The organism is Bradyrhizobium sp. NBAIM01 (assembly GCF_020194115.1).
Classification (GTDB): domain Bacteria; phylum Pseudomonadota; class Alphaproteobacteria; order Rhizobiales; family Xanthobacteraceae; genus Bradyrhizobium; species Bradyrhizobium yuanmingense.
This window is the reverse complement of record NZ_JADYVU010000006.1, coordinates 283,209-394,663: the sequence shown is the minus strand read 5'-3', so window position 1 is coordinate 394,663 and position 111,455 is coordinate 283,209. Positions and strand designations below refer to the sequence as shown.

Sequence of the window (111,455 nt, the reverse complement as noted above, 5' to 3'; positions counted from 1 at the left end):
CGGACTCGACGATCGTGGTCGACAACAGAATGTCGAACTTGCCGTCGTAGAACGCAGTCATGATGTCCTCGATCGCCGCGGGCGGCATCTGCCCGTGCGCGACCGCGACCTTCATCTCCGGCACGTTCTTGTCGAGGAAGTCCTTGACCTCGGCGAGATCGTCGATGCGCGGCACCACGTAGAACGCCTGGCCGCCACGATAGCGCTCGCGCAGGAGCGCTTCGCGGATCATCAGGGGATCGTGCGGGGCGACGAAGGTTCGCACCGCGAGACGGTCGACCGGGGGCGATGCGATGATCGAGAGCTCGCGCACGCCGGTCAGTGCCAATTGCAGCGTGCGCGGGATCGGGGTAGCCGACAGCGTCAGCACGTGCACCTCGGCGCGCAGCGCCTTCAGCCGCTCCTTGTGGCTGACGCCGAAATGCTGCTCCTCGTCGACGATGAGCAGGCCAAGGTCGCGGAATTTGATCGCCTTGCCGAGCAACGCGTGGGTGCCGACGACGATGTCGACCGAGCCGTCGGCGATACCCTTCTTGACCTCGTTGAGCTGCTTGGTCGGGATCAGGCGCGAGGCCTGCGCGACATTGACCGGGAAGCCTTTGAAGCGCTCGCTGAAGGTCCGGTAATGCTGGCGCGCCAGCAGCGTGGTCGGCACCACGACCGCCACCTGCTTGCCGTCGAGCGCCACGGCGAAGGCGGCGCGCAGCGCCACCTCGGTCTTGCCGAAGCCGACGTCGCCGCAGATCAGGCGATCCATCGGGCGGCCCTTTTCGAGATCCTTCAGCGTGGACTCGATCGCGCCCAGCTGGTCCTCGGTCTCGTCATAGGGGAAGCGTGCGCAGAACTCGTCGTAGACGCCCTGCTGCACCGGCAGCTTCGGCGCTTCGTGCAGCATGCGTTCGGCCGCGATCTTGATCAGCTCGCCCGCGATCTCGCGGATGCGGTTCTTCAGTTTTGCTTTTCGGGTCTGCCAGCCCGAGCCACCGAGGCGGTCGAGCTCGACCGTGGTTTGATCAGAGCCGTAGCGCGATAAGAGCTCGATGTTCTCGACCGGCAGGAACAGCTTGGTCTCGGCGGCATAATGCAGCTCGAGGCAGTCATGCGGCGCGCCGGCGACGTCCAGCGTCTGCAGGCCGATGAACCGGCCGATGCCGTGATCGACGTGGACGACGATGTCGCCGGCGGTGAGGCTCGTCACCTCCGAGATGAAATTGTCGAGCTTGCGACTGGCCTTGCGCGGCCGCACCAGGCGGTCGCCGAGGATATCCTGCTCGCTGATGACGGCGATCTCGTCGGTCTCGAAGCCGCTTTCGAGGCCGAGCACGGCGAGCATGGTCTCGTTGCGCGGCGTCGCCTGCACCGTCCGCCATGAGTTGACGCTGGTAGCGTGGGCGAGCTTGTGGTCGCGCAGCATCGACGTCATGCGGTCGCGCGAGCCCTCCGTCCACAGCGCGATCACGACCTTCTTGCGCTGCGCCTGCAACGCCATGACGTGGCTGACGACCGACTCGAACACGTTGACATTGCTGTCGTTGCGCTCCGGCGCGAAGTCGCGGCCCTTGCGCGCACCCGCATCGACTATGCCAATGCCGTCGGTCGGCACCGAGAACGGCGTCAGCCGCGCCAGCGGGATCGCGCCGAGGCGCTTGCTCCATTCCTCCTCGGTCAGATACAGCCGGTCGGGCGGCAGCGGCTTGTAGATCGCGCCGCCGCCGGGATGCTCCATCGCCTCGCGCCGGGCCTCGTAATAGTCGAGGATCTGCTTGAAGCGCTCGCGCACGGCGTCCTCGGCCTGCGGCTCGATCGCGATTGCCGCGCCTTGCAGATAATCGAACAGCGTGTCCATCCGGTCCTGGAACAGCGGCAGCCAGTGCTCCATGCCGGGATGGCGGCGGCCTTCGCTGACCGCCTCGTACAGCGCATCGTCGCGCTCGGGCGCGCCGAACTCGGCGACATAGCCCATGCGGAAACGGCGGATGGTGTCGGTGACGAGCTGAAACTCGGAGACCGGCACGAGGTCGAGCGAGCGCATGTCGAGCAGCGTGCGCTGGGTCTCCGCGTCGAAGGAGCGGATGGATTCCAGGCTGTCCCCAAAGAAGTCGAACCGCACCGGCTGCTCGAGGCCGGCCGGAAACAGATCCAAAATGCCGCCGCGCACGGCATATTCGCCGGGCTCGCGCACGGTGGAGGAACGGTTGTAGCCGTTGTGCTCGAGCCAGGCGACAACGGTGTCCATCGGCACGACGTTGCCCGGCGCGACCGACAGCGCCTGCGCCGCGACCAGCTCGCGCGCGGGCACGCGCTGCACCACCGCGTTCACCGTGGTCAGCACGATCAGCGGCTTGTCGCTGCCGGTGAGCGAGGCCAGCCGCGCCAGAGTGGTCAGGCGCTGGGCGAGAACGCCGCCATGCGGCGAGACGCGGTCATAGGGTTGGCAGTCCCAGGCCGGGAAGGTCAGCACCGGCAGATCGGGCGCGAAGAACCTAAGTGCGCGTTCGAGCGACTGCATGCGCCCGCCGTCGCGGCAGACGACCGCAAGGCTGACCGCCGGCTTTTTCGGCCGCGCCGCGATGGCGCGCGCGAGATCGGAGACGACGAGGCCTTCGGCACCTTCCGCGACATTGGCGAGCGTCAGCGCGCGGCCGGGCGCGAGCAGCTCGGCCGGAGATTTCATTCCCTGCTTCATGCGTTGCCGTCCGCGATCGGAAACGCCTTGATGCGGGCAAACAGCGCGCCGGCGACGTCGGCCGGCAGCACCTTGTCGCCGGTGATGGCGGCATAGAGATCGGGATCGTTGACCTCGAGCAAGGTCTCGAGCTGGCTCAGCTCGTCATCGGACAGATTGCCGATCTCGGCATCCGCGAAGCGGCCGAGGATCAGGTCCATCTCGCGCGTGCCGCGGTGCCAGCAGCGGAACAGAAGCCGCTTGCGGCGGTCATCCAGCCCGCTGCTCGATCGTGTCGTTCCCGTCATGTCTCAAATCCAGTCAAACGCAGAAAGCCCGGACGTGCCGGGCGGGGGTGATATAGCCACTCGGACCCCCGGTGTCAGCCCTTTGTTGCGGGAGGTCGTCCCTCCAATCCGTCATGGCCGGGCATAGCCGTCTGAAGGACGGCGTCGCTTCCGCTCGCCTATGTCCCGGCCATCCACGTCGCGCGGAAAAAAAGCCGTGGATGCCCGGCATAAAGCCGGGCATGACGGCGAGGAACGATCTTAGATTCCCCGAATGCGCCCCAGCCTGCTCAATCCGCTGTTTGCTCCCGTGACCAGCCTGTCCGGCGTCGGTCCGAAGCAGGACAAGCTGTTGCAGTACCTGCTCAGCCGCAGCGAGACGCCGCGGCTGGTCGATCTGCTCTTGCATCTGCCGAGCCAGGTGATCGACCGCCGGGCCCGGCCGAAGATCCGCGACGCGGCCGTTGGAACCATGGTGACGCTGGAGGTCACCGTCGATCGTCACCGCCCGCCGCCGCCGCGCAATTCGCGCGCGCCGTATCTGGTCTACGCCAGCGACGATACCGGCGACGTGGTGCTGACCTTCTTCCGCGCCAAGCCGGGCTTTGTCGAGAAGCTCTTGCCGGTCGGCGAGAAGCGCTTCGTCTCCGGCACGCTGCAAATGTACGACGGCATCCCGCAGATCGTGCATCCCGATCGCGTGCTCGACGAGGAGGCGATCTCGAAGCTGTCAGGGATCGACCCGGTCTATCCGCTGACGGAAGGGCTCGCGCTCGGCTCGCTCCGCCGCGCGATCGCGCAGGCGCTGCAAAAGCTTCCCGCGCTGCCGGAATGGATCAGCCCGGAGGTGCTGCGCCGATGTGACTTCCCGCCGATCGCGGAGGCGCTCAATCGCGTGCACCAGCCGGTCGAGCTGACCGACATCTTGCCCGACCGGCCGTTCTGGTCGCGCCTCGCCTTCGACGAGCTCTTGGCCGGCCAGCTCGCGCTCGCCCTGATCCGCGCGCAGCTGCGCCGTCCTGCGGGCGTGCGCAATGCCGGCGACGGGCATCTGCGCAACAAGATCATCGGTGCCCTTCCTTACGCGCTCACACCGTCACAGCGCAACGCTGCGGCGGCGATTGCCGAAGACCTCAAGCAGCCGCTGCGCATGCTGCGCCTGCTGCAAGGTGACGTCGGCTCCGGCAAGACCGTGGTGGCGCTGCTCGCGGCCGCCGCGGTCGCCGAGGTCGGCAAGCAGGCCGCGTTGATGGCCCCGACCGAGATCCTGGCGCGCCAGCACATCAAGACCATCGCTCCGCTCGCCGAGCGCGCGGGATTGCGGGTCGCGATCCTCACCGGCCGCGAGAAGGGCAAGGAGCGGCGCGAGATCATCACTGAGCTCGCCGAGGGCGGGATCGACCTGCTCGTCGGCACCCATGCGCTGATCCAGGACGATGTCGTCTTCAGGGATCTCGCGCTCGCCATCGTCGACGAGCAGCACCGTTTCGGCGTGCGCGAGCGCCTCGCGCTGACGTCCAAGGGCGAGGCTGTCGACGTGCTGGTGCTGAGCGCAACGCCGATCCCGCGCACGCTGGTGCTGACCTATTTCGGCGATATGGACATCTCCGAGCTGCGCGAAAAGCCGGCCGGCCGCCAGCCCATCGATACCCGCGCCGTGCCGATGAGCCGCATCGGCGAGGTCATGGAAGGCGTCGGCCGTGCGCTCGAAGCCGGCAAGCTGGTCTACTGGATCTGCCCGCTGGTCGAGGAGTCCGAGGCTGAGGGCACCGAGCATCTCACCAACGCCACCAAGCGTTTCGAGACCCTGCAAAAGCGCTTCGGCGATCGCGTCGGCCTCGTCCACGGCCAGATGAAGGGCACCGAGAAGGACCGCGTCATGGCCCAGTTCGCCGCGCACGACATCGGCCTGCTGGTCGCGACCACCGTGGTCGAGGTCGGCGTCGACGTTCCGGCCGCCACCATCATGGTGATCGAGAACGCCGAGCGTTTCGGTCTTGCCCAGCTCCACCAGCTCCGCGGCCGCATCGGGCGCGGCTCCGAAGCATCGACCTGCATCCTGCTCTATGGCGAGCCGCTCGGCGAGATGTCGAAGGCGCGGCTGAAAGTGATCCGCGAGACCACCGACGGCTTCCGCATCGCCGAGGAAGACCTGAAGCTGCGCGGCGAAGGCGACGTGCTGGGAGTGCGCCAGAGCGGCCTGCCCGGCTACCGCATCGCGCGCCCGGAGGTGCACGGCCAGCTGATCGCCCAGGCCAGAGACGAAGCGCTGCGGATCCTGAAGGACGATCCGAAATTAAAGGGCGAACGCGGCGAAGCGCTGCGGTGCCTGCTGTATCTCTATGAGCGCGACGAGGCGATTCCGCTGATCGGAGCGGGCTAACTTTGAGGCAGTGCCGCAAGGTTCGTGACAGACGCAAAGGCACCGGAACCTCCACGTCATTGCGAGCGGAGCGAAGCAATCCAGAATCTTGCCGCGGAGGCAGTCTGGATTGCTTCGCTGCGCTCGCAATGACGTGTTGAGAGAGCGAGAATGCGCGCGATCAGGCCTTCTTCCGCGCGATGCTCGCCGCAAATGCCTTCATCAACGCGGCATCCACAGCCTCCCCCTTCGCATCCTCCGCCAGATGCTCGAACCACCGCGCAAAGCCCTCGTAGATCTGGCTGGCCGGATGATCGGGCCCGAGGAATCCTGAAATCTCCCGCATCTCGGCGACCCAGCGATAGGCCTTCGGGATCATGTCGGGCAGCGCGACTTCGAGCCGCGCCAAGATGGCGGGCTGGCTCAGCGCGAGCTCGTCGCGCAGTGCATCGGCCGCGCCCGCCTTGGTGGCTGCGATCACCATCGCCGATCCGATGCCGGCGAGGCCCTTGACGATACCGGCATAGGACATTTTCAACGCGGACGCCGCGCCGACCGGGCCTTCGACGATCCGCACGTCGAGGCCGAGATCCCCAAGCACGGCAACGTCCTTGGCATGCTCGCCCGACATGTAGAAGGCCGGGCTCTTGCCACCTGGCTGCGGCGGAAAGCCGATGATGCCGGCATCGACGAACGGCGCCTGCGCCGACCCGATGATCTCCTCAATTCTTTGCACGGTATCGACATTGACGGCGTTGCAATCGACCACGACCGGCTTCTTCTCGCGCCTGACGATCAGCGCGGCCAGCCGTTCGGCCAGCGCGACGGCTTCGCCCGGCGGCACGATCGAGAGGATGATGTCGGCGTCCGCGATCGCATCGTCCTCGGCGCCGACCATGCCGGCGTCCGCGGCGCGTTTGCGCGTCGCCTCGCTCCGCCCCTTGAGCGACGTCAGCACGCGCGCACCGTTCTCGCTGAGGCGGCGGGCCACGGCGCTGCCCATGGCGCCGGGGGCGAGGATCGCAATGGTTTTGGACATCGTGCACTCCAGGTCGAATTCCGAGCGGCAGGTTCGGTCGACCTGAGACTAACAGAGGACGAATGCGCCCGCGTGAACGCGACCATCCCGCGGCGGAATGGCCCTACTCCGCCTTCGCAGGCTCGGGCCGGAGCGTGGAGGCATTGGCAATCCGCGCAGCATTCGCCATGCCCGCAAGCGCGGCCGCCTTCTTCGGATCGGGCGACGAGCCCGGCTGCACCACGCCGGCCGACATGATCAGCGTCGCGGCGTCCTCGGCGGTGAGATCGACCTCGATGATCTTGCTTTTGGGGACATAGAAGAAGAAGCCCGTGGTCGGGTTCGGCGAGCACGGCAGGAACACCGACACGTGCTCCTCCTGCCCCGGCAGGCTGCGCGAGATGTCCTCGTTCGGCGACTGCGAGATCAGCACGATCGACCACATGCCCGGCGAAGGAAACTCGACCAGGCCCACTTTCCGGAAGCTCGAGCCCTTGCCCGAGAACAGCGTCTCGAACACCTGCTTCAGGCCGCGATAGATCGCGCGCACCGCCGGGATCCGGCCGAGAAAGGTCTCGCCGACATCGACCAGCGTGCGGCCGATCAGATTGGCCGCGAGGAAGCCGACCAGCGTCAGCGTGAAGAATGCGACAATCAGTCCCCAGCCGGGAATGACGTAGGGAAGATAGGTTTCCGGCCGGTAGGCCAGCGGCACGAACGGCCGCACCACGCCGTCGACCCAGGTAACGAACCACCAGACCAGATAGAGGGTGATCGCGATCGGCCCCGTCACCACGAGGCCGGTCAGGAAATAATTGCGGAAACGGCCCATCAGGCCGGTATGCGGTTCCGGAACGGGATCAAGAGGCGCAGGCGCGTCGTCGCGGGGGGTCATTCGGGTTCCAGGTCGGTCGCTACCACAAGCTAGGGTCTTCTAGCAGGTTTTGGAAGAGAGCGGCCGATCGATATCCAGATTGCCTATTCCACGGTCACCGATTTTGCGAGGTTGCGCGGCTGGTCGACGTCGGTCCCCATCACGACGGCCGTGTGATACGCGAGCAGCTGCACCGGGACGGCATAGACCATCGGCGTGAAGGCTGCTGCCATATCGGGCATGACGATGGTGACGAGGGACTCGACCGTCGCCTCCGCCGCGCCCTTGGCATCGGTCATCAGGATGATGTTGCCGCCGCGCGCGGCGACCTCCTGCATGTTGGAGACGGTCTTCTCGAACACGCGGTCGTGGGGTGCGATGACGACGACCGGCATGGTCTCGTCGATCAGCGCGATGGGGCCGTGCTTGAGCTCGCCGGCGGCATAGCCCTCGGCGTGGATGTAGGAGATCTCCTTCAGCTTGAGCGCGCCTTCGAGCGCCAGCGGGAAGCTGGTGCCGCGGCCGAGATAGAGCACGTCGCGCGACTTGGCGATCCGGTGCGCCAGCTTCTCGATCTGGAGCTCGCTCGTGAGCGCATCGGCCATCAGGCGCGGAACCTCGACGAGCCCGTGGACCAGCTTGGTCTCGTCCTCGTCCGACAATTCGCCGCGCGCCTTGCCGGCCGCGATCGCAAGGTTTGCCAGCACCATGAGCTGGCAGGTGAACGCCTTGGTCGAGGCGACGCCAATCTCGGGTCCCGCCAGCGTCTGCAGCACCGTCTCGCTCTCGCGCGCGATCGTCGAGGTCGGCACGTTGACGACCGCGATCGTGTGCACGCCCTCGGCCTTGGCATAGCGCAGCGCCGCCAGCGTGTCGGCGGTCTCGCCCGACTGCGAGATGAAGATGGCGAGGTCGCCCTTGCGCAAGGGGGCCTCGCGGTAGCGGAATTCGGAGGCGACGTCGACCTCGACCGGCAGGCGCGCAAAGCGCTCGAACCAGTATTTGGCGACGAACCCGGCATAGCTCGCTGTGCCGCAAGCGGTGATGTTGATGCGCTGGATGTTCTTGAAATCGAACGGCAGCTTGACCGGTAGCGCGACGCGCTCGGTCGCCATATCGACGTAGCGCGCCAGCGTGTGGCCGACCACCTCCGGCTGCTCGTGGATCTCCTTGGCCATGAAGTGACGGTAATTGGCCTTGTCGACCAGCGAGGTCGAGGCGGCGTGCCTGATCTTGTCGCGCTGGACGGCATGGCCGTCCTTGTCGAAGATCGCGGCGCTCTTGCGGGTCAGCACCACCCAGTCGCCGTCCTCGAGATAGCTGATCGTGTCGGTGAACGGGCCGAGCGCGATGGCGTCCGAGCCGAGATACATCTCGCCGTCGCCGTAGCCGATCGCCAGCGGCGGGCCGTTGCGGGCGCCGATCATGAGGTCGTTGTCGCCGGCGAAGATGAAGCCGAGCGCGAAGGCGCCGCGCAGGCGCGCCAGCGTCAGCTTCACCGCTTCCACGGGCTTATTGCCGCGCGTGAGCAAATCGTCGACGAGATGCAGCACGATCTCGGTGTCGGTCTCGGTGTGGAACACCGTGCCCTTCTTTTCGAGCTCCTCGCGCAGCTCGCGGAAATTCTCGATGATGCCGTTGTGGACCACGGCGACGCGCTCGGTCGCGTGCGGGTGGGCGTTGTTGACGGTCGGCTTGCCGTGGGTGGCCCAGCGCGTGTGACCGATGCCGGTGGTACCCTTGAGCGGCTCGGCCTCCAGCCGCTTCTCCAGATTCTTCAGCTTGCCCTCGGCGCGGCGGCGCTCCAGGTGCTTGCCTTCGAGCGTGGCCACGCCCGCGGAATCGTAGCCGCGATATTCGAGGCGTTTGAGCGAATCCACCAACTGCTCTGCAACCGGCTCGCGCCCGAGAATGCCGACAATCCCGCACATGCGGATCACTATCCCCCAAATCGTCGAAAAATCGCCTAAACGACACGCCCGGTTTTTAGCGAAAATCGCAGGGAACCAGATACTCAATAATTATTGCTGATTGAGACAGCACGGGCCCGCGACCGCTGCGTCGTCTGCGTCGAATTGGCCGGCCTTAAACCGCGCTAGTTAACTCATTGTCAATACATTTGGCCAACGATTCCGGTCAGGAGAACCAGGCCATGAAAGGCTCATCCGACCGCAAGGGTCTGTCGTCGATGTATCTGCGCGCCAGCGAGACCACGGGCACGCACCTTGCGCATTGGCCGCCGCCGCTGCGCGGCAAAGAGAACAAGCCCCTCTTCATCAAGCATCCCGAAGGCGAGCCGGTGAAGCGCGCCAAGCCGCGCGGCTGGCGCCTGACCCGCGCGATCTTCTCCGAATTCGCCGACGAAGAATAGCGCCGCTCACGTCTCCGGCTTCTTGCCGCCGGTCTTCATCTCGCGATAGCGCGCCGCGCCGCCTTCCCGGATGGTCTGCGGGCTCCGCTCCAGCGCCATCGCGTCGTCGGGGACGTCCTTCGTGATCACCGAGCCCGAGCCGATATAGGCACCATTGCCGATCGTTACCGGGGCGACCAGCGAGGAGTTGGTGCCGACGAAGGCGCCCTTTCCGATCACCGTCTTGTGCTTCTTGAAGCCATCGTAGTTGCAGGTGATGGTGCCGGCGCCGATGTTGGAATTGGCGCCGACGGTGGCGTCGCCGATATAGGAGAGATGGTTGACCTTGACGCCGGCCTCCAGCGTCGCCGCCTTGGTCTCCACGAAATTGCCGATGCGCGCGCCGTCGCCGAGCGAGGTGCCGGGACGCAGCCGCGCATAGGGTCCGATCGAGACCTTCCTGCCGAGCGTCGTCTCGACGATATGCGAGAACGAGTGGATCACCGCGCCGTCCGCGATCGACACGCCGGGGCCGATCACCACGAACGGCTCGATCGTCACGTCCTTGCCGAACACGGTGTCAGTGGACAGATACACCGTCTCCGGCGCGATCAGCGTGACGCCGGCCTCCATCGCCGCCTTGCGCAAACGCGCCTGCATTACGGCTTCGGCCTCGGCGAGCTGCGCCTTGGTGTTGATGCCGCGCACCTCGTCCTCGCTGGTTTCGATCACCACCGACTCCCATCCCTGCCTGCGGACGATTTCGACCGCATCCGTCAGATAATATTCGCCCTTGGAATTGGCATCGCCGATCTGCCCGAGAATGTCGAGCGCACGGCGGCCGTCGATCGCCATCACGCCGGCGTTGCACAAATCGATCTTGCGCTCGTCCGCGCTGGCGTCGGCCTGCTCGCGGATCGCAACCAGGCTGTCGCCCTCGACGATGAAGCGGCCGTAGCCGGTCGGGTCGGCGGCGCGAAAGCCGAGCGCGGCAATGGCTGCGCCGCGGGCGAGCGGCGCGCGCAGCCGCGCAAAGGTCTCGGCCGAGATCAGCGGCGTGTCGCCGAACGCGATGAGGAGATCGTCGGCGCCGCTCGCGATCGCCTCGCGCGCCGCCAGTACCGCATGCGCGGTGCCGAGCCGCTCGGCCTGCACGAAGGTCAGCGCGTCGGGACGGATGCGCTTGGCTTCGTCGGCGACCGCCTGATGATCGGGGCCGATCACCACCGCGAGCGAGGTGCCGGTTCCCTTGGGTGCGGCGGCGAGCACGTGCGCGAGCAGACTCCGGTGCGCGACCGGATGCAGCACCTTCGGCAGGCTCGATCGCATGCGCGTGCCTTCGCCGGCGGCGAGCACGATCGTGAGGCTGGAACGGGCGGTCATCGAAATCCTGATAGCTATGGCCGAATCAAATTGGCGCGGACGGGCGGCAACGCCCTCGGAAGCTATCGCCTTGCTACCCCCGCAAACGCCCGGAATTCAAGTGCGGCGCGCTTTTCCTGTTAATGTTCCCTGATTGATTCGGGGAAGCCGGACGGGGCTGGGCGCTTAACATTCATGGCAAGGGATTCCGACCCACTGGCGGACGCTTTCTCCACCAAGGAGACCGGCGGGCTGTTCTCCGGACTTTTGGCCGAGGAAAGCGCCTTCGACCGGCGCATGATGTGGCGGCTGGGCTCGTGGGGCGTGGCGGCCGTCGGCGCCGTCGTCATTGCCCTGATGGCCAACCAGGCCCAGCTCGGCTGGCGGCGCGACCAGGTTGCGTCCGCCGATCTCGTGCGCCAGGCCGACCGGCTGCAGCTGCTGACCAAGGAGAGCCAGAACGAAGCGCGCCGGCTCGCCGCCGCGATCGAGACGCTGAACAGCGACCGCGACCGGCTGTATTCGCGCGTCACCGTGCTGGAGCAAGGGCTCGATTCCGTCACCGGCGCCATTGCCAAGCAAGCGGCCGCGCCGCCGCCGGGCGCGAAGCCGCAGGACGCAGCACCCGCGGCTCCCAATGTCGCGCCGGTCGCTTCGACGCCGACGGCGACGAGCGAGAAGCCGCGCAGCGAAGCCGCCAAGGATGCTCAGAAGGATTCGCCAAAGGATGCTCAGAAGGAAACGTTGAAGGAGCCGCCGAGCCCGCCGCCGCAGACCGCGGCCGCCGCCTCGCTCGTGCAACAGAATCCGGCCATGACTTCGGCGCTGCCGACCATTCCGCTGGTGCCCGCCAAGTCGCTCATGGCGCCACCTGATCCGGCCGCGTCGAAACTGATTCAACCTGAGACAGCCGAGCAGAAGGCCGAGCCGGCGCCCGCCGCAGCCGAAATCGTGGCGGCAGCAACCAAGCCGCCAGAGCCAGCCGAGAGCGAATCCCTTGCCATCGCCGTTCAGCAGACGCGCTTTGCGATCGATCTCGGCGGCGCCAACTCGATCGACGGCCTGCGCGCGCTCTGGCGCGGCGTGACCAAGTCCAACCCGGAGATCGCAGCGCTGCGGCCGATCATCATGATCAAGGAAGGCAACACCGGCCTCGGCATGCAGCTCCGCCTGGGCGCCGGCCCCCTGGTCAATGCCGCCGCCGCCGCAAAATTCTGCGCGGGTCTCGCCGAGAGCAATCGTCACTGCGAGACCACCGTGTTCGATGGCCAGCGCCTGTCGATGCGTGGCGGTCCGGACAAGGTACAAGACAAGACGCAAGAGAAGACTCAGGACAGAGTCCCGGACAAGGGTTCGGAGACGAGCCAGGACGCTGGCCCTCCAGCCGAAACGGCGCCTGTGTCGAGCGCGAAGCCTGAAAAGCCGCAACGCCGCCGCAGCTACTCCTCAAAACGCACCAAGCGCGACGAGCCCGCCCCCGCTCCCGCCGCGCAGCCGGCGCCAGCACCGGCGAAACCGGAGGCGGCAGCGTCGTCCGCGGGATCGACGCTGTCGTCGTTCTTCAGGCGACAATGACGCCTCGGTCCCGGCGCGCACGCAGCCAGCATGCGACCAACGGACGCTTGGACCTCGGCCGCGCTTGGCAGCAAGTTCGCAGGTCCATGTCCGACGTGCGCGAAGCGTCGCCCCTCCAGAAACGCGGGTCTTGATGAACGAACTGGATGATGTGCTGAGGCTACTCGTCGCGGCGGCTACGGGCCTCGTGATCGGCATCGACCGCGACATGAACGACAAGCCGGTGGGCATGCGCACCCTGGCGCTGGTGGCCTTGGGCTCTGCGCTGATCTCGATTTCCGTGATCGAGTTTCAGAATTTGCGCGACCACCCGGATGCAGTCTCGAGGGTGGTCCAAGGCATTGTTACCGGCGTGCTGAGCGGCGTCGGCTTCATCGGTGCGGGCGTCATCCTGCACGACGTCAAGGCCAAGACGGTTCATGGCCTCACTACGGCGGCGACTGTCTGGATCGCTGCCGGTCTTGGCATCGCCTGCGCGCTGGGCGCCTGGCTGCTGGTGGGCGCCGCCATCGCAGTCACGTTATTCGTGCTGTTCGCGCTCAGCTGGCTCGAACGTCGCCTGGGGTTGAAGTAAGTCTGGTAGTCGCACATGGCCGGTGAGCGGCTTCATGCCTCCGCCCAAGTACCAAATGATACGAACGAGACCAACCTGACACGGCACACTCCGTACCGGACTTGATTCGGAGCGGAGATGACGGACGCGAACTTTCTGCGGGAGCAACTCGCGTTGATCCGCGAACTGGCCGAGCGGGCCGATCCCCACATCAGGAAGCGACTGCTCGCCTTGGCTGAAAAATACGAGCGCCGGCTGGCGGAGCAGAGCCGGAACACGCAAGGTCGCAATTGATCGCCTGCTGATCGCCCCTTGGCGCAGGCGATGACCTATTCCATGCGCGCCTTCTCCTTCAGATCGCGGATGCGCATCTCCGCCTCGTCCTTGGACTGGACGATGTCCGACCAATCCTCGACCCGCGCCTCCTTGCTCAGCCTCTTGAGCTCGCTCAGCTGCTCCTGCGTCGGCTTGTCCATGCCTCACTCCTAGGCGGTGTTGGCAACACAATGTTGAGAACCAGCGGGAGGCTCGCGTGTTCCTGGAGAGTGCCCGGGCGGATCAACAGAAACCTCGGCTGCCCTGTTGCCTGGCCGCGCCTTCCCGACCATATTGCCGCCATGACAAAGAAGCCCTTCCGCCTCACGCCCTACCAGGTGCAGTTCCTGCTCGTGGTCGGATTCGTCACCGTCGGCTGCGCGCTCTACGTGCGCTATCTCGCGATCGAGTTTTCGCAGGTCGCGCTCGCCTGCGACGCCGGGCTTCAGACCCTGGTCTGCAAGTCGCGCTCGGTCTCGACCGTGCTGTTCAAGAATTCGGTGTTCGGCATCGTGGCGCTGGTGGTTGCGATGCTGAACCTGATGCGGCCGTCGATCGTGCTGCTGACCGTCGGCCTCATCGCCGCCGGCCTCGGCATCGTGCTCTACAATGTCGTGCTGTCGGGCCTTGCGATCGGCCTGCTTATTCTTGGCTTTGCTCGGCCCGCGCCCGCCACAGCGTGAGCGCGAACAACAGATAGATCGCGCAGGTCCATAGCGACTGCCAATTGTCGCGACCTTCGTTGAACAGCACGTACACGGCGGACAGCGCCAGCACCCCCGCGAACACCGCTTCGGCGATCGGACGCTGGCCGATCTGCGGCCGGTTCAGCATCAGAAGCGCAAACGGCACCACAGCCATCGTCAGCGCGGCGTAAGGAAAATCCTTGTAACGCGGATCGAACACGAAGCCGAGCGCGGTCGCGGAAGCGATCACCGCGGTCACCGCCAGCGTCAGGCCGAGCACCGCCGTGAGCTTCGACCATTTCCGGCCCTCGCGCGGGCCGAGCAGGTCGAGGAAGGTCGGCAGGCTGCGGCCGATCACCATCGCCTGCGCGCAGAAGATCGGCGACAGGATGCCGGCCAGCAGCAACGCGCCCCAGAGCAGCCAGCCGCCGATCCCGTAGCTCTCGTAGTACATCTTGTCGGCGCCGATCCCGAGCAGGATTCCGGCGGTCGTCGCCGAGATGCCGACGCCGAGCCAGGCCGGGAAACGCGGTGTCCACGGCCGGCGGCGCAGCGTGATCAGCGCGACAGCGAACACCAGCACGGAAAGCCCCATGCCGGCGCCCATGTACCATTTCCAGTACGGGAAATTGCTGATCGGCTGTCCCGGCGGATATTTCAGGCTCCTGCGCACCGAGTCGTAGAGGCCCCAATAGCCGCCGACGGTGCCTTCCAGCCTGCGCTTCCAGGGCTGGTCGTAGGACTCGATGAGATTGACGCGGAACTTCTGCGCCTTCGCAAGGCCGAGGATTTCCGAGACGACGCGCGCCTGATTGGTGCGCGAGGGCAGTGCGCCGTCGCGCATGCGGCCCGCGCTCGGCCAGCCGGTTTCGCCGATCAGGATCTCCTTGCCGGGAAACGCCACCGCCATGCGCTCGCGGATCTGTTCGACATGGGCGGCAGCGAACTTCGCCCTGATCGGGAAATCCTCCCAATAGGGCAGGATATGAATCGTGACGAAGTCGACGGCGTCATACACCTCGCGGTTCTTCAGCCAATATTCCCACACATCGGCATAGGTGACGGGCACGCCGACCTGGGTCTTCACCAGGCGGATGAGAGCGACGAGGTCCGCCGTCGTCATCTCACCGCGCAGCAGCACCTCGTTGCCGACGATGACGGAGGTGATGACGTCAGGGAATTGCTTGATGAGGCGAATGGCGAGCCCGGCCTGCTCGTAGTTCTTGGTGCGGTTGCTCGAGAGCCAGATGCCCTGCAGCACCTTCATCCCGCCGACCTTGGCGGCGATCGCCGGCACCTGGTCGAGCCCGTTCTCCAGCGAATAGGTGCGGACGCAGTCGGTGATCTCCTTGAGCTGGCGCAGGTCCTGTTCGATCTGGTCGGCATCGATATGGGTCCATGCGTCCAGCGGCGACTGCTCGCCGCGGAACGGCGCGTAGGAGACGCATTGAACCTTGTCGGCGGGATCGATCGGGGCGCGCGCGAGCGTGATCGGCGTGGCAAGCCACCACCACACGGCAGCGATCGCACCCAGTGAGACGAGCAGAAGCGCCAGTGGCGTACGAAGAGAAATCGGTTCCGTCCTCCGCGAAGGGCCGTCGATTACCTTCTCGCACGCCGTCTGCCAAGGGGGCACGTCCGGTGGATCCCTTGCGCCCCCAAGGAATTTACCTGCGCCGGTTCACCGGGATCTAGGATCGTGACTTTGCTGGACAAAATTCGAAATACAGGTCATGGACTCCGAAAGACTTTTCCGCCGCATTGGAGACCCATTTGGACGCCATCAGCTAGCGCGTCCGCGGGGCTCCTGACGCGGACGGCCAGCGGATACATTGGGGAATTCATGCGGCAACGGGTGTTCGAGTCACGAAATGCGGTCCTGCGGCAGTTCGCCGCCACCTTGGCCGTCTCCTGCCTGCTCGTTCTGACCGGTGCTGGCGGCGCTTCCGCCCAGAGCGGTCCGCCGGGCCCCGAACAGGGCAAAGCGGCAGCCCAGCCCGCCGACGCCGCCAAGGACGCCGCCCAGAATCAGCGCCGCACCGACGAGTTCGCGGAAGCCGCCCAGGTCATCAACGGCCCGGCCGGCAATCCCGAATGCGTCTGGCTCGGCCGGCGCGTGGTGCGGCTGATGTGGCGGGACGACCTCGATACCGCATTCCGTCATCTCGACCTCTACGACCGTTTCGGCTGCCCCGGCGGCCACATCCAGGCCGCGTTCCGCTGCCTGACCCGTTTCGGCGGCCAGATCGACCCCAAGGTGGCCGAAACTCTGGATAGCCGCGTGCACGCGTGCTGGATCAACCCGGCCGCCCAGCCGCAGCAGGCGGCGGCCGCGGCCGCCCAGCCGGCAGCGCCGGCCGCCAATGCGCAGCCGCAGCCGGCCGCGAGCCCCTCGCCTGCGGCAAGCCCGTCCCCCACGCCGGCGAAATAGCCCAAGCCAAAATAGCTCCGGTCGTTTCAGCTGCCGTTCAGGAACGACCGGCCATAGAGACGGTTGGCACTGCCGCGCGTCGTTCGAAAAGGCCATGCCCTCATAAGGACATGAGGCCATGACAGTTGTGAAACCGCGCGGCAGAGATATGCTCCCTTTGCCGCGGACTTGGTCGGATCTCGGGGTCGGATCCGCTTCCCTGCCACCTCAGCCCCTATTGGTTTAGCCGCGATGCGCGTTGTCGCCGCCGTTCTGTTGCTCGTGTCTGCGCTCCACGCAGGCAGTTGGGGAGTCCTGCGCGACAGGGAACCTGCGCCGGACTTCAAGGGCCTGGTGCCGAGCCTGTCCTATACGCCGTTCGAACCGGGCCATGTCGTCGACCTCAAGGTCGACCCCGACAAGATTCGCGCGGACTTGAAGAAGCTCTCGACCCTCACGCGAGCTATCCGGTCCTACACCGCGACGGAAGGCAGCGAGCTGGTGCCGCCGATCGCGGCCGAGTTCGGCCTCAAGGTCACGGTCGGCGCGTGGATCGACAAGGACGAGGATCGCAACGAGCGGGAGATCAAGGCCGCCATCGAGCTCGCCCGCAAGAACAGCAACGTGATCGGCATCGTGGTCGGCAACGAGGTGATCTACCGCGGCGAGATGAAGGTCGAGGACCTCATCAGCAAGATCAAGAAGGTCAAGAGCGCGGTCCGTGTTCCCGTGACGACGGGCGAGATCTGGAACATCTGGCGCGATTTTCCGGACCTCGCCTCCAGCGTCGACTTCATCGCCGCGCACGTGCTGCCCTATTGGGAAAACTTCCGTTCGGATCAGGCCGTCGACCAGGCCGTGGACCGCTACGACCTCCTGCGCAATCAGTTCCCGGGCAAGCGCATCGTGATCGCCGAGTTCGGCTGGCCGAGCGCAGGCTATAATTTGCGCAACGCAGATCCAGGTCCGTTCCAGCAGGCGCTGACCTTGCGCAACTTCGTCACCCGCGCCGAAGCGCTCGGCATGGACTACAACATCGTCGAAGCCCTCGATCGGCCCTGGAAATTCTTCGAAGGCGGCGTCGGTCCGTATTGGGGCGTCCTCAATGCCAGCGGCGAGCCGAAATTCGCCTGGACCGGCCCGGTCGAGAACCCCGACTATTGGAAGCTGATGGGCATCGCGCTGCTGGTCGGCGTGCTGCTGTCGTTGCCGATCCTGCGGATCGAGAAAGCGACCGCGAGGCAAGCCTTCCTGCTGTCGGCGACCGCCAACGGCGTCGGCGCCTGGGCCGCGACCGTGTTCGCCTATTGGAACGGCCACTACTTCCTGTTCGGCTCGGCTTTCGCGCTGACGCTCGGCATGATCCTCCTTGTTCCGCTGGTCCTCATCGCGATGGCGCGCATCGACGAGATCGCCGCGGTTGCCTTCGGCCGGCCGCCGCAGCGCCTGATCGCCAAGAACAAGCCGGTCGAGAACGTGCCCGAGGATTACTGCCCCAAGGTCTCGATCCATATCCCCGCTTATTTCGAGCCCGTCGAGATGCTGAAGCAGACGCTGGATGCGCTGTCGCGGCTGAACTACCCGAACTACGAATGCGTGGTCATCATCAACAACACGCCGGATCCCGCCTTCTGGCAGCCGATCCAGGACCATTGCCGCGCGCTCGGTGAACGCTTCAAGTTCATCAACGCCGAGAAGGTGCAGGGCTTCAAGGCCGGCGCGCTCCGGATCGCGATGGACCGCACCGCGGCGGATGCCGAGATCATCGGCATTCTCGATGCCGACTATGTCGTCGAGCCCGATTGGCTGAAGGACCTCGTGCCTGCTTTTGCCGACCCGCGCGTCGGCCTCGTGCAGGCGCCGCAGGAGCACCGCGACGGCGATCTGTCGATCATGCACTACATCATGAACGGCGAATATGCCGGCTTCTTCGACATCGGCATGGTCCAGCGCAACGAGGCCAACGCCATCATCGTGCACGGCACGATGTGCCTGATCCGCCGCGCCGCGATGGACATGGCCGGTGGTTGGTCGAGCGACACGATCTGCGAGGACTCAGATCTCGGCCTTGCCATCCAAGAGCTCGGCTGGACCACCCACTACACCAACACCCGCTACGGCGCAGGCCTACTGCCGGACACCTATGAAGCCTTCAAGAAGCAGCGGCACCGCTGGGCCTATGGCGGCCTGCAGATCGTCAAGAAGCATTGGCGCCGCTTCCTGCCCGGCGCGAGCCGGCTGACGCCCGACCAGAAGCGCGAATATGGCCTCGGCTGGCTGAACTGGCTGGGCGCCGAAAGCCTCGGCGTGGTCGTGGCGCTGCTCAACCTCATCTGGGTGCCGATCGTCGCCTTCGCCGACATCGCCATTCCCGACAAGATCCTGACGCTGCCGATTATCGGCGCGTTCATCGTCTCGCTGGTGCACTTCCTGTCGATGTACCGCGCCCGCGTCGCCATCAAGCCCGGCCAGATGCTGGGCGCCATGATCGCGGCGATGAGCGTGCAATGGACGGTGTCGCGCGCGGTGGCGCAGGGCCTGATCACCGAGCACATCGCCTTCGCCCGCACCTCCAAAGGCGGCCTGTCCCGCATGTCGATCGAGTTCCAGGCGTTCTGGGAAGCCGTGATCGGCACCCTGCTCCTGGTCGGCGCCGGCGTGCTGATCGCCACCAACAGCTACAAGCAGATCACGGAGATCTACATCTTCGCCGGCGTCTTGGTGCTGCAGAGCCTGCCGTTCCTCGCCGCGGTCGCCATCGCCACCCTCGAGCTCAGCCGCATCAACTCGTTCCAGTTCTGGCGCGACAGCGCGATCCGCACCGCCGAGCTGATCGGCCTGCGCCCGGTCGCGCTGCCCCACCCGACCGGCACGCCGCAGCCGGTGCCGAGCGAGGTCCGGCGGGAGACGAACTGATCCTGCTCCACGCCGGTCTTCGGCCTCGTGCCTGGAATCACGCGGTCTCCGGCGTGGATGACCGGCCGCCAATCGAGGTGAGAATTTTGGCCTAAGCGACGGATAGCCCAGGCAAATCCCCGCTCCTGCCGCGATCTTCGGCAACCACCCGCACTATTGACCTCCGCAGCCACTCCCCCTACACAGCGCGGGCCGAAGGCATGATCCGGAAACAGCCGGTTTTCCCCGCGACGCGATCTCTAGGCGAAGCGGCAAGACATGCCTCTCGAATGTCCGAACACGATGGCGATCTCTTCGAGCCATCAGCGGCCATGGGAGCGCGTAGCTCAGCCGGTAGAGCACGTGACTTTTAATCACGGGGTCCTGGGTTCGAGCCCCAGCGCGCTCACCAATAAATTCAGAGACTTAGTCCAACGATTGTCTAAAACCATTTCGCTGATAGGTACGGCCTAGGTACGGAGACCGGAATGCTTGGGGAAGCTCAGTCGGCCCTTCCAGAGACTAAGTACATTGCTTCGCTTGTTGACATCGAAGACCCTGACCTCACCTACTCCAGTGAGACCATCAACGCGACGAGCGATGTGGAGGCCAAAGCCAAAGCCCGCGCATGGGCGATGGCGGAGAGCCAAAAGACCGGCAAGGTTCGGCTTATCGTTACGGGTGGCAGCATTCACGGCGGCCATAGCGAGTTGATCGAGCCGTAACAGCAGACAAGCCTTCCGCGATCTCCTGTCGGGTTCTGAGCAACCCAGCAGTTCGCGTCCTTCGTACGATGCCAGCCAGCGGCTACCTACGGTTACAATGCCTCCTGGGGAAACTGATTCGGGGGCAAGATCGTGCAGACGAAAGCCAAACGGCCGCGCCGCCTTAAGCGCGAGGCACTGGTCTTTGCGCACCTTGAGCGGGTTTCAAAGGACCTCTTGATTGATCACCCTGACATTGTACGGGAGCTGATCGGCCGGAACGCGGGGGTCTACGCCCTCTATCGTAAGAACAAGCTCTATTACGTCGGACTCGCGAGCGCGTTGCGCAATAGGCTCACGGCTCACGGGAAGAACCGGCACGGAAATTCATGGGACCATTTTTCAGTTTATCTGACCATTCGTGATCAGCACCTAAGGGAAATTGAGGCTCTACTATTGCGGATCACGCGCCCGCCAGGAGCCAGGCAGACCGGCAAGCTCGCACAATCGCGAGATATGAAGCGGCAAATAATGCGCGCTATCCGCACCAAACAAGCAAAGCACCTCTCCTCGCTATTTGATTGGCGCCAAGCTTCTGAAGAACCGGAGAAGCCGAAGAAGGTCCGCGGCGAATCGCAACTAGCTCGTCTTCTTCCTTCTGGAGCGAAGCTGACGGCCGCCTACAAAGGCAAAGTATACAGGGCCCGCGCACGCAGGGATGGAACTGTTCGATACCGAGGCGCGAACTATGAATCCTTAAGCCATGCCGGGAAGGCCGTCGTGGGACGTGCCGTGAACGGCTGGTGGTTCTGGAAAATTGAGCGTGGCAAGGGTAATTGGGTTCGTTTAACGACGGTTCGGCGTGCAGGCACCCCTATCTACAGCTGAGTCATTGCGAATAAGGCGCAACCTTATCGGGCGACCATTTTATGAGCGAAGCAGATACTTGCAGAAAGTTTGTCGTGCCTGCTCTTCAGCGGGCCGGCTGGGATGATGCGCCACATTCTATTGCTGAACAGCGGACGATCACCGACGGACGCATCGTACCCGTTGGATCAAGTTTCGTTCGGAAAGCCCCCAAACGAGTCGATTATCTACTCCGATACACAAGAGATTTCCCGCTTGCTGTTGTCGAGGCGAAGGCAAGCTACAAATCAGCAAGCGATGGAGTACAGCAAGCAAAGACTTACGCGGCGATTTTGGGCCTTCAGTTTGCATACGCGACAAACGGGCACGAGATCATCGAGATAGACTTCACAACGGGGGGCGAGCATGCAGTTGAGGCGTTTCCAACACCAAAGGAGCTTTGGCTTCGATATTGCACGCGACTAGCACCAAGCGGGTCAACGGAACTTGACCGGCTCCTCACGCCGTCAAACTACGCGGTGAAACAGGGCGAGCGCTATTATCAGCAGATCGCAATCAACCGGGCGGTCGAGCGCATCCTACTGGGAACTCGGCGAACGCTGATCACGATGGCTACTGGCACCGGAAAGACAGCAGTTGCTTTTCAAATTTGCTGGAAGCTTTGGACTGCTCGGTGGAATCGCAGTGCCGAATATCGCCGTCCAAGGATACTATATCTGGCCGATAGAAACATCCTGATTGACCAACCAAAGGACGGAATCTTTAGCGCCTTTGGCGACGCTCGACATAAGATTGACGCTAGCGATCTTGTCTTGAGTCGTGAACTCTATTTCGGCACGTATCAAATTCTCGCAGAGGACGAACGAAGGCCAGGTCTCTTTCGCTCCTATCCACGCGACTTTTTCGACCTCATTATCATTGATGAGTGCCATCGCGGAAGTGCCCGAGATGACAGCAATTGGCGCGCCATTCTTGAATACTTTGAGCCAGCCTATCACCTCGGAATGACCGCGACGCCGCTACGCGAAGAGACTCGCGACACTTACCGATACTTCGGCGACCCAATCTTTGAATATAGTCTCAGGCAGGGAATCGAGGACGGTTTCCTAGCTCCTTATCGAGTGCATCGCGTTGTGACAGAATGGGACGCAGTTGGTTGGAGGCCAACCAAAGGAGACATCGATCGATATGGTCGCCCCATACCGGATGACGAATACGGGACGAGGGACTTTGAAAAGGTCGTGGCGTTGCGCGCGCGGACGGAGGCGATCGCAAGCCACCTAACTAACTTCTTAAAATCCAGCGATCGCCTAGCTAAGACCATTATATTCTGCGTTGATCAAGAGCACGCGAGTGAAATGCGTCGAGCTCTATCAAACAAAAACGTGGACCTTTTTGCTCAATATCCAGATTACGTTTGCCGTGTAACAGCTGACGAGGGTGATATAGGCCGCGGTCACCTTAGTCGCTTCCAGGATGTAGATAGCGCCATACCAGCAATTCTAACGACATCACAATTGTTGACCACTGGCGTAGATGCTCCAACATGCAAAAACGTTGTTATTGCCCGCGTAGTTGGCACTATGAGTGAATTCAAACAAATCATTGGACGCGGGACGCGCGTTCGCGACGACTATGGGAAGCTGTGGTTCAACATCATCGATTACACCGGGTCCGCTACGCAACTGTTTGCAGATCCCGCATTCGATGGCGAGCCAGCAGAGCTGACACAAGAGGAAATTCTTCCGAGCGGAGATGTTGCGGTCTTCAAAACCTCGCCTGCGCTTGAGGAAGAGCTAAGTCCCACGATCTCGGAGCCACCTTCTGATGAACGCAAAAAGTACTATTTCGACGGCGGCCGCATCGAAATAGCCGCGCACGTGGTGTATGAACTTGATCAGGATGGAAAGCAGCTTCGTGTGATTCAGTACACGAAATATGCTGCCGAAGCGATAAAGACTATCTGTCCAACGTTACTCGATCTGCGACATCAATGGACAGATTCTATGCGGCAATCGGAAATATTGAAGACTCTCGCCGAACGGGGAATTAGCTTCGCCGAACTGGCAGCCGCAACGCAGCAACCTGATGCTGATCCCTTCGATCTGCTGTGCCATCTGGCTTTCAATGCACCTTTAAAGACGCGTCGAGAGCGTGCCCAGCGACTAAGGACCGACAATCCGTCCTTCTTCGAAAGGTACTCGCCTGCGGCACGTGAAATATTGGAGCTGCTACTAGAAAAGTATGCTGAACACGGCGATACACAGTTCATCTTACCGGACGCTCTGCACGTACCACCTATCTCCAGCTTCGGACAGGTGAACGAAATTACCAAATTGTTCGGCGGTCCTGCTCAGTTACGAGCCGCCGTCCAAGACCTACAGAAAGAACTCTATGCCGCCTAAGTCAGCCGATACAAAGACCGAAATTGCAACAACCCGCCAAATGCTCGGCTCGCTACTCAAGAGCGCGCGAGACATAATGCGCAAAGACAAGGGCCTCAACGGCGACCTTGATCGCTTGCCTTTGCTCACTTGGATCATGTTTCTGAAGTTCTTGGACGATCTCGAACTTCAACGGGAGGAAGAAGCCGTTCTTGGTGGACAACACTTTCGGCCTGTTGTCGAGCCTCCCTATCGTTGGCGCGATTGGGCTTCAAGCCCCCAGGGTATGACTGGCGACGAATTGTTGGGTTTCATCAACTACGAGCAAGCCACACGCCCGGACGGAAGTTCCGGTCCGGGTCTATTCGCGTATCTTCGTCAGTTGACCAGCGCAAACGGTGACGATCGTCGCGATGTGATTGCTACGGTGTTTCGTGGCGTCGATAATCGTATGAAGAGCGGTTACTTATTGCGAGACGTGGTCAACAAAATAAACGACTTCCATTTCACGTCCAGCGAAGAGCTGCACACGCTCGGTGCGCTTTACGAAACGATGCTGAAAGAAATGCGGGACGCCGCTGGCGATTCAGGTGAGTTCTATACGCCACGTCCGGTTATTCGCTTCATGGTCGAAGTAACTAACCCTAAGCTGGGTGAAACGATACTCGATCCCGCGGCCGGGACTGGGGGCTTCCTAGTGGAAGCATTCAACCACTTGGCCAAGCAAGTCAAAACGGTGAATCACCGCAAGGTTCTACAGGATAAATCGCTCAGCGGATGCGAAGCAAAACCTCTTCCGTATCTTCTGTGCCAAATGAACTTGCTTCTGCATGGGCTGAATGCTCCTCGTGTAGACCCGGGAAACGCTCTAAGGTTCAAACTCTCGGAAATCGGCGACAAGGACCGAGTTGATCTAGTTCTGACGAATCCCCCCTTTGGTGGCGAGGAAGAGCGAGGAGTCCTAGGGAATTTTCCGCAAGATATGCAGACCGCAGAGACCGCCCTGCTCTTCTTGCAATTGATTATGCGCAAGCTGAAGAGGCGTACGCCCACTCATCCGCTTGGCGGACGAGCAGCCCTCGTTGTGCCCGATGGAACGCTTTTCAACAAAAGTACCGCAGCGCGAATAAAGGAGCATCTCGTCAAGAATTTCAATTTGCACACCGTCGTGCGCTTGCCGTTCGGTGTATTCGAGCCATACACCCCAATTCGGAGCAATATACTGTTTTTCGACTCCTCTGGAGCGACTGAGGTCACCTGGTACTACGAAATCTTTATGCCCGAGGGCCGAAAGAAGTACTCGAAGACAAAGCCGATGCGCTTCGAAGAGTTCGAGGACTGCATCAAATGGTGGCATCATCGCGAGGCAAACGAAAATGCGTGGTCGGTCTCGATAGGAGAGATTGCGGAAAGTGGGTTTAATCTCGATTTTGCAAATCCAAACCGTCCTGACGCAGAGTTGCCAGACGATCCGCACGAGCTCATTTCGATGCTTGCAAGTAACAACGAACGGATTGCCACCTCTCTGCAAGCCCTAAAAACTCTTGCAGGGAAACTCTAATGCCGAGGTTGAGAAGATTTGGAGACATCCTTCAAGAAGCGAACCGGCTTATTTCAGTCGAGGACGACGTCGAGTACCGATGCGGCGGCGTACGATGGCATGGGCACGGAGTCTTCATCCGCGAGTACAAGTATGGCGCCGACATTCTAAAAAAGTTCGTTCAACACACCTTAAACGCTGGCGACATCGTCTATTGCACTCTATTTGCCAAATCTGGCGCCTTCGCTGTTGCGGATGACGATGTAGCAGGCGCAATTCTCTCCGAGAAGTTTCCCACCTTCGAACTAGTCGATTCAGAGGTCAATCCCAAATACTTGAAATGGTTCTTTCGCTCGGGCCAATTGAATCGGATTGCAGAGGAGCAGGCTACCGGCATGGCCGCTTTCAGCCTTTCGCACCTGAGCAAGTCAAAGTTTCTCAAGCTCCTTGTGCCCGTTCCAGACGCCGCGCGTCAGCAAGAAGTTATTTCGCTGTGTGAAAAGATTGATGAACAAGCTCGCGCTGCCTCCACGCGTCTGCAGCAAAATGTGGACGTTGCCGATCACTTACTGACTGCATCCTGTTCAAAGGCTTTTGCAGATTGTCCAATTGTTAAACTGGGCTCGATTGGCCAATATGTGCAAAGACCAGCAATAATTGTGCCTGATGACAGGTATATGCAAGTAACCGTCGCGATGAACCACAAAGGTCTTCGCCTTCGACGCATCTGTGACGGAATGGAAATCAAGAGTCCTGGGCAGTGTTTTGTTCAAGAAGGTGATCTTCTTTTTTCGCGAATTGATTTGCGAAACGGCGCGATTGGATTTGTCAATGGCAACTTGGCCGGCGCAGTCGTGACGCGGGATTTCCCAGTCTTCGGGCTAAATCAACCCAGCGATCTTGCTCGTCGCTTTTTGAGATACGTTTTTCTATCCCCCGCATTTATGAAGCAGGTGCAGAACGCAAGTAAGGGGACAACTAATCGGCAGAAGTTGAAGCGCGAGAGATTTCTCGAAATTGAGGTACCCTGGCCTTCGGAGGCGGAGCAGGAAAGGATCGTATCTCATCTCAACGACGTTGCAGAGCATGTAAGATCGCTGACGCTCCTCTATGCTGAGCAGCAAGTGCTCTCTAAGAAGTTTGCTTCAGCAGCCATTTCGAGCTTGTTTTCAACCGACTCCGGCTTTGGGCCTCGGCACGAGCTCGCATCAGAGTTAGAACCGGCTTTGTAATGCAAGTAGGGATCTCAGTATGCTGGTCCTGCTCCTCTGGCCTTGAAATTTGGATGCCATCTGGCCGCCAGTGCGGAGCCTGAAAGCGAGACGGAGGCCGTCTTCTGAGGCGGCCTTTTCTACGCGAACCTATTCTCGATCCAAAAGGCCTAGGCTGCCTCGTGGCCGAGTTCCACACTGTTTCGCGTCGCGTCCGACGGCGTAGCCCAATCCGTACGGACGAATTTTGGCCCGCCCCCGCCCTGGTCGGCTAATCCAGTGTAGCAGCCCGAATATCGTGGAGCACTGCCAACGTCATATCGTTCATGCCGCCGGTTCGGCTCTTCACCATTTCCATGTAGACCCCGAGCGCATCGGGAAACTGTCCCGGAAGGAGTGCATCGCTCTCCTCAAGGCAGTTTATAAGCACTTGGAATGCCGCGACCATTGCGGCGCCGTACGCAGCGATAACCTCGCCCTCAGGCGTGAGTTTGCGCTCGGGCATCAACCTCTCCCAACTCCACAAAGCACATTTCGGTCTTTACCTATAATCGCTAAACCGCGGACAAGACGAGAGCCCAAACCTCTTTCTGATCAAAGGCCGTCTAATCTATGCGCTAGGTAGTCACGATCGGTCTTCTCTATTTACAAGGCCATTCTTCGCGGAAAGCCGACAGAAGTAGATATAGACTGTCTCCGTCCGGCCCGTCCGAAGTTAACAGTTCAGGATGGGCTTTAGCGTATAGGTTCATGGCTCTCATGCCAGAAACGGGAGCCGCTTGGCCGGGACAAAATCTCAATTCCTCGACAAGATGTGGACCGAGCGCCATCATTGTTCGAACCACTCCGAGACATTCACCGAAACCGGAAATATTCGCAGAGCGCTTCACCCAATCCTCGGATGACGGCACCTTGCAGCCTTCGACGAACTTCTTTGAGCTGTTTTCAGCGTATGCGACGGTTTCGCTGATTAGTATGATGCAGAGCAATAGGATGGCGCGCATCAGTATTATCTCGTCATTGATGTGTTCTTAGTCCGCTAATCGTATGCCTGGATCATCCCCGAAACTCGCAAATTTTGCATGCCTGGTCGAGGGCCTATCTGGCTCGATTGCGAGACCCAATTTTTGGCCCACCCCCCGGGCGCCGTCACGTTGCAGATAGGAAGCCTAAGCGGACGCGCCTCAGCGGCGCTGCCACTGCACGAAAGTTAGGACTTACGCACGATCTCGTTGAGGTTGATTCGTCAATGCGTTACACTGTGCGAAAGTCTTGCACGAAAGTGGAGCGCGGGGATGACGGTCTACGGGTATGCGAGGGTGAGCACTGAGGGGCAGACGCTGGCGCTGCAGGAGGCCCAGTTGGCGGAGGCTGGCGCGGTCAAGGTGTTCTCCGAGAAGATCAGCGGGGCAAGCGCGGGGAATAGGAAGGCGCTGGCCCGGGCGGTAGCCGCGCTGAGGGACGGTGACGTGCTGGTGGTGACCCGGCTTGATCGGCTAGCGCGGTCGACGCGGGACCTGCTCAATGTGCTGGATGCGATCGGCAAGGCTGGGGCTGGGTTCAAGAGCTTAGCCGATACCTGGGCGGATACGACCACACCACATGGGCGGCTGATGCTCACGGTCCTCGGCGGGCTGGCCGAATTCGAGCGCGAGTTGATAAAGGCTCGGACGGGCGAAGGGCGCGAGAGAGCGAAGGCGCGCGGTGTGCACATGGGGAGACCGGCCGCTCTTAACCGGGATCAGCAGCGGGAAGCGTTGGCTCGCAAGGAGGCTGGGGAGCCGTTGACGGATATTGCTCGGACATTCGGGGTGAGCCATACGACGATAAGCAGGCTGCGTGCTTGATATGGACGCCGTTATTCGCGCTTCCGACAAGCGGGTGGCCCTTTCAGCGTTGGCCAAGAAGAGGCAGGCCGAGACTTTCGAGGGCTATTCGCGCCGCTATTTGAATTTCTCCGACATTCTTGACGGATATTACGAATGCGACCACGTCGTCCCATGGACGATTTCAGCGTGCGATGTGGATGCGGAGCTGATGCTTATTAGCCAAGATTGGGCGTCGGAGGAGTTCCTGCTCAAAACGGGCAAAGACGAGAAGCAAAAGGCATTTGGGCAAGTTGCAGATTTGGCGACCAACGTGCAGACAAGGACTATGCTGGAAAAGCACATGAAGCTCTCATTTCGCGAGACCTATGCGACTGATGCTTTTGCTTTCATCAAGTCCGGATCAATGAACGCTCGCATAGTCTTCCGCGATCTCGTGAAAAGCGCTTCGGATTACGCGCTGCCGCAAATTCGTATTGTCAGACCGAAGATGGTTCTGTGCCTTGGCTCGGCCCCCTTCAATGCGATCCGGAAAGCCTCGGGGCAGGCAGGCGGCTGGTTTAATCTAGAAAGGTCCTATCAAGTCGAGAGGCCTCTGCATACGACGGTGGATGGCATACCGGTCTTTGCGGTCGCACACCCAGGAGGCACTGGGACGCGGTCAATTGGCGGATGGCAAAAGGCTGAGCCGCGATGGGAAGCGCTGGGCAACTACTTTCAATCCCTGCGCGCGCAGCCGACCTCCCCGCGAAGCGCTTAGTCCACTTTGATCGTCGGCAATTGATTTCGAAACTCGATAACCCTTGCCGCACGTTCGCGGGCGGCTTCGAGCTTGGCTCCAAACCCTTCGCCATTCACTACGGCTGTCACTGCAAGCTTCGGATGCTCGAATGGCAGCGCAGCTACTGCAGCTCGCATCCGCCGATGCATCGGTTGATACGGGTCGCGATAGACAGCCTGGAGGAAGTCCAGCGAGCTACCGCTTGCCGGCATGCTGATCTCGTCTTCCCTTTCTACGATCTCTGCGACCGCAGGCAGATTAAACAGGCCAGACATTTCTGAAATCCCTGCTCCTATCCTGATAGGTGTTACAGGTGTTACAGGTGTTACAGGTATAGAGAGGGCCCAAAGAGGTTATAGAAAAGTCTCGACCCTTACCTGTAACACCCTGTACCGCCCGTAACCACGTGTTCACTCGCTATCTTCGATGAGCTTCATGAAGCCGCGTTTTTGTCCTGCGGTGCCGAAGCGAAGCGGGTTCTCGCACCATGTCCAACCAAGCGAGCGCATGACATTCGCGAGCCGCTTGGTCTGCCAGTTCGCTTGTCGCGCCTTCGGGATGCTGAGCACCTCGGTGAGCAAATAGTCCGATGCCACACGCCAGTGTGGGCCCTGGGCATCTTCCCCACGGGCGAATAGCTTGGTAGTCAGCATCCTGCCTCCCAGCGCTGCGGCCTCCAACTGCGCAAGCTTATCACCGATGATATCGGCCCAGGGATCATGCTCCATGCGCACCGCTGTCTCTTCGGCCGCCACATTCCACAACGCCGCTGGTATCACCAGCGGCTCACCTGTGACCTCGGCTGCTGCCGCCTCAGCCCACAACTGATCGCGATCGAACTGGAGCCCTTCAAGATCGATCTCTGCGACCCTCACAGGCCAGAAGCGGCGATTGCCGGTCCCGTCCTTCAGGTATTGATCATTATTGGTGGTCGCGACGAACACGCAGCGCCGCCGCTGATCGGTGCGGCCATGGCCGTAGGCCGCGCGTGCAGCGTCGACCGTCTTTGACAGAAAGGCTTTCAGCCCTTCCACGTCGATGTGCCGTCCGGCCAACTCGGCGATTTCATAAATCCATATGCCGCCGATCGCCTCTTGCTGCTCTTTGTCCCGCAACCTCAGCACTTGAGCATCAGAGAAGTTTTCACCGCCCGCGAGTATCCGCAGCGCGGTTGATTTCCCAGCGCCCTGGGGGCCTTCCATCACCATCAGGTAATCGAACTTGCAGCCCGGCTCTCTCGCACGGCGAACCGCAGCAACAAGCACCTTGCGGCCCACCGCGCGGACATACTCGGTGTCCTCAGCGCCGCAATACGTCACCAGCCACCGATCAAGGCGCGCCCGCCCGTCCCATTGCAGCCCATCGAGATAATCCCGCACGGGGTCAAACGCGCGCTCCATGCACTTGATCTGTAGCGCTTCCATCACCAGGCCCTTGGCAATGTCGAGCTTAAATACCTTGGAGATTTCATTGCGCACCATCAGCGCCATGTTGTCCAAGCTCTCGGACACAGAGCCGCCCTTCATGCACGGATGACCGTGCACCATGTATTTCTTATGGAAGTCATCGAACTGGCAGCGGATACCGAGCTTGGCGATTGCCACCTTGGCGTTTTGCAGGGTCCGACCGCCCGCGCGCCAATCGATCTCCGCCGCTGCATCCGGATCAACCCACACCGTGGACGGAGGCGAAGCGGACGCTGGCGCGGGCACAGGCGGAGGAGCGATGATTGATGGGGCTCCTTCCTCTTCGGTCTCAACTTCAGCTTCAATCTCCTCCGCCTCCGGTTCGCCATAGGCCCGCTCTTCCTCGGTAAGCCCAGCCCCCGCGCTGTTGAGGTCTGGCGCCTTGAGACGGTGGGCAGTCACCAGCGCCACAAGATCCAAGGTTGGCGAGGCGGCTAGCGTCGCCGAAAGGGCCTTCGTGTCGTCCACGCCGAGTTCATACTCGTCTATGATCTCGGCTTGGCTGGCATGGCCGCTGCGCACGAGGTCGCTTGCGGCGGACATCCACTCGTCCCAATCTTCGATCTCCGCAAGTTCCGCGCGCCAGTCCCGCGCTACAGTGGATGCCAATTCAGTCATCCCAGCCTCCGTAGAGGCCGAGATTGCAGGGGTCCAATTGGCGCCGTCGCTGCCGTTCCATGGCGCGGTCGGCCTCATCGGCCAAGCGGCGCGCCGTGTAAGCAGCCATATCGATCCGCACCTCGCCCGCTCGCATTGGTGGCAAGGGCGGCTCGATCGGCATTGGGCCTGCCCTGCGAACACGTACCGTTTCCCCTGCGCCGCGCTGTGCGTTGGGATCAGCGCGGCTCACCTGCACATCTGCATCGCGGATCACCACGTCGTCACTGACGACAACCTTGGGCCGCCGCGCCTCAACCTCGGCCTTCTCCGCTGCGATCCGCTCTGCGAGGCGGGCCGCCTTCTCTTCTGGCGACCGCCTTCGCGGTGCCGGTCGCCTTGCTTGTGGGGCCGCGCTCATCGCTTCGCCTCCGGCACTAGCGGGATGCGGTTTGCCGCCTGCGTAGCCCGCGCCCGTCGCTCCCGGGCCTCAAGCTCCGCTGCACTTGGCGGTGCGAACCGATCAATGATCCGATCGGCCACAGCCAGCCCGGGCGGCTGCCAATTGCGGAGGTCCTGGCCCGTCGGCCCGCGCGAAGCCCCCACATCCTGCACCGGGCCCGAAAGCCGATTTGGATTAGGCCGGCGCCCATCCGCCACGATATCGCGGATGGTCTGATCGCTCACGCCGCGCTGGAGGTCCTTGCGCCATTCATTCACATCGTATTCCCACATAGCTCACTTCTCCTTTCCGCCGCCGTGACGGCCTTGTGTCCCAGCTGGCTGCACCGTGCGACCGCCACCGGGGCCTGTGGTCCCTTGGGTCAAGGTATTGCCCAGCGGGACCGAGATCGGACCCGGGGCCCCAGCCGCTGGACGAGTGGTGACCACTTGCATCCCGATCCGGGAGGTCTCCTGCGGAGAGATGCCTTTCGCGGGCTTGCCACCCTTCACTCCGCCGGAGACGTTCTTGTTCATGCCCACGCCGCCGCCGTTTCGGGCGCGAGGCGCGGATTGCATCTTCGATTGCGAGCCGCCGAAGCCGGAGAAGGGAGATCGTTTAGACATCGCTTAGTTTCCTTTCAGGTACGAGGTTGAATGCCTGGGGTGTATTGAAGTTGGCGCAACAGCTGATCCGAGATCGGCGTGTACCAAGCGACCATTTGGTCATAGGCGGCCTGATCCAGGGCTTTCGCATTCAGTGGCAACGGGATCGGGACCGGAGTGCCATTAAACTGCCCGCCTGCTTCCCAAGGCGATGCCACAACCCGGGCCGCGGCTTCACCGGGCGCGTACTCGATCATGGTGCCAACGGGGATTACCATCGCGCCGCCTTTGCAGGGAAAGTCACCGAGCAACTGAAATTTCATCAGGCGCCCCCATCGATCACGCGGAGCCGCGGTTTCTCTTCGAGCTCTTCGAGGACTGCTTTGAACTTCACTCGCCCTTCGGAGGTCGGAAATCGTACAGCCCAGAACCGCGACCACGCGAGAGTGTTGGCGAGAACGTCCTTTGCGAGATCGCGGGAATGATAGATGTCGAGCAGAACACTCGCGAACTTCACATCCGCGGTCCAGACAGCGCGCGCCTCGAAAATATCGACAACCGCTTCTGGTCCCGGGACGTTGGCGCTGACGAAGTAGTCAGGCCCGACGACATGGTTACGGACGAAGGTGAATAGCGGCCCACTGGCGTTTTGATTGTGCTCGGCGTTGAACTCCCTCCTGATGACTTCTCCCATCTCGGCCATGATCTCCCGGATTGTGATGTTGTGCCTGCGTGCTAGGCGCTCCAGTTGCCTGTACTCGGTGTCACTCAAAGCGAATGCGCGCATCTCTAGCTCTCCACTGTCGGGGCGACGTATTCGGGATCGAACCACACGGCGCTGATATCGTTGACGGCATCCACGCGTTCACCGAGGGGGCGCTCTTTGGGCAAAGATGCCAGCGCTTTGCTCCACGCGGGCGCAGGGAGGTTGGCTCCATAGACCGGTGACGCGCCGGTCACTGCGGGGCCGCTGCTCTCGTCGTCGCGCCCTGCTTCCATTTCGAAATAGCTGCTGGGCATCTCGCTCCGATAGCGGCGTACGGCTTCGCGCCGCTCATTCGCGAACCATGCGATGCGGCACGCTGGACTACAGAACCGTTGCTTTGCTTCGCGAGGCGCAAACGGCTCGCCGCATTCGGCACATTTGAGTTGGGGCATTGAGCACACTCCTTGATTGTATGAAGTGATCACCGGCCGTATTACGGGTTAAGTCAATCGTGTTGATGTTCCTCGCACCCGACCGAACACGCGGCGCCAAACAAAAAGGGCGCCGGAGCGGATTTGCCCCGGCGCCCTCAATCGGCGGATCGCGTGCGGTGGTTTAGGTTGCTCTGCGCTTTGGCTTCTTCTTCGCTTCAAGCATCTGCACGTACTTGAGCAGCGCGCTGATGCTCAAATGCGCATTGCCCTGCGCTTTCTCCGCAAGCAACTGGCGAACTTCGGCTTCGTGCCGGGCAATCCGCATGTAGTTCTGCGCGGTTCGCATCGAGAGCCGGCACGAGGCGACGTAGTCCTCAAAGCCGCCATGCCGAACACGCTCCTTGGCAGCCTTCAATTGCAAGCCGGCATCGAGCGCGCGTTCCGCTGCCGTAAGCAGCGCGGCCTCAACATCGGCATGGGCTTGGCGGATGTTGGCCGCGAGTTCGTCCAGCGTCGGCGGCGGCTGGGGCACCACTACAAGCTCGCGTTGCGCCGTGGCTATCGGCAGCGCGGAGCCGATGAAGCGTTTCAGGGTTTCGCTCATCGCTCAGCCCTCCGTGCGATCATGGCCGCAAGGGCCGCCTCGCATTCACTGCGAAGCCATCGGGAAGCATTGGGGCCGACCTTGATCGGTGCGGGGTAACGTCCAGCCTTCATGCCACGATAGAGAGTGGCTGGGTGGATGGGCTTGGTACCACCGATAAGACGACAGACGGCGCGAAGGTCTAACAGGTCATTGCATTCGATAAGGTGTGAGGCAGCACGCGGCTCCTCACGCTGAGCTAGCAGCGTCATCGTACACTCCAAATGTATGTGGAATGCCGATCCCGATTGACGCCCACTCGGGTCTCATGTGCGGCTCCCGCTGATCAGTCTAGCGGGTTTCTATGGGCACCTGTGCAAGAGCATATCACGCCTTGCGCGCTACTGCGAGAGGGCTTCGGCTTCGCTTCCCGTCGCATCCGGACGCGCCACCCGCACTAGCCGTAGAGCGGTGGGCCTCCCGCTAACGATCCGATCCACCAAGCCAGCAAGCGCTACGAATGCCGCCCGCTTCTCATCGAGGTATTCATATCGGTCATAGGTCTCGCGGACCCCGCCGATGACATGGCCAAGACAGCGCTCAGCATGATCGGCCGGGACCTTGGCGCGGGACATAAGCGAACGGGCGGTGCGGCGGAGGTCGTGGAGGGTCCAGCGAGGGATTGGGTCCCTGCCCTCCGCCTTCCTGATCTTGGCGATCTCGGCGTCCAGCGCTCGCTTGGCCTTCGCGAACCCACTGAACGGCTTCTTTCCGGCGATGTTGCCACCGGTCGCGCTTGAGAACACAAACCACGAGTTGCCTTCGAAGCCGTCGGGCTTGCCGCCGATGAGCGCCCTCGCCTGCCGGCTGAGCGGGATCACATGGTCCAGCTTATTCTTGTACCGCTCGCCGGGAATGGTCCAAAGGTCACCGTCAAGTTCGGTTGAATGCATTCCAGCGGATTCATTGCGCCGGGTCGCACAAAGCAACAGGGACCGGACATAGGCCGGGTAGCAGGCCGGCAAATCGGGTGCCGTGTCTAGTGCACCCCACACGTCTCGGATTTCATCATCCGCAAGGATTCGCTTTCGCGATCGTTCCTTTGGCTTGGTGCGGGCCATGCCCCGAACGATAGGAGATTTGAATTCATCATCCCGGGCCGCCTGCCAATTGAAAGCCTTCCGCACGTGGGCCAGGACGCGGTCGGCCATGACCGGGCCGGCTTCGTCCTCGACCGCGTCCAGCATCTCGACAACGTCGCGGCGCTTTAAGTCATAGATCGATTTGGCGCCCAGCCGAGGGCGGACGTAGGCGTCAAAGGCCCGCGTGATTTGGTCGGCGCTGCGGAGCTTGGTGACGTGACGCTTCACGAAGGCGTCCAGTACGACATCAAGGTTCCCGGCCTTGGCCGCTCGGGGATCTTTGCCCGCTTCAAGATCGGCGCGGGCTTCGTCGGCCCGGGTGTGGGCACTGGCGAGTGAGGTTGCCGGATAGGTCCCGAACGTCATCCGGACCCGCTTGCCCGACCATGTGAAAAGGTAGGTCCAAGACTTCGCGCCGGACTGGCTCACCCGCAGCGCAAGGCCGGGGTAGTCCTCATCGAAATAGTCGGTTTGCACGTCGCCTTCCGCCGCCTTGGCGTGGGCGCAAAAGCGGTCTGTGAGCGAACGTTTTGGCAAGCGCGGCTCCGTACCTTTCGCGTACCTTTTAGGTACATGTGCACGCGCTATGATGCGCTTATCGGAGCCGAAAGGCAATTGCTCGCGACGAATTTATTACATTGATTCAATCCATTAGTGCGACAACTTGCGACCCGTCGCGATGAGGTGCAATCACCTGCAAATCGCCAGTACCATAACTTTTAATCACGGGGTCCTGGGTTCGAGCCCCAGCGCGCTCACCAAGCTAATCAAGCACCTAGAGCCAAAATTCAGCCCTTCGAGTTGAGGGGATTTTTGGGGCCTGCACACAGTGTGCACACTCGCCGGGTGCAGCCATGACCGCCATCGATATTGTCGGCTGGGTTCTCTTGGCAGTGGTTCTGGTGCTAACCCTAGGCTTTGCGAAGAAGCCGCCAACGTGAGCCGTGCCATTCACAGCGGGTTCATACGTGCTGAGGCACGCTGCGCCCCATGGAGATTCTCAGATGATCGTTTCCGTGCTCGCCGCAGCATTACTTATGGGCCCGCCCGTGCCGGGGCTGGTTCAGCCACCCATCCAGCAGGTCCAGTATGGTGTGCCAAGACACCCGCCTCCATGCGGCCACGGTTGGGACCTGAGCGCCCGAGACGGCATGTGTTATCCGAACGGGGCCCTCCCTCCTCAAGAACAGGCTGCGCGGCAGTACTATCATCGCGGCGGCGGAGGTTACGGTGGAGGCTACGGTAGACATCCCGTCCGATGCGGCCACGGCGCCGACGTCGATATTCGAGACGGTCGGTGCTACCCCAACGGCACGGTGCCGCCACAGTTTCAGCAGGGCCGGCAGGGATATTACGGTTATGGCGACTATTATCACCGCCCAAGGCGCCATTACTATTAAGCTATCAAAGGCCCGCCAGCGCGAACCGGCGGGCTCCTGTCACAAGCCTGTGGCATGTCCGTTGCACAGTCGAAGCCAACTGGGATTTCAGCGCTCAGTTTGAGAATGACACGCTGCCGGGACATGTATTTCGAGCCCGGCAGCGTTCGAATTCGAGACTCGTGAGACAACCGCTATGGCATGAGCAGAATCAAGCGCACGGGCACATTTCCGGAGCCTGCTGCTTCGCCTCCTCCAAATCATCGTCCTCAGCGTCGCTGTCGTCCTGCTCCATGTCGGTGAAATAGTCGCCTCGCATGCTCTTGGTTCATTGCCCGATCCAGGCTCCCGGCCCTGGGTTCGAGCCCCAGCGCGCTCACCAATAAAATCAAGTAGCAAAAATCGAAATGCCGTCCGGCTCAGCAGGTGGGCAGGAACAAAGGTCACCCGTTCCAGCTTGAGTCTCGCTGGCTCGTCGGCCGAGTTGGCGGAGGCGGCGCCGACCAGCCGGCACTATGTTTTCTGCGCATGGGTCCTCATGTCGTGGACGAAGAGCGCGACTGGAGGGAGACTTGCGGGTTCTTGTAGCCGAAGACGAAGACCTGATCCGGGACGTGGTGGTCGACATCCTGGAGACTCACGGGCACGAGGTGATGGAAGCTGATAGCGGCGAGCGCGCGCTCGAGCTCTGTGCCGAAGCCACACCCGATCTCTTGTTCACCGACATCAGGTTGGCGGGCTCGCTGACGGGCTGGGATGTCGCCATCCAGTGCAGGCAATCCAATCCGCGCATGCCTGTGATCTACGCCACCGGCTACACGCACGCCGCTCCGCGTCCGGTGTCCGGCAGCATCATGCTCCAGAAGCCGTTCGGGCTTGAACGCCTCTTGGAAGCGATGCAGTCGCTCGCGGGCGATTAGCTGCAGCCAGCCGCGGTCAATGCTTTGCAGACTGACAATTGTCAGTCGTTCGACTCCACGCAGGAACGAAGGGCCTTCCGCACGCTTTGGCAGGAATGCCAAATGTCTCGCCCGGGATGGTCAGGCCGCTGCGGCTCGCTCTGCTGTATGGGCACCTGATCGCGCGGGGCACGCGGCTGTATCATCCGGGCGGCTCGCAGCCGGTGTGCAGCCTGTCATTTGCCAAGCAAATGGTCGAGGCGGGTTTGCTCTGCGCAAATGGCGAGAGCTTCGAGCTGACGCAGGAAGGCCGGAGCTTCGCCGGTTGATGCGCACATCATTGGCTTCCCCACGAACTCAACAACCGCTGGCGCGTGACCAGGGTCGTGAAGTCAAGCGAGGCGTTCCAAGCAGCCCGCCCGCCGGATCTGACAATCTACGGTGACAGTGCACTCAACTGTGAACGAAAACTCGACCAGTTGCCATTTTTTCCCGAAACGATTCACATATGCGAATGAAGCTACAAAGAAGAATGCCGCTTCCTGAGAGGTGCTGGGCAAATCGGGAGCATGCTTCATTGACTGACGAGGTTCCGTCGCAAAGCCGATTTTTCATTCGCATGGGCGGCAAGGGTTGGATGGTCTACGATCGAGAACGCAGGGGCCCAGCACTGATCGGGACCGATATGGCGGCCAATCTGACCAAGGAGCGAGCTGAACAATTGCTACTTCTGCTGATGCCCTCACGCGCGGAGAGGTCGCGTGCGGCGAACGATGGTGGTTCGCCAGCGTGAACCGGTAGGCCCAATGGTTGCGGCCTCCTTTTTCGCGCGCCGCATTCGAACGTGTTCACCGGCCGCCGTTCGCGTTGCCGTCGGGGCTGGTTCTGGCCTAGACCTCGAAAATTTAATGCTGGACGGTATCTTTTGAGACACCCAGCTCGAATGTTTGAGCAGACGATATCACCCGGCGTGCCACGCTGAGTGGTGCGTCGGGCGGCCTCGGTGTGTCCGCAGCCAGCCCCGGGACGCCCGGGGCCGTTCCTTTGGATTCACGTTTGTTGATGCAGGAACGTCCCTCCAGGACGAACATGTCGTTACCGGGGCCGGCAAGTTTCATCTCGGATCTATCGTAACCCGGTAGGGCCGCTGTTCCAGAGCGGCGGCCCTTGTTCTGAAGCGTGAACCGGGGGCCGCGCCTAGCGCCTCTTTGGCCGATCGGTTTCTGCTGATCGCGATTTAGGGTTGCCACCCTTGCGAATTGTCGGGGGCGGCTTGCCCGCGTGACTATGCCTCTCTTGCATTTGCTCGGCTGCGACTACGCGCGAGCGCAGATCTTCCAATGCGGAAAGCCCAGAAGCAAGCTCATCGAAACGCTGCTTCAGAACAGCGGTGTGATCGAAAGTGCCCATGTACCCCCTCCGTCAACGAGCCGACCGAAAAGTGGGAAAATCATGCAATCGAGGAATGCAGAGGCATGGAGTCAGTTCCTTTGAAGAGTGCTGCGCCGTTGTCGCAGTTCGTGCGATGCGACTCGGCTCCTCCATCCGCGAACGCTCAGAGGCAGGCGCCACGGCCACGATCGCAAATCGCGGCTAGCGCCAATGACGGCCCCGACCGTGGGGGGCTTTTGGGGTGTGAGGCCGGGGCCGCTGGAGGTGCTTGGACCTTTGGGGAAGGCCAAAGCCACCGAAGACTAGGAAAAATCGGCAATCGCTTCTGCTCGCTTTCGCACATTGCTTGTACGTTTTGTTTGCGCAGAACGAAGCCAATTGCCAATGAAGGATTATCTGGCGCAGATCGAGAAACTTGGCAAAGATGCGGCCGAACGCGCCCTGATCCGCGACTTGGCTACCGATCCAGCCAAGCGCGAAGTGTTCGACAGGCTCGCAAGCCACCTCACGGTCCTTGCTGACCAAGTGGAAATGGCGATGGTTGAGCGGAAGGCCGGGACCGACCCGTCTCGGCCTTAGAAGCACGCCGCGGATCCGGTGCCCGATCCGCGCAGACATGGCCCAGTGATTTTGTGGCTCCAGGCTTCGAAGCCGCAGTGGTGGTCGACATGCTGAGCGGAGCTGCGGAGATGCTGATGCACCGCCAATCCAGATCAGCATGGGAACGTTTCGATCGGCACTGAGTCCTACAGGCGCAATCCATCCCGTTTCCTCGTGGATCGAACGATGGAAAAAGCACTCGCCTATGCCATCTCGGCGGCCCTTGTGGGCTTCGGTCTTTTGATCTTTTTCGCCGGTCTGTCTTCCAGCTCGCCCGCCTTATGGACGATCGTCGCGCTGGTCCCGATCACGATCGGGATCGTGAGCGCCTTTGGTCCTGTGTGACTTGATGTGGAAACCAGGGCTTTAGGTCAGCCCGTCTGTATTTTTCGAATCGGCAGCCCGTGTTCGCTCTCTCGGAGCTTCCAACCGCTGGTGACCCGCGTGAGCCATTTCGTCTCGATGCTTCTGCTTGCGACGGCCCTGGTCCTGACGTTGTGCTTCGGAGTGGCGGCCTGGCGCCTCTCGGCAGACAAAGAGGCCGACATCACCGCCACGATTTCCCATCAGGAATACGGTTGGAGGCCAAGGCCCAGCAACTGAAACTTTGACACACCCGCTGACATCGCGCCGGAAACGTGTAGGATTCCCCAAAACCGGAGGAACGGCATGTTTGAAATCAACGGTTTCGACACGGCGGGCGTCGTCAATCTCAAGCGGTCCTCACTCGCCGCGGCCCTCAAAAAGGCCAGGGAGCTGGTCGAGGACGGATGCTGGGACGTTCAGGTCGTTGATCCCACAGGCCGGGTCTATACCTCGTTCGAGGAGGAAGCGGCCTAGCCAGAACGCGTCCTCAGCTCTCCGGCGCCGCCACCGCAGCCGGCGCGGTCAGCGGAGCCCCTCCGATCGACACCGGCCCTAGAGGCCCCAGGGGCTTGGGCTCACGCACCAGCCGCTTGCGCATCGCGGCGGATAGTCCGTAGCGCGCATTCGCTCTGCGAACGGACGATGTCACGTCCGACATCATCACATTCTGCAGCGAGTCGACCTTGGCGATCAGCGTGGACAGCTGCGAGGAGATCTTCTTCACGTCGACCCGCTCGTCCGTGATGCTCTGCCGCAGCGACAGCAGCAAGAGTGAATCCTGCTGCAGCAAGGCTGCATTCTGCTGCAGCGTCTGGTTGTTCTCATGCAGCGAAGCGGTGTGCTGCTGCTGGGCCGACTGGATCTCCTTCAGGGCGGTGACGACCGGATCCGGTTTCGGTGCCGGTGCCTCCTGCCGCGGCAGCAGTTCGGCGAGGCTGGCAACATTCAATGACGGCATGCCGGAGGGCGACGTATAGATGGCCGCCGCGCCGTTGATGGCGAGGGCACACACCGCCAGCGGCAGGATCGTCTTGCGGCGGGGCGTGATTGGCGGCGTTTCAGCTTCCGGGCCTGCGGGTTCCTGCGCGCCTGCAGCGTCTGCAAGGGCGACGGCGTCGAGCTCTTCGGCGAAGCTTAGCGTTTCGAAGGACGTGGTCATTTGCACTGACCCCCCATGGAGCGAGCAACAGGAAGCCGCCCCCTGGAACGCCCTCGCGACGATCCGCTTACGCAGCACCCATACACAACTGCCTAAAATTGTCGGCTTTCTGGATTAATTCCGCGTTAGCGGCGCGGCCGGCGGACGGGCCGGCGCCCCCGGCCGATTACGGATCCGGCGCAAGCTCCTCGCCGCGCATCCGGCAACAGCCATGCCAGCAACGGATTTTCCGAAGTTGGCATAATGCCACTGTTTTGCCCGACAAATCAACGGCCAAGTGACGGCGCCTCCGGCACGGACTCGGCACGATAGGCCTGATCCGGGTCGTGGACCACGCTTGCTTGGGCCACCTCGGCCGCGATGGACGCGCCGAATGCAGAACGCCTTATCGCACAAGCACATAGCTACTGTGCATGGGGTTGTTTTCGCACTTTCCGATTTACCCCCCCCCCAGCAGCTCGAACAGCTCGTGCGTCCGCTCAAACCGCGAGCGCCACATGTGCTTTGGTAGAGCGCGATGCACCGAGTCGACCTGTTCCCCCGTCACTCGCAGATTACAAACCTGGTCCTATCGGGCTCGTAACGCGTTTGGGCGACACAGTCGTTCGTCGCTCGACCCGGGCCTTGGCATCCAGCACCTTGTCTCCAGCTCGTGCGGCTCGCGGCCGACTGATCTGGTCCGAAAGGCTCGAGCCTCTCCCTGACAGACTATTTGAACCAACACTGGCGTTTCCTTGAGCCTGTGTTGCCGGTCGGAATCTGCTTTGGGAGAACGCCGAACCAGCGGCCTTTTGATCTTCATTGCTCGTGCCGCTGCCAATTGCGCCGATCGGCAGGCCATTTTGAGCGCGACCAGCCCCGGCATTTCTCGCGGCCTGAGCTGCCGCCCGCGACCTCGCAGGCGTGGCGGGCTGGACGTTCGAATTGGTCGCTTCGCTGTTGGTGCCCAGATCTCCGCCGGGCGCGATGTCCTTCGTCCCCATCCCTGGGGGTGCTGAGGGACCTGCATTGCCCGCACTCGTCCCCATTCCAGAAGGCGCCGAGCCGCCAGCGCTACCTTGCCCCGTTCCCATGCCCGCTCCGGCGGAGCCGGCATTTGCGCCGCCCGCTTGCACCAGGGCCAACAGACATGAGCCTGCGACAATCGTGGCAATCACTGGACGAATGGCATGTGACATCGGACGATCTCCTTCGCCACGCCCAAATTAACTATAATGGTGGAGCAGGGTTTCCGCTACGAATTCGCAGTTGCGAGCGCTGACGAACGCGCAAGCCCCTACCCCTCGTCCAGCAGCTCGAACAGCTCCTCCACCCGCTCGAACGGCGCATCGCGCATCGGGCTGTGATAGACGACGCGGTCGCCGTCGCGTTGCAGTGACTTGCCTCGCGACTTGCGCAGGCGTCCGGGCAGGAACGTCGCGGCCGCAGCTTCAGGCCCGACGTCGAGGCGGATGATGCCGCGTCGCTTGCATTCGATCCTGAGCTTGGCCGCGGCGAAGAAGTCGCGCGCGAGCTTTGGCAAGGGTCCGAAGCGGCGGGAGGTTTCCTCCTCGAGGTCGTCGAGATCGTCCTCGTCGTTGCATCGTGCGGCGCGGGCATAGAGCTCGAGCCGCACCGGCTCGGACTGCACATAGCTCTCGGGCAGCATGTCCCCGACCGGCAGGTTGAGGTCGGGCACCCACAGCTGCTCGTCGCTCTTCTCCGAGGCCATTTTCAGCAGGTGGCTGTAGAGCACGGGCCCGAACACCTGGACGTGGCCGGATTGCTGCTCCGAGAACAAATCGCCCGCGCCGCGCAGATCCAGGTCGCGCTCGCTGATGGCAAAGCCCGCGCCCGGCCGGCTGAACTCCTCGAGCACGGCGAGGCGCTTCTCGGATTGTCCGGACTCCGTCTCGGTGAGCAGATGCGCGAAGGCGCGGATGCCGCCGCGGCCGACGCGTCCGCGCAGCTGGTGCAGTTGAGCGAGGCCGAATTTTTCCGGCCAGCACACCACGATGGTGTTGGCGCGGGGAATGTCGAGACCGCTCTCGACGATGTTGGTCGCGAGCAGGACGTCGGCATGGCCTTCGACGAAGCTCATCATGCGGTCGTCGATTTCGTCCGCGGCCAGCCTGCCGTGCAGGCAGACGATGCGCAGGTCCGGCGCCACGGCCCGCACCCGCGCCAGCATGGGATCGAGATCCTGGATGCGCGGGCAGATCAGGAAGCTTTGGCCGTGGCGGCGCTGCTCGCGCAGCAGCGCCGAGGCGATCGCCGCATCCGACAGCGGCGCGATCCGGGTCGCGACCGGAAGCCGGTGCACCGGGGGCGAGGCGATCACGCTGAGATCACGGAAGCCGGCAAGGCCGGCGGCCAGCGTACGCGGGATTGGCGTCGCGCTCATCATCAGCACATGGACGTTCTTGGCGAGCCCCGCGAGCTTTGCCTTTTCCGCCGCGCCAAAATGCTGCTCCTCGTCGACGATGACGAGGCCGAGATCGTCGAACCTGACGTCCTTGCCGGTGAGCGCCTGCGTGCCGATCACGACCTTGATCCGGCCGCTGCGCAGGCCCTCCTTGGTCTCCCGCAGCGCCGCGCCCGAAGTGGCGCGCGAGAGGTTGCCGACCTCGATGCCGAACGGGGCAAATCGCTTTTGGAATGTCGCGACGTGCTGGCGCGCCAGCACCGTCGTCGGCACCGCGACCGCCACCTGCTTGCCTGACAGCACCACCGCGGCTGCGGCGCGCAGCGCGACCTCGGTCTTGCCGAAGCCGACATCGCCGCAGATCACCCGATCCATCGGATGGCCGGATGCGAGATCATCCAGCACGTCCCGGATCGCCTGGGCCTGGTCGATCGTCGTGAAGTAAGGAAAACGCGCGACGAACTTCTCGTAGGCCGATCCCGGCGGCACCAGCTTTTCGCCGCGCCGCCGCCGGCGCTGGCTGATGTGCTTGGCGAGCGCCTTGCCGGCGATCTGGATCTCGCGCTCGGCCTCGCTGCGGCGCGCCCACCACGTGCTGCCGTCCGCCTTATCGAGCGAAAGCCTGCCGAGCTCGGCGGCGTAAGGCCACATCAAGGCGAGATCGGGCGGCGGCACCAGCACCGCATTGTCGCCGGCGAACTTCAGGCGGATCATCTCGCGCATCGCGCCCCCGCCGGTGTTGACGGTCTGCAGGCCGTCGAGCACGGCAAGGCCGCGCTGGAGATGAACGACCACCGTGCCCTGCTCCGGCGCATCGGCATGGTCGAAGGCCGCGCTCCAGGCGCGCGCCATCGGCTGCGGATGATGCGCGCGGCTGCCGAGCACGTCGGACGCCGTCACCACGACCAGAGGCTTCTTCGCCGGCACGACGAAACCGGCATCGAGATCGGCGAGCAGCGCCGTCTCGCCGCCCCGCCCGCGCGCCGCCTCCTCCCAGTCTTCGCAGCGCTCCGCCTTGACGCCGCTCATCCGCTCCATCACGCGCAGATCGTCCTCGTGCGCGGCAACGAGGATCAGCCGCGACCCGGCCCGGCGCGTCTCCTCGACGAAGCCACGCAACGCCTTCCGGGAGGATGTCAGCTTCGAAAATTCCGGGATGGCCTGGAACGGTGCCGTCCGCGGCAGCACCTTGATGCCCTTGGAGAGCCGCTTCCAATCGCTGCGCCCGAGATATTCGCGCTCCCGCTCGCTGCGGGGCGCGGCCTCCTCGATCGTATCGAGCCATCCGTCGGCATGCGACGGCACGCCGGCATCGGCGATCCATCTGGCGCCCGCGCAATAATCGAACAGGCTGGCGCGCTTGCCGCCTTTGCCGGCAAGGCCGAGCCGCTCCGACATGGGATCGACGAGCAGCTCCCTGGTCTCGAAGATGATCCTATGCTCATGCGGGTCGAAGGCCACGATCCGTTTGATCGTGTGCTGCGAATGCTCGATCCGGAACGGCCCCAGCGCGCCCGCCGGGAATATCTCGAAGGTCTGGCCGTGGAACAGCGCCCCGCCCGGATAATCCGGCTCATCGTCAAGATCGTAACCGAGGGATTGCAGGCGGGACTCCAGCTCCTGCTCGGAGAACGTGCCGCCCACCTTCAAGCTCAGGCTCAGGCGCGACAGGCTGGCCGGCGGCGGCATCCGCTCCATCACCGCTTCGGCCGTCGATACCAGAAACACCGGCTTCTTGGACTTCGCAAGGCGCCTCAGCACGGAGGCTCTGCGCCCCGCGAGCTCGTGCGAGGGCTCCAGTTGATCGAACGGCAAGGTATTCAAGCGCGGAAACACCAGCACCTCGCAGGCGGGGTCGAGCGCGTGAATGACGCTGCCGAGCCGCTCCGCCCTGTTCTCGCTCTCGGCGAGAAACACGATGCCGCTGCGTCCGGACTGCTTCCATTGTCCAAGCAGATGAAGGGCCATCATGCCGAGAGGCGACGAAGACGAGATCGTGGCGCGCTGCGATCCTTTGCTCTTCTTCGGCGGCTTCTTGGCCACCCTTGCCTTCGTGGAAAGCCTCACTTGGACCCGTTTCTGCTCTTGAACCGCCGCAAACTGAATGCGAGCCGCCTTGCCCCTCGAATCGGCAGCTCGGCGCCATGCATATGGGATTTGCCCTGCGAACGCACCCCTCCTCGATAACGTTCGAGGCGGCGGCGCGATCCTTTCGATCTGCTCTTGGCTGTGAGAATGGAGGCACGAAAAAGCCCCAGCGCTTGGAGCCACGCTGGGGCGTTTCGTTCGAAATGAATCGGTTAAGCAATGACGTCTTCATAGCAGCGGTTTCGCCGCGCGCTTGTGAACTGGTTCACACGTCTTGTTGGCTCGGCGATATCTGGCGGCATCGGGCCAGGCCGGCATTCAAGCTTTCTTCAGACATTTCGGATCAGCTGACGATCCATTTCAAAGTGATTGTCATCCGCGCATGAGTTCGGTCCAGGTTCAGTGCACGCGGTGCAAGAACGTGTTTCGCGATCGCGCCGGCCGGTTGCAGGACGGCTATTCCAGGCAATGTCCGAGCTGCGAAGTCGTGCTGTTCTTCGCCGAGGACTCGCAGCATCCTTTCATCAAGCGGGCGATGCGCAGTGCGCGCCAGGTCCGCAAGGAGATGCGGGAGCTCCAGGCCGCGAAGCTCGCCGCACCCGAGCCGGAGGTGGCGCAATCGAGGAGGTTTGCTGGCAGGACGCGATCGGCGGCGCGGGAGGACTAGCGGCTCAGCTTCGCCGCCGCTTGCGCGGAAACAGGCGGTCGCGGATGTAGCGCGAGGTCGCCGTCAGGCGGATGCCGCGGGGCTTGTGCCAGGCGGCGCGGTCGATCTCCTTCTTGTCGCCGATCGCCAGCCTGCCCTTGGCGGACTTGGCGATGAAGATCGCGTCGCTCATCTTGCGGCCGGAGCGCTTGTTCCTCGCCTTCACTTCCTTCCAGAGGCTGATCCTGCCGAGCTTCAGCTTGGGCAATTCCTCCTTGATCTCCCGCCGCAGGCAGTCCTTCTCCGACTCGCGCGCACGCTTGCGGCCGCCCGGAAACATCCACAGGCCGTCCGACCGGCGTCTGACCAACAATACCTTGCCGCGCCTGGCGGCAACCAGCTTGGAAGACTTTGCCATTGCTGCCGTTGTCGAAAACAGAATCGACCCAATGGTAACTTGTCTAGTCAAACAGACAAGTTAGCGACGCGCCTTGATCACAAGCCACGAGCTAACCGGCATGGGCGGCTGACACCGCGCTGGCGGGCGCGAGATCACCCCTTCCCCGTCTCCGCCCGGTCCTCGGTCCTGATCCAGGCCATCATCATTTCCCAGGCCACCGACAGGATGATCGGTCCGATGAACAGTCCGACGATGCCGTGGGCCAGCGTACCGCCGATCACGCCGACGAAGATCACGATGGTCGGGGTGGTCAGGCCACGGCCCATGACCAGCGGCTTCAGCATGGTGTCGATGAAGCCGACCAGGACGAAGAACACGGTGAGCAGCAGCGCGGTGGTGACGTCCTTAGCGGTCCAGATCCAGATGATCACTGGCAGCAGCACCAGGAAAGCACCGATCTGCACGATCGAGAGCAGCAGCACGATGAAGGCAAGAAGGCCCGCGCTCGGCACCGAGGCGAGCTTGAAGCCGATTCCGGCGAGCAGCGCCTGGACGATCGCCACGCCAATGACGCCCTGCGCCACGGCGCGGATGGTCGCACCGGCGAGCGAGAGGAAATGCTCGCTTTGCTCCGGCACGATGCGAAACAGGAAGTTGCGGCCGGCCGCGACCAGGCGCGGCCCATGCGGAAACAGGAAGCCGGCCACGAACACGGAGACGAGAAACTGGAGCGTGCCAAGGCCGGCGTCGCCCGCGAGCGAGAGCAGCGGGCCGGCCAGCGGCTGAAGATACGGCGCCACCTCGCGCACCGCCGTCCGAACGTTGTTGTAGGCCTGATCCCAGAGCTCGTAGAGCCAGGGGCCGACCAGCGGCCAGGACTTAAGCTGCTCCGGAGCCGATTGGAGCACGAGGTCGCCGGTGCCGAGCTGGTGCGCCAGCTCACGCACGCCGTCCACCGCGCTGATGCCGAGCCAGGTCGCCGGGCCGATGACGATACCCAGCGTGATCAGGGTCAGGATTATTGCTGCGGTTTTGGGTCGGCCGCCCAGGATCTTGGCGACCCAGCTGAATGCCGGATAGAACGCGACCGCCAGCACGCCGCTCCAGGCCAGGATTGGCACGAATGGGCGGATGATCAGGAAGGTCCAGATGATCAGCAGGGCGAGCAGGCCGAGGCGGATCACGAGCTGGATGACGTCCTCGCCCGTCAGCAACTGACGGAGGCTTTTCACGGGCACAGCTTTCCTTGCGGCATGAACGCAACTTCCGCGCTTGCGGGCTCAGCCGTTATTGCCAGCAACGTATCTGGCGTCAAGACGACCGGCTGCCGGATACCACATCGCCCGCCCCCAACCCGGCTTGGCTAACGCGGGTTAACCGGATTTCCCCGCGCCGGTTTACGCCCCTGCAAATGCTGGTGACTACCTTTCTTCGTAGTCACCGAAACGCATTCTGGGTCATGGCCAACAGCATCTGGACGATCGAAGAATTCACCTGCACCGGTTGCGGCATGAACTACACCGCGACCAGAGAGGAGCACAGCGAGGCTCACAGCGGCAACTTCAAATGCGGCATCTGCAGCGGCATCGTGCATGCCTGGTCCGGCAAGCACCACTTCTTCGGCTGGCAGGCCGTGAAGACGAGGCCACCGGTGTTCGGGCGGCGCTGGGCCGGCGTCGAATGGTAAGCCGCCTGCGGTGACGCCGGATCCGCCGAATTGCGCCGGCGCCGTTTGCACTCCGTTCACCGATCGCGGCTAGATCAGGATGGATCCTCCGCTTCGAACGCCATGGCCGACCTCAACGCCGTCCTGACCAGGCTCAACGACCGTCTGCTTCGCCTCGAGGGCGAGCTGTTCGTGCTGCGCTCGCTGGCGCGCGCGACATTGACCGCGGGCGACGACCATGCCGCGCGCATGCGCAAGCTGGTCGAGGCCGCAAAAGTCGCGCTCGACGACGAGGCCAAGCGCTCTCTCGACAAGCCGACCCGAAAATATGTCGATGCCGCAACCGCACTGGTGGAGGAGCTGCTGGTCGAACCCACCCCGGCGCGGCCGCTGTTCACGGTGATCGACGGCGGCCGGCGCGACTGAGCGCCCGCCTCAGCACGGCGATGACTACCGCCCATACATGCCCGGCGCACGTGCCCCGTGCGGGTAGCACTGTCCCTGCGAGTAATTGTAATCATAGCCGTCCGGACAGAGCCCGCCGCGTCGTGCGTAATATTGAGGGCGACCGTAAGCGCCGGGCGCGTGCGCACGATTCGGGTAGCACTCGCCTGTCGAGTAATTATAGTCGTAACCGTGCGGGCACAGGCCACCACGGCGCCCATACCCCGAGCCGTGGCCCCCGGTGTAGACACCCGGCGCGTGACGGTCGTTGGGATAGCAGCGGCCGTTCGAGTGGTTGTAATCGTAGCCGTGTGGACATTGCCCGCCCGGACCGCCCCTGAACTGAACCTGCTCCACCATGGGCGCTGTCGGCGCCGCAGGCACGGTTGCAAGCGCAAGCAGGCCGGCCAGCGCAAGTTCGATCATGACGATTCCTTCAAAACACGGGACAAGAGGATTCGCGTCCCACGAAACGACATGGCAATTGACGCATGGCTGGCCTGAACCCCGCATGAACCGGGCTCGGACTGCGACAATGCGTCAACGCCAGGCATCGCGCACGATGCCGACGTCTAGATCGTGGACTTATCCGACTTGAGCCGGCTGAGCCCCGCCTCGATGATCGCGATCTCCTCGTCGATCTGACCGATCGGCAGGCTGAAATCATAGCCGGACCGGCTCTTCAGATCGACCGCGAGCCGCTGCCTGTGCATCATCAGCTCGTCGAGTCCACGGCGGTTCTTCAGACGCACATAGGCGTCGACGATCTGCTCGATCGCGTTCGGCATGAGATCTGTCCCGGCGAAAAGGCCCGGCGGCGCGCCCACGCCGGCGGACGATTTCGGTGTCGCGGTACGCAATACAAATCCGCGACGGATTCGTCGATACGCCAAGCTGGTTGAGATCGTGTTACCGTTCGATGATTTCGTCAGTCGTGGGCATGAAAGGCCGCCGGCGGCCAAAAGCCGGGGTCGAAAACGGATGCGGGTTTGAAATGTCACCAGCCCCGGTTGGCGCAACCTTATCAGCCAATCCGAGTCAGCCAATCCGAGGCATCTCTGTTAAGAACGAAACACAGGAACCCGCTACAGGCTCTCGTCCACGACGCAGGGCCCCAGGCAACGGTAGGCGTCCGAGATCGGCGCCACCTGATGGCGCAACGCCGGTCGGGACCGCCGGGTAAGGCCCGCCAGCTTGGGCCGAAGTGGCCGCCAGCAGTGTCGCGACAGCGAAAAACCCGACGCTGCGCATTGCCTTCGCTCCCAAGCCGATGTCATGCCCGCTTGGAAGGCGCCGGACGGCTCGACGGCGCAATCCCGGCGTTCGCGCAAGCGGCGCCCGGCGCATTGTTGATAACCCACGCAAACGCTGCGCGGGTGGTGACAGGGCATGCGGACGTGTTATCGGGGGATGACGCAGTTGCGAGACGGATCGGACACCCATGCGAATTACCCTCGTCGGCTCCCGCCATTTTGGCGTGACCACCCTGAACATGCTCCGGGAGCACAGCGTCTCGGTCGTCCGGGTCGTGGTGGCGGACGCCGACGACCGCCTCGCCGCGGCGGCCAAGGCGGCGGGCATCGAGGTGCAGGTGCAAGCCAATCCCAAGCTGGTGGTGGCCTCCGAGATCGCCCCGGACACCGATCTGATCATCACCGCGCACAGCCATGCCAGGATCGGCAAGGATGCGCTCGCCGCCGCCAGGCTCGGCGGGATCGGCTATCATCCCTCGCTGCTGCCGCGCCACCGCGGCAAGGCCGCGGTGGAATGGACCATCAAGGAAGGCGACCCCATCGCTGGCGGCACGATCTACCATCTCGCCGACCGCATGGATGCCGGCGCGATCGCCGCCCAGGACTGGTGCTTCGTCAAGAAGGGCGAGACCGCACGAGAGCTTTGGGAGCGCGCGCTGGCGCCGCTCGGGCTCAAGCTGCTGGCCGACGTGATCGATTACGCCAAGGTCCACAAGGCGCTACCCGCCAAAGTCCAGGACGAGCAGTTCGCGACCTCCGCGCCGAGCCTCTCCTGAGCCAAGATCCTCTGAGCCAGCCCTCTGAGCCGAAGTCTCCTGGAGCAAGCTCTTTCCGAGTCGTCCTGACGTTTACCCTTAACGTGCGGCGCCCTTGATTCTGCTTCGAAAATTGGAGCCAAAAGCGCAAATAAACCATTGTTCCCAAAGGAACAATTTTCGCTTTGGCATCGCAACAAATTTCCGTCACATTTCGTCCGAATAAGCGTCAACAACTCAGACACATTCAAGGACGAATTCATGCGTTTTGGTCGCATTGCGGTGTTCTGTGCCGCCCCAGTTCTCGCTGGCACCCTCGCCGCCCCCGCCTTCGCCCAGAATCCCTATGACGGCAATTGGCAAGTCACCATCGTGACCAAGAGCGGTTCGTGCGAGCCGACCGCAAGCTCCATGCTGACGGTTGCCGGCGGCAAGATCACCGCGCCCGGCGCTAACGTTTCCGGCACCATCGGCAGCGGGGGACTTGTGAAAGTTTCGATCAATGGTGCATATGCCAACGGTCAACTCAGCGGCAACGCCGGATCGGGGAAGTGGAATGGAGCATCTGCAGGCATACCGTGCAGCGGGCGGTGGGAAGCATCGCGCCAATAAACCAATTGAGGCTCGCGCCCGGAACCGGCGGCTGCTGATCGCGGCCGCCGTTTTGTTTGGGGCTGGGATCGCCGCGACCGAAAGCAGTGCCCAGTCGGGTCCGTTCGCCCCACTGGCGGGCAGCTGGAGCGGCGGTGGCACGGTCACGCTGGATGACGGCTCGACCGAGCGGATCCGCTGCCGGGCCAAATACGCTCCGATCGGACCGACCATGGAGATGTCGCTGACCTGCGCCAGCGATGCCTACAAATTCAACCTCGGCGCCAACGTGAAGGCCGAAGGCGGCGCCATTGCAGGCAGTTGGTCCGAGACCAGCCGCAACATCTCCGGTTCGCTCCAGGGCCGCGGCAGCGGCGGAAGCTACGAGCTGGTGGCCTCCACCGCGGGCTTCAACGCCAACATCTCTCTCAAGACGTCCGGCAACAAGCAGAACGTCACGATGCGCGCGGACAGTCAGTTCCGCGGCGCGCACATCTCGATGTCGAAATAAGACGCTAGCTCACGCGACAATCGATCCGGCGCCCGCGCCGGATCGATTTTTTTATGGGCCGGGCACGAACGCCGTGACCTCGATCTCGACCTTGGCACGCTCGTCCACGAGGCCTCCGATATAGAGCAGCGTCGAGGGCGGAAAATTGCGGCCGAGCGTTTCCTTCCAGGCCGCGCCAATGCCGGCACCTGCCGCTTCGTACTCGGCGCGGCTGGTCAGGTACCAGGTCAGGCGGACGATGTGCTCGGCGCCGGCACCGGCCTCGCCCAGCAGCTTGACGATCCGCTTCAGCGCCGTCGCGACCTGGGCTGCCATGTCGGGATCGTAACTGCCGGCCTCGTCGCCCCCGGTTTGGCCGGCGAGTACCACCCATCGGCCCGGCCCCTCGGTCACGACGCCGTGGGAAAAGCCGCGCGGTTTTTTCCACTCGGCCGGCTGCAAGATGCGCATGGGCAATGTCTCCCGATCTTTGTCGTTGTTCGCTGATGCCTTAGCATGCCGCCCAGCATCGCTGCATCCGCAGATTTGGCCGTTGCAAACGGCGGCAATGTCGCCGATACCGGCCGCCCCTCCTCTGTCCATCCCTTTCCGTATCCGCCGCAGATGAGCACCACACCGTCGAAAATGATGGCTGCACTGTGGATGGCCGGCTGGCTGTCGCTGATGCTGATCATGGCGGTGGCCGGGCGCGAGACCACGCGCGAGCTGAATGTTTTTCAGATCATGGAAATGAGGTCGCTCGCCGGCTTCGTCTTGCTCTCACCGATTATCTACCGCGCCGGCGGCTGGAAGGTACTCAAGACATCGCGCCTGCCGCAGCATGTCGGCCGCAATTTGGTGCACTATGTTGCCCAACTCGGCTGGTTCTTCGCACTGACACTGATCCCGATCGGCCAGGTGGTGGCAATCGAGTTCACCATGCCGATCTGGACGGCCGTCCTCGCGGCGAGCTTCCTGTCCGAGCGGATGACGCCATGGAAGATCGCCGCCATCGTGCTCGGCCTCGTCGGCGTCATCGTCATTGTTCGCCCCTCGACCGGGGAGATCAATCCGGGGCAGCTCATCGCGCTTGGCGCCGCCATGGGATTTGGCGTCGCGATGGCGCTGGTCAAATCGCTGACCCGCACCGAGAGTGCGCTCTCGATCCTGTTCTGGATGCTGGTGGTGCAGTCGGTTGCGGGCTTCATTCCGACGCTGTTGGTCTGGACGTGGCCGTCGCTCTATGTCTGGGGCTGGGTCGGCGTGATCGCCGTCTGCGGCACGTTCTCACATTATTGCCTGGCCAGTGCGATGCGCTACGCTGACGCGACGGTCGTGGTTCCGATGGACTTCCTGCGGGTTCCACTGACTGCAACTGCCGGTTGGCTGTTGTATTCCGAGCGGCTCGACGCCTGGACCGTGCTCGGCGCCGCGCTGATCCTGTTCGGCAATTTACTCAATTTGAAGCCCGCTTCGTCGGTTCCCGCCCGGGCCAGGTGAACCTCGCGCCGTCTCGCGCGACAAAACCAAGTGGCCGTGTGATTTGGATCACGTTGGAGCGACACTCCATCGTGCACATTCGGCCACACAGCAGCGGGTTGAACGCAACGGACTGCCGTTTTGGTGGCGCGAAGTCGGGCACTTCGTGTAGGTTCGTGGCCGATTTGTTGCTGCCTGCAATTCGATTCTGGGGATTTCAGAATGCGCTATCTCACCCTCCTCGCTTCGCTGATGTGCATGGCGCTGTCGATCAGTGCCGCCAAGGCTGACCGCCGCGTCGCCTTCGTCGTCGGCAACGGCTCCTACAAGAACGTCGCGCAATTGCCGAACCCGCCGATCGACGCCAAGGCGATGGCGGCCACGCTGCGCAATGTCGGCTTCGAGGTGATCGAAGGCTCCAATCTCAGCCGCGACCAGATGACCGAGAAGCTGCTTGATTTCGGCCGCAAGGCGCAAGGCTCCGATATCGCGCTGTTCTATTATGCCGGCCACGGCATCGCCGTCAGCGGCACCAATTACCTGCTGCCCGTCGATGCCGACATCAAGTCGGAGATGGACGTCAAGCTGGGCGCCGCCATCAACATCGACCTGACGCTCGAGCAGACCATGGGCGATGCCAAGGTCAAGCTCGTCTTCCTCGACGCCTGCCGGGACAATCCGTTCGCCGCGAAGATCAAGTCGAATTCGGCGACCCGCAGCGTCAACGTCCAGAGCGGCCTCGCCGAGATGAAGTCCGGCGAAGGCACGCTGATCGCGTTCGCCACCGGCCCGGGCCAGACCGCACTCGACGGCCAGGAAGGCAACAACAGCCCGTTCACGCGGGCGTTGATTGACAACATCACCAAGCCCGGCGTCGAGATCCAGCAGGCCATGACGTCGGTGCGCGCTCAGGTCAATGAAGAGACCCGCAAGGGCCAGCTGCCCTGGGGCCACACCAACCTGACCGGCTCCGTCTATCTCAATCAGGCGCCGACCACCCAGGTCGCCGCTGCGGCCCCGACCGCGACCGGCATTGTGCCGGCGGCGACCGGAAGCTCGGACGGTGTCGAGCTCGAATACTGGCGCTCGGTTAAGGAGTCCAATAAGGCCGAGGAGCTCAATGCCTACCTCACCGCTTACCCGAACGGCCAGTTCAAGGCGCTGGCGCTGGCGCGGCTAGCGGCGATCAAGAGCGGCCCCTCGACCGCGACCCGCACGCTCAATGCCGGCGTCGATCCCGCCACCTTCACGGATGAGGCTACCCAAGTGACCGAGGACCAAATCGGTCTCGACAAGAACAAGCGTCGCGACGTGCAGCGTCGACTCACGGCGCTCGGCTTCGACACCAACCAGACCGGCGTCTTCAACGACGAAACGCGGTCCGTGCTCAAGCGCTGGCAGACTGCGCGCGGCTATCCCTCGTCGGGTTATCTCAACAAGAACCAGCACAAGGCCCTGCTCTCGGAAATCGTGGCTGCCCCGGCAACGGCGAACGACGGCAGCCAGAAGCCGGCTCGGCGCGCCGCCACCGCCCCGGCTCAGAGCAGCGCGCCGGCACCGGCTCCCCAGCCACGCAGCAATCCCGGCGATGCTGCCGGTGCGGCCTTCGTCGGTGGCGTCGTCGGCGGCATGATGGGCGGCATGTTCCGCCGCTGAGAGCGAGACGGATCCCAGACGACAGAAGCCCGGCTCGCGCCGGGCTTTTTCGTTTGTGATCCTCATGGTGAGGAGGCGCGAAGCGCCGTCTCGAACCATGAAGGCGCGCCTCGACCAGCGGGGCCTTCATCCTTCGAGACGCTTGCTTCGCAAGCTCCTCAGGATGAGAAGCTACAGCCCATCCGCGAAGTCTACTTCCCTGCCACCTTGCGCAGCGCCTCGTTGATGCGATCCTGCCAGCCGGGACCGCCCTCCTGGAAGAACTCCAGCACGTCCTGGTCGATGCGCAGCGTGACCTGCTCCTTGATGCCGGGCACGGCGTTTTGCTTGGGCGGCGCCGTGGCGACCTTGGCCGTCACCTTCTTGAACGCCGCCTCGGCCTCGGTCCTGGCATCGCCCAGCGTGCGCGGCCGTCTCGGTTGATCCGCCATGTCCTAGATTCCCTCAAACAGAGCCGTCGAAAGATACCGCTCGGAGAAGGACGGCACGATCGCCAGGATGGTCTTTCCGGAAGCTTCCGGCCGCTTGCCGATCTCGAGTGCGGCGGCGATCGCGGCGCCCGAGGAGATGCCGCCCGGAATGCCCTCATGCCGCGCCAGCGCGCGCGAGGTCTCGATCGCCGTGGTCGAGTTGATCTTCACGATCTCATCGATCACGGAGCGGTCGAGGATGTCAGGGACGAAGCCGGCACCAATGCCTTGGATCTTGTGCGGAGTATGCTGTCCCCCCGAGAGCACCGGGCTCTCCTCCGGCTCGACCGCGACCACACGCAAGCCCGGCTTGCGCGGCTTGAGTACCTGGCCGACGCCGGTGATCGTGCCGCCGGTGCCGACGCCGGCCACGAAGAAGTCGATGCTGCCGCCGGTGTCGTTCCAGATCTCCTCCGCGGTGGTGCGGCGGTGCACCTCCGGATTGGCGAGGTTCTTGAACTGCTGCGGCATCACTGAATTCGGCGTCGTCTTCAAGAGCTCCTCGGCGGCCGCGATGGCGCCCTTCATGCCCTGCGCCGCCGGCGTCAGCACCAGCTCCGCGCCGAGAAAGGCCAGCATCTTGCGTCGCTCGATCGACATCGATTCCGGCATCACCAGCTTGAGCCGGTAGCCGCGGGAGGCCGCGACGAAGGCGAGCGCAATGCCGGTATTGCCGGAGGTCGGCTCGATCAGCACGGTGTCCGGCTTGACGATGCCCGCCTTCTCCATCGCGATGATCATGGCCGCGCCGATGCGGTCCTTCACGCTCGCGGCAGGATTGAAATATTCAAGTTTTGCCAAAATGGTCGCGTTCACGTCGTGCATGCCGGGCAGCCGGCGCAAGCGCACGATGGGCGTGTTGCCGAAGGCATCGACGATCGAGTCATAGATCCGGCCACGGCCGGGTTGGTGCGCTGCACCCGTGTTGGACGATACGTCCATGATGAACTCCCTGTGGCGACGATCTGCACGTCTGTCGCGGCCCTGCGCAGTTACGGACAGCTTGCGGCGACACGCAAGCGGCTATGCAGCACATGTTAAATACGCTGCATCGCAAAATCGCGTGAGCTTTAATTAGCAGAAAACCAACGCATTTGTGTTGCGACCTCGTCAACTGATTCTGCTTATGTTAGACTTAGGTCTCAAAGCAGGGAGGTCACCACGATGTCAGCGGTTGCTGAAGTGATGTCGACCGTAGTGCTAAGGCGTGATCCGCGTTGCAGCGAGTTGCCGACCTGTCCCGTCTGCGCCGACTCCATGGTCGCCGCTGAAGCATCTGCCTACGTCTCGGACCACATCATCAGCTACCTCTGGACTTGCGACAATTGCGGCTACGGCTTCGTGACCAAGCATGCCGTGAAGCGGCGGCTCGTGTGCAACTGAGTTTGGACTGTTGAGCTATCGCGGGGCGATATCGCCCCTCGCCCAGTCCGCGCGCGTACGCTGATAGAACTCCTCGAAATTTCCTTGCGCGATCGCGTCCCTGATGCCCTGCATCAGGGACTGGTAGTACGCGACATTGATCTCGGACAGCAGCATCGCGCCCAGCGTCTCGCCGGCCTTGACGAGATGATGCAGATAGGCGCGCGCGCAGTTCCGCGTCGACGGCCATGAGCTCTCTTCATCGAGCGGGCGTGGATCGTCGGCATGGCGCGCGTTGCGCAAATTGACCTGGCCGTAGCGCGTGAAGGCGACGCCGTGCCGGCCGTTGCGGGTCGGCATCACGCAGTCGAACATGTCGATGCCGCGCTTCACCGCCTCGAGGATGTCGTCGGGCGTGCCGACGCCCATCAGATAGCGTGGCCGCTGCTTCGGCAGCAGCGGCGCGGTCTCGTCGATCATCGCCAGCATGACCGCCTGCGGTTCGCCGACGGCGAGCCCGCCGATCGCATAGCCATGGAAGCCGATCCCGACCAGGCCTTGCGCGCTCGCATGGCGCAGCTCGGGCACGTCGCCGCCCTGCACGATGCCGAACAGCATGTAGCCATCCGGGGCGTTCGCGAAGGCGCGCTTGCTTCTCTCCGCCCAGCGCAGCGACAATTGCATCGCGCGCTCGATGTCGGCGCGCTCGGCAGGCAACCGTACGCATTCATCCATCTGCATGGCGATGTCGGAGCCGAGCAAACGCTGCACCTCGATCGACCGCTCCGGCGACAGCTCGACCTTGGCGCCGTCGATGTGCGAGCGGAACGTGACGGCGTGCTCGCTGACCTTGCGCAAATCCGCCAGCGACATCACCTGGAAGCCGCCGGAATCGGTCAACATCGGTCCGTTCCAGCCTGTGAACGTCTGCAGGCCGCCGAGCGCCGCGATCCGCTCGGCGCTTGGACGCAGCATCAGATGGTAGGTGTTGCCGAGCACGATGTCGGCGCCGGCATCGCGCACCTCGCGCCAGTGCATGCCCTTCATGGCACCGGCGGTGCCGACCGGCATGAAGGCCGGGGTCCGCACCACGCCATGCGGGGTGGTCAGGCGCCCGGTGCGCGCCGCCCCGTCGGTGGCGAGCAACTCAAAGTGATTGGGAAGGTCATTGTCGGGATTCATGGCGGTGCTTATTGCGTGTCGGAGCAGGCTGATCAACCCGCCGACCGCGCTCGGGCCGGTTTGTGCATCAGACTGGACAACGATCCACACAAGGATCGTGTGCCCGCACCCTTGTCAAACGAAACGATACAGTGTAGTTTTTGTCTGGGGGCTGGAACGAGATGCCGCGGCGAACTTGCCGGCGGCGGTAGATGCGTGATCGCCAGCCACCGACAATGCCGTACCCTTCGTGTTCGACCGACGCATCCGTCTCCTCGCGTGACCGGATCAGGCAGACTGGCGTCGGCCTGATCGGATCGGTGGTCCTGATCTGCAGCCTGGCGCTCGGCGCCTGCACCGCCCTGCCCCGCACGCCCTACACAGCCGCTGAAGCCAGCGCCTCGCGCGTGCTGGATATCGACGGCCTCCGGCGCTACGCCGACGAGCCGGTCACCAAGTTCAGCTTCGATAAAGACAACAGCACTGCGACGAGAACCTATCTGGCGCTGTCCGGCGGCGGCGCTGACGGCGCCTATGGCGTCGGCGTGCTCAACGGCTGGACCGCGGCCCGAACCCGCCCCACCTTCTCGGTCGTCTCGGGAGTCAGCACCGGCGGCCTGATCGCGCCGTTCGCGTTTCTCGGACCGCAATATGACGACACGCTGAAGGAGGTCTACACCAGCGGCATCGCGGAGAGCCTCCTGAACGATCCCAGCATCATGCGCGTGCTGTTCGGATCCGGCCTGTTCGGCAACACGCGGCTGCGCGAGCTCGTTGCACGCTATGTCGGGCCCGAGATCATGGCACAGGTCGCGCGCGAGCACGCCAAGGGCCGCAGGCTGCTCGTGGTGACGACCGACCTCGACACGCAGCGCACCGCGATCTGGGACATGGGCAAGATTGCCGCGGTCGGAACGCCCGAGGCGCTCAAGCTGTTTCGCGACGTGATGGCGGCCTCCGCCAGCATTCCCCTGGTGTTTCCGTCCATCATGATCGATGCCGAAGGCGGGGGCCGCAAGTTTCAGGAGATGCATGTCGATGGCGGCGTGACCGCGCCGGTGCTGACCTTGCCCGAAGCTCTGCTGTTCCAGAGCGGCCGTCTGCCCGGCAATGCGAAGGTGGACATCTACATCCTCGTCAACAAGAAGATCGAACGCAACTTCGAGCTCGTCTCCAACGGCACCATCGACGTCGCCTCGCGCAGCCTGTCGGCGATCACCCAATCGCAGACGCGCTCGATCATCTTCTCGACCTACGATTTCGCCAAGCGCAACCGGCTGGGCTTCCATCTCTCCTACATCGCGCGCGACTATCCTGCGCCGCCGTCGGAAGGATTCGACACAACCTATATGCGGGCGCTCTACCAGTACGGATACGAGAAGGCTGCATCCGGCCAGGCCTGGACCTCGACGCTGCCGTGATCCCTCGTGACGGAACGAGGCAATACCGAAACCGTTGACGATATGGCCAATTCGGCCAGATTCGCGATGACGCCTCCGCTCCTGCGCGATATAGAGCGAATGACCGATATCACGACCGCGCAGGAATCATTGGGCATGGGATTGACTGCGACCAGGACAAGACCGGCAGCGCCACGGCGCGAGGCGCCGAAATCGCGTGGTGGCCGGCCGACGAAGACCGCTGCGATCGAGCGCGATCTGCGGCTGATCGAGGTCGCCACCCGCCTGTTCCTGGACCGCGGCTTCGATGCGACCTCGCTCGATGCGGTCGCGGAAGCTGCGCGGGTCAGCAAGCCCACCGTCTATTCCCGCTATGGCGACAAGCGCGGTCTGTTCGCGGCCGTGCTGAGGCGCGAGATCGAGCGCTGGCTTGCGCCGCTGTCGGCGGCGGCGGAGACGCAGCTCTCCAGCGCCTCGAACATCCCGGTCGAGCAGCGGCTGGTCGAGATCGGACGCGAGATGCTGACCTTCACCTGCGGCCCGGATGCCGTCGCCTTTAGCCGCATGATGACGGCACAGGCCATCAACTTCCCCGACGTCGCCAAGCTCGGCAAGGAGGAAGGCTGGCTGAAGGCCGTCGCCACCACGGCGCGCTTCTTCGACCATCTGGTGGCGCAAGGCGCGCTCGATGTCGACGACACCACCATCGCAGCCGAGGTGTTCCTCGACGTCGTCGTCGGCCACACCCATCGTATGGCGACGTTCGGAACGGCGCTGGAGCTGAAGGCTGCCGAAAAGCGCATGCGCGCGGCGATCAAGCTGTTCCTGGCCGGCGCGCTGGGACCTGCCGACCGCGTCCAGGACACCTCGAAACTCGCGCCACGGCGACGCTCCTCCCGCTGACAATTCCGTGAGCTTGCGTGCTTTCCCCAGGGGGCGACGGTGCGGCGTCATTGACCGAAATAAAACGATACGGTATGGTTTAGTTATAAGGCGATGCGGACCGCTTTTTTCACCAGCCCCAAAGGAGGCCCGTATCACCCAGATCGCCGCGGCGGGTACAGCCTGCCGCGGCGCTCCGCGGCCGGCCGATGCCCAAGGCCGGCCGCGAATTCTTTACGATCATCCGGCACACTCGCTGGCCGAGGGTTTCGAGCATGACGACTGCCAAACGATGGACCTCGCACCTGCTTGCGATCGCATTGCCCGCGCTGCTCATCGCTGCGCCGGCACATGCTGTCGTGACCGCGAGCACGCCGACCGCGCTTCACAGCGACACAGATGGTGATGCCGAAGCGGACCGCCAGGCAGTCAGCCGCGAAATAGAGCGATTCCGCGGCTCCTCGATCACGATCAGCCAGGCCATGGCGATTGCCGAAGCCCGCCATGCCGGCGCCACCACCGCCGATGTGAGCTTCGATGGCGGCTCGGGCGTGCCGGTCTACCGGGTGAAGACACTGCACAACGACCGGATCTGGCGCCACACCATCAATGCTGCGACCGGCGAACTGGTCGGCGGGGAAGCGGCCCTACCCCTCACCGAGCTCGACCGCGAGGACCGCAGCAACCTCGCAGCGCTGGGTGCGATCAGGCACCGCCTCTCCGATGCCGTACGCGTCGCCGAGCGCGCCGCCGCAGGCAAGGCCATCAGCGGCGGGCTGGTCCGCGAGCGCGGCCGGCTGAACTTCTCGATCGTCGTCGTCAGCGGCGACGACCTCAAGGAGGTCACCCTGGAGCCGCCTGGCGCCAAGGGGAAATAGCGGGTGCCAAATAGCGGCAGGCTGCCCCCGGCATCGGCCGGGCCGAAAAGCCATTGACGGCCGCAAGACTCTCCCGCATAAGTCGCCGCCATGTTCACGACCACCAAACGCACGACCAAAACCACCACGGCCGAAGGGGCCCGGGGAGGCGTGCGCGCGTAGGTCGTCGACTTAAACGCATCAGCTCTACGGCAAGCCCCGCCCTCGATGGTCCGGGGCTTTTTTGTTGTCTAAATTCTCAATGCAACGGAGGACAAAGTGAGTAACGATCCCGTCGTCGCGATTGTCGGCGTCACCGGTGCGGTGGGCGCCGAATTCATCGCCACCATGGACAAGCGCGGCTTTCGCGTCGGCAAGCTCAAGGCACTGGCGAGCGCCCGCTCGGCCGGCAAGACGGTGTCGTTCCGCGGGCAGAGCGTGGCCATCGAGGAGTTGACCGAGCGCTCCTTCGACGGCGTCGACATCGCGCTGTTCTCCGCCGGCGGCAGCATCTCCAGGAAGTATGCACCGATCGCGGTGAAGGCCGGCGCCGTCGTGGTCGACAATTCCTCGGCCTTCCGCATGGACCCAAACGTGCCGCTGGTGATCCCCGAGATCAACGCGAGCCGCATCCGCGACCACAAGGGCATCATCGCCAACCCGAACTGCGCCGCGATCACCGCGCTGGTGCCGCTGTGGCCGATCCACCAGAAGAACCGCATCAAGCGCGTGATCATCTCGACCTATCAGGCGGCCAGCGGCGCCGGCGCCGCCGCGATGGAGGAGCTCGTCGAATCCACCCGCGCCAACCTCAACGGGCAGGTCTATACGCCGAAGGTGATGCCACACCCCTACGCCTTCAACCTGTTCAACCACAACACCGCCATCGACCCCGAGACCGGCTACAACGACGAAGAGACCAAGGTCATCAAGGAGACCCGCAAGATCTTCGAGGACGACAGCATCGCCGTCGGCGTCACCTGCGTGCGCGTGCCGGTGCTGCGCGCCCATTGCGAAGCCATCACCTTCGAATGCGAGAAGCCGATCAGCGAGGACCAGGTCCGTGCCATCATGGCGCGCGCGCCCGGCGTCAAGGTGGTCGACGACCGCGCCAAGAACTACTTCCCGATGCCGATCGACGCCTCGGGCCAGGACGACGTTCTGGTCGGCCGCATCCGCAAGGATCTCAGCGACCCCTCAGGCCATTCGATCTCGATGTTCGTGGCAGCCGATCAGCTGCTCAAGGGCGCGGCGCTGAACGCCGTGCAGATCGCCGAGCTGTTGCCGCAGAAGGTGATGGCGTAACGGGAGGTGCGTAGGGTGGGTTAGCCTAGCGGATGCGCGAAGCGCGGCCGCTGGGCGTAACCCACCTCTTTCATATCCGCGGAAACAGAAGCGGTGGATTACGCTGACGGCTAATCCACCCTACGGGACCGCTCGAAACAGCAAACACGCATCGCCATACGAATAGAACCGGTATCCGCTCGCGATCGCGTGCGCATAGGCCTGCTTCATCGTCGCGAGCCCGGAGAAGGCCGACACCAGCATGAACAGCGTCGACTTCGGCAAATGGAAATTCGTCATCAGAATATCGACTGCGCGGAAGCGGTAGCCGGGCGTGATGAAGATCGACGTCTCGGCGGCGAATGGCTGGATCGTGCCGTCCTCGCGCGCTGCGCTTTCGAGCAGCCGCAATGACGTTGTGCCGACGGCAATGATACGGCCGCCAGTCTTCCGCGCGGCGTTGAGCCGCTCCGCCGTTGCGGCCGAGATCGTGCCCCACTCGGCGTGCATCTTGTGGGCTTCGGTGTCGTCGACCTTCACCGGCAGGAACGTCCCTGCCCCGACATGCAGCGTCACGCGGTTGAGGCCGACGCCGCGCGCGTGCAGCGCCTGCTCCAGCGCGGGCGTGAAATGCAGCCCCGCGGTCGGCGCTGCAACTGCGCCTTCATTCGCCGCGAACATGGTCTGGTAATCAGCGAGGTCCTGATCGTCTGGCGTGCGCTTGGAGGCGATGTAGGGCGGCAGCGGCGGGCTGCCGAGATCGGCGATGGCCTGGTCCAGCGCCGGGCCGTGGAACGAGAACGACAGCGTCACCTCGCCCTCGGTGCCCTTGGCCTCGACCTCGGCGTCGAGATGGCCGAGCAGGCAGACCTTGCCGTCGTTGCCGAAGCGGATGCGGTCGCCGGGGGCGAGCTTCTTGGCCGGCTTCACCAGCGCCTGCCAGCGCGAGCCGTCGAGGCGCTTGATCAGCGTCGCCTCGATCTTCGGCTCGGTGTCGCGGCCGATGCGGCGGCCCTTCAATTGCGCCGCAATCACCTTGGTGTCGTTGACGACGAGCTGGTCGCCGGGCCTCAGCCATTGCGGCAGGTCGGAAATGATCTGATCGCGCAGCGCGCCATTCTCGACGACCAGCATCCTCGCGGAATCGCGCGGGCTCGCCGGGCGCAGCGCGATGCGCTCGGGCGGCAGATCGAAATCGAAGAGATCGGTGCGCATGAGCAGGCTTGGCGCGACACAGCCAGACCCTCATGGTGAGGAGGCGCTTAGCGCCGTCTCGAACCATGAAGGCCGGGTTGCAGCAGTGGGGCCTTCATCCTTCGAGACGCGCGTTCCGCGCTCCTCAGGATGAGGATCGAGTGACTATTCCTTGTCCGCGGCCATCCGCGCCTTGACGATCTTGTCGGGGTTCTGCACCGGCTCGCCGCGCTTGATCTTGTCGACGTTCTCCATGCCCTCGGTGACCTTGCCCCACACCGTGTACTGGTTGTCGAGGAAGCGGGCGTCGTCGAAGCAGATGAAGAACTGGCTGTCGCCGGAATCGGGATTGGCGGCGCGGGCCATCGAGGCGGTGCCGCGCACATGCGGCTCCTTGTTGAACTCGGCCTTCAGCTTCTTGCCGGAGCCGCCGGTGCCGGTGCCGTGCGGGCAGCCGGTCTGCGCCATGAAGCCCTCGATCACGCGGTGAAACACGATGCCGTCGTAGAAGCCCTCACGGACCAGCTCCTTGATACGCGCGACATGGCCGGGCGCGAGGTCGGGGCGCATCTCGATGGTGACGGGGCCCTGCGTGGTCTCGAGGATCAGGGTGTTTTCGGTGACGCTCATGCTCGTCTCTCTTGCGTTGGGGGTGAAGTCTTGTCGGGTGACGTCTTGCGGCTGCGGAACTGGATCGCGAATGGACGTCCCGCGGCGGCGCCGGCCATTGCATCGGTAAATGGCACCGGCGTGCAGCGTTGCAACGCCTCCATCACCGCGATCCGGTATTGCAGCCGGTCGTTGTCAGAGGCCTCCGCGGATTCATAGGTAATCCTCGGATGGCCCAGAATGTTTCCGGCCCGGTTAAAGCTCACCAGGACGGTGATGTCGAGTGGGCGGGCCCTCGCCGGCGACGGCGGTCTCCAGCAGGTGCGCAGGTGCCGGAAGATGTCCTGGATCGTGTCGACCTGGGCGGCCTCCACGGCCGCACGGGAGGTGGCGAGCAACAGCACCGCGGCAACCAGCAGGAGCCTGCCACCGCGGCGCGCCATGGCCGCGCCTATTTGATGTCTGAGGCGACCTGCACCTTCACCATCTTGTCGGGATCGGTGACGGAGCCGCCGGGCGAGCCGGGGGGCGCCTTCTTCAGCTTGTCGACGACGTCCATGCCCTGCACCACCTCGCCGATCACGGTGTACTGGCCGTCGAGGCTGCCGCCGTCGGCGAACATGATGAAGAACTGCGAGTTGGCGCTGTCGACGCTGTCGCCGCGCCGGGCCATGCCGACGATGCCGCGGGCAAAATGCACCTTGGAGAATTCCTGCTTCAAGTTCGGGTATTTCGAGCCGCCGGTGCCGTTGCCGTTCTGGCCGTCGCCGGTCTGCGCCATGAAGCCGTCCATGACGCGGTGGAACGGCACGTTGTTGTAGAAGCCTTCGCGCGCCAGCTGCTTGATGCGTTCGGCATGCTGGGGCGCGATGTCGGTCCTGAGCTTGATGACGATGCGGCCCTTGGTGCTGTCGATGACGATGGCGTTGGCCTTGTCGAGATTTGCCGGCAATTGCTGCGCCACCGCCGGCGCCGCGAACAGAAGCGCGGCAAGAACTGCGAGAATTCGGATCATGACAACTCCGGATCAGAGAGAAGAGGAAGCGCGCCGTTTTCAGGCGAATTTGGCCTTGAGCTGTGCCGCGACCTGCGGCGGGACGAAGGCCGAGACGTCCCCGCCCATGCCGGCGATCTGGCGCACCAAAGTGGCGGTGATCGGGCGGACCATGGGAGAGGCCGGCAGGAAGACCGTATGCACCTCCGGCGCCATGGCCTCGTTCATGCCGGCGAGCTGCATCTCGTAATCGAGGTCGGTGCCGTCGCGCAGGCCCCGGATCATGATGGTCGCGCCGTGCTTGCGCGCCGCGGTCACCGACAGATCGTCGAACGTCGTCGCCTCCAGCACGCAGCCGGCCTGCGCCGCGATCGGACCGCAGACGTCCTCGAGCATCTTGAGGCGCTCCTCGGTCGAGAACAGCGGCTTCTTGCCGGGATGCACCCCGATCGCGACCACGAGCCTGTCGCACAAGGAAACGCTGTGCCGGACCACGTCCAGATGGCCGTTGGTGATGGGGTCGAAGGAACCTGGGTAGAAGGCGATGCGCGGCATGGCCCCGTCCTACCGCGCCCCGCCCGGGCCGGCAAGCCGGGCAGGTTCCTAGCCCGTTTCCGGTCCAGCCCCTCCGAAAATGTCCCGTTGGGCGTCAGCGGCAGCCGGTTTGTTTCGTCTCGGGGCGGCCACGAAACAAAACGGAGCGCGAACGAAACCATTTCCCACATCGGCGAAGACGTCCGGAAACTGGCCATGGTTACTAATCCGGCCAACGAATGACGGGCCGCGTACTGGGCGTAGGCGGCCGCATCACAGGGGACTGTCATGATCAAGACCATTTCAGCGATCGCTCTGTCTGCGTGTGTTGCCGCGGCCCTCACCCTCCTGCCCGGCTTTGCTCCGAAGGTCGAAGCCAGCGTGCCGCAGCCGCTGGCCAAGAGCGACCGGCTCGACATCCGCAGCATCGGCCGTGACTGCTCGCAGCAGGCCTGGCCGAACTTCGAAGCGTCCTGCCTGCGTAGCGCCGGCACCAAGGCCAACGTCCGCGAGGCCCGCCTCGTGACCGCCAACCGCACGCCGTAATCGGATCTGTCAGGTTCGCGTCGGGCGGGTCCCTCAAGACCCCAGGAACATTTGTGACGTCTCGTCGCAGACTACGCGACGCTCGCGCCCGTCGGAATGGCCCGACGGGCGCGATCTCGTTCAGGGGGCACTATCGGCTGCGAGGAACGGCGGGTGGATGAGTCCCGATTCGCCAGCCTCTATTCCCCGTTCGCTCCATTCCCGTTCTCGGCCTCTTCCGTGATGTGCTCGACTGACACCACGTGCTCGTCCTCGGCGGTGTCGAACACGATCACGCCTTGCGTCGAGCGGCCGGCGATGCGGATGCCTTCGACCGGGCAGCGGATCAGCTGGCCCTTGTCGGTGACCAGCATGATTTGATCCGCCTCCTCCACGGGGAACGAGGCGACGAGATTGCCGTTGCGGTGGTTGACGCTCATAGCGACGATGCCTTTGCCGCCGCGGCCGGTGGTGCGGTACTCGTAGGACGAGGTCCGCTTGCCGTAGCCGTTGACGGAGACGGTCAGCACGACCTGCTCCTGCGCCGACATCTCGACATAGCGCTCCTGCGGGAGCTGGAAGCTGCCCGAGGTCTCCTCGGCCTCGGCATCGGCCGGCGCCTCGTCTGCGGCGGCTTCGCCCGCGACCGCGCGGCGCATCTTCAAATAGGCCGAGCGCTCGTCCGAGGTGGTGTCGACGTGGCGCAGGATCGCCAGCGAAATCACCTTGTCGCCTTCGCCGAGCGCAATGCCGCGCACGCCCATCGAGGTGCGCCCGGTGAATACGCGCACATCGGTGACGGGGAAGCGGATGCACTGGCCGCCCGCAGCGGTCAGCAGCACGTCGTCGCGCTCGGTGCAGATCTGCACGTCGACGATCGCCTCGTTGTCGTCGAGCTTCATGGCGATGATGCCGGAGCGGCGGACGTCAACGAAGTCGGACAGCTTGTTGCGCCGGACGTTGCCGCCCGTGGTCGCGAACATCACGTCGAGCTGGCCCCAGGTCGATTCATCCTCCGGCAGCGGCATGATGGTGGTGATGCGCTCGCCCTGCTCCAGCGGCAGGATGTTGATCATGGCCTTGCCGCGCGCGTTCGGCGCGGCCATCGGCAGCCGCCAGACCTTTTCCTTGTAGACCTGGCCGCGCGAGGAGAAGAACAGCACCGGAGTATGGGTCGAGGCGACAAAGAGCCGGCTGACGAAGTCCTCGTCGCGGGTCTGCATGCCGGAGCGGCCCTTGCCGCCGCGGCGCTGCGCCCGGTAGGCCGACAGCGGCACGCGCTTGACGTAGCCGGCGTGCGAGACCGTGACGACCATGTCCTCGCGCTGGATCAGGTCCTCGTCCTCGACCTCGCCCTCCTGCTCCATGATCACGGTGCGGCGGGGCGTTGCGAACTCGGCCTTCACCTCGGCAAGCTCGGTCTTGATGATGTCCAGGATGCGCGCGCGTGAGCGCAGGATCGCGAGATAGTCGCCGATCTCCCCGGCGAGCTTCGACAGCTCGCCGCCAATCTCGTCGCGGCCGAGCGCGGTGAGACGTGCGAGACGCAATTCGAGGATCGCCCTCGCCTGCTCCAGCGAGAGGCGGATCGTGCCGTCCTCGTTGATCCGGTGACGCGGGTCATCGATCAGCGTGATGATGTCCTCGACGTCGCGCGCAGGCCAATCGCGCGTCATCAGGGTGTCACGGGCCGCCGCCGGTGTCGGCGAGGTGCGGATCACCTTGATGATCTCGTCGATGTTGGCGACCGCGATGGCGAGGCCGACCTGCTCATGGGCGCGCTCACGCGCCTTGCGCAGCTTGTACTTGGTGCGCCGGGTAACGACCTGCTCGCGGAAGCCGACGAAGATCGTCAACATATCCTTCAAGTTCATCGTCTGCGGACGCCCGGAATCGAGCGCAACCGCGTTGACGCCGAAGCTCGTCTGCAGCGGGGTGAACTTGTAGAGCTGGTTCAGTACCACGTCGGGCACGGCGTCGCGCTTGAGCTCGACGACGACGCGATAGCCCTCGCGGTCGGACTCGTCGCGCAGATCGGAGATGCCCTCGATCTTCTTTTCCTTGTAGAGCTCGGCGATGCGCTCGACCATCGTCGCCTTGTTCACCTGATACGGAATCTCGGTGATGACGATCGCCTCTCGATCCTTGCGAATGGTCTCGAACGTGACCTTGCCGCGCATCACGATGGAGCCGCGGCCGAGATGGTAGGCGCTGCGGATGCCCTGGCGTCCGAGGATGATGCCGCCGGTCGGGAAATCCGGGCCGGGAATGATGTTGATGAGCTCGTCGATGGTCAGCGAGGGATTGTCGATCAGCGCAATACAGGCGTCGATCACCTCGCCGAGATTGTGCGGCGGGATGTTGGTCGCCATGCCGACGGCAATGCCGCCCGCGCCGTTGACCAGCAGGTTCGGGAACCGCGCCGGCAGGACCACCGGCTCCTTCTCGGAACCGTCGTAATTGTCCTGGAAGTCGACGGTGTCGCTGTCGATGTCCTCGAGCAGCTTCAGCGCGATCTTGGTCAGGCGGGACTCGGTGTAGCGCATGGCCGCCGCCGGGTCGCCGTCGACCGAGCCGAAATTGCCCTGCCCGTCCACCAGCAACTCGCGCATCGAGAAGTCCTGCGCCATGCGCACCAGCGCGTCGTAGATCGCCTGGTCGCCATGAGGGTGGTATTTACCCATGACGTCACCGACGATACCGGCGGACTTCTTGTGCTTCTTGTCGGGCGTGAAGCCCTGCTCGTTCATCGAGAACAGGATGCGCCGATGCACCGGCTTCAGGCCGTCGCGCGCATCGGGCAGCGCGCGCGACACGATCACGCTCATGGCGTAATCGAGGTAGGACTTCTTCATCTCGTCGAGGATGGAGACGGGGCGAATGTCCGAGGGTTGCGCCGGCTGGTCGCCGGGCTTGTTATCGTCGTCAGCCAAGGGGAAATCCGGTGAGGTTTTATCTGGGAATCATATAGCGCATCACACCCCTGATAACCACCCTTGCCGAGCTTTGGGGAAGCGCTTTTTCCCACTGTTTTTCCAGAGACTTACGCCCTTCGCGCCACGGCCGCGGACGGGGCCGGAACGGACTGGGCGGAACCGGCTCTCACGCCCCGAAAGTCACCCGGTGCATGATGCGCCCAGGCACCAGCGTGAACAGTCCCGCCACCACCAGGGCGCCGAAGAAGATCAAGATCATCATCCGCCGGTGGTCGGCGACGCGATGGGTGCGCGCACGCCATACCGCCAGCGGCAGCACCGCCAGGGTGAAGATCGACAAGAAATGGATCGGGCTGAACGGCCCGACCAGACGGATCTCGTGGATCCAGAACGACGAGGCGGCCACGAACACCATCAGCACCACCCAGATCCAGCCGATAGTCCGGTGCGGCAGCGTGCCCTTGGGGGCGGAGAACTGGAAGAGGCCAAGCACAAGGGCGGCCATTGCGGCAAAGGCATGCAGCGGGACCACCGGCGCGGCCTCAAGCAGCGGCGCAAGGCTCATGCAGGGCTTCCTCGTGTCCGGCGGAGGCGCACATAAGCTTAGGCCGGAAAAGCCGTGGACCAAAGAACTGTATTTATGTAGCAGGAACTCTCGGAAGCCCGCCCGAGAAGCACCGACCAATCATTCCCGCCGATACCTGCCCGATCGTCTCCGAGAGCGGCAAAGTGACCAACGTCCTTTTCGTCTGCAGCGCCAATCGCCTCCGCAGCCCTACCGCCGAGCAGGTGTTTTCGACCTGGCCGGGGATCGAGACCGACTCGGCCGGCATTTCGAACGGCGCGGACGTCTTGCTGTCCGCCGAGCAGATTGAATGGGCCGACGTCATCTTCGTCATGGAAAAGACCCACCGGACCAAGCTGAACCGGAAATTCCGGTCCAGCTTGAACAACAAGCGGGTCATCTGTCTCGACATTCCGGACGACTATGAATTCATGGATCCTGTCCTGGTGCGGATCCTTGAAAACCGAGTCGGCCGTTATCTGCGCCGAGACTAGCCGCCTCTTCCCAAGTCCTAGAACGGGATATCGTCGTCCATGTCGCTGTTGCGGCCGCCGCCGGCGGCAACGGGACGGCGCGGCGCGCTGCTGACGGGTCCGGAGGAGCCGAAGTCGCCGCCCGGCTCGTCGCCGAAGCTGCCACCTCCGCCGCCGCCACCGCGGCCGTCCAGCATCGTCAGCGTTGAGTTGAAGCCCTGCAGCACGACCTCGGTCGAGTATTTCTCGACGCCGCTCTGGTCGGTGTACTTGCGGGTCTGGAGCGCGCCTTCGATGTAAACCTTTGCGCCCTTCTTCAGATACTGTTCGACGATCTTGCAAAGCGGCTCAGAGAAGATCACGACGCGATGCCACTCGGTCTTCTCCTTGCGCTCGCCGGTGTTCTTGTCGCGCCAGGTCTCCGAGGTCGCGATGCTCAAATTCGCGATCGGCCGCCCGTCCTGGGTGCGGCGGATTTCGGGATCCTTGCCGAGATTTCCAACCAGAATGACCTTGTTGACGCTTCCCGCCATCGCCGCTCTCCACTCCGAATGCCACTGAATTTCAAAAGGGCGAATCCGCTGCCCGCGTTCCTCTGCGCCCGCTAGGGCGACCCTATACGCTTGCGGACACCGATCAGCCTGCCACCCCCAAGGTTATCCCCACATATAGCATCGCGCGCACGTTTGTTCCAGATTTGTTCTTCATCATGGGCGGGCAGACATTTTCCCGCGTGCCGCGAAAAACGTCAGCCCCGAATGGAACCTTTTCGAGTTCCCTTGAATAGGAAAAAACTCTTAACATTCATCAAGATGGAACCTGTCAATAGTCTGGCGAGTGTGGCTTTCCGGAGACGGACTCTGCCCTTTCCTTAGGCTACCTTTGCCTTGGAATTGATTCATATGGGTGTCGCGTCTGATCAGCCGCTTCAGGGACTTTCATGAAGCGGACGAAACTTGGGGAGACTGCAATGAATAAGATTCTTTTCGGCGTAATCTGTGCAATGGCATTGGGGCTGTCGGCTCCGGCAAGCGCGGCGGATATGGCTGCGCGTCCCTACACCAAGGCTCCGGCCCCGGCGGTCGCCGCGGTTTACGACTGGAGCGGCTTCTACATCGGCGTCAACGGCGGCGGCGGCACGAGCCGCAAGTGCTGGGACTTCGTGACCCCGGTCACGGGCGTTCTGGTGGCTGAAGGCTGTCACGATGCGACCGGCGGCACGGTCGGTGGTCAGATCGGCTACCGCTGGCAGTCGGCCAATTGGGTGTTCGGCCTCGAGGGCCAGGGCAACTGGGCTGACTTCTCGGGGGACAACGTCAGCCTCCTCTTCCCTGGAAGCGCTTTGGTCACCGGTGATCGTAACCGCTCTCACATCGATGCTTTTGGCCTGATCACGGGCCAGGTCGGTTATGCCTGGAACAACGTGCTGCTCTATGTGAAGGGCGGCGCCGCCGTAGTCGGGGACAAGTACGACGTCTATGCCGCGCCTGGCACGCCTGGCGCCGGCACGCTGCTGGCGTCGGCTCGCGAGACCCGCTGGGGCGGCACCGTTGGCGCCGGCCTGGAATTCGGATTTGCTCCGAACTGGACGCTCGGCGTCGAGTACAACCACATCTTCCTCGGCGACCGTACGATCGCCTTCACGACGCCTGCGGGCGTTGCCTTCGGGAGCGATCGCATCAGTCAGGACGTCGACATGGGTCTAGTCCGCCTGAATTATCGCTTCGGCGGCCCGTTGGTCGCGAGGTACTGATATCCCACCTATCGTGAGCGAAACGAAGGGCCGGCCCCAGCGCCGGCCCTTTTTTTTGCAGCACGACGGCTGGACGTAGATAAGTCAGCAACCATCACCTTTTCCGCTGTTGTGGCTTTTCGGAGACACAACTTGCGGCTTTGGTGGTGTAAAGACGGCGTCAGTTGGGCCGTTTGAGTCCGCTGCCCTTCCGCCACGGAAGGCAACAACAGAAACTGGGACTGGGATTAAGTTGAAAATGAAGAAGGTTTTGTTGGCTTCGGCCTGTGTATTCGCCCTTGCGGCCCCCGCTTCGGCTGCTGATCTGGCAGCCCGCCCCTACACCAAGGCCCCCGCGCCTGTGGCCTCGGTCTACAACTGGACCGGCTTCTATCTCGGTATCGTCGGCGGCGGCGCCTGGGAAAACAGCTCCGATGATCCGCGCATGCAGGGCGGTTTCGTCGGCGGCACCGTTGGCTACAACTGGCAGACCTCCAACGTCGTGTTCGGCATCGAAGCTGATGGCGCGTGGGCTGACGTAAACGCCTCGGCGACCGGTCTTGTTGATTTTGGTGGCGCCCTCGTTCCCACGACGGTCAGTTCGCGTATCGACGCGCTCGGCACCGTGCGTGGTCGCATCGGCTGGCTCGCTTCCCCGAGCGTCCTGCTGTACGCCACGGGTGGTTACGCCTGGATCAACAACAAGATCAGCGTCAGCGCGCCCCCCGTTCTGAGCCTCTCGGAGAGCCAGTTCCATTCGGGCTGGACGGTCGGCGCGGGCGTCGAGGCGATGTTTGCTCCGAACTGGTCGGTCAAGGGCGAGTACCTCTATCGCAGCCTGGGCGGCGAGACCTACTTCTCGGGCGTCTTCCCGGTCAACACCGGCACTCTCGACCTCCACACCGTGCAGGTCGGCGTGAACTACCACTTCGGCGGCCCGGTCGTCGCCAAGTACTGAGCTTCGTCTCTGACGCATCATCGTCACGAAAGGCCGGCCTCGCGCCGGCCTTTTTGTTTGTTGCGGCCGCCCGTTCGCTCGCGTTTTCGGAGGGATGTGACCTCTAGGTGACACAACCTTTGGCTTCAATGGTGTAAAGCAATGACGTTGCTTGGGTCATAAGTCCGCTGCTCTTCCGCTCTCCGGAAGACCGGAATGAGAAATGGAAGTGGGGAATGGATATGAAGAAGCTTTTGCTGGCTTCGGCCAGCTTGTTCGCACTCAGCGCGTTGGCACCGGCCTCGGCGGCCGATTTGGCGGCCCGCCCCTACGCCAAGGCACCGGTGGCGCCGATCGCGGCGTACAACTGGAGCGGTTTCTACCTCGGCGCCAACGCCGGCGGTGGCTGGAGCCGCAACTGTTGGGATCTCACCAGTGTCGGCCCCTTCGTGGTCGCTCCGGCGGTGGCCGAAGGTTGTCACAATGCGACCGGCGCACTCGTCGGCGGCCAGATCGGTTATCGCTGGCAGTCCGCCAACTGGGTGTTCGGTCTCGAAGCCCAGGGCGACTGGGCTGACCTGAAGGGTTCGAACATCAGCTCGCCTGCCGCGCTCGCGCCGCTGGTGAACGAGACCAGGATCGACGCCATCGGCCTCTTCAATGGCCAGGTCGGTTATGCCTGGAACAACGTGCTTTGGTACGTGAAGGGCGGCGCTGCCGTCACTCACAACAAGTACACTGGTAGTTTTGGCGGCGTTACGCTCGACACCGCGAACGAAACGCGCTGGGGCGGTACCGTCGGCACCGGCATAGAATTCGGCTTCGCTCCGAACTGGTCGGTCGGTGTCGAATACAACCACCTGTTCATGGGCAGGCACAACGAGACCTTCACCTTCCTCGGCGTGACCACTCGCACCGACAGCATCAAGCAGGACGTGGACATGGCTACCGTTCGACTCAACTACACCTTCGGTGGCCCGGTGGTCGCGAAGTACTGATCACGATCGACGTCACATCGTCACGAAAGGCCGGCCTCGCGCCGGCCTTTTTGTTTTGGCTGGGTGCTCCGCGAGCGGTTCCGCGCGTTCCTGCTGCCAGATCCCGCCAGCACGCCAACAATCCGTTGACGATTCGCAAGTCCCACTGGAAATCCGCCGCCGTTCTTCCTACGTTCGCTGCCATACCCATCGGCGCCGATCCCGGTTCCGGGCGCAGCGCGCCTTTTTTGTTGGCGCGATCGCGCACCTTTGGGCTTCCTTGAGGGCAACTCGGATGGATGAAGTGATCAAGGCGAAGCGCCAACAACAGAACGCGGGCTCCAGCCTGCGCGCAATTACGATCCGCGGCGCGCGCGAGCACAACCTCAAGAATATCGACGTCGAGATTCCCCGCGACAAGCTGGTGGTGTTCACCGGGCTATCCGGCTCCGGCAAATCCTCGCTCGCCTTCGACACCATCTATGCCGAGGGCCAGCGCCGCTACGTCGAATCGCTGTCGGCCTATGCCCGCCAGTTCCTGGAGATGATGCAGAAGCCCGACGTCGACCAGATCGACGGCCTGTCGCCGGCGATCTCGATCGAGCAGAAGACGACGTCGAAGAACCCGCGCTCGACCGTCGGCACCGTCACCGAGATCTACGACTACATGCGCCTGCTCTGGGCCCGCGTCGGCGTGCCCTATTCGCCGGCCACGGGCCTGCCGATCGAGAGCCAGACCGTCTCGCAGATGGTCGACCGCGTGCTGGCGTTGCCCGAGGGCACCCGCCTCTATCTGCTCGCCCCCGTCGTGCGCGGCCGCAAGGGCGAGTACAGGAAGGAGCTCGCCGAATGGCTCAAGAAGGGCTTTCAGCGCGTCAAGATCGACGGCACCTTCCATGAGCTGGCGGAAGCTCCTAGCCTCGACAAGAAATTCCCGCACGATATCGACGTGGTGGTCGATCGCATCGTGGTGCGTGCCGATATCGGCCAGCGCCTCGCCGAGAGCTTTGAGACCGCGCTAAAGCTCGCCGAAGGCCTTGCCGTCGTCGAGTTCGCCGATGCGTCCGCGGCGGCTGCGCCTGCGGAGGAAAAGAAGAAGACCGCGAAAATCCACGACAAGAGCGGGCCCGAGCGCATCCTGTTCTCGGAAAAGTTCGCCTGCCCGGTCTCCGGCTTCACCATCCCCGAGATCGAGCCGCGCCTGTTCTCCTTCAACAATCCCTACGGCGCCTGCCCCGCCTGCGGCGGCCTCGGCGTCGAGCAGCATGTCGACGAAGACCTCGTCATCCCTGAGAAGGATCTGACGCTGCGCAAGGGCGCGATCGCGCCCTGGGCCAAGTCGTCGTCGCCCTATTACGTGCAGACGCTGACCGCGCTCGGCAAGCACTACAAGTTCACGCTCGACACCAAGTGGAAGGATCTGCCGAAGAAGACGCAAAACGCGATTCTCTACGGCTCGGGCGAGGACGAGATCAAGTTCTCCTACGAGGACGGGGTGCGCTCCTACGACACCAAGAAGCCGTTCGAAGGCGTCATCACCAACATCAACCGCCGCTACCGCGAGACCGAGAGCGAGTGGGCCCGCGAGGAGCTGGCGAAATATTTTCACGACGTGCCCTGCGAGGGCTGCAAGGGCTTCCGGCTCAAGCCCGAGGCGCTCTGCGTCAAGGTCGGTGGCAAGCATATCGGCGAAATCTCGGAGCTGTCCGTGAAGGGCGCCGGCGCATGGTTCGAGACCGTGCCGGAGGCGCTGAACGCGCAGCAGAACGAGATCGCGGGCCGCATCCTGAAGGAGATCCGCGAGCGCCTCACCTTCCTGCTCGACGTCGGCCTCAATTATCTGACGCTGTCCCGCTCCTCCGGCACGCTGTCCGGCGGCGAGAGCCAGCGCATCCGCCTCGCCTCGCAGATCGGCTCGGGGCTCACAGGCGTGCTCTACGTGCTGGACGAGCCTTCGATCGGCCTGCACCAGCGCGACAACGCCCGCCTGCTCGATACGCTGAAGCGGCTGCGCGACCTCGGCAACACCGTGGTCGTGGTCGAGCATGATGAGGACGCCATCCGCCTTGCGGACTACGTGCTCGACATCGGCCCAGGCGCCGGCATGCATGGCGGCAACATCGTCGCCGAAGGCACGCCCGCCGAGATCATGCGCAACCCGAAATCGCTGACCGGCAAATACCTGACCGGCGAGCTCGAGGTCGAGGTGCCGGAGCGGCGTCCGCCGAACCATCGCCGCACCATCAAGGTGGTGAACGCGCGCGGCAATAACCTCAAGAACGTCACGGCGGAAATTCCGCTCGGCCTGTTCACCTGCGTCACCGGCGTCTCCGGCGGCGGCAAGTCGACGCTGCTGATCGATACCCTCTACCGCGCCATCGCCCGCAAGCTGAACAATGCCAGCGAGGGCGCCGCCCCGCACGACCGCATCGAGGGCCTCGAGCACATCGACAAGATCATCGACATCGACCAGTCGCCGATCGGCCGCACGCCGCGCTCGAATCCGGCGACCTATACCGGCGCGTTCACGCCGATCCGCGAATGGTTCGCCGGCCTGCCGGAAGCGAAAGCACGTGGCTACGAGCCCGGCCGCTTCTCCTTCAACGTCAAGGGCGGCCGCTGCGAGGCCTGCCAGGGCGACGGCGTCATCAAGATCGAGATGCACTTCCTGCCCGACGTCTACGTCACCTGCGACGTCTGCAAGGGCAAGCGCTACAACCGCGAGACGCTGGAGGTGCTGTTCAAGGGCAAGAGCATCGCCGACGTGCTCGACATGACTGTCGAGGAAGCTGCCGAGTTCTTCAAGGCGGTGCCGCGCGTGCGCGAGACTTTTCAGACATTGCACCGCGTCGGCCTCGACTACATCCATGTCGGCCAGCAAGCGACGACGCTCTCGGGCGGCGAAGCCCAGCGCGTCAAGCTGGCAAAAGAATTGTCAAAGCGCGCCACCGGCCGCACGCTCTACATCCTGGACGAGCCCACCACCGGCCTGCACTTCCACGACGTCAAGAAGCTGCTGGAGGTGCTGCACGAGCTGGTCGCGCAGGGCAACACGGTCGTCGTCATCGAGCACAATCTCGAGGTCATCAAGACCGCCGACTGGGTCATCGATCTAGGGCCCGAAGGCGGCGACGGCGGCGGCGAGATCGTGGCGTGGGGACCTCCGGAAGACATTGCGAAGGCGCCGCGAAGCTATACGGGCAAATTTTTGGCTCCGGTGCTGGAGAAGGCGCGAAAGCCAAAGCGGAGGCGTGCGGCGAGCGAGGCGGCGGAGTAGATTGCGCTGCATCGAAGCCGCAGGGCTGTAGGGCGGATTAGCTGAGCGTAATCCGCCACTATTCGATCGGGAAAGAACCGACATGTCCGCTGGACTCGTCCAAACCTACCGCGCCTTCGCCCACAACAACGCTTGGGCGAACCATCGCCTGCTCGCCGCCTGCGCTGCGCTATCCCAGTCTGAATTCGAAGCCCCCCGCACCGGCTTCTTTCCAAGCCTGCAGCGTACGCTGAACCACATCTACATCATCGACTTCTTCTACATCGATGCGCTTGAAGGGGGCTGGCTCGGACCGGCAGCCTGGAAGAACGAGGTGCCGTACCCCTCGTTAGCCGAGCTCAAAACTGCCCAGGCCGCAATGGACAACCGCCTGATTGCGATCTGCGATGCGCTGACAACTGAACGGCTCGACGCCTTCGTCCGGATCAACCGCGACACGACCGTGCAGACCGAACGCTGCGACCGACTGCTCATGCATCTCTTCCAGCATCAAATTCATCATCGCGGACAGGCGCATGCCATGCTGTGCGAAACGGATGTCGCGCCCCCGCAGCTCGACGAGTTCTTCGCGGAAGGCGAAGCGCCGCTGCGAGCCGCCGAATTCGCCGAACTCGGCTGGACCGAGGAGACCGTTTGGAAATCCAGGACGTAAGCTACGCCGGGAACTCCGGCGGCACATGGTCGGTCAGCCACACACCGTTCTCTGCGCGAAAAAACTTGAATCCCTTGGCATGCATGCTGCCGGCATCGACCTTGAAGATGTGCGGCTTGCCGTGGCGCTGACCGACACGCTGCGCAGTTGCCTCGTCGGAGGACAGATGCACCTGCTGGCGCGCCTGCGGCTTCAGGCCCTCGGACAGGATCGCCTCGACAAACCGTGTCGCCGTGCCATGATACAGGATCGACGGCGGCTCCTGCGGCGCCAAGCCAAGTTCAACCGAGACGGCTTGCGCGGCGCGAATGCGATCAGTTCCAGGGGATAGCGAGAAACGCTTCTTGTCGCTCTCTGCGACGACGCGCAGCAGATCGTCGCGGCCAAACTTTGTGCCGGCGGCATTTGCCTTGGCGATCAGGTCGTCGATGCTGGCCCACCCGTGCGAATCCAGCACCAACCCGATCGTTTCCGGCTGGTGGCGCAGGACCAGGCTCAGAAATTTGCTGAGCTGGGTGTCATTGATCGGCATGGTTACACTTCCAGTCCCGCATCACTACACTCAAGTGGTTGGCAAGGCCAGATGATCGATCTGGAGGGAGCAATGAGCCAGTCGAACCTATACGCTATTTCGGAACGCGATCCTCGCCGAGCAACAGGTGACTTGCGTCTACGAGGGTCGCCGTCGCGAGCTCTGTCCGCATATCATCGGCACCGACAAGTCCGGTGACGAAGCCGTGCTGGCCTGGCAGTTTGCAGGCGAAAGCAGCAGGCGCTGCCGCAATGGGCGCTGCCTGAAGCTGGCCAATGTCAGTGGGGCCCGGGCGCGGGATGGCCGCTGGCATGAAGGCGGCTCGCATAGGAGCACCCAGACCTGCGTGACGAATATCGATCTCGACATCAATGTCGATGTTCGTAAGTTGCGGTGAGGGAGCTACAGGGGTCGAGATCGGAATCGAACCTCGTCGATCACGACGTAACGGCCGATCGCAGGGTTGATTTCGATCCGCTCGTGTCGCATGGCTGTCCTCGAACTCCACGAATATTAGCACGCGACCTCACGCTTGTCAGCGAGCTCAAAATCCGGCCTCATGCCCTATTCCCTCGCCATATTCGACCTCGACGGTACCCTCGCCGACAGCTTCCCGTGGTTCCTGCGCACCATCAACGACGTCGCGGACCGCTTCGGCTTTCGCCGCGTAAAGGACGAGGATGTCGAGGAGCTGCGCCACGCCTCGTCGCGCGAGATCCTCGCCAAGCTCGAAGTGCCCATGTGGAAGCTGCCGGCGATCGCGCGGCATGCGCGGCGGCTGAAGGCGGAGGCGGCTTCCGAGATTTCGCTGTTCGCAGACGTCGAGACGATGCTGCGAACCCTGGCCGAGAACGGCGTGCAGCTCGCGCTGGTGACGTCCGACAGCGAGGCCAATGCGCGCGAGAAGCTCGGGGACGCCGCAGCGCTGTTCTCGCATTTCGACTGCGCAGCGTCGCTGTTCGGCAAGGCCGCGAAATTCCGCCGGGTCATCCGCCGCGCCGGCGTCGCGCCTAGCAGGGTGATCTCGATCGGCGACGAGGTCCGCGACATCGACGCGGCGCGGGCGGTCGGGATCGCCTGCGGCGCGGTGTGCTGGGGCTATGCGGCACCGGCGGCGCTAACGGCGCTTCGGCCCGACCATGTGTTCGAGCACATCCGTGACATCGCGCCGGCGCTGATCGGCGTCACAGCTCCGATGAGGGCTTAACACCACCGCGCGGCCGTATTGCTTTTCCATCGAGAGCCCGGGCCGGCCCTCACTCACTCGCCGGATCGACCGGCAGCCTTGCGCGAGGCTCCCGCTCCGATCTCCCGGTTCAGGCACGCAAAAGCCTCTTTCACGTAGACGGCCAAGGGCCGCTTGCCCTGGTCGCGATTCCAACTGTCCATCGCAAGCCGCAAGGCTCCGACCGACATCATGGCGACCACGCGCAGCGCAGCCTGCCGATGCGGCTGCGGCCACATCTGGGACAGCGCCGCGAACACGGCAGCTTCCTTCTCGACGTATTTCGCCTGCTGCCGGATGCGAAGCGACTCGTTCGCGGACATCAGGCGCTCGATCACTTTTGTTTGCTTGTAATCGACCGGGAAGCGGGCTGTCAGCTCCAGCAGGCCGTTCCTTGCGGCATCGAGCGGCGACTGCTTGGTCGTTTGCTCGAGCACGGCGGCACGCAAGGTCTCGCTGAAACCACCATCCTGCCACGCCAGGAGGATCTCTTCCTTGGACTTGAAGTAGTAGAAGAACGTCCGCCGCGAGATCCCCGCCGCCTCCGCGATCGCGTCGAGCGTGGTGGCATCATAGCCCCTGGTCAGAAACAGTTTAAGGCCCTGCTCGGCGATACGATGCAGCGTTTCGCGCCGCTTCCGCTCGCGCAGGCCTTCCTCCTTCCGGCATGAACTTTTCATGACCTGTTTTGCCATGAAATCGACCAGTTTGCAAAATTACACTAAGTGCAATACGTCGATTACACTTGGTGCGACTTCATACAAGGTGCCTTCATGGTGAACGGGTTGAGCGACACTTCCTCTCAGCATGTGCGATCCGCGCACGCGAATGGCGCGGACGGTGCGAGCGGAGCGACAAGCCTGACCCGACGGCGGTTCGGTGCCGCGCTGCTGGCGGTCGCCGTCACGGCCACGCTCGCCGCGCCTCCAGCCCGGGCGCAGTCCGCGCCCCCCGCGGTCGTCGACTTCGACTGGGTCGATCCGGCGCGTTCGCGGCCCGTTCCGGCGCGCCTGCACTGGCCGGCGGATGTTGCGCCGGGATCGCGCGTGCCGCTCATCGTGTTCTCCCATGGGCTCGGCGGCTCTCGCCGGGGCTACAGCTATCTGGGGCGATATTGGTCGGCCCGCGGCGTCGCCAGCCTGCATGTTCAGCATGCCGGCAGCGATTCCTCGCTCTGGGCGGGCAATCCCCTCGCCGTCGTGGACCGCCTGCAGCGTGCCGCTCACGAGAGCGAGGCGCTGGCGCGAGCCCTGGATCTGCGCTTTGCCCTGGATCGCATGCTGTCGAGTCCCCATGGTGCCCACGTAGACCGCCGGCGCATCATGGCGGCGGGGCATTCCTATGGGGCGAACACGGCGCTTGTTGCGGTTGGCGCCCGCGTGATGCGCGACGGCAAGTGGGTCGAGGCGCGCGACCCGCGCTTTGCCGCCGCCATCGTCATTTCGGCCCCTCCATTCTATGGCGAACCCGATCTTGCCTCGGTGTTGAGCAGGATCACCGTTCCAACCCTGCACGTGACGGCGACGAAGGACGTCATCCAGATCCCCGGATATTACTCACCCGCTGCCGACCGGCTGGAGGTCTTCAACGCCATTGCCACACCGCGCAAGCTGCTTGCCGTGTTCGAAGGCGGCTCGCACAGCATCTTCACCGATCGCTCGTTCACCGGTGGTCCGGCGCTCAACCCGAAGGTGAAGCTCGCGACGGCCGAGCTCACCCTGGCCTTTCTCGACCTGGTTTTCGATGGCAACGGTGCCACGCTGGCGCGCTGGAACGTGACCTGGCAGCCCATGCTCGCCTCGGCGCCGGGCGCCGCACCTTCTCCCCTGCCCGTCGCGCAGTCCCGGCGCGTGGCCCAGGGAGTGGCGACCGGTCTCGTTCCCTCGCCATGAGGTGGCTCGCAGTTGCGGTCTTGAGCTCGATGGCCGCCGGTTGCGCGGCGGCTCCGCTGGAACGAGCGGGGTCGCTGGCCTCCTACGACGATCTCACGCCGTCCGATGGTCTCTTGACCAAGTCGCAGCTCCGGATCAGCAAGGCTGATGTTCTCGCCGCGAAGACCGCTCGCATCGAGCCGACCGCGTTCACGGCGACCGCAGCCAGCCAGCCGTTCACGCCGCAGCAGCGCAGGCTGATCAAGAACGCAATCAACAGAGCGATGTGTCTTGCGCTCAGCGAGCGCTTCCGGATCGTAGCTCCCACGGAGGCTGCGGACTTGAATGTTCGCGCCGTCATCACACAGATTGCGCCGACCGATGCGGCGGCAGCCGGCGTCTCCAAGGTCGCGAGCGTCGTGCCGTCCATCGTCGCTCCCGGCGTGCCCATTCCGGTGCCGCGCCTTCCGATCGGACTGGGAAGCCTGTCCGTCGAGGCCGAGGCCCGTGACCGCAGCGGCAACCAACAGGCGGCCATGATCTGGGCGCGCGGAGCGAACTCCTTCACCAGCGCTCCGCGTGTATCGAGCGATGGCGACGCCTATGACCTGGCCGAGGCTTTCGGAAGCGATTTCGGGAGGTTTCTCGTTGCCGCGGAGAGCCCGTTCGGGAAGGTCCCCACGCCGCCTTCCGTCGACAGATTGAGCGCCTCTCTCGGTGGTGCGCCCAAGGAAGCGATCTGCGAAACATTCGGCCGGGCGCCAGGATTGGCAGGCCTGGCCGGAGAAAGAATCGGGCTGCCGCCGGACTGGACCGACCGAGGCGCGCCGGAGAACACGATCTTGGAAGCGCAGAACGTCAATTGAGCTCTGGCGGAATGGCCGCTTGAATTCGGCCGGCCGGAGCAAGCGGCCTCGGGTTGTGACGAACTACTCCGTCCTGCGCAGGAACGCCCCGAACGCCCTTGGGCCGTCGCCGGTCTTGATCTCGCCGATCACCTTGAGCTCGGCCGCATCGATGATGCTTAGCGTGTTGCTTTCCCAGCAGGCGACAATGACGCGCTTGCCGTCGGCAGTCGCCGCAATGCCTTCGGGATAGTCGCCGACATGGATGCGCTTGACCGGCTTGAGGCTCGCCAGATCGAACACGCTGACGGTGCCGCCATATTGGTCGGTGACGAAGCCTCGGCCTAGCGTCAGCGCCACCGCATATGGGCGCATGCCGACCGGCACGCGGCCGATCTCGCGGCCTTCCGCGATATCGATCACGGAGACATCGTCGGAGCCGACATTGGCGGTGTAGGCGCGCTTGCCCTCGGCATCGATGGTGACGCCGAACGGGCGGGTGCCGACCTTGATCACGGCCTTGCGTTGGCGCGTTGCCGTTTCGACCACCGAGACGCTGTCGTCGTCGCGGTCCGCCGAGAGCAGCAGCTTGCCGTCGGGCGTCACCGCAAGACCCGACGGCGAGGCGCCGACCGCGATGCTGGCGACAACGCTGCGCGAGGCCGTATCGATCACCCGCACCGCGGCCGCGTACCAATCGGCGACATAGACCGTCTTGCCATCGGGCGCCACGGCAATGCCGAGCGGCCCGCCGCCGACCTCGACGCGGCCGGCGACCTGCCGCGTGGCAGCGTCGACCACCGTCACCGCCTTGGCATCCGGGCTCGTGACATAGGCAAAGCGCCCGTCGGCGCTGACGGCGACGCCGGCCGGCTTGCCGCCGATTGGGATGGTCGCAACGCCGCGCGCGCCAGCGAGATCCACCACCATCAGATCTTCGCTGAGCTGGTTGGTGACGAACGCCTCGTCGGCGCGCGCGCTTCCAAAGCCGGCGTAACAAAGGCTGGCGGCGAGCGCCGCCAGAACCAGCGCTCGCACGATCAGCTGCCGCTCTCGATCTTCTTCTTGAGCGCCTCGAGCCCGGCCTTGTACAGCCCGCTCACGGCCTTGATCGCGGCCTCGTCGCTCAGCTCCGGCGGCGGGTCGTTGTTGGGATAGCCGCGATAGAACGCGCCGGCCCATTCCAGCTTGGCCTTGCCATCAGGCGCGGGCGAGACCGTCAGGGTCGAGGAATAATTGGTCACAGGCAGCACCTTCACGTCGACCTTGGTGATCCGGTACGAATAGCTCTGCATGTCGGGCTCGTATTTGTAGAGCTCCTCCTCGACCGTCCCGCCGCCCGTCAGGGTCAGCTTGCGCGTCGCGCCGATCTCGTTGCCCTTCTCGCCTTCGGTCTTGGTGACCGGCTGAAGCCAGCTCATGTCCTGGAAATTGCCGATCACCGCCCACACCTTGGCGGGGGCCGCGTTGATCTCGATGGATTCCCTCACCTTCTGCCGCGTCGGCCCATGGGCCCAGACCGGCTCGAAGGCGGTCATCAGAGCCATCCCCGCCACCGCCAGCGCCGCCACCCCGGCGATCGCCGGTCCGCTTCTCATCCTCATCTCGTTTCCTCGTTTCTCAATCTGCGCGACTTGGAACGCGCGCTGAGGTCATGCTAGCGCATTTTTGGGCCATGGGGAGACCCGTTCGTGGCACGGTGGTGGCAAAGCCAATGCACACCATTGATTGGGTTGGTCGACGGGCAAAACACCAGACCGGGGTCAACCTGGCCAAGCCGAAATAATTCGCTTTACGCGAATTCGGAATTATCGCATGTTGCGGCCACCCCAACCCGGGCCGAGGGGCGCATCGCGATCGTCACGAACGCGGGATGGGAGGTGGTGGACGCAGGCAGCGTCGCGCGCAAGCGGTTTGCAGGGCGGATCACTCCGTGAGCAGGCGAGGCGCGCACACGACGGGCGCAGTCTGCGTACGGCAAAATCGTGTGGTCCTGGCGCCCGGGGTCTGTGCGCCAAGGCTTGCGGTGACGTTGCGGGCCGACCGGGCCCGCACCGTCAGTCATCCGCAAGGCGACGGGGGCAATAGTGCATCGCTCCCCGGGGAGAGCACGACATAAGCCGTCAACCCACTGCGCAGGGAAGGCCGGATGTTTGGCTTCACCTGTATGCCGCTGTGCAGCTTTTTCAAGCACACGCTTCGCACAGTGGACCGCGGGTGCCAGCCGGCACCCGGCCTTCCCTGCGCCCTCGGCACTCTCGAGGGTGGCGAATGCAGCAAAGCTCGGGCGGACTCTGCCGCGAGGATGTGAAGCCGCGCCAGCGAATTGATAACGGTCTCGTGCCACAGACGCTGCGCAGCACCATAAGCGCGTTCACGCGCGTCTTCGACGCTATGGTGATGCGCTGCAGAACCGGAGCCCATGCATCCGCGATGCTGCGGCTTTCTGAGTCCCGGCTCTGCGCCGCAATGCTCACGCGTTGCAGCTTGACCGGGACACGGGAGTTGGCGCACTGCTGCTCCACACTCCGTCATTGCGAGCGCAGCGAAGCAATCCAGACTGCTGCCGCGGAAAGATTCTGGATTGCTTCGCTGCGCTCGCAACGACGACAGAGAGAGCTACTGTTACAGGATTCCCTCACCTAGTCCCCCAGCGTCGCCTCCACGAACCCGCGCGGATCGACACAAAACTCACGCATCAACCGGTAATGGTCGGTCTGCTCCACCGTGACAGGCTCCAGGCCGTATTTGCCGAGCCGCAGCAGCCGCGCGTTGGGATAGGCCATGAGCATCGGCGAATGCGTTGCCATGATGACCTGGCAGATGCGGGAGTCTTCCATGCGCCGCAGTAGCTTGAGGAATTCGATCTGGCGCGCCGGCGACAGCGCCGATTCCGGCTCGTCGAAGATGAAGATGCCCTGGCGCTGGCAACGCTCCTCGAAGAAGCGCAGAAAACCTTCGCCATGGGAGTGCGACAAGAAATCGGGACCGACCTGGCCGGCGTCGCGCGCAGCCTTGTCCAGATATCGCGCGACCGAGAAAAAGCTCTCCGCACGAAAGAACCAGCCGTTGGTGATCTTCGGCAGCCAGCTTGCGCGCAGCGCCTTGGAGAGTTGGCCGCCCATCTCCTCGCGCGCTTCGGAATGATCGACCGGCTTGTAGCCCTTGCCGCCACCGGCATCGTCATAGCCGGCGAGCGCTGCGATGCCTTCGAGGATGGTCGACTTCCCGGTACCGTTCTCTCCAACGATGATCGTGATGGGGCTGTCGAAGCTAAGCTCGAAATCGTCAGGGAAGATGGGCAAGCAGAACGGATAGGCCTCGCGGTCGCGAACCTGCGACGGATCGAGCCATACCCGCTTCAGATACGGCGCTGGCAGGTTGATCGTTCGATTGCCTCTTCGTGCCATGACGTCCCGCCGCTACTCGCATCCCCAACGGAACATGACAGGAACATTTGGAGTGCAAAAGCGCTATCTTGCACCCACTCCCTTACGGCTGACGAGCTAGTCCCCTGCCTCCAGCACCAGCTCCATCGTCATCAGTACCGGATTGTCGCCACGGATCAGACGCCCCTCCGCAACGCGGCCGGTATAGTCGATCAGGGCGACATCGAGCGCAGCTTCCAGCGCGCCGGAGGCGCCGGGCGCGATTGTCCCTGCCGTAATCGCCAGCTCCGTCGCAAACGGCTCGGTCACGCCGCCATGGCTGAAGCGCGCGCCGATGGTCGAGCCGACGCCGCCGTGGATCTTCGCGTGGGCGATGCCGTTCGTGCGGCAGAACGCTTCGAGTGCGCCGGCAAAATCCTGGTTCGGGCGCAGGCGGAGCGCGAAGGCGCGGCTCGTCGTGCGCGCGTCGGTGCTTGCAGCCGCGACCGGTCCGAACAGCTTGAAGTTGGTCTCCGCATCAGGCTCGGCCGTGAACACCGCCCCGTTCAGACCGAAGGCCTCGACCTCGAACGGCTCGGCGACGACGGTCTCGTCCGGCATCATGTGGCCGCCGCTCGTCTTGCCGTCAGCCTCCGTCCACAGTCCGTGGCAATGAAAGAACGGCGCAGCGTCGCGCGTGCCGAGCGTCATGCTGCCGAGCCTCAAACGCGTCACGCCAGCGGGCCGGAACGTATCGCTGTAGAACGCCGCATTCTCACCGGTCTTCGACAGCGCCGGCATGACATAGGCGAACGGCCCGAGCGCGCCATGGCGAAAATTCAGCACGCCGCCGGCGAAGCCCTCCGCGGCAAAGCCGCGCCGCGCGGCCTCCAGCAGCGGCAGACCGGCCTGAAGTGTGAACGAGAAAGCGCGTCCCCTCGCCTCCACCCATTGAATGCGTTCGGGAAGCGGCGCGCCCGGCTGCTTGATGCTCCGCATGTGGTGCGCTCAGCTCGCCTTGTCGAGGTCGAGCAGCCCGCGCGCCTCGAGCTCGTCGCGCACCATGCGCTTCGGCACCTTGCCGTAGCCCGATTTCGGCAGCGCGTCCCAGAAGAAGAAGCGCTTCGGCATCTTGTAGCGCGGGACCTTCGGCGACAGGAACGCCGCCATCTCCGCTTCGGTCACCGCCTTCGCGCCTTCTCGGACAACGCAGACGGCGACACCGACCTCGCCCCAGGTCGCGTCGGGCACGCCGAGCACGGCGACCTCGCCGATCCCGGGATGGGTCAGGATCTTCTCCTCGATCTCGCGCGGATAGATATTGGAGCCGCCGGAGATGTACATGTCCGACGCACGTCCTGTGATGTACACAAAACCCTCCTCGTCCATGTGGCCGAGGTCGCCGGTGCGGAACCAGCCATTGCGGAACGCCTTCGCATTGGCTTCGGGGTTGTCGTAATAGCCGGCGAACACGGCAGGCCCGATCACGCAGATCTCACCGCTCTGGTTAGCCTTGAGCTCGCGGCCCTCATCGTCCTGAATCGACACCTGCATGCCGGTGCGCTCGAAGCCGCAGGTGCCGATCCTGGCGTGCGGGCCGTCCTCCGGGTCGTGCAGCGCCGCCGGCAGCACGGTGATGTTGCCGGTGACCTCACCGAGGCCAAAATACTGCACGATCACCTTGCCGAGCTTCTTCAACGCCGCCTTCTGGTCCTCGCGATACATCGGCGCGCCCGCATAGATGACGTAGCGCAGCGAGGAATGGTCGTATTTGCCGGCGGCGGGATGCTCGACCATCATCTTCAGGATGGTCGGCACGGTGAAGAGATTGCTGACGCGATGCGCCTCGATCAGGCGGAACGCCTCGTTGATGTCGAATTTCTCGGTCGGCAGCAGCACGGTGCGCGCGCCGCGCGCGGTCTGCATCAATTGGTGCACGCCGGCACCGTGCGACAACGGTGCCACCACCAGCGAGGCATCCTGCTCGGTCGTGCCGGGCGTCAGATCGGCGAGATGATTGGTAACGACGAATCCCATCTGGCCGTGGGTGAGCACGGCCGCCTTGGAGCGTCCAGTGGTGCCGGAGGTGAAGAAGAACCAGCAGGGATCGTCATGCTCGACCGCGACATTCTCCACAACGGCGCCCGCATGCGAGGCGATCGCATCGGCCACCGAGCGCTCGCCGAACGCGGCCTTGCCGTCGACGCTCCAGGTGAACTCCAGCGCACCGTCCTTCACCGCCGCGGCGTGCTCGGGGAAATCGACATGGCACAGGAACGCCTTGGCGCCGGAGGCCTGCGCGAGATAGCTGACCTCATCAGGCATCAGACGGAAATTGGTGGGCACCCAGACCGCGCCGAGCCGAAACGCGGCGAACATCGAGACAAACATCTCATCGCCATTCTTGGCATGGACGAGGATGCGGTCGCCCTTGGCAATGCCCCGCGCGGCGAGCGCCGCGGCCAGGGCGGAGACCTGCGCATCGATCTCGCGCCAGGTCCAGGACTTGTCCCCCCAAACGAAGCCGGGACGCGCGCCATGCCGCCGCGCATTCTGGGTGAGCATATAGGCGAGATTCATGACGCGGCGGGACATGCGCAGGGGCTGCATCGGGCTTCCTCTTGGACGACGGGCGGCACGCAAGCCGTCCGTTCATTGCAGCCCATTTATCGCCAACGCCGTTGCCCCCGCAAGGCCGGCTGCCGCAGACTTGGCCTACTGCTTGAACGCAAAAGGCGTCGCCGTGATGGCCTTGGTCTTCCAGCAGGCTTGCGGACCAAAGCCGCCGCAGAAACTGCCATGCAGATCGAAGCGGATGGTGCGCGTGGCGCCGCGCTTCACCGGCGCTGCCATGATCTTGTAGCGAAGAACGTAGCCGTCGAACACCTCGCGCAGATTGCCGTCCGGCAGCGTCACCAGGATCTTCATAACGCAACCGCCGGTTCCGCAATAGGTCGTCTCGCGATCGCCGCATTTGGTGTCCTGGAAATCGACGATGTAGTCCTCACGACCATCGCCGGTCAGGTCGATCCTGCGAACCGTATCATGCGCGAAGGTCACCTCGCCGCCTTGCTGGCTCTCGCATTCCTCATTGGCAAAGCGCACAGCCTTCTGCACGCCGGGCGGATAATCGGCCGGATTGAACGGCTTTGCGTCGTCGGCACGCGCGCCGGTCACGAGCAAGCTGAGCAGGAGGATCAGATATCGCATTGGTGTTGGTCGCAACCACAAACGATATCGTTCAGGAAATCTTAAACATGATCGACGCAACCTCGCTCAGTTCTCGCGTACAGAGTGCCGCATCATGGTCAAAGCGCCTGCCCTCCTTCTGTTGTCACTGGCGCTCGCCGGATGTGCCGCGACTCCGCAAGCGCATCTGGCATCCGATCTCGCCGTCAAGCCTGCGCGTTATGCCTGGGATGGCGCCGGCGAGGATCCCAACCGGCCCCGCGCCGCCTCGCAGCCGACACGAACCTCCAGCCGCTCCGAGCGCAACAGGTTGCAAGCCGACGCTCAGCCCCATTCGAAGGAACGGTGGCAGGCGCAGGATGGCATCGAGGCCGAACAGGACGCCAGGGTCAGCCGCTCCCTGGTCATCTGCCAGGGCTGCCTCCGCCCGCAGCCACAAGCCGAAGATTCCAGGCTCGCCAAAGCGACCGATTGAACGGAACAGCTTCGGATTGGAAACCCCGGCCGGACCGCGCGTTACGATCTCGTGCGCGAGGCCGGCAGCTGCAAGGCAATGATATGAGCGACGTCATCAACAACAAGGCCCATCACCGCTATGAGCTCGACGTGGAGGGTCATCTTGCGACCGAGCACTACCGGCTCGACGGCGGTGTCATCACCTTCGAGCACACCGACGTGCCGAAGGAGCTTGGCGGCAAGGGCATTGGCTCGAAGCTGGTGCAAGGCGCGCTCGACCAGGTCCGCGCCGACGGATTGAAGCTGATCCCGCAATGCCCGTTCGTGAAGGCGTGGATCGACAAGCACCCGGACTATGCGGATCTCGTGACACGGTGAGTGCACAGGCCCGCCGCTCGTGGCCGGCGGGCCTGCCGTACTTACGGTCTATTGTCCGTGCTTGAGCAAGTCCTGGTCATTCATATCCCAGTCCTGCCATAGCTGGAGAATGCCGAGCAGCACCACCACCGCACCGAGGGTCGTGTGATAGATGCGGAGAAATCCCTCACCGGAATAGCCGATCACGTATGGCGAGGCGATGAGCCACAGTCCGGCCAGGATCGTCATCACCTCCTGCCAGCGCTGCAAGGCGACATATTCGAGCTGGCTGATGCCAAATACGACGAGACCGATCGCAACGGTGTTCAGGATGGCCGTCTGGTGACCGGAGATCGCCTGATCCTGGATCGGGAACCACGGCGAGGCCACGATCAACGCGCCCAGCAGCATCCCACACCAGTCTTCCCACGTTCGATGAGTCTTCAAGAAACCAGAATCCGACATCGTACCCTCCTGCAAAAGAGGCATACGTCTGCGGCTGGCGATCATGACACTCCGAATATCTGGCGACCCTGCCGGCCGCATTCGGGCGTATGTCCTTTCCAGGACGTGGGAACCGAAGTCCGGCTTGCAAGAGCGGTATCGGGAATTATTTGCGGAGTCGCGGGACCATGCTCGCCGGGCGCCATGGCCATACCGCAGTGCGGTCAGGGCGGCGCGCATTTGCAGATATCTCGTCTGCGCAATCTCCCCCTGGTCTCACCTTGGCAAGGGCCGTGTCAGCCTCCTAGATCAGGAGGCACCTGCAGTTCGGAGGGACCCCGCATGGCGGCTTCGGTACGCGACAACAAGGACAGGAGCCGCTTCGAGCTCGATGTCGGCGACGACATCGCCTTCGCCAATTACCGGCTGACGCCGTCGGCCGTAATCATCACCCACACCGAGACGCCGCGCGCGTTGCGCGGGCGCGGCATCGGCTCCGAGCTGGTCAAGGGCGCGCTCGACCTGATCCGGCGCGACGGCAAGAAGGTGATCGCCGGCTGCGGCTTCGTCGTCGACTATCTCGATCGGCATCCGGAGGATGCGGATCTGGTCGCCTGAATGCAAAAGGGCCGGCGGCGATCGCGGGCCCCTGAGGCACTACCCCAGGTCCGGTCAGTGCTTGATCTCCGGCGGCAGCTTGCCGCCATTAGCGGCGAGCTTGGACATCACCTGCTTGTGCAGCCAGACGTTCATGCTCGCCGAGTCGTTCATGTCGCCGCTGTAGCCCAGCTCCTTGGCGAGATCCTTGCGCGCAGCGAGGCTGGAATCGATGTCGAGCGCCTTCATGAGGTCGACGATGGAGGTACGCCATTCCAGCTTCTCGCCCTTGTGCGCGGCGGCCGCCTTGTCGACGATCGCCGCCACGTCGACCGCAGCCATGGGTGCGGCGGCCGGCGCCGAAGGACTTGCCGACCCTGCGGGGGCGCCCGGCGAAGCGGCGCCACCGGCCGGCGCAGCGGAGGCCGGCTGGCCGCCGAAGATCGCGCTGATGATTTTCCCGAAAATGCTCATGTCTGCTCCCCGAAAAGGAATCCATTGGAAGGGCCTTGCGTGGCACTTATAGACGAAGTTGGTGCGCCGCGCCCGCGAAGTTGCGCGAACGGACAGCAGCATCAGCTTATCTGCGGCGAAATGACGACAGAATGACGCCGCATTGATTGCGTCGCGGCATCGAAATTTCACCCAAGCGTGAGGGACAGGACTCGGACTTGGGAGTATGCTTGCCGTTCAGCTCGCGATCCATCCGGAATTCGCGTCTGGTCGGGATCGTGGGATTTCAAGAGAATGGGCGGCCGCTTGTGCCGTTTGCCGGCGCCGGATGCAGCCGCTTGGCAAGGGAGCTAGCGACCATGGCCACACTCTACCAGGGCAATGTCCCCACGATGGCCCAGCCCACGGATGAGGCTGGACTGGTGATCCGAACCATACAATTGTCCGATCTGCACGACGCGCTCAGGCGCGGCTGGGAGGATTTCAAGGCCGTTCCGAGCCACGCCATCATCCTCTGCGTGATCTACCCGGTGCTCGGCCTCGTGCTCGCCCGTGTGGTGATGGGCTATTCGGTGCTGCCGCTGCTGTTTCCGCTCGCCGCGGGCTTCGCACTGATCGGGCCCTTCGCTGCGCTCGGGCTCTACGAGCTTTCCAGCCGGCGCGAGCGCTATGAACCGGCCAGCGCCTGGGATGCCATGGAGGTGCTGCGATCGCCGTCGTTCGGCGCGATGCTCGGCCTCGGTACATTGCTGCTCGCCCTGTTCGTCACCTGGGTGGCGACCGCGCAGGCGATCTATGTCGCGGCGTTCGGCTACGAGGGCGTCACCGGATTCTCGGACTTCATGATGCGCGTGCTGACGACGCAGCAAGGCTGGTGGCTGATCGTGGTTGGCTGCGGCACCGGATTCCTGTTCGCGCTCGCCGCGCTCTGTCTCAGTGCCGTGTCGTTCCCCTTGATGCTGGACCGCCATGCCGGTGCGTTCGAGGCGATGAGCACCTCGCTGCGCGTGGTCGCGAAAAACCCGGTGCCGATGGCGGCCTGGGGCCTAATCGTGGCGGTGCTGCTCGCGCTTGGCACGATCCCGGCCTTCCTCGGCCTCGCCGTTGTGGTCCCGCTGCTCGGGCACGCCACGTGGCACCTTTACCGCAAGGTGATCGCGTCCGATCCGGGCGCACGTCCGGTCCCCCCTCCGCCGCATCGGGCGCGCAAGCCGGCCGCCGACTTCCCGGCCAACCTTTTCCCGTGGCGGAATCGGACTGACGTCTGACAATCTCGTGACGTGCGGCCCTGGCCGGTTCGGACAGGGCCGCGCGCCTTGCTTTGGCCGCGGTTACAGCCGAGATTATGCTGCCGGTCAGGTCAATTCACGGAAATCCATTTCATCTGATGACTCCGACGATTTCTCGTCTTGCTCTCGCAGCCTTGGCCGTCTCCGCGTCCCTTCTCTCAGTCCAGCCAGCGCCCGCCGCGGTTGCCTGCGACTCGGGCAATTTCGACGCTTGGCTGGCTGATTTCAAAACCGACGCTGCGGCGAAGGGCATCTCGCAGCAGACCATCACTGCCGGGCTTGCCGGCGTCACGTTCGACCAGAGCGTGCTCAACCGCGACCGCTCGCAAAAGGTCTTTACCCAGAGTTTCGAGGAGTTCTCCGGCCGCATGGTGCCGCCACGCTTGGAGCGCGGCTCCAACAGGATGAAGCAATACGGCTCGGTGCTGTCGCGCATCGAGCAGGCCTATGGCGTGCCGGGCGAAGTCCTGGTCGCGATCTGGGGCCTGGAGACCGATTTCGGCGTCAACACCGGCAAGTTTGCAACGATCCGCTCGCTTGCAACGCTCGCTTACGATTGCCGTCGCTCCGAGCAGTTTCGCGCCGAGCTGTTGGATGCGTTGCGCATCGTCCAGCGCGGCGATCTTGCGCCTGCCGACATGAAAGGCGCCTGGGCCGGCGAGCTCGGCCAGACCCAGTTCATGCCGTCATCCTGGATGAAATATGCCATCGACTTCGACGGCAACGGCAAGCGCGATCTTCTGCATAACGTGCCCGACGTGCTCGCCTCCACGGCCAATTATCTGGTCGGCTATGGCTGGCAGAAGGGCAAGGACTGGCAGCCGGGCAGCCCGAACTTTGAGGTGCTCAAGCAGTGGAACAAGAGCGAGGTCTACTCCAAGACCGTGGCCTATTTTGCCGCACAGCTCGCACGCGCCCCTTAGATCTCAGCCTAGCCGAACCGCGCCGAATCGCCGCTGCCGAACCCCGGCAAGCGGGCCTAGCCTGTAGCGGCGCCAGCGCATCGCTCATGGGCGCATTTTCGGTATTCAATGGATCTTAAAGTGAATCTATATTCATACAACAGCGTCGCGTCCTATGCGAATCAGGCAGGCATGACTTGAGTCTATAAGCTGCTGGGTTGAACTTGCTGGCCGCTTATAGGCAACCTATTTCCGCGATGACCCAGATCAATCTTTGACATAAACCCGTTATTTCACGGGTACTTATCGCGGACACCGGACGACCTTGGCCAAGCTCTGGGCGGGAGCGCCTTCCGGTTAATCATCCGTTACGTACGCCATGCGCATAGCGCTTAGCTGCATCGCAACATCGGAACTTTCGCACTGCACCACTCTCACCTATATTCATTTCAACGATGAGGCCTCAAGCAAAGGCTGAATCGAACTACAGGAGACTACCAATGCTGCTCTCGCTCATCCGCATGATCCAGGCCTTCCGGGACTATCAGCGCAATGTTGCCGAGCTGTCCCAGCTCAGCGATCGCGAATTGGCCGATATCGGCCTCGATCGCTCGGACATCCCGCGCGTTGCCGCCGGTCAGTATCAGGGCTGATATCCTTCAGCCCTTCACTAGAACGGACCGATAGCGCCCGCCTCGTGCGGGCGTTGTCGCATCTGGTGGCAGAAAACTCGATCTCGGCGATTCCACTCTCCGCCGAAAAGCGCTACCTGTCCGCCCCATGACAGGACCCCAATCCAACCTCGTCCACGTGATCGGTGCCGGCCTCGCCGGTTCGGAAGCTGCCTGGCAGATTGCGAAGTCCGGCGTGCCCGTGGTGCTGCACGAGATGCGGCCGACCCGCATGACCGACGCGCACCGCACCGACGGACTTGCCGAGCTCGTCTGCTCCAACTCGTTCCGCTCGGATGACGCCGCCAACAACGCCGTCGGCCTGCTGCATGCGGAGATGCGCCGCCTCGGCTCGCTGATCATGCGCGCGGCCGACGCCAACCAGGTGCCCGCCGGCGGCGCACTCGCGGTCGATCGCGACGGCTTCTCGGCGGCCGTCACCAAGGCGCTGAACGATCATCCCCTGATCGAGATCGCGCGCGGCGAGATCGCGGGCCTGCCGCCGGCCGCGTGGAGCAACGTCATCGTCGCCACCGGCCCCCTCACCTCCGCGCCGCTGGCCGACGCCATCCGCGAGCTGACCGACGAGAACGCGCTCGCCTTCTTCGACGCCATCGCGCCGATCGTGCACCGCGAATCCATCGACATGTCGGTGGCCTGGTTCCAATCGCGCTACGACAAGGTCGGCCCCGGCGGCAACGGTGCCGACTACATCAACTGCCCCATGACCAAGGAGCAGTATGAGGGCTTCGTCGCCGCGCTGATCGCCGGCGCGAAGACTGAGTTCAAGGAATGGGAGACCAACACGCCCTATTTCGACGGCTGCCTGCCGATCGAGGTGATGGCTGAACGTGGCCCCGAGACGCTGCGCCATGGTCCCATGAAGCCGGTCGGCCTCACCAACCCGCACGATCCCACCACGAAACCGTACGCGATCGTGCAACTGCGCCAGGACAACAAGCTCGGCACGCTCTACAACATCGTCGGCTTCCAGACCAAGCTGAAGTATGGCGAGCAGCAGCGCATCTTCCGCACCATTCCGGGGTTGGAGAACGCCGAATTCGCCCGCCTCGGCGGCCTGCATCGCAACACCTTCCTGAACTCGCCGAAGCTGCTCGACGGCCAGCTGCGGCTGCGCGCACAGACGCGGCTGCGCTTCGCCGGCCAGATGACGGGCTGCGAAGGCTATGTGGAATCCGCCAGCGTCGGCTTGATCGCGGGTCTCTATGCAGCCGCGGAAGCGCGCGGCGAGACGCTTGTCAGCCCGCCGGCTACGACCGCACTGGGATCGCTGCTCGGTCACATCACCGGCGGCCATATCGAGACCATCGAGCCGGGCACGCGCTCGTTCCAGCCGATGAACATCAATTTCGGCCTGTTTCCACCGCTCACGAGCGTGCCAACGAAGAAGCCCGACGGCACGCGGCTGCGCGGCAACGAGAAGACGGTGGCCAAGAAGCAGGCGCTGAGCGCACGGGCGCTCGCCGATCTCGATCGCTGGATCGCCGATCACCTGCGCATTGCCGCCGCCGCGTGAGTTTGCAATGAGCTTGCCCAAAGACGACGCGGCAGAGCTGTCGGCGCGCTGGACCGAAGGCGTGATGCTCAAGCGCGACGTGTTCTCGACCGTCGAGCGCGGCCGTTTCCGCAGCGAAAGCGGCGAGATCGACGCGGTGCTGCGCCGGCTCGACGAGGTGCCATGGTGGTCGTTTCTGCTGGCACGCCACCTGTTCGCCCGCGAGAAGCAGGCCCTGGTGCGGGCCAAAGGCCTCGACGTCGGCCCCGAGCTGCTCTGGGCCGGGCGCCGCGCTCTGGTGCGCGGCTTCGTCGACGGCGTCGCGCTGCACCTGGCAAAGCCCCATGGCGATGTCGCCTATTTCCGCTCCGCCAAGGCCGCACTGCGTCGGCTGCGCCGCGCCGGCATCTGCCACAACGATCTCGCCAAGGAGCAGAACTGGCTGGTCGGCCGCGATGGCCGCGCCTATGTGACCGACTTCCAGCTCGCCGCGTGCTTCAAGGGCCGCGGCCGGCTCTATCGCATCCTCGCCTATGAAGACCTCCGGCATCTGCTCAAGCACAAGCGCTCCTACGCGCCCGAGGCGCTGACGCCGCGAGAGCGAAAGATCCTGGCGAGGAAGTCGTTCGCCGCGAGCCTGTGGCTCGCCACCGGCAAGAAGGTCTATCGCGCCATCACCCGCGGCCTGTTCAACTTCACCGACCGCGAGGGCGGCGGCCGTCGGCTCGTCAACGACGCGCCGGTGCTGGCCGAGCTGATCCGCCGCAATCCCGCCGTGCGCGACGCCGCCATCGTCGCCTTTGCCGACCGTCGCTCCGGTGTCGGGCTTTACGCCTTCGTCGAAGCCGATCAGGCCGCGCTCGAGGGCCAGCTCCGCAGCGAGCTTGCCGCCTCCAAGGGACCGAAGCCGCCCGAGCACATCCAGGTCGTGCACGCCCTGCCACGCAACGCCAGCGGCAAGCCACGCATCGAGGTCCTGCAACTGGTCGCCATGAACCAGCTCGACCTGATCGAGCCGATGATGAAGAACGAGCAGGATCGCGCCTTCCTCAAGGATATCCTGGAGCAGCGCAAGAACCTGCGCGACCGCTTCAATTTCGAGGCGAAGCTCCCGACGAGCTAGCGCGGAATCTGCGCCTTGAAGCCTCCACAATGGCGATCGAGAAGCGCTTGGATCAGGAAGGGTTGGCAGAGATCATGGGCGCTCGGGGGACGATGATGCATCGTATGGTTGGCGGAACGATCGCCGGCCTTGTGCTGCTGGCAGGGGCGCCTGCGCTGGCCGACTCACCGGCGGAGCTGATCTCCAGCTTCCGTCTCAAGCATGGTGAGGCCCGCGTCGTGCGCGACGCCACCCTCGATCGCATCGCCATGGATCAGGCCCGCGCGATGGCGGCGAAGGACGACCTCAGCCACGACACACTCGGCCCATTCAATCGCCGCGTCGCACCGGCCGGCGCGGGCCGCGCCGCAGAGAACATCGCCTACGGCTACGACAGTTTCGACAAGACGCTGGGCCAGTGGATCGACTCCTCCGGGCACCGCAAGAACCTGTTGCTGCACAATGCCTCCCGCGTCGGCATTGCCAGCGCCAAGAATGCGAGTGGCAAGCGCACCTATTGGGCCATGGTCATCGCCGGCGACTACGAGAAGGGCAAAGGCAAGAAAAAGGACAAGGAGCCCGTCGTCGCGGTGAAGCGCGAGGTACCGCCCGCGAGCAAGCCGAAGTCCGGCAACTGTCACGTCAAGCTGCTCGGCCTCTGCATCTGAGGCGCGACCGTCTCAGCCGCGGCGCGCGGCTTCGATCGCGGCGACGTCGATCTTCGTCATCCCCATCATCGCATCGAAGGCGCGCTTGGCCTCCGTGCCACCGGCGGCCAGCGCCTCGGTCAGCACCCGCGGCGTGATCTGCCAGGAGACTCCCCATCTATCCTTGCACCAGCCGCACGCACTCTCCTGCCCGCCATTGCCGACGATGGCGTTCCAGTAGCGATCGGTCTCCGCCTGATCGTCGGTGGCGATCTGGAACGAGAAGGCCTCGTTGTGCTTGAAGACGGGTCCGCCATTGAGACCGAGACAGGCAACGCCGGCTACCGTGAACTCGACGGTCAGGACATCGCCTGCCTTGCCGGACGGATAGTCGCTGGGCGCGCGATGGACCGCACTCACCGCGCTGTCGGGAAACGTCTCGGCATAGAAGCGGGCCGCGGCTTCAGCATCCTTGTCGTACCAGAGGCAGATCGTGTTCTTTGCCATTGGGTATTCCCTGTGATTCCGTGCCAGAGTGCGCTTCCGATCAGCATAGGCATCCCGATCTGCATGCTCCAGCTGGAACAGTCGTTTGCCCGAGCTTGCTCGCGTGCGTCATTGTGTCTACGAGGAACCTGAAGATGGAGGCTCTGACGTGATCGACATCAACCAGATTCGTGCCGACACGCCTGCTGCCTCCCGGCTCGCGTATCTCCACAATGCCGGTGCGGCTCTCATGCCCGCGCCCGTCGTCGCGGCGATGAAGGGACATATCGATCTCGAGAGCGAGATCGGCGGCTATGCCGCAGCCGATCGCGCGTCAGATCGGCTCGAAGCCGTTTACGGCTCAGTGGCCCGGCTCCTGAACGCATCGCCGGATGAAATCGCCCTGGTGGAGAACGCGACGGTTGCCTGGCAGATGGCGTTCTATTCGCTTTCATTTCGAGAGGGCGACCGGATCCTGACGGCCGAAGCGGAGTACGCCGCCAACTATGTTGCGTTTCTTCAGGCCGCCAAACGCACAGGCGCGGTCATCGATGTGGTGCCGAGCGATGCGACGGGCGAGTTCGATGTCGGCGCACTCGAACGTATGATCGACGAACGCGTGAAGCTGATCGCCATCACCTGGGTTCCGACCAATAGCGGGCTGACCAATCCCGCAGCGGCCATCGGCAGAATTGCGCGAGCACACGGCATCCCCTATCTGCTCGATGCCTGCCAGGCGGTCGGCCAGATGGAGGTCGACGTCGAGGCCATCGGCTGCGACATGCTGTCGGCCACGGGACGCAAATTCCTGCGGGGACCGCGTGGTACCGGCTTTCTCTATGTGCGCGGGGCGCTCCTGCAGCAGCTCGAGCCACCGATGATCGACCATTTTGCAGCGCCCTGGGTCTCGCGCGATGAATATCGGCTCCGCGACGATGCCCGCCGCTTCGAGACATGGGAGAATAATTACGCCGCCCGGCTTGGGCTCGGCGCTGCCGTCGATTATGCGCTCGACATCGGCATGGATGCCATCGAGGAGCGCTGCCGGCTGCTCGCGGGCCGCCTTCGCAGCGGCCTCGCTTCCATTCGCGGCATCACTATTCACGACCTTGGCCGCAAGCCTGGCGCCATCGTCAGCTTCACTTTGGATGGATATGAAGCGGAGGCCATTGTCAGCAGCGCCGCGGCGGCGGGCATCACAATCGGCGCTTCAGACCCGTCGAGTACCCGCATCGATGCCGAGAACCGCGAGCTGCCGCCGCTCGTCCGAGCTTCCCCCCACTACTACAACACCCAAGCCGAGATCGACCGGCTGATCGACCACGTCGCGGATTTGGCGTCACGTTAGCGCGTGCTCAGGTGCAGCGCGCGCTCAGTCCGGATGCGCTGAGCCTGGCCATCACCTCGTTGAGATGGGCGGCATCGCGGGTCTCGATGACAAGCTGCAGCAGCGTCGCCTTGGCCGGCAGGTCGGAGAAGGTCCGCTGGTGTGAGACCTCGATGATATTCGCACCCGCTTCGGCCAGCAGTGCCGCTACCGCGGCGAGCTGCCCCGGCCTGTCGGGGATATCGAGCGACAATTGCGTCAGCCGCCCCTCGCGCGCGAGCTCGCGGGTGAGCACGGAGGCGATCAGCCGCGTGTCGATATTGCCTCCGCTCAGCACGAGGCCGACCTTCTCGCCGGCAAAGCGGGACGGATCGGACATCAGCGCGGCGAGGCCGGCGGCGCCGGCGCCCTCGACGACGGTCTTCTCGATCGAGATCAGGGTCGCGACTGCGCGCTCAAGCTCGGCTTCGTTGACGAGCGCAATATCGTCGACGAGGCGCCGAACGATTTCGGTGGTGATCTTGCCCGGTGATTTCACCGCGATGCCCTCGGCGAGCGTATCGCCGCGCGCCGGCAGATTGCCGTCGTGAATGGCGTTGTACATCGAGGGATAGAGCCAGGCCTCGACGCCCAGTATCCTGAGCGACGGCTTGATCGACTTCGCGGCAATGGCAATCCCGCTGATCAAACCGCCGCCGCCGATCGGGACGACCAGCGTGTCGAGCTCCGGGACCGCCTTCAGCATTTCCAGCCCGATCGTGCCCTGCCCGGCGATGACGAGCGGATCGTCGTAAGGATGGACGAAGACCATGCCGTGCGCTTCACCGTGGCTGCGCGCAAAGGCGGCCGCCTCCTCCAGCGTCGCGCCCGTGACCACCACCTCGGCGCCGTGATGCCGGGTGTTCTCGATCTTCACCATGGGCGTGCCGATCGGCATCACGATGGTGGCGGGAATGCCGAGCCGCTTGGCGTGGTAGGCAACGCCTTGCGCGTGGTTGCCCGCGGACATCGCGATCACGCCCCGCGCGCGCTCCTCCGCCGTCAGAGCGGTAAGCCGGTTGAGCGCGCCGCGCTCCTTGAACGAGGAGGTGAACTGCAGGTTCTCGAATTTGAGCCAGATGTCGCAGCCGCAGATGCTGCTCAGCGTCCGGCTATGGCTACAAGGCGTCTCGACGACGGCGCCTTGTATGGTCTTGGCGGCGGCCTGAATGTCTTCCGGTGCGACCGGAAGGCCGCTGAGATCGAACGAGCTTTGGGACATGTCAGCCATAGGACAGCATAGAGCATTTGGGCGGGCCAAGCGATAAGCCGGCGTCTATTTGGTAAATTCGCGCGATCGCGAGGCGCGCCACAGCGTCCAGAGCGTGCGCAACCGCGAGGTCGGCTGCAACCTAAACGGATTGCGTCCCGGGCGCGACAGGCGCTCGAGATCGGCCTGCGCCTGGCGCAGCGGCAGAAACGCCGGCCGCAACGGCGGCGCCAGCTGCGCCAGCAGCGATGAAGCCGCAGTCATATGCTGCCGGGCTTCACCCGCGAGCTGCTCAAGCACCGCATGGAGATTGGGTGTCTGCTTGCCGGCGAAGACATCCTCCATGCTGCAATCGTGCTTCTCCAGCACCTGCTGCGGCACGAACAATTGCCGGTGCGCGGCATCGCGCGGCAGATTGGCTATGACCTGCACGATACCCTGCGCCAGCCCGGCATGGCGGGCGACATGCTCGGCCGCCTCCGAAGGCGGTCCCAACACCTGCGCTGCCAGGGCGAACAGCGCCGATGAGGTCGCCGCGAGGTAACCTTCCAGTGCGGCCATCGTCGGCATCGGGTCGTTGTAGAGATCGAACTGATGCTCCTCGGCAAGCAGCGACAGCGACTCGACCGGCAGGTCGAAATCGCGAATCGCGCGAAGCAGCTCGGCCGCCACCGGATTGCCTTCGGCGCTGCCATGGACGTGGCCCGACAGCATGTCGGTCCACCATTGCAGGCGGATCTCGCCGGGCAAGGGCTGGCTCACCTGGTCGCGGATGCGAACGATCTCGACGTTGAAGGCATAGATCGCCAGTAACGCGCGGCGCTCGGCGGCCGGCGCGAACAGGGTCGCGGCGTAGCGGGGAAAGTCGTGGCTGCGCACGAGATCGGCGCAGAACGCGGCGGAGTCGGATGGCCGGTTGCTCATGGCACGGCGATCAGCGCGGCGGCAACCCGCCGCCGTTCGCCGATCATGATGTTGTAGGTGCGCACGGCCGGGCCGGTCTGCATCGTGTCCAGTACAACCCTCACCGCCTTGAGCGCCTGACGCAGCTCCGGCGGCGGCAGCCACAGCCCCGTTCCAGTGCCGACCAGGAGCGTGTCGATGCTGTTGGCCGCCGTGAACACCCGATCCAGCGAGTAGCGGTCGATCTTCGCGGGGTCGGTCACGTCCCAAGCCCAGATCGCGTCGGGCAGACAGAGCAGCGAGCCCCGATGCGACATGCCGGCAAAGGCGAAGCCGCCCTTGCCATAGGCATCGATCGGCGCCGAGCGCGGAAAATGCGGAGCGTTGGGATCGCCGGCCATGAGCTTCGTCCGAATGGGCTTACTGCCCTCGCAAACGCCTGCAAGGGCATGAGGTTCGGATCATGCCTTGCTTTTCTTCGCCGGCGTCGCCGTATCGGGCGCGTCTTCGCGGTGCTCGCCGACGCCGAGATAGATCAGGATCGGTGCTGCAATGAAGATCGAGGTGTAGGTGCCGACCAGCACCACGCCGAACATCATCACCGCGGTGAAGCTGTGGATGGCATGGCCGCCGAACAAGAGCAGCGCGAGCAGCGCGAGCGTCACCGTGACGTGGGTGATGATCGAGCGCGACAGCGTCGAGTTGATGGATTCATTGAGCAGCTGGGGCATCGGCATCTTCTTGTAGCGACGCAGCATTTCCCGGATGCGATCGTAGATGACGACGGTATCGTTGAGCGAATAGCCGAGAATGGTCAGCAACGCCGCGATGCTGGTCAGGTCGAAATCGACCTGGCTGATCGACATGAAGCCGATCGTCAGCACGATGTCGTGCACGTTGGCGATCATGGCGCCCAGCGCGAACTGCCATTCGAACCGGAACCAGAGATAAATCAGGATCCCAACGATCGCGAGCATCAGGCCGAGCATGCCGTAGGCCAGGAGCTCGCCCGCGACGCGCGGACCCAGCACCTCGGTGCGCTGAATGTCGACACTGTCGCCAAGCGCGCCACGAAGCTTCTGCAGGGCTGCCTGCTGGGCCGCGTCGCCACCCGGCTGCTCCGCAACGCGGATCAGGACGTTCTCCGGACCGCCGAACTGCTGCAGCTGGACCTCGCCGAGGCCCAGGCCGTCGAGCGAGGTACGCATTGCCGCGATGTCGGCGGTGCCGGACTTCGCCTTCACCTCCAGCAGCGTGCCGCCCTTGAAGTCGATACCGAGGTTCAGACCATGGGTGAAGAACAGCACGATCGCGACGATCGACAGCGCCGCCGAGATCGGAAAGCTGATGCGACGGAAGCGCGTGAAGTCGAAATGCGTATCGTCGGGGACGATGCGCAGCGACGGCAGCAGGCCGAGGGCCGAGACCACGGTGAGGATGGCAATAAGGACGCCGAGCCCGATGAGAACGGTGTGAGTCACGATCAGGCTCCTAGATCGGCACGCTCTGCGGCCGCTTCCACCGCACCCACCAGGCGACGATCAGCCGGGTCAGGGTGAAGGCGGTGAACACCGTGGTGATGATGCCGATGCCGAGCGTCACGGCAAAGCCGCGCACCGGACCCGTGCCGATGTAGAACAGCACCGCGGCAGCAATGAAGGTGGTGATGTTGGAATCGAGGATGGTGGCGAGCGCCCGCTTGAAGCCGGCGTCGATCGCCGAGATCGCATTGCGGCCGCCGCGCAGCTCCTCGCGGATGCGTTCGTAGATCAGCACGTTGGAGTCGACCGCGATGCCGACGGTGAGCACGATGCCGGCGATGCCGGGCAGCGTCAGCGTGGCGTTGAGCAGCGACAATAAGCCGAAGATCATGGCGACGTTGATGGCCACCGCGATGTTGGCGAACACGCCGAACAGCCGGTAGGTCAGCAGCATGAAGATGATGACAAGGATCGAGCCGACATAGGCCGCCAGCTGGCCCTTCTCGATCGAGTCCTGGCCGAGTCCTGGACCCACGGTGCGCTCCTCGACCACCGTGAGCGGTGCCGGCAATGCGCCGGCGCGCAACAGGATGGCCAGATCGTTGGCCGATTGCACGGTGAAGTTGCCGGAGATCTGGCCTTGGCCGCCGGTAATGGGCTCGCGGATGACGGGCGCCGAGATCACCTTATTGTCCAGCACGATCGCGAACGGCAGCCCCACGTTCTCCTGCGTGGCCTGCGAGAATTTGCGCGCGCCCGAGGTGTTGAACTTGAAGCTGACGACCGGCTCACCCGTGCGCTGGTCGAAGGTCGCCTGCGCATCGGTCAGGTCGCCGCCGGCGACCAGCACCTGCTTCTTGACCACATAGGGCGTCGGCGGAGGCGAGGCGCTCATCAGCAGTTCGGATTCCGGCGGCACCCTGCCCGCTTGCGCCTGATCCGGCGGCACGGAGGTGTCGACCATGCGGAATTCCATCTTCGCGGTCCTGCCCAGCAGTTCCTTCAGGCGGGTCGGGTCCTGAAGACCGGGGACCTGCACCAGGATGCGGTCGTTGCCCTGGCGCTGGATGACGGGCTCGACGGTGCCGAGCTCGTTGACGCGGCGTTCGACGATCTGGATCGACTGCTCGATGGTCTTGCGCAGGCGATCGAGCACCGCAGCCTGCGGGACGCTCAGGCGGATCACCCCGCCGCCGGCATCAGTCACCTCGAGGTCGCGCTGACCGCTGGATCCCATCAGGCCGCCCAGCGGCTGGGACAGCTCGCGCAACTTGGCAAGCGCCGGCTGCGCATCGGTCTCCTTGGTGATGCGAACCTCGACGGCATCGTTGCGCACGGTGACGCCGCCGGTGAATCCGATCTTGGCGTCGCGCAGGGTCCGGCGAACGTCGTCGCGGACCTGGTCGAGCCGCTCCTTCTTCACATAGGCAGCGTCGACCTCGAGCAGCAGATAGGAGCCGCCCTGGAGGTCGAGGCCGAGCACGATGCGGCGCTGCGCCCAGGCGGGCCAGCTCTTGACTTGCGCCTCGGGGAAGAAGTTGGGGACCGCGCAGAGGCACACGATCAGCGCCGTCAGGATAATCCCCAGCGCCTTCCACCGCGTGAAATACAACATCGACTGGACCTGTCAGATCAGGAGACTTGAGACTCGCGGTGAAGCTCTCACTTCGCCGCGGTGTCGTCCTTGGCGCTCTCTTTTGCGCTTTCCTTGGCCGGCTCGCCCTTGGCGCGCACGCCCGAGATCATCTGGCGCATCTGCCGCACACGCACGCCGTCGGAAATCTCGAACTCGATCTGGTCGTCGTCGACCACCTTGGTGACCTTGCCGACGAGGCCTCCCGAGGTCACGATGGTGTCGCCGCGGCGGATATTCTTCACGAGCTCGGCGTGGTCGCGGACCTTCTTCTGCTGCGGGCGCAGAATCAGGAAGTACATGATCACGAAGATCAGGGCGAACGGCAGCAGCGACATCAACATGCTGTTGGTGTCGCCAGCGGCCGCGGCCTGGGCATACGCAGGGGTAATCAGCATTCGGACGATCCTCGCGAGAACGGGGGAAAGCCGGTCAGGCCCTCAAAGGCGACCGGTTCGGTCAAATTCGCGCGGACTATAGCGGCCATTGCCCCAATTGCAACGCTGCCAGACTGCCCTTTTGGGCCACCTTGCGGCGGCCCGTCAGGCCCGATAAGGCTGCGTTCTCAGGAACTTCGGACATGCCCAAAAACCATAGCAAAAGCCCGGCCGGCAAAGGCCCCCGCACCCCTGCCAACAAGCCCACCCGCCTCGCGGCAAAACGCCCCACGGCGGCGGTCACCAAGGCAGGCCCGGACCTCGCGCAGGAGCGCATCGTCCACGCCCTGGAGACCATTGCGGCGCACCTCTCCGCGCAGGGCAAGCCGGCGGTCGAGGCCGAGTCGTTCAAGCGGGCGGACGCCTATGTCTGGCATCCCGACGGACGCCTCTCGGCGGTGCCGCGCGTGAGCCGAGTCGAGCTGTTCCTGCTCAAGGGCGTCGACCGGATGCGCGACATCCTGATGGAGAACACCGAGCGCTTCGCCAACGGCCTGCCCGCCAACAATGCCCTGCTCTGGGGCGCACGCGGCATGGGCAAGTCGTCACTGGTGAAGGCGGCGCATGCCAGCATCAACGCGGAGCGCAAACCGGCCGACAAGCTCAAGCTGATCGAGATCCACCGTGAGGACATCGAGAGCCTGCCGGCCCTGATGGAGCAGCTGCGGGCCTCCTCCTTCCGTTTCATCGTGTTCTGCGACGACCTCTCCTTCGACGGCAATGATGCCTCCTACAAGTCGCTCAAGGCGGTCCTCGAAGGCGGCATCGAGGGCCGGCCCGAGAACGTCATCCTCTACGCCACCTCCAACCGGCGCCATCTGCTGGCGCGCGAGATGATCGAGAACGAGCGCTCGACCGCGATCAATCCGGGCGAAGCGGTGGAGGAGAAGGTCTCGCTGTCGGATCGCTTCGGCCTCTGGCTCGGCTTCCACCGCTGCAGCCAGGACGAATATCTCGCCATGGTGCGCGGCTATTGCAGCCATTTCGGGATCAGGGTCGACGACGAGACGCTCGAGCGCGAGGCGCTGGAATGGTCGACGACGCGCGGCTCGCGCTCGGGCCGCGTCGCCTGGCAGTTCGTGCAGGAGCTGGCGGGACGGCTGGGTGTGAAGCTGACGGCGTAGTAGCGCGAGCTGTTACCCCGAATTCAACTGTCATCGCCCGCCTTGTGCGTACTTGCGCACTGGAGCGGGCGATGCAGTATTCCAGAGACGGTTGTTGTCAATCGAGAGGCCGCGGCGTACTGGGTCGCCCGGTCGAGCCGGGCGACGACACCGTTCGCGCGGAGGCTACGTAAGCCTCACGCCCCGTTGAGGAATTGAAGCGGGTCAACCGGGCTCGATCCCTTGCGGATCTCGAAGTGGAGCTGCGGCGACGCCACCTCCCCGGATTGACCCGACTTGGCAATGACCTGGCCGCGCTTGATGGTATCGCCGCGCTTCACCAACAGCTCACTCGCATGGGCATATGCGGTGACGTAGCCGTTGGAGTGCCGAACCAGAACCAGATTGCCGTAACCCTTCAGCTCGTTGCCGGAATAGGCGACGACGCCATCTTCGGCCGCCTTGACCGGCGTCCCCTCGGGCACCGCCAGATTGATGCCGTCATTGGACTTGCCATTGGTCTTGGCACCGTAGCTCGTGACCACCTTGCCGCGGACGGGCCAGCGGAAGGTCGGCAGCGCGCCGGTGGCCTCCGCAGCCTTCGCCGGCGTCTCGGCAGCCTTCTCTTCCACATTGCTCGTGGCCTGGGCGAGCCGCGCGCTCTGCACGGGCGCGGCGGCAGTGGCCATCTTGGTCGCGGGTGCCGGAGCTGCCGCAACGGGCTGGAGCGTTCCGGCCACCGGTGCAGCCGCGACCGGAGCCGCAGCAACCGGCGCCGCAACGGCAGCGGTCTTGGCCCCGGGCACTGTCAGCTTGGTGCCGAGCTTCAGCTTCGCCGACGGATCGATGCCGTTGGCACGGGCGAGCTCTACCGCCGAGATGCGGTTCTTGCGCGCGATGCTGGCGAGCGTGTCGCCACGGTTGACGAAGTGCGTGCTCGGCGGTGCCGCGACGGCAGCAACCGGCTTCGCCGCAGGCGCTGCGGCGACTGGAGCTGTCGCTGGCGCCGGCGCCGCTGCCGTTGCCGGCGACGGAATGATCAGCTGCTGGCCGGGCGAGAGCGCCCGCGGACCCTTGTAGCCGTTGGCGGCAAGGATCGCCTGCGGCGTGACGCGATAGCGCTTGGCGAGCACGTCGAGCGTGTCGCTGGTGCCGACGATGATCTTGGTCCCGCCGGCCGGCTGGGCTGCCGCGACCGACCGCGGCGGGACAGTGGCCGTGGTCTCCAGATGCGGTTGCGCCGGAGGCGCATATGAGCTGACGCCGCGTCCGCCGCCGGACACCCCGCCCCCGGAGGCAACGGGATAGGACTGCGGGGCAGATACCGCGGGCGGAGGCAAAGCCTGCGACTGGTAGTAACCGGGCTGCGTCTGCGGCCGCGCATATTGCGGCAACTCACGCTGCGGCGGCGGCGGCTGCTGCACCGAACCGGTCTGCTCGGAGGCGAAAGGATTGGAGAAGTTGGTCTGGGACAGCCGCGACGACATGTCGGCGCTGCACCCTGCAAAGCTGAAGGAGATCAGCGCCAGCACCGCGACCTGCGGCACGCGGCGCGAGTAAAGCAACTCGGCGACAGCGGACATGGTTACTCACTCGTACGCAACAGAACTGGTGTTTTAAGTAAACACGCGGCGAGTAAATAACGGCTTAACCCTCACAATAAGATGTTGGCGGCACTGCCGATCCGGGATTCTACAGCTCCCGCGCCACCCCGGGCAGTGCCGGCACGAAGCGGACCTCGACGAGTTCCTTGCGCTCGATTCCGGTTTCGCTGCGGGCCAGGCGGGTCAGCGTCTGCACGCCCTGATGCGGGCCGACCGGGGCAATCAGGATGCCCCCGACCTCAAGCCGCTCGACCAGGTTCTCCGGTATCTGCTCCATCGCCGCGGTGACGATGATGCGATCGAACGGGCCGATGTTGGGAGGCAGATTGAGACCGTCACCGAGCATCACCTCGACATTGTGACAATCGAGCTTCTCAAGCCGGGCGCGTGCCGTGTCGGCGAGCTTGCGATAGCGCTCGACGGTCAGGACCTGGCCGGCGAGCCGCGACAGCACGGCGGCCTGGTAGCCGGAGCCGGTGCCGATTTCGAGCACCCGGTGCTGCTTCTGGAGCTGGAGCTGCTCGGTCATGTAGGCGACGACGAAGGGCTGGCTGATGGTCTGCCCGCAGGCGATCGGCAGCGCGCTGTCACGATAGGCGCCCTCGCGATCGGCCTCGTCGACGAAAAGCTCGCGCGGCACCTCTTCCATGGTCCGCAGCACGGCCTGATCGCTGATGCCCCGACGCCTCAGCGTGAGCTGAAACATCATCTTTTCCGGCGGGTGCTGGTGGGACGTCATTGCTGCTATCGCTCGTCTCGTCTGGCGGATCGCCGTACTGCACCGCAAGAACCCGAGACGAGAATCTTGTTCCGGCTCAGGAACTCATGATATCCTTTCGGCACAGCATTTGACCACAACAAGGCCTTCAAAGCGCTAAGCCATTTGCGAGGTTTGCGTTCGCCGAAACGCGCATTGCGTCGCCTATCGTTATCTGCGAACGTTTACGAGAATGGGCAAGGACTCAACCATGACTGCGACAGGGCTTTCGGGCCGCTCTGTTTTCCTCGTCGAGGACGAGGTCATGATCAGAATGATGGTCGCAGACATGTTGGAGGAGCTTGGCTACAAGGTTGCCGCCGAAGCGGGCGACATCAATGAGGCCATGCGGCTTGCGCAATCCACCGAGTTCGATCTCGCCATTCTCGATGTCAACGTCAACGGCAAGGTCATCTCGCCGGTCGCCGATGTCATCATGGCCAAGGGCTGCCCGTTCATCTTCGCCACCGGTTACGGCTCCTCCGGCCTGCCCGAGCAATATCGCGACCGGCCGGCGCTCCAGAAGCCGTTTCAGCTCGACGCGCTCGGCAAGACCATCGAGGCCGCGCTTCGCGGCAGCTAACCTTTATTTCAGGGTGAGGCCAAGCTGCTCCGAAAACGCCTCGTCGGTGCGGTCGAGCCTGAGCGGGGTGACCGAGACGTAGCGCTCGCGCAGCGCCGCGAGATCGGTGCCGTCGGCGGGCGTGTCGAGCATCGCGGTCCGCTCGAAGCCGATCCAGAAATAAGGATTACCGCGGCCGTCCCGGCGCTCGTCGATCCTGAGGAAGCCGAGATTGCGCTTGCCTTGCCGCGTGACGCGGATGCCAAGCACATCCTCCGGCGCGCAGGATGGGAAGTTGATGTTGATGACGGTGTCCTTCGGAACGCCGGCGGCGATCACCTTGCGCAGGATATCGGGCCCGAATTTGCGGGCCGTGTCCCACGGCGGCCGTTCGCGGGTCTCGACGCTGAACTCCTGCGACAATGCGAATGACGGCAACCCCAGGATGGTGCCTTCCAATGCGCCGGCAATGGTGCCGGAATAGACCACGTCCTCGGCGACGTTGCGGCCCTTATTGACGCCGGACAGCACGAGATCGGGCAGCTTGGCTCCCAGGATATGGCGCGCTCCCATGATGACGCAGTCGGTCGGCGTGCCGCGCACGGCGAAGTGCCGTGGGCCGACCTCGCGCAGACGCAAGGGATCGTTCAGCGACAGCGAGTGCGACACGCCGGACTGGTCGAGCTCGGGCGCCACCACCCAGACATCATCGGTCAAAGCGCGCGCAATCTCCTCCACGACCTTGAGGCCGGGAGCGTGGATGCCGTCGTCATTGGTGCAGAGAATGCGCATGCGGAAGGTTCGATTCCTGAAAGCGGGTCTGAGCCGTCTTATCCGGCCAGCGCCGATCAGGCAAACCGGACGATTGCGGTCCGGCGGCTGGTTCCCTGGCTGGTCCCGCTAGCGGCGAACGCGCCATTGCGGCAGGAAGCGCGCAAGCCGGCCTTCTGCACGCAGTTGCATCGCCGGCACGACCGGGTTCACGACGGAAGCCTCGATGACGCCGAGCGCCTTCAGCTGCGCGAGGAACGGATCGGAGGTCGGCTCCTGCGGAAAGCGTTCGCGTGCCACGCTCAACGCCTTGTCGAAATCCGCGGCATTGACCCCGGGCTTGGCCCGCCGGCTCTGCACGAGATCGTCGTCCCAGAGCCGCGCGATCCCGATGTCGAGAACGCCGCGGAGGCGCTGGTCGATGGCCTGGATCCCGGCCCCGGTCACCGCCCATTGTCTTCCGACCCAGAAGATGTCGCGGTGCAAGGCCATGAAGGGAGGGTTCGCGTGGACGGGCCGGCAGGATAGCCGGCCGCCCGATCTTCGCAACGCGATTCTCGTCATGCCGCGTTTTCGGACGCGAACCCGTGCCCACTTCGCGGGAAAACGCTTTAGTCGCGCGCGATCACCTTCAGCCCGCCCATATAGGGCTGGAGCACGTCCGGGACCGCGATCGAGCCGTCCTCCTGCTGATAGGTTTCCATCACGGCGATCAGCGCGCGGCCGACTGCGGTGCCGGAGCCGTTCAGCGTGTGCACGAAGCGCGGCTTGCCGTCGGGCCCGCGCGAGCGCGCATCCATGCGCCGTGCCTGGAAGTCGCCGCAGACCGAGCAGCTCGAGATCTCGCGGAACGCCCCGCCCTCGCCCTGCCCGGGCATCCAGACCTCGATGTCATAGGTTTTTTGCGCCGAGAAGCCCATATCTCCTGCGCAGAGCGTCATCACACGGTAATGCAGGTCGAGCTTCTGCAGCACCTGCTCGGCGCAGGACAGCATCCGCTCCAGCTCGTCCTTGCTCACTTCCGGCGTCGTGATCGAGACCAGTTCGACCTTGGTGAACTGGTGCTGGCGGATCATGCCGCGAGTGTCGCGCCCCGCCGCACCCGCCTCGGCGCGGAAGCATGGCGTCAGCGCGGTCAGCCGCATCGGCAATTGCTTCTCATCGAGGATGGATTCGCGGGCGAGATTGGTGAGCGACACTTCGGCGGTGGGGATCAGACCGAGGCGCTCGGTCTTCAGCCGCTCATGGTCCGGCGAGGCGAGCAGCTCGCCCTTGATCGCCCAGAACTGATCGTCCTCGAATTTCGGCAATTGCCCGGTGCCGAACATCACCTCGTTGCGCACCAGGAGCGGCGGATTGATCTCGGTGTAGCCATGCTCGGTGGTGTGCAGATCGAGCATGAACTGGCCGATGGCACGCTCGAGCCGCGCCAGCCCCTTCTTCAGCACGACGAAACGCGCGCCGGAGAGTTTTGCCGCCGCTTCGAAATCCATGTAGCCGAGCGCGGTGCCGAGATCGTCATGCAGCTTCGGCGCAAAGCCATAGTTGCGCTTGTTGTCGAACACGTGATGCTGCACGTTGCCGTGCTCGTCGAGACCGTCGGGCACGTCCTCGAACGGAATGTTCGGGATCGCGGCCAGCTCTTTGGTCAGCTCATCGTCAGCGGCTTTTGCCGCCGCTTCGAGCTCGGGCATCGTGGTCTTGAGCTCGGCGACCTCGGCCATCAGCTTCGACGCACGCGGCTCGTCCTTGGCCTTCTTGGCATCGCCGATTTCCTTCGAAGCTGCATTGCGCCGCGCCTGCGCCTGCTCGGAGGCGAGGATCGCCGCACGCCGCTTCTCGTCGATCGCGAGCAGCGAGACCGACATCGGCTTCAAACCGCGCCGTGCGAGGCCGGCGTCGAAGGCTTGCGGATTGTCGCGGATCGCTTTGATGTCGTGCATGGCTGTGGTCCTGGATCAGCGCGTAAATAGTCAACGTTTATGCCGACAACTTACATTGGCGCGCTTTCCCCTAGCATTCTGTCATCGCCCGTGAAAGCGGGCGATCCAGTATTCCAGAGACGTCAGTGTTTCCCCGAGGGGCCGCGGCGTACTGGATTCCCCGCTCCAGTGCGCAATTGCGCACAAGGCGGGGAATGGCACCGGTGGGCTTGGTCGCCCTACTCCGCCGGATTGGCCGGCGTCGACACGTCAGTGCCGGTGGCAGCCTGTGCGGCGGCCGCTTTCCTCTCCACCATCGCCACCGCGAGGATCGAGCCCTCGTAGAGCGCCATCAGCGGAAACGCGAGGGAGCACTGGCTGAGCACGTCGGGCGGCGTCAGCACGGCTGCGATCACGAAGGCCATGACGATGAAGTAGCGGCGCTTCTCGCGCAACATCGTCGAGCTGACGATGCCGATCCGCCCGAGCAGCGTCAGGATCACCGGCAGCTGGAAGGCGATGCCGAAGGCGAAGATCAGCGACATCATCAGCGACAGATATTCGCCGACCTTGGGCAGCAGCTGGATCTGCGCGGTCTCGTCGCCGCCGGTCTGCTGCATGCCGAGCG

At 63.8% G+C, this 111,455-nt stretch carries 113 protein-coding genes and 1 tRNA gene (2 of these 114 cut by a window edge); 57 read left to right on the top strand and 57 right to left on the bottom strand.

Features of this window, described 5'->3' with window-relative positions; all coding sequences use genetic code 11:
- A protein-coding gene (gene mfd / locus I6F31_RS22205; RefSeq protein ID WP_225147072.1) for a transcription-repair coupling factor crosses the window boundary here: on the bottom strand, positions 1–2,686 show its 5' portion. The gene continues 833 nt to the left of window position 1, outside the view; 2,686 of the gene's 3,519 nt are visible here — the first part of the coding sequence; it begins with the start codon at positions 2,684–2,686; its stop codon lies off the left edge, out of view.
- On the bottom strand, positions 2,683–2,973 hold the full coding sequence (locus I6F31_RS22200) for a succinate dehydrogenase assembly factor 2 (RefSeq protein ID WP_036012510.1): 291 nt from the start codon (positions 2,971–2,973) through the stop codon (positions 2,683–2,685). The genes mfd and I6F31_RS22200 overlap by 4 nt, the downstream gene beginning before the upstream one ends.
- Before the next feature lie 253 nt (positions 2,974–3,226).
- Here I6F31_RS22200 and recG point away from each other — a divergent pair, with 253 nt between their 5' ends.
- Positions 3,227–5,335, top strand: coding sequence for an ATP-dependent DNA helicase RecG (recG, locus tag I6F31_RS22195; protein ID WP_225186103.1), 2,109 nt, complete (start codon positions 3,227–3,229; stop codon positions 5,333–5,335).
- A 160-nt stretch (positions 5,336–5,495) separates the two neighbouring features.
- Here recG and I6F31_RS22190 read toward each other — a convergent pair whose 3' ends face one another.
- The 3 genes from I6F31_RS22190 to glmS form a co-directional block, all read right to left on the bottom strand.
- Entirely contained in the window at positions 5,496–6,353 is an 858-nt protein-coding gene (locus I6F31_RS22190) for an NAD(P)-dependent oxidoreductase (RefSeq protein WP_225186102.1), read from the bottom strand.
- Between the two features lie 103 nt (positions 6,354–6,456).
- Complete coding sequence (locus tag I6F31_RS22185) at positions 6,457–7,227, bottom strand: DUF502 domain-containing protein (protein ID WP_036012517.1); 771 nt, start codon at positions 7,225–7,227, stop codon at positions 6,457–6,459.
- Positions 7,228–7,310: 83 nt separating this feature from the next.
- Positions 7,311–9,137: a glutamine--fructose-6-phosphate transaminase (isomerizing) gene (glmS, locus tag I6F31_RS22180; protein ID WP_225186101.1), complete on the bottom strand. Its 1,827-nt coding sequence runs from the start codon at positions 9,135–9,137 to the stop codon at positions 7,311–7,313.
- A gap of 221 nt (positions 9,138–9,358) precedes the next feature.
- On the opposite strand from glmS, the gene I6F31_RS22175 reads away from it, so the two are divergent.
- On the top strand, positions 9,359–9,577 hold the full coding sequence (locus I6F31_RS22175) for a hypothetical protein (protein ID WP_036012532.1): 219 nt from the start codon (positions 9,359–9,361) through the stop codon (positions 9,575–9,577).
- Positions 9,578–9,583: 6 nt separating this feature from the next.
- Here the strand turns inward: I6F31_RS22175 and glmU are convergent, their stop codons facing one another.
- Complete coding sequence (gene glmU / locus I6F31_RS22170) at positions 9,584–10,939, bottom strand: bifunctional UDP-N-acetylglucosamine diphosphorylase/glucosamine-1-phosphate N-acetyltransferase GlmU (protein WP_225186100.1); 1,356 nt, start codon at positions 10,937–10,939, stop codon at positions 9,584–9,586.
- A 174-nt stretch (positions 10,940–11,113) separates the two neighbouring features.
- Between glmU and I6F31_RS22165 the strand changes: the two genes are divergently transcribed.
- The 3 genes from I6F31_RS22165 (at position 11,114) to I6F31_RS22155 (ending at position 13,340) form a co-directional block, all read left to right on the top strand.
- Positions 11,114–12,493, top strand: coding sequence for a hypothetical protein (locus tag I6F31_RS22165; RefSeq protein WP_225186099.1), 1,380 nt, complete (start codon positions 11,114–11,116; stop codon positions 12,491–12,493).
- Between the two features lie 133 nt (positions 12,494–12,626).
- Positions 12,627–13,067 carry an MgtC/SapB family protein gene (locus tag I6F31_RS22160; RefSeq protein ID WP_036012541.1) on the top strand — a complete coding sequence of 147 codons (441 nt, stop codon included), beginning with the start codon at positions 12,627–12,629 and terminating at the stop codon, positions 13,065–13,067.
- A 117-nt stretch (positions 13,068–13,184) separates the two neighbouring features.
- Positions 13,185–13,340 (top strand): hypothetical protein, encoded by a 156-nt coding sequence (locus I6F31_RS22155; RefSeq protein ID WP_162131179.1) that lies wholly within the window; start codon positions 13,185–13,187, stop codon positions 13,338–13,340.
- 35 nt (positions 13,341–13,375) lie between these two features.
- On the opposite strand, the gene I6F31_RS22150 is transcribed toward I6F31_RS22155, so the two are convergent.
- Entirely contained in the window at positions 13,376–13,522 is a 147-nt protein-coding gene (locus I6F31_RS22150; RefSeq protein ID WP_156447140.1) for a hypothetical protein, read from the bottom strand.
- 141 nt (positions 13,523–13,663) lie between these two features.
- Here I6F31_RS22150 and I6F31_RS22145 point away from each other — a divergent pair, with 141 nt between their 5' ends.
- On the top strand, positions 13,664–14,044 hold the full coding sequence (locus tag I6F31_RS22145; RefSeq protein WP_225186098.1) for a hypothetical protein: 381 nt from the start codon (positions 13,664–13,666) through the stop codon (positions 14,042–14,044).
- On the opposite strand, the gene I6F31_RS22140 is transcribed toward I6F31_RS22145, so the two are convergent.
- Positions 14,004–15,563, bottom strand: coding sequence for a beta-(1-6) glucans synthase (locus I6F31_RS22140; RefSeq protein ID WP_225139965.1), 1,560 nt, complete (start codon positions 15,561–15,563; stop codon positions 14,004–14,006). The two genes, I6F31_RS22145 and I6F31_RS22140, sit on opposite strands and share 41 nt — an antisense overlap.
- A 327-nt stretch (positions 15,564–15,890) precedes the next feature.
- Here I6F31_RS22140 and I6F31_RS22135 point away from each other — a divergent pair, with 327 nt between their 5' ends.
- The 8 genes from I6F31_RS22135 to I6F31_RS22100 all read left to right on the top strand — a co-directional run bounded on the left by I6F31_RS22135 (position 15,891) and on the right by I6F31_RS22100 (position 26,079).
- The gene (locus I6F31_RS22135) at positions 15,891–16,478 is read left to right on the top strand and encodes a hypothetical protein (RefSeq protein ID WP_036012549.1); all 588 of its coding nucleotides are present in this window, start codon (positions 15,891–15,893) and stop codon (positions 16,476–16,478) included.
- A gap of 231 nt (positions 16,479–16,709) precedes the next feature.
- Positions 16,710–19,373, top strand: coding sequence for a glycosyltransferase (locus tag I6F31_RS22130; RefSeq protein ID WP_225133659.1), 2,664 nt, complete (start codon positions 16,710–16,712; stop codon positions 19,371–19,373).
- Positions 19,374–19,688: 315 nt separating this feature from the next.
- Positions 19,689–19,764, top strand: a tRNA-Lys gene (locus I6F31_RS22125).
- 76 nt (positions 19,765–19,840) lie between these two features.
- A complete protein-coding gene (locus I6F31_RS22120) occupies positions 19,841–20,077 on the top strand; it encodes a hypothetical protein (protein WP_225186097.1) in 237 nt (78 codons plus the stop codon).
- 132 nt (positions 20,078–20,209) lie between these two features.
- Entirely contained in the window at positions 20,210–20,944 is a 735-nt protein-coding gene (locus I6F31_RS36730; RefSeq protein ID WP_225186096.1) for a DUF2924 domain-containing protein, read from the top strand.
- 41 nt (positions 20,945–20,985) lie between these two features.
- A complete protein-coding gene (locus I6F31_RS22110) occupies positions 20,986–23,328 on the top strand; it encodes a DEAD/DEAH box helicase family protein (RefSeq protein ID WP_225186095.1) in 2,343 nt (780 codons plus the stop codon).
- A complete protein-coding gene (locus tag I6F31_RS22105; RefSeq protein WP_225186094.1) occupies positions 23,318–24,868 on the top strand; it encodes a class I SAM-dependent DNA methyltransferase in 1,551 nt (516 codons plus the stop codon). Before I6F31_RS22110 ends, I6F31_RS22105 begins: the two co-directional genes overlap by 11 nt.
- Positions 24,868–26,079 carry a restriction endonuclease subunit S gene (locus tag I6F31_RS22100; RefSeq protein ID WP_225186093.1) on the top strand — a complete coding sequence of 404 codons (1,212 nt, stop codon included), beginning with the start codon at positions 24,868–24,870 and terminating at the stop codon, positions 26,077–26,079. The genes I6F31_RS22105 and I6F31_RS22100 overlap by 1 nt, the downstream gene beginning before the upstream one ends.
- Before the next feature lie 250 nt (positions 26,080–26,329).
- On the opposite strand, the gene I6F31_RS22095 is transcribed toward I6F31_RS22100, so the two are convergent.
- Entirely contained in the window at positions 26,330–26,563 is a 234-nt protein-coding gene (locus I6F31_RS22095) for a hypothetical protein (protein ID WP_225186092.1), read from the bottom strand.
- Positions 26,564–27,353: 790 nt separating this feature from the next.
- Between I6F31_RS22095 and I6F31_RS22090 the strand changes: the two genes are divergently transcribed.
- Together I6F31_RS22090 and I6F31_RS22085 are read left to right on the top strand one after the other, a co-directional pair.
- Positions 27,354–27,905: a recombinase family protein gene (locus tag I6F31_RS22090; protein WP_225186091.1), complete on the top strand. Its 552-nt coding sequence runs from the start codon at positions 27,354–27,356 to the stop codon at positions 27,903–27,905.
- Between the two features lies 1 nt (position 27,906).
- Complete coding sequence (locus tag I6F31_RS22085) at positions 27,907–28,644, top strand: hypothetical protein (RefSeq protein ID WP_225186090.1); 738 nt, start codon at positions 27,907–27,909, stop codon at positions 28,642–28,644.
- On the opposite strand, the gene I6F31_RS22080 is transcribed toward I6F31_RS22085, so the two are convergent.
- The 8 genes from I6F31_RS22080 to I6F31_RS22045 all read right to left on the bottom strand — a co-directional run bounded on the left by I6F31_RS22080 (position 28,641) and on the right by I6F31_RS22045 (position 35,177).
- Positions 28,641–28,940, bottom strand: a complete 300-nt coding sequence (locus I6F31_RS22080; protein WP_225186089.1) for a hypothetical protein — start codon at positions 28,938–28,940, stop codon at positions 28,641–28,643. The two genes, I6F31_RS22085 and I6F31_RS22080, sit on opposite strands and share 4 nt — an antisense overlap.
- A gap of 135 nt (positions 28,941–29,075) precedes the next feature.
- Positions 29,076–30,749 (bottom strand): virulence-associated E family protein, encoded by a 1,674-nt coding sequence (locus tag I6F31_RS22075; RefSeq protein ID WP_225186088.1) that lies wholly within the window; start codon positions 30,747–30,749, stop codon positions 29,076–29,078.
- On the bottom strand, positions 30,742–31,149 hold the full coding sequence (locus I6F31_RS22070; protein ID WP_225186087.1) for a hypothetical protein: 408 nt from the start codon (positions 31,147–31,149) through the stop codon (positions 30,742–30,744). The genes I6F31_RS22075 and I6F31_RS22070 overlap by 8 nt, the downstream gene beginning before the upstream one ends.
- 661 nt (positions 31,150–31,810) lie before the next feature.
- Positions 31,811–32,098, bottom strand: a complete 288-nt coding sequence (locus I6F31_RS22065) for a hypothetical protein (RefSeq protein WP_225186086.1) — start codon at positions 32,096–32,098, stop codon at positions 31,811–31,813.
- The gene (locus I6F31_RS22060) at positions 32,098–32,562 is read right to left on the bottom strand and encodes a hypothetical protein (protein ID WP_225186085.1); all 465 of its coding nucleotides are present in this window, start codon (positions 32,560–32,562) and stop codon (positions 32,098–32,100) included. The genes I6F31_RS22065 and I6F31_RS22060 overlap by 1 nt, the downstream gene beginning before the upstream one ends.
- A 2-nt stretch (positions 32,563–32,564) precedes the next feature.
- Positions 32,565–32,933: a recombination protein NinG gene (locus I6F31_RS22055; protein WP_225186084.1), complete on the bottom strand. Its 369-nt coding sequence runs from the start codon at positions 32,931–32,933 to the stop codon at positions 32,565–32,567.
- Between the two features lie 163 nt (positions 32,934–33,096).
- Positions 33,097–33,519 (bottom strand): DUF3102 domain-containing protein, encoded by a 423-nt coding sequence (locus tag I6F31_RS22050; RefSeq protein WP_225186083.1) that lies wholly within the window; start codon positions 33,517–33,519, stop codon positions 33,097–33,099.
- Positions 33,520–33,899: 380 nt separating this feature from the next.
- Positions 33,900–35,177 (bottom strand): site-specific integrase, encoded by a 1,278-nt coding sequence (locus I6F31_RS22045; RefSeq protein ID WP_225186082.1) that lies wholly within the window; start codon positions 35,175–35,177, stop codon positions 33,900–33,902.
- Positions 35,178–36,591: 1,414 nt separating this feature from the next.
- Between I6F31_RS22045 and I6F31_RS22040 the strand changes: the two genes are divergently transcribed.
- The 5 genes from I6F31_RS22040 to I6F31_RS22020 all read left to right on the top strand — a co-directional run bounded on the left by I6F31_RS22040 (position 36,592) and on the right by I6F31_RS22020 (position 39,750).
- Positions 36,592–36,939, top strand: coding sequence for a response regulator (locus tag I6F31_RS22040; RefSeq protein WP_036012559.1), 348 nt, complete (start codon positions 36,592–36,594; stop codon positions 36,937–36,939).
- Between the two features lie 116 nt (positions 36,940–37,055).
- On the top strand, positions 37,056–37,247 hold the full coding sequence (locus I6F31_RS22035) for a hypothetical protein (protein ID WP_225112455.1): 192 nt from the start codon (positions 37,056–37,058) through the stop codon (positions 37,245–37,247).
- A 1,447-nt stretch (positions 37,248–38,694) separates the two neighbouring features.
- Entirely contained in the window at positions 38,695–38,889 is a 195-nt protein-coding gene (locus tag I6F31_RS22030; RefSeq protein ID WP_225112456.1) for a hypothetical protein, read from the top strand.
- Between the two features lie 207 nt (positions 38,890–39,096).
- A complete protein-coding gene (locus I6F31_RS22025; protein ID WP_164936882.1) occupies positions 39,097–39,255 on the top strand; it encodes a hypothetical protein in 159 nt (52 codons plus the stop codon).
- A 324-nt stretch (positions 39,256–39,579) separates the two neighbouring features.
- Entirely contained in the window at positions 39,580–39,750 is a 171-nt protein-coding gene (locus I6F31_RS22020; protein ID WP_167361663.1) for a hypothetical protein, read from the top strand.
- A gap of 13 nt (positions 39,751–39,763) precedes the next feature.
- Here the strand turns inward: I6F31_RS22020 and I6F31_RS22015 are convergent, their stop codons facing one another.
- Positions 39,764–40,435 (bottom strand): hypothetical protein, encoded by a 672-nt coding sequence (locus tag I6F31_RS22015; protein WP_225147080.1) that lies wholly within the window; start codon positions 40,433–40,435, stop codon positions 39,764–39,766.
- A 1,276-nt stretch (positions 40,436–41,711) separates the two neighbouring features.
- Positions 41,712–44,810, bottom strand: coding sequence for a DEAD/DEAH box helicase (locus I6F31_RS22010; protein ID WP_057029353.1), 3,099 nt, complete (start codon positions 44,808–44,810; stop codon positions 41,712–41,714).
- A 499-nt stretch (positions 44,811–45,309) separates the two neighbouring features.
- On the opposite strand from I6F31_RS22010, the gene I6F31_RS22005 reads away from it, so the two are divergent.
- Complete coding sequence (locus I6F31_RS22005) at positions 45,310–45,594, top strand: hypothetical protein (RefSeq protein WP_036012567.1); 285 nt, start codon at positions 45,310–45,312, stop codon at positions 45,592–45,594.
- A gap of 4 nt (positions 45,595–45,598) precedes the next feature.
- On the opposite strand, the gene I6F31_RS22000 is transcribed toward I6F31_RS22005, so the two are convergent.
- Both I6F31_RS22000 and I6F31_RS21995 read right to left on the bottom strand, forming a co-directional pair.
- Positions 45,599–45,991: an NUDIX hydrolase gene (locus I6F31_RS22000; RefSeq protein ID WP_157286040.1), complete on the bottom strand. Its 393-nt coding sequence runs from the start codon at positions 45,989–45,991 to the stop codon at positions 45,599–45,601.
- 134 nt (positions 45,992–46,125) lie between these two features.
- Positions 46,126–47,211, bottom strand: a complete 1,086-nt coding sequence (locus I6F31_RS21995; RefSeq protein ID WP_036012571.1) for an AI-2E family transporter — start codon at positions 47,209–47,211, stop codon at positions 46,126–46,128.
- Positions 47,212–47,432: 221 nt separating this feature from the next.
- On the opposite strand from I6F31_RS21995, the gene I6F31_RS21990 reads away from it, so the two are divergent.
- On the top strand, positions 47,433–47,660 hold the full coding sequence (locus tag I6F31_RS21990; protein WP_036012574.1) for a hypothetical protein: 228 nt from the start codon (positions 47,433–47,435) through the stop codon (positions 47,658–47,660).
- Positions 47,661–47,762: 102 nt separating this feature from the next.
- A complete protein-coding gene (locus I6F31_RS21985; RefSeq protein WP_036012577.1) occupies positions 47,763–48,065 on the top strand; it encodes a hypothetical protein in 303 nt (100 codons plus the stop codon).
- 590 nt (positions 48,066–48,655) lie between these two features.
- Here the strand turns inward: I6F31_RS21985 and I6F31_RS21980 are convergent.
- Positions 48,656–48,871 carry a hypothetical protein gene (locus tag I6F31_RS21980; protein ID WP_036012594.1) on the bottom strand — a complete coding sequence of 72 codons (216 nt, stop codon included), beginning with the start codon at positions 48,869–48,871 and terminating at the stop codon, positions 48,656–48,658.
- 653 nt (positions 48,872–49,524) lie between these two features.
- On the opposite strand from I6F31_RS21980, the gene I6F31_RS21975 reads away from it, so the two are divergent.
- The 3 genes from I6F31_RS21975 to I6F31_RS21965 all read left to right on the top strand — a co-directional run bounded on the left by I6F31_RS21975 (position 49,525) and on the right by I6F31_RS21965 (position 51,193).
- Positions 49,525–50,112 (top strand): formyltransferase family protein, encoded by a 588-nt coding sequence (locus tag I6F31_RS21975; RefSeq protein WP_036012580.1) that lies wholly within the window; start codon positions 49,525–49,527, stop codon positions 50,110–50,112.
- A 240-nt stretch (positions 50,113–50,352) separates the two neighbouring features.
- The gene (locus tag I6F31_RS21970) at positions 50,353–50,703 is read left to right on the top strand and encodes a hypothetical protein (RefSeq protein ID WP_036012597.1); all 351 of its coding nucleotides are present in this window, start codon (positions 50,353–50,355) and stop codon (positions 50,701–50,703) included.
- A complete protein-coding gene (locus I6F31_RS21965) occupies positions 50,648–51,193 on the top strand; it encodes a hypothetical protein (RefSeq protein WP_036012583.1) in 546 nt (181 codons plus the stop codon). The genes I6F31_RS21970 and I6F31_RS21965 overlap by 56 nt, the downstream gene beginning before the upstream one ends.
- Before the next feature lie 51 nt (positions 51,194–51,244).
- Here the strand turns inward: I6F31_RS21965 and I6F31_RS21960 are convergent, their stop codons facing one another.
- Positions 51,245–51,643 carry a RidA family protein gene (locus I6F31_RS21960; protein ID WP_036012586.1) on the bottom strand — a complete coding sequence of 133 codons (399 nt, stop codon included), beginning with the start codon at positions 51,641–51,643 and terminating at the stop codon, positions 51,245–51,247.
- A gap of 153 nt (positions 51,644–51,796) precedes the next feature.
- Between I6F31_RS21960 and I6F31_RS21955 the strand changes: the two genes are divergently transcribed.
- Both I6F31_RS21955 and I6F31_RS21950 read left to right on the top strand, forming a co-directional pair.
- The gene (locus tag I6F31_RS21955; RefSeq protein ID WP_036012600.1) at positions 51,797–52,672 is read left to right on the top strand and encodes a DMT family transporter; all 876 of its coding nucleotides are present in this window, start codon (positions 51,797–51,799) and stop codon (positions 52,670–52,672) included.
- Between the two features lie 201 nt (positions 52,673–52,873).
- Positions 52,874–54,307, top strand: a complete 1,434-nt coding sequence (locus I6F31_RS21950; RefSeq protein ID WP_225149981.1) for a caspase family protein — start codon at positions 52,874–52,876, stop codon at positions 54,305–54,307.
- A gap of 191 nt (positions 54,308–54,498) precedes the next feature.
- Here I6F31_RS21950 and I6F31_RS21945 read toward each other — a convergent pair whose 3' ends face one another.
- Positions 54,499–54,738 carry a BrnA antitoxin family protein gene (locus I6F31_RS21945; protein ID WP_036012607.1) on the bottom strand — a complete coding sequence of 80 codons (240 nt, stop codon included), beginning with the start codon at positions 54,736–54,738 and terminating at the stop codon, positions 54,499–54,501.
- A gap of 3 nt (positions 54,739–54,741) precedes the next feature.
- Positions 54,742–55,719 carry a cysteine synthase A gene (gene cysK, locus I6F31_RS21940; RefSeq protein WP_036012610.1) on the bottom strand — a complete coding sequence of 326 codons (978 nt, stop codon included), beginning with the start codon at positions 55,717–55,719 and terminating at the stop codon, positions 54,742–54,744.
- A gap of 222 nt (positions 55,720–55,941) precedes the next feature.
- On the opposite strand from cysK, the gene I6F31_RS21935 reads away from it, so the two are divergent.
- Positions 55,942–56,160 (top strand): hypothetical protein, encoded by a 219-nt coding sequence (locus I6F31_RS21935; protein ID WP_036012613.1) that lies wholly within the window; start codon positions 55,942–55,944, stop codon positions 56,158–56,160.
- Positions 56,161–56,175: 15 nt separating this feature from the next.
- On the opposite strand, the gene tgt is transcribed toward I6F31_RS21935, so the two are convergent.
- Positions 56,176–57,321, bottom strand: coding sequence for a tRNA guanosine(34) transglycosylase Tgt (gene tgt, locus I6F31_RS21930; RefSeq protein WP_036012616.1), 1,146 nt, complete (start codon positions 57,319–57,321; stop codon positions 56,176–56,178).
- A gap of 215 nt (positions 57,322–57,536) precedes the next feature.
- Between tgt and I6F31_RS21925 the strand changes: the two genes are divergently transcribed.
- The 4 genes from I6F31_RS21925 (at position 57,537) to I6F31_RS21910 (ending at position 61,744) form a co-directional block, all read left to right on the top strand.
- On the top strand, positions 57,537–58,721 hold the full coding sequence (locus tag I6F31_RS21925) for a patatin-like phospholipase family protein (protein WP_225186081.1): 1,185 nt from the start codon (positions 57,537–57,539) through the stop codon (positions 58,719–58,721).
- A gap of 135 nt (positions 58,722–58,856) precedes the next feature.
- Complete coding sequence (locus I6F31_RS21920; RefSeq protein WP_225186108.1) at positions 58,857–59,603, top strand: TetR/AcrR family transcriptional regulator; 747 nt, start codon at positions 58,857–58,859, stop codon at positions 59,601–59,603.
- A 254-nt stretch (positions 59,604–59,857) separates the two neighbouring features.
- Entirely contained in the window at positions 59,858–60,460 is a 603-nt protein-coding gene (locus I6F31_RS21915; RefSeq protein ID WP_225186080.1) for a PepSY domain-containing protein, read from the top strand.
- Positions 60,461–60,718: 258 nt separating this feature from the next.
- Positions 60,719–61,744: an aspartate-semialdehyde dehydrogenase gene (locus I6F31_RS21910; RefSeq protein ID WP_109143684.1), complete on the top strand. Its 1,026-nt coding sequence runs from the start codon at positions 60,719–60,721 to the stop codon at positions 61,742–61,744.
- Between the two features lie 120 nt (positions 61,745–61,864).
- On the opposite strand, the gene queA is transcribed toward I6F31_RS21910, so the two are convergent.
- The 5 genes from queA to coaD form a co-directional block, all read right to left on the bottom strand.
- Positions 61,865–62,938 carry a tRNA preQ1(34) S-adenosylmethionine ribosyltransferase-isomerase QueA gene (gene queA / locus I6F31_RS21905; protein WP_225186079.1) on the bottom strand — a complete coding sequence of 358 codons (1,074 nt, stop codon included), beginning with the start codon at positions 62,936–62,938 and terminating at the stop codon, positions 61,865–61,867.
- Between the two features lie 144 nt (positions 62,939–63,082).
- Positions 63,083–63,547: a peptidylprolyl isomerase gene (locus I6F31_RS21900; protein WP_018642141.1), complete on the bottom strand. Its 465-nt coding sequence runs from the start codon at positions 63,545–63,547 to the stop codon at positions 63,083–63,085.
- Complete coding sequence (locus I6F31_RS21895; protein ID WP_036028153.1) at positions 63,544–63,969, bottom strand: hypothetical protein; 426 nt, start codon at positions 63,967–63,969, stop codon at positions 63,544–63,546. The genes I6F31_RS21900 and I6F31_RS21895 overlap by 4 nt, the downstream gene beginning before the upstream one ends.
- Before the next feature lie 8 nt (positions 63,970–63,977).
- Entirely contained in the window at positions 63,978–64,541 is a 564-nt protein-coding gene (locus I6F31_RS21890) for a peptidylprolyl isomerase (protein WP_036012644.1), read from the bottom strand.
- A 39-nt stretch (positions 64,542–64,580) separates the two neighbouring features.
- Positions 64,581–65,075 (bottom strand): pantetheine-phosphate adenylyltransferase, encoded by a 495-nt coding sequence (coaD, locus tag I6F31_RS21885; RefSeq protein WP_036028155.1) that lies wholly within the window; start codon positions 65,073–65,075, stop codon positions 64,581–64,583.
- 267 nt (positions 65,076–65,342) lie between these two features.
- On the opposite strand from coaD, the gene I6F31_RS21880 reads away from it, so the two are divergent.
- Positions 65,343–65,600 (top strand): hypothetical protein, encoded by a 258-nt coding sequence (locus I6F31_RS21880; protein ID WP_036012649.1) that lies wholly within the window; start codon positions 65,343–65,345, stop codon positions 65,598–65,600.
- A 179-nt stretch (positions 65,601–65,779) separates the two neighbouring features.
- Here the strand turns inward: I6F31_RS21880 and gyrA are convergent, their stop codons facing one another.
- Together gyrA and I6F31_RS21870 are read right to left on the bottom strand one after the other, a co-directional pair.
- Complete coding sequence (gene gyrA / locus I6F31_RS21875; RefSeq protein WP_225112462.1) at positions 65,780–68,512, bottom strand: DNA gyrase subunit A; 2,733 nt, start codon at positions 68,510–68,512, stop codon at positions 65,780–65,782.
- Positions 68,513–68,681: 169 nt separating this feature from the next.
- On the bottom strand, positions 68,682–69,080 hold the full coding sequence (locus I6F31_RS21870; protein ID WP_036028159.1) for a DUF2306 domain-containing protein: 399 nt from the start codon (positions 69,078–69,080) through the stop codon (positions 68,682–68,684).
- A 164-nt stretch (positions 69,081–69,244) separates the two neighbouring features.
- Here I6F31_RS21870 and I6F31_RS21865 point away from each other — a divergent pair, with 164 nt between their 5' ends.
- Positions 69,245–69,574 (top strand): low molecular weight protein tyrosine phosphatase family protein, encoded by a 330-nt coding sequence (locus tag I6F31_RS21865; RefSeq protein WP_036028161.1) that lies wholly within the window; start codon positions 69,245–69,247, stop codon positions 69,572–69,574.
- 17 nt (positions 69,575–69,591) lie between these two features.
- Here the strand turns inward: I6F31_RS21865 and I6F31_RS21860 are convergent, their stop codons facing one another.
- A complete protein-coding gene (locus I6F31_RS21860; protein ID WP_025036423.1) occupies positions 69,592–70,086 on the bottom strand; it encodes a single-stranded DNA-binding protein in 495 nt (164 codons plus the stop codon).
- A 437-nt stretch (positions 70,087–70,523) separates the two neighbouring features.
- Here I6F31_RS21860 and I6F31_RS21855 point away from each other — a divergent pair, with 437 nt between their 5' ends.
- From I6F31_RS21855 to I6F31_RS21835, 5 genes are all read left to right on the top strand, one after another.
- Positions 70,524–71,306 carry an outer membrane beta-barrel protein gene (locus I6F31_RS21855; RefSeq protein ID WP_225147087.1) on the top strand — a complete coding sequence of 261 codons (783 nt, stop codon included), beginning with the start codon at positions 70,524–70,526 and terminating at the stop codon, positions 71,304–71,306.
- A gap of 238 nt (positions 71,307–71,544) precedes the next feature.
- The gene (locus tag I6F31_RS21850; RefSeq protein WP_036012666.1) at positions 71,545–72,243 is read left to right on the top strand and encodes an outer membrane protein; all 699 of its coding nucleotides are present in this window, start codon (positions 71,545–71,547) and stop codon (positions 72,241–72,243) included.
- Between the two features lie 221 nt (positions 72,244–72,464).
- Positions 72,465–73,220 carry an outer membrane beta-barrel protein gene (locus I6F31_RS21845; RefSeq protein WP_225186107.1) on the top strand — a complete coding sequence of 252 codons (756 nt, stop codon included), beginning with the start codon at positions 72,465–72,467 and terminating at the stop codon, positions 73,218–73,220.
- Between the two features lie 274 nt (positions 73,221–73,494).
- On the top strand, positions 73,495–76,476 hold the full coding sequence (uvrA, locus tag I6F31_RS21840) for an excinuclease ABC subunit UvrA (protein ID WP_225147088.1): 2,982 nt from the start codon (positions 73,495–73,497) through the stop codon (positions 76,474–76,476).
- Between the two features lie 82 nt (positions 76,477–76,558).
- The gene (locus I6F31_RS21835) at positions 76,559–77,128 is read left to right on the top strand and encodes a DinB family protein (protein ID WP_036012672.1); all 570 of its coding nucleotides are present in this window, start codon (positions 76,559–76,561) and stop codon (positions 77,126–77,128) included.
- A gap of 1 nt (position 77,129) precedes the next feature.
- Here I6F31_RS21835 and I6F31_RS21830 read toward each other — a convergent pair whose 3' ends face one another.
- Positions 77,130–77,660 carry an RNA 2'-phosphotransferase gene (locus I6F31_RS21830; protein ID WP_225147089.1) on the bottom strand — a complete coding sequence of 177 codons (531 nt, stop codon included), beginning with the start codon at positions 77,658–77,660 and terminating at the stop codon, positions 77,130–77,132.
- Between the two features lie 127 nt (positions 77,661–77,787).
- Here I6F31_RS21830 and I6F31_RS21825 point away from each other — a divergent pair, with 127 nt between their 5' ends.
- Positions 77,788–78,057 carry a hypothetical protein gene (locus I6F31_RS21825; RefSeq protein WP_225147090.1) on the top strand — a complete coding sequence of 90 codons (270 nt, stop codon included), beginning with the start codon at positions 77,788–77,790 and terminating at the stop codon, positions 78,055–78,057.
- 162 nt (positions 78,058–78,219) lie between these two features.
- On the top strand, positions 78,220–78,867 hold the full coding sequence (locus tag I6F31_RS21820) for an HAD-IA family hydrolase (RefSeq protein ID WP_036012680.1): 648 nt from the start codon (positions 78,220–78,222) through the stop codon (positions 78,865–78,867).
- A 53-nt stretch (positions 78,868–78,920) separates the two neighbouring features.
- On the opposite strand, the gene I6F31_RS21815 is transcribed toward I6F31_RS21820, so the two are convergent.
- Positions 78,921–79,565: a TetR/AcrR family transcriptional regulator gene (locus tag I6F31_RS21815; RefSeq protein ID WP_225147091.1), complete on the bottom strand. Its 645-nt coding sequence runs from the start codon at positions 79,563–79,565 to the stop codon at positions 78,921–78,923.
- Between the two features lie 105 nt (positions 79,566–79,670).
- On the opposite strand from I6F31_RS21815, the gene I6F31_RS21810 reads away from it, so the two are divergent.
- Positions 79,671–80,777: an acetylhydrolase gene (locus tag I6F31_RS21810; RefSeq protein ID WP_225112467.1), complete on the top strand. Its 1,107-nt coding sequence runs from the start codon at positions 79,671–79,673 to the stop codon at positions 80,775–80,777.
- A gap of 29 nt (positions 80,778–80,806) precedes the next feature.
- Positions 80,807–81,622 (top strand): DUF3313 domain-containing protein, encoded by an 816-nt coding sequence (locus tag I6F31_RS21805; RefSeq protein WP_306469099.1) that lies wholly within the window; start codon positions 80,807–80,809, stop codon positions 81,620–81,622.
- Positions 81,623–81,685: 63 nt separating this feature from the next.
- On the opposite strand, the gene I6F31_RS21800 is transcribed toward I6F31_RS21805, so the two are convergent.
- From I6F31_RS21800 to I6F31_RS21775, 6 genes are all read right to left on the bottom strand, one after another.
- Entirely contained in the window at positions 81,686–82,639 is a 954-nt protein-coding gene (locus I6F31_RS21800; protein ID WP_109143677.1) for a cytochrome D1 domain-containing protein, read from the bottom strand.
- A gap of 2 nt (positions 82,640–82,641) precedes the next feature.
- A complete protein-coding gene (locus tag I6F31_RS21795; protein ID WP_036044199.1) occupies positions 82,642–83,205 on the bottom strand; it encodes an SRPBCC family protein in 564 nt (187 codons plus the stop codon).
- A gap of 1,038 nt (positions 83,206–84,243) precedes the next feature.
- On the bottom strand, positions 84,244–85,011 hold the full coding sequence (locus tag I6F31_RS21790) for an AAA family ATPase (protein WP_225147092.1): 768 nt from the start codon (positions 85,009–85,011) through the stop codon (positions 84,244–84,246).
- Positions 85,012–85,107: 96 nt separating this feature from the next.
- A complete protein-coding gene (locus I6F31_RS21785; protein ID WP_225147093.1) occupies positions 85,108–85,968 on the bottom strand; it encodes a DUF296 domain-containing protein in 861 nt (286 codons plus the stop codon).
- A 9-nt stretch (positions 85,969–85,977) separates the two neighbouring features.
- Positions 85,978–87,579 (bottom strand): acyl-CoA synthetase, encoded by a 1,602-nt coding sequence (locus I6F31_RS21780; protein ID WP_036012717.1) that lies wholly within the window; start codon positions 87,577–87,579, stop codon positions 85,978–85,980.
- A 105-nt stretch (positions 87,580–87,684) separates the two neighbouring features.
- Positions 87,685–88,179 carry a hypothetical protein gene (locus I6F31_RS21775; protein ID WP_225133680.1) on the bottom strand — a complete coding sequence of 165 codons (495 nt, stop codon included), beginning with the start codon at positions 88,177–88,179 and terminating at the stop codon, positions 87,685–87,687.
- A gap of 94 nt (positions 88,180–88,273) precedes the next feature.
- Here I6F31_RS21775 and I6F31_RS21770 point away from each other — a divergent pair, with 94 nt between their 5' ends.
- A complete protein-coding gene (locus I6F31_RS21770; RefSeq protein WP_109143671.1) occupies positions 88,274–88,633 on the top strand; it encodes a hypothetical protein in 360 nt (119 codons plus the stop codon).
- A gap of 83 nt (positions 88,634–88,716) precedes the next feature.
- Positions 88,717–88,992, top strand: coding sequence for a GNAT family N-acetyltransferase (locus I6F31_RS21765; RefSeq protein ID WP_036028195.1), 276 nt, complete (start codon positions 88,717–88,719; stop codon positions 88,990–88,992).
- Positions 88,993–89,040: 48 nt separating this feature from the next.
- Here the strand turns inward: I6F31_RS21765 and I6F31_RS21760 are convergent, their stop codons facing one another.
- Positions 89,041–89,436, bottom strand: a complete 396-nt coding sequence (locus I6F31_RS21760; protein ID WP_225125285.1) for an SPW repeat protein — start codon at positions 89,434–89,436, stop codon at positions 89,041–89,043.
- A 321-nt stretch (positions 89,437–89,757) separates the two neighbouring features.
- Between I6F31_RS21760 and I6F31_RS21755 the strand changes: the two genes are divergently transcribed.
- Positions 89,758–90,033: a GNAT family N-acetyltransferase gene (locus tag I6F31_RS21755; protein ID WP_036044205.1), complete on the top strand. Its 276-nt coding sequence runs from the start codon at positions 89,758–89,760 to the stop codon at positions 90,031–90,033.
- A 54-nt stretch (positions 90,034–90,087) separates the two neighbouring features.
- Here the strand turns inward: I6F31_RS21755 and I6F31_RS21750 are convergent, their stop codons facing one another.
- Positions 90,088–90,486: a DUF3597 domain-containing protein gene (locus tag I6F31_RS21750; protein WP_036028199.1), complete on the bottom strand. Its 399-nt coding sequence runs from the start codon at positions 90,484–90,486 to the stop codon at positions 90,088–90,090.
- A gap of 338 nt (positions 90,487–90,824) precedes the next feature.
- On the opposite strand from I6F31_RS21750, the gene I6F31_RS21745 reads away from it, so the two are divergent.
- From I6F31_RS21745 to I6F31_RS21720, 6 genes are all read left to right on the top strand, one after another.
- Entirely contained in the window at positions 90,825–91,733 is a 909-nt protein-coding gene (locus tag I6F31_RS21745; protein WP_225170875.1) for a DUF2189 domain-containing protein, read from the top strand.
- Between the two features lie 119 nt (positions 91,734–91,852).
- The gene (locus I6F31_RS21740) at positions 91,853–92,677 is read left to right on the top strand and encodes a lytic murein transglycosylase (RefSeq protein ID WP_036028201.1); all 825 of its coding nucleotides are present in this window, start codon (positions 91,853–91,855) and stop codon (positions 92,675–92,677) included.
- Positions 92,678–93,156: 479 nt separating this feature from the next.
- The gene (locus tag I6F31_RS21735) at positions 93,157–93,309 is read left to right on the top strand and encodes a DUF1127 domain-containing protein (protein ID WP_007590701.1); all 153 of its coding nucleotides are present in this window, start codon (positions 93,157–93,159) and stop codon (positions 93,307–93,309) included.
- A gap of 127 nt (positions 93,310–93,436) precedes the next feature.
- Positions 93,437–94,864, top strand: a complete 1,428-nt coding sequence (gene trmFO, locus I6F31_RS21730) for a methylenetetrahydrofolate--tRNA-(uracil(54)-C(5))-methyltransferase (FADH(2)-oxidizing) TrmFO (protein WP_225170876.1) — start codon at positions 93,437–93,439, stop codon at positions 94,862–94,864.
- Between the two features lie 7 nt (positions 94,865–94,871).
- A complete protein-coding gene (locus tag I6F31_RS21725; protein ID WP_225186078.1) occupies positions 94,872–95,966 on the top strand; it encodes a serine/threonine protein kinase in 1,095 nt (364 codons plus the stop codon).
- 95 nt (positions 95,967–96,061) lie between these two features.
- On the top strand, positions 96,062–96,613 hold the full coding sequence (locus I6F31_RS21720; protein ID WP_036028219.1) for a CAP domain-containing protein: 552 nt from the start codon (positions 96,062–96,064) through the stop codon (positions 96,611–96,613).
- A 12-nt stretch (positions 96,614–96,625) separates the two neighbouring features.
- Here the strand turns inward: I6F31_RS21720 and I6F31_RS21715 are convergent, their stop codons facing one another.
- Positions 96,626–97,099, bottom strand: coding sequence for a VOC family protein (locus tag I6F31_RS21715; protein ID WP_008547150.1), 474 nt, complete (start codon positions 97,097–97,099; stop codon positions 96,626–96,628).
- A 148-nt stretch (positions 97,100–97,247) separates the two neighbouring features.
- On the opposite strand from I6F31_RS21715, the gene I6F31_RS21710 reads away from it, so the two are divergent.
- Entirely contained in the window at positions 97,248–98,426 is a 1,179-nt protein-coding gene (locus I6F31_RS21710; protein WP_225186077.1) for an aminotransferase class V-fold PLP-dependent enzyme, read from the top strand.
- A 7-nt stretch (positions 98,427–98,433) separates the two neighbouring features.
- On the opposite strand, the gene I6F31_RS21705 is transcribed toward I6F31_RS21710, so the two are convergent.
- From I6F31_RS21705 to yajC, 6 genes are read right to left on the bottom strand one after another with little or no spacing between them, the layout of a single operon-like run.
- Entirely contained in the window at positions 98,434–99,675 is a 1,242-nt protein-coding gene (locus I6F31_RS21705) for a threonine ammonia-lyase (RefSeq protein WP_225112479.1), read from the bottom strand.
- A gap of 45 nt (positions 99,676–99,720) precedes the next feature.
- Positions 99,721–100,578, bottom strand: coding sequence for a phytoene/squalene synthase family protein (locus I6F31_RS21700; RefSeq protein ID WP_225170879.1), 858 nt, complete (start codon positions 100,576–100,578; stop codon positions 99,721–99,723).
- Positions 100,575–100,958, bottom strand: coding sequence for an Mth938-like domain-containing protein (locus tag I6F31_RS21695; RefSeq protein WP_028179505.1), 384 nt, complete (start codon positions 100,956–100,958; stop codon positions 100,575–100,577). Before I6F31_RS21695 ends, I6F31_RS21700 begins: the two co-directional genes overlap by 4 nt.
- Positions 100,959–101,018: 60 nt before the next feature.
- Positions 101,019–102,038 (bottom strand): protein translocase subunit SecF, encoded by a 1,020-nt coding sequence (secF, locus tag I6F31_RS21690; protein WP_036012746.1) that lies wholly within the window; start codon positions 102,036–102,038, stop codon positions 101,019–101,021.
- Between the two features lie 10 nt (positions 102,039–102,048).
- Positions 102,049–103,653, bottom strand: a complete 1,605-nt coding sequence (gene secD / locus I6F31_RS21685; protein ID WP_036012748.1) for a protein translocase subunit SecD — start codon at positions 103,651–103,653, stop codon at positions 102,049–102,051.
- A 47-nt stretch (positions 103,654–103,700) separates the two neighbouring features.
- Positions 103,701–104,069: a preprotein translocase subunit YajC gene (yajC, locus tag I6F31_RS21680; RefSeq protein ID WP_036012751.1), complete on the bottom strand. Its 369-nt coding sequence runs from the start codon at positions 104,067–104,069 to the stop codon at positions 103,701–103,703.
- A gap of 182 nt (positions 104,070–104,251) precedes the next feature.
- On the opposite strand from yajC, the gene I6F31_RS21675 reads away from it, so the two are divergent.
- Entirely contained in the window at positions 104,252–105,232 is a 981-nt protein-coding gene (locus I6F31_RS21675; RefSeq protein WP_225147100.1) for an ATP-binding protein, read from the top strand.
- Positions 105,233–105,408: 176 nt separating this feature from the next.
- On the opposite strand, the gene I6F31_RS21670 is transcribed toward I6F31_RS21675, so the two are convergent.
- Both I6F31_RS21670 and I6F31_RS21665 read right to left on the bottom strand, forming a co-directional pair.
- A complete protein-coding gene (locus I6F31_RS21670; RefSeq protein ID WP_036012753.1) occupies positions 105,409–106,794 on the bottom strand; it encodes a LysM peptidoglycan-binding domain-containing M23 family metallopeptidase in 1,386 nt (461 codons plus the stop codon).
- A gap of 109 nt (positions 106,795–106,903) precedes the next feature.
- The gene (locus I6F31_RS21665) at positions 106,904–107,554 is read right to left on the bottom strand and encodes a protein-L-isoaspartate(D-aspartate) O-methyltransferase (protein WP_085969151.1); all 651 of its coding nucleotides are present in this window, start codon (positions 107,552–107,554) and stop codon (positions 106,904–106,906) included.
- A gap of 229 nt (positions 107,555–107,783) precedes the next feature.
- Between I6F31_RS21665 and I6F31_RS21660 the strand changes: the two genes are divergently transcribed.
- On the top strand, positions 107,784–108,155 hold the full coding sequence (locus tag I6F31_RS21660; RefSeq protein WP_036044248.1) for a response regulator: 372 nt from the start codon (positions 107,784–107,786) through the stop codon (positions 108,153–108,155).
- A gap of 3 nt (positions 108,156–108,158) precedes the next feature.
- On the opposite strand, the gene surE is transcribed toward I6F31_RS21660, so the two are convergent.
- The 4 genes from surE to tatC form a co-directional block, all read right to left on the bottom strand.
- Complete coding sequence (surE, locus tag I6F31_RS21655; RefSeq protein ID WP_036012754.1) at positions 108,159–108,926, bottom strand: 5'/3'-nucleotidase SurE; 768 nt, start codon at positions 108,924–108,926, stop codon at positions 108,159–108,161.
- A gap of 108 nt (positions 108,927–109,034) precedes the next feature.
- Entirely contained in the window at positions 109,035–109,397 is a 363-nt protein-coding gene (locus I6F31_RS21650; RefSeq protein WP_057029282.1) for a hypothetical protein, read from the bottom strand.
- Between the two features lie 119 nt (positions 109,398–109,516).
- Complete coding sequence (gene serS, locus I6F31_RS21645; RefSeq protein WP_225186076.1) at positions 109,517–110,848, bottom strand: serine--tRNA ligase; 1,332 nt, start codon at positions 110,846–110,848, stop codon at positions 109,517–109,519.
- A gap of 218 nt (positions 110,849–111,066) precedes the next feature.
- Positions 111,067–111,455 carry the 3' end of a twin-arginine translocase subunit TatC gene (gene tatC / locus I6F31_RS21640; protein WP_036012758.1) on the bottom strand. It continues 424 nt past the right edge of the window, so 389 of the gene's 813 nt are visible here — the last part of the coding sequence; its start codon lies beyond the right edge, outside the window; its stop codon occupies positions 111,067–111,069.

Bases quoted from the DNA above. Each gene is read 5' to 3' on its own strand.
- I6F31_RS22200 (WP_036012510.1), bottom strand. From the start codon at position 2,973: ATGACGGGAACGACACGATCGAGCAGCGGGCTGGATGACCGCCGCAAG.
- recG (WP_225186103.1), top strand. From the start codon at position 3,227: ATGCGCCCCAGCCTGCTCAATCCGCTGTTTGCTCCCGTGACCAGCCTG.
- I6F31_RS22190 (WP_225186102.1), bottom strand. From the start codon at position 6,353: ATGTCCAAAACCATTGCGATCCTCGCCCCCGGCGCCATGGGCAGCGCC.
- I6F31_RS22185 (WP_036012517.1), bottom strand. From the start codon at position 7,227: ATGACCCCCCGCGACGACGCGCCTGCGCCTCTTGATCCCGTTCCGGAA.
- glmS (WP_225186101.1), bottom strand. From the start codon at position 9,137: ATGTGCGGGATTGTCGGCATTCTCGGGCGCGAGCCGGTTGCAGAGCAG.
- I6F31_RS22175 (WP_036012532.1), top strand. From the start codon at position 9,359: ATGAAAGGCTCATCCGACCGCAAGGGTCTGTCGTCGATGTATCTGCGC.
- glmU (WP_225186100.1), bottom strand. From the start codon at position 10,939: ATGACCGCCCGTTCCAGCCTCACGATCGTGCTCGCCGCCGGCGAAGGC.
- I6F31_RS22165 (WP_225186099.1), top strand. From the start codon at position 11,114: ATGGCAAGGGATTCCGACCCACTGGCGGACGCTTTCTCCACCAAGGAG.
- I6F31_RS22160 (WP_036012541.1), top strand. From the start codon at position 12,627: ATGAACGAACTGGATGATGTGCTGAGGCTACTCGTCGCGGCGGCTACG.
- I6F31_RS22155 (WP_162131179.1), top strand. From the start codon at position 13,185: ATGACGGACGCGAACTTTCTGCGGGAGCAACTCGCGTTGATCCGCGAA.
- I6F31_RS22150 (WP_156447140.1), bottom strand. From the start codon at position 13,522: ATGGACAAGCCGACGCAGGAGCAGCTGAGCGAGCTCAAGAGGCTGAGC.
- I6F31_RS22145 (WP_225186098.1), top strand. From the start codon at position 13,664: ATGACAAAGAAGCCCTTCCGCCTCACGCCCTACCAGGTGCAGTTCCTG.
- I6F31_RS22135 (WP_036012549.1), top strand. From the start codon at position 15,891: ATGCGGCAACGGGTGTTCGAGTCACGAAATGCGGTCCTGCGGCAGTTC.
- I6F31_RS22130 (WP_225133659.1), top strand. From the start codon at position 16,710: ATGCGCGTTGTCGCCGCCGTTCTGTTGCTCGTGTCTGCGCTCCACGCA.
- I6F31_RS22120 (WP_225186097.1), top strand. From the start codon at position 19,841: ATGCTTGGGGAAGCTCAGTCGGCCCTTCCAGAGACTAAGTACATTGCT.
- I6F31_RS22110 (WP_225186095.1), top strand. From the start codon at position 20,986: ATGAGCGAAGCAGATACTTGCAGAAAGTTTGTCGTGCCTGCTCTTCAG.
- I6F31_RS22105 (WP_225186094.1), top strand. From the start codon at position 23,318: ATGCCGCCTAAGTCAGCCGATACAAAGACCGAAATTGCAACAACCCGC.
- I6F31_RS22100 (WP_225186093.1), top strand. From the start codon at position 24,868: ATGCCGAGGTTGAGAAGATTTGGAGACATCCTTCAAGAAGCGAACCGG.
- I6F31_RS22095 (WP_225186092.1), bottom strand. From the start codon at position 26,563: ATGCCCGAGCGCAAACTCACGCCTGAGGGCGAGGTTATCGCTGCGTAC.
- I6F31_RS22090 (WP_225186091.1), top strand. From the start codon at position 27,354: ATGACGGTCTACGGGTATGCGAGGGTGAGCACTGAGGGGCAGACGCTG.
- I6F31_RS22085 (WP_225186090.1), top strand. From the start codon at position 27,907: ATGGACGCCGTTATTCGCGCTTCCGACAAGCGGGTGGCCCTTTCAGCG.
- I6F31_RS22080 (WP_225186089.1), bottom strand. From the start codon at position 28,940: ATGTCTGGCCTGTTTAATCTGCCTGCGGTCGCAGAGATCGTAGAAAGG.
- I6F31_RS22075 (WP_225186088.1), bottom strand. From the start codon at position 30,749: ATGACTGAATTGGCATCCACTGTAGCGCGGGACTGGCGCGCGGAACTT.
- I6F31_RS22070 (WP_225186087.1), bottom strand. From the start codon at position 31,149: ATGAGCGCGGCCCCACAAGCAAGGCGACCGGCACCGCGAAGGCGGTCG.
- I6F31_RS22065 (WP_225186086.1), bottom strand. From the start codon at position 32,098: ATGAAATTTCAGTTGCTCGGTGACTTTCCCTGCAAAGGCGGCGCGATG.
- I6F31_RS22060 (WP_225186085.1), bottom strand. From the start codon at position 32,562: ATGCGCGCATTCGCTTTGAGTGACACCGAGTACAGGCAACTGGAGCGC.
- I6F31_RS22055 (WP_225186084.1), bottom strand. From the start codon at position 32,933: ATGCCCCAACTCAAATGTGCCGAATGCGGCGAGCCGTTTGCGCCTCGC.
- I6F31_RS22050 (WP_225186083.1), bottom strand. From the start codon at position 33,519: ATGAGCGAAACCCTGAAACGCTTCATCGGCTCCGCGCTGCCGATAGCC.
- I6F31_RS22035 (WP_225112455.1), top strand. From the start codon at position 37,056: ATGGTCAGGCCGCTGCGGCTCGCTCTGCTGTATGGGCACCTGATCGCG.
- I6F31_RS22030 (WP_225112456.1), top strand. From the start codon at position 38,695: ATGAAGGATTATCTGGCGCAGATCGAGAAACTTGGCAAAGATGCGGCC.
- I6F31_RS22025 (WP_164936882.1), top strand. From the start codon at position 39,097: ATGGAAAAAGCACTCGCCTATGCCATCTCGGCGGCCCTTGTGGGCTTC.
- I6F31_RS22020 (WP_167361663.1), top strand. From the start codon at position 39,580: ATGTTTGAAATCAACGGTTTCGACACGGCGGGCGTCGTCAATCTCAAG.
- I6F31_RS22015 (WP_225147080.1), bottom strand. From the start codon at position 40,435: ATGACCACGTCCTTCGAAACGCTAAGCTTCGCCGAAGAGCTCGACGCC.
- I6F31_RS22010 (WP_057029353.1), bottom strand. From the start codon at position 44,810: ATGATGGCCCTTCATCTGCTTGGACAATGGAAGCAGTCCGGACGCAGC.
- I6F31_RS22005 (WP_036012567.1), top strand. From the start codon at position 45,310: ATGAGTTCGGTCCAGGTTCAGTGCACGCGGTGCAAGAACGTGTTTCGC.
- I6F31_RS22000 (WP_157286040.1), bottom strand. From the start codon at position 45,991: ATGGCAAAGTCTTCCAAGCTGGTTGCCGCCAGGCGCGGCAAGGTATTG.
- I6F31_RS21990 (WP_036012574.1), top strand. From the start codon at position 47,433: ATGGCCAACAGCATCTGGACGATCGAAGAATTCACCTGCACCGGTTGC.
- I6F31_RS21985 (WP_036012577.1), top strand. From the start codon at position 47,763: ATGGCCGACCTCAACGCCGTCCTGACCAGGCTCAACGACCGTCTGCTT.
- I6F31_RS21980 (WP_036012594.1), bottom strand. From the start codon at position 48,871: ATGCCGAACGCGATCGAGCAGATCGTCGACGCCTATGTGCGTCTGAAG.
- I6F31_RS21975 (WP_036012580.1), top strand. From the start codon at position 49,525: ATGCGAATTACCCTCGTCGGCTCCCGCCATTTTGGCGTGACCACCCTG.
- I6F31_RS21970 (WP_036012597.1), top strand. From the start codon at position 50,353: ATGCGTTTTGGTCGCATTGCGGTGTTCTGTGCCGCCCCAGTTCTCGCT.
- I6F31_RS21965 (WP_036012583.1), top strand. From the start codon at position 50,648: ATGGAGCATCTGCAGGCATACCGTGCAGCGGGCGGTGGGAAGCATCGC.
- I6F31_RS21960 (WP_036012586.1), bottom strand. From the start codon at position 51,643: ATGCGCATCTTGCAGCCGGCCGAGTGGAAAAAACCGCGCGGCTTTTCC.
- I6F31_RS21955 (WP_036012600.1), top strand. From the start codon at position 51,797: ATGAGCACCACACCGTCGAAAATGATGGCTGCACTGTGGATGGCCGGC.
- I6F31_RS21950 (WP_225149981.1), top strand. From the start codon at position 52,874: ATGCGCTATCTCACCCTCCTCGCTTCGCTGATGTGCATGGCGCTGTCG.
- I6F31_RS21945 (WP_036012607.1), bottom strand. From the start codon at position 54,738: ATGGCGGATCAACCGAGACGGCCGCGCACGCTGGGCGATGCCAGGACC.
- cysK (WP_036012610.1), bottom strand. From the start codon at position 55,719: ATGGACGTATCGTCCAACACGGGTGCAGCGCACCAACCCGGCCGTGGC.
- I6F31_RS21935 (WP_036012613.1), top strand. From the start codon at position 55,942: ATGTCAGCGGTTGCTGAAGTGATGTCGACCGTAGTGCTAAGGCGTGAT.
- tgt (WP_036012616.1), bottom strand. From the start codon at position 57,321: ATGAATCCCGACAATGACCTTCCCAATCACTTTGAGTTGCTCGCCACC.
- I6F31_RS21925 (WP_225186081.1), top strand. From the start codon at position 57,537: ATGCCGTACCCTTCGTGTTCGACCGACGCATCCGTCTCCTCGCGTGAC.
- I6F31_RS21920 (WP_225186108.1), top strand. From the start codon at position 58,857: ATGGGATTGACTGCGACCAGGACAAGACCGGCAGCGCCACGGCGCGAG.
- I6F31_RS21915 (WP_225186080.1), top strand. From the start codon at position 59,858: ATGACGACTGCCAAACGATGGACCTCGCACCTGCTTGCGATCGCATTG.
- queA (WP_225186079.1), bottom strand. From the start codon at position 62,938: ATGCGCACCGATCTCTTCGATTTCGATCTGCCGCCCGAGCGCATCGCG.
- I6F31_RS21900 (WP_018642141.1), bottom strand. From the start codon at position 63,547: ATGAGCGTCACCGAAAACACCCTGATCCTCGAGACCACGCAGGGCCCC.
- I6F31_RS21895 (WP_036028153.1), bottom strand. From the start codon at position 63,969: ATGGCGCGCCGCGGTGGCAGGCTCCTGCTGGTTGCCGCGGTGCTGTTG.
- I6F31_RS21890 (WP_036012644.1), bottom strand. From the start codon at position 64,541: ATGATCCGAATTCTCGCAGTTCTTGCCGCGCTTCTGTTCGCGGCGCCG.
- coaD (WP_036028155.1), bottom strand. From the start codon at position 65,075: ATGCCGCGCATCGCCTTCTACCCAGGTTCCTTCGACCCCATCACCAAC.
- I6F31_RS21880 (WP_036012649.1), top strand. From the start codon at position 65,343: ATGATCAAGACCATTTCAGCGATCGCTCTGTCTGCGTGTGTTGCCGCG.
- I6F31_RS21870 (WP_036028159.1), bottom strand. From the start codon at position 69,080: ATGAGCCTTGCGCCGCTGCTTGAGGCCGCGCCGGTGGTCCCGCTGCAT.
- I6F31_RS21860 (WP_025036423.1), bottom strand. From the start codon at position 70,086: ATGGCGGGAAGCGTCAACAAGGTCATTCTGGTTGGAAATCTCGGCAAG.
- I6F31_RS21855 (WP_225147087.1), top strand. From the start codon at position 70,524: ATGAATAAGATTCTTTTCGGCGTAATCTGTGCAATGGCATTGGGGCTG.
- I6F31_RS21850 (WP_036012666.1), top strand. From the start codon at position 71,545: ATGAAGAAGGTTTTGTTGGCTTCGGCCTGTGTATTCGCCCTTGCGGCC.
- I6F31_RS21845 (WP_225186107.1), top strand. From the start codon at position 72,465: ATGAAGAAGCTTTTGCTGGCTTCGGCCAGCTTGTTCGCACTCAGCGCG.
- uvrA (WP_225147088.1), top strand. From the start codon at position 73,495: ATGGATGAAGTGATCAAGGCGAAGCGCCAACAACAGAACGCGGGCTCC.
- I6F31_RS21835 (WP_036012672.1), top strand. From the start codon at position 76,559: ATGTCCGCTGGACTCGTCCAAACCTACCGCGCCTTCGCCCACAACAAC.
- I6F31_RS21830 (WP_225147089.1), bottom strand. From the start codon at position 77,660: ATGCCGATCAATGACACCCAGCTCAGCAAATTTCTGAGCCTGGTCCTG.
- I6F31_RS21820 (WP_036012680.1), top strand. From the start codon at position 78,220: ATGCCCTATTCCCTCGCCATATTCGACCTCGACGGTACCCTCGCCGAC.
- I6F31_RS21815 (WP_225147091.1), bottom strand. From the start codon at position 79,565: ATGAAAAGTTCATGCCGGAAGGAGGAAGGCCTGCGCGAGCGGAAGCGG.
- I6F31_RS21805 (WP_306469099.1), top strand. From the start codon at position 80,807: ATGGCCGCCGGTTGCGCGGCGGCTCCGCTGGAACGAGCGGGGTCGCTG.
- I6F31_RS21795 (WP_036044199.1), bottom strand. From the start codon at position 83,205: ATGAGGATGAGAAGCGGACCGGCGATCGCCGGGGTGGCGGCGCTGGCG.
- I6F31_RS21790 (WP_225147092.1), bottom strand. From the start codon at position 85,011: ATGGCACGAAGAGGCAATCGAACGATCAACCTGCCAGCGCCGTATCTG.
- I6F31_RS21785 (WP_225147093.1), bottom strand. From the start codon at position 85,968: ATGCGGAGCATCAAGCAGCCGGGCGCGCCGCTTCCCGAACGCATTCAA.
- I6F31_RS21780 (WP_036012717.1), bottom strand. From the start codon at position 87,579: ATGCAGCCCCTGCGCATGTCCCGCCGCGTCATGAATCTCGCCTATATG.
- I6F31_RS21775 (WP_225133680.1), bottom strand. From the start codon at position 88,179: ATGCGATATCTGATCCTCCTGCTCAGCTTGCTCGTGACCGGCGCGCGT.
- I6F31_RS21770 (WP_109143671.1), top strand. From the start codon at position 88,274: ATGGTCAAAGCGCCTGCCCTCCTTCTGTTGTCACTGGCGCTCGCCGGA.
- I6F31_RS21765 (WP_036028195.1), top strand. From the start codon at position 88,717: ATGAGCGACGTCATCAACAACAAGGCCCATCACCGCTATGAGCTCGAC.
- I6F31_RS21760 (WP_225125285.1), bottom strand. From the start codon at position 89,436: ATGTCGGATTCTGGTTTCTTGAAGACTCATCGAACGTGGGAAGACTGG.
- I6F31_RS21755 (WP_036044205.1), top strand. From the start codon at position 89,758: ATGGCGGCTTCGGTACGCGACAACAAGGACAGGAGCCGCTTCGAGCTC.
- I6F31_RS21750 (WP_036028199.1), bottom strand. From the start codon at position 90,486: ATGAGCATTTTCGGGAAAATCATCAGCGCGATCTTCGGCGGCCAGCCG.
- I6F31_RS21745 (WP_225170875.1), top strand. From the start codon at position 90,825: ATGGCCACACTCTACCAGGGCAATGTCCCCACGATGGCCCAGCCCACG.
- I6F31_RS21740 (WP_036028201.1), top strand. From the start codon at position 91,853: ATGACTCCGACGATTTCTCGTCTTGCTCTCGCAGCCTTGGCCGTCTCC.
- I6F31_RS21735 (WP_007590701.1), top strand. From the start codon at position 93,157: ATGCTGCTCTCGCTCATCCGCATGATCCAGGCCTTCCGGGACTATCAG.
- trmFO (WP_225170876.1), top strand. From the start codon at position 93,437: ATGACAGGACCCCAATCCAACCTCGTCCACGTGATCGGTGCCGGCCTC.
- I6F31_RS21725 (WP_225186078.1), top strand. From the start codon at position 94,872: ATGAGCTTGCCCAAAGACGACGCGGCAGAGCTGTCGGCGCGCTGGACC.
- I6F31_RS21720 (WP_036028219.1), top strand. From the start codon at position 96,062: ATGCATCGTATGGTTGGCGGAACGATCGCCGGCCTTGTGCTGCTGGCA.
- I6F31_RS21715 (WP_008547150.1), bottom strand. From the start codon at position 97,099: ATGGCAAAGAACACGATCTGCCTCTGGTACGACAAGGATGCTGAAGCC.
- I6F31_RS21705 (WP_225112479.1), bottom strand. From the start codon at position 99,675: ATGGCTGACATGTCCCAAAGCTCGTTCGATCTCAGCGGCCTTCCGGTC.
- I6F31_RS21700 (WP_225170879.1), bottom strand. From the start codon at position 100,578: ATGAGCAACCGGCCATCCGACTCCGCCGCGTTCTGCGCCGATCTCGTG.
- I6F31_RS21695 (WP_028179505.1), bottom strand. From the start codon at position 100,958: ATGGCCGGCGATCCCAACGCTCCGCATTTTCCGCGCTCGGCGCCGATC.
- secD (WP_036012748.1), bottom strand. From the start codon at position 103,653: ATGTTGTATTTCACGCGGTGGAAGGCGCTGGGGATTATCCTGACGGCG.
- yajC (WP_036012751.1), bottom strand. From the start codon at position 104,069: ATGCTGATTACCCCTGCGTATGCCCAGGCCGCGGCCGCTGGCGACACC.
- I6F31_RS21675 (WP_225147100.1), top strand. From the start codon at position 104,252: ATGCCCAAAAACCATAGCAAAAGCCCGGCCGGCAAAGGCCCCCGCACC.
- I6F31_RS21670 (WP_036012753.1), bottom strand. From the start codon at position 106,794: ATGTCCGCTGTCGCCGAGTTGCTTTACTCGCGCCGCGTGCCGCAGGTC.
- I6F31_RS21665 (WP_085969151.1), bottom strand. From the start codon at position 107,554: ATGACGTCCCACCAGCACCCGCCGGAAAAGATGATGTTTCAGCTCACG.
- I6F31_RS21660 (WP_036044248.1), top strand. From the start codon at position 107,784: ATGACTGCGACAGGGCTTTCGGGCCGCTCTGTTTTCCTCGTCGAGGAC.
- surE (WP_036012754.1), bottom strand. From the start codon at position 108,926: ATGCGCATTCTCTGCACCAATGACGACGGCATCCACGCTCCCGGCCTC.
- I6F31_RS21650 (WP_057029282.1), bottom strand. From the start codon at position 109,397: ATGGCCTTGCACCGCGACATCTTCTGGGTCGGAAGACAATGGGCGGTG.
- serS (WP_225186076.1), bottom strand. From the start codon at position 110,848: ATGCACGACATCAAAGCGATCCGCGACAATCCGCAAGCCTTCGACGCC.